The sequence below is a fragment of the Janthinobacterium sp. GW458P genome, assembly GCF_002127585.1.
Taxonomy (GTDB): Bacteria; Pseudomonadota; Gammaproteobacteria; order Burkholderiales; family Burkholderiaceae_D; genus Janthinobacterium.
Map to the genome: position 1 here is coordinate 1 of NZ_NEGZ01000011.1, position 104,072 is coordinate 104,072.

At 62.9% G+C, this 104,072-nt stretch carries 101 protein-coding genes, 2 tRNA genes, 2 rRNA genes, 1 other RNA gene, 1 pseudogene and 1 riboswitch; of the genes and pseudogenes, 66 read left to right on the top strand and 41 right to left on the bottom strand.

Annotated features, from left to right (window positions below; all coding sequences use genetic code 11):
* Nucleotides 1-990 (top strand): annotated as a pseudogene (locus tag CBW50_RS29725) (hypothetical protein); the annotation flags it as partial.
* Between the two features lie 12 nt (nt 991-1,002).
* Nucleotides 1,003-1,746: a hypothetical protein gene (locus tag CBW50_RS09255; RefSeq protein WP_086145264.1), complete on the top strand. Its 744-nt coding sequence runs from the start codon at nt 1,003-1,005 to the stop codon at nt 1,744-1,746.
* Here CBW50_RS09255 and CBW50_RS09260 read toward each other — a convergent pair.
* A complete protein-coding gene (locus CBW50_RS09260) occupies nt 1,743-2,660 on the bottom strand; it encodes a LysR substrate-binding domain-containing protein (RefSeq protein WP_086145265.1) in 918 nt (305 codons plus the stop codon). The two genes, CBW50_RS09255 and CBW50_RS09260, sit on opposite strands and share 4 nt — an antisense overlap.
* Nucleotides 2,661-2,765: 105 nt before the next feature.
* On the opposite strand from CBW50_RS09260, the gene CBW50_RS09265 reads away from it, so the two are divergent.
* On the top strand, nt 2,766-3,563 hold the full coding sequence (locus CBW50_RS09265; protein ID WP_086145266.1) for an aminotransferase class IV family protein: 798 nt from the start codon (nt 2,766-2,768) through the stop codon (nt 3,561-3,563).
* A 1-nt stretch (nt 3,564) separates the two neighbouring features.
* On the opposite strand, the gene trmL is transcribed toward CBW50_RS09265, so the two are convergent.
* Both trmL and CBW50_RS09275 read right to left on the bottom strand, forming a co-directional pair.
* Nucleotides 3,565-4,035, bottom strand: a complete 471-nt coding sequence (gene trmL / locus CBW50_RS09270) for a tRNA (uridine(34)/cytosine(34)/5-carboxymethylaminomethyluridine(34)-2'-O)-methyltransferase TrmL (protein WP_086145267.1) — start codon at nt 4,033-4,035, stop codon at nt 3,565-3,567.
* A 42-nt stretch (nt 4,036-4,077) separates the two neighbouring features.
* Nucleotides 4,078-4,833 carry a ComF family protein gene (locus CBW50_RS09275; RefSeq protein ID WP_086145268.1) on the bottom strand — a complete coding sequence of 252 codons (756 nt, stop codon included), beginning with the start codon at nt 4,831-4,833 and terminating at the stop codon, nt 4,078-4,080.
* Between the two features lie 84 nt (nt 4,834-4,917).
* On the opposite strand from CBW50_RS09275, the gene CBW50_RS09280 reads away from it, so the two are divergent.
* The 7 genes from CBW50_RS09280 (at nt 4,918) to CBW50_RS09305 (ending at nt 10,990) form a co-directional block, all read left to right on the top strand.
* Complete coding sequence (locus tag CBW50_RS09280) at nt 4,918-5,814, top strand: methyltransferase domain-containing protein (RefSeq protein WP_086145269.1); 897 nt, start codon at nt 4,918-4,920, stop codon at nt 5,812-5,814.
* Between the two features lie 464 nt (nt 5,815-6,278).
* A complete protein-coding gene (coxB, locus tag CBW50_RS09285; protein ID WP_086145270.1) occupies nt 6,279-7,487 on the top strand; it encodes a cytochrome c oxidase subunit II in 1,209 nt (402 codons plus the stop codon).
* 13 nt (nt 7,488-7,500) lie between these two features.
* Entirely contained in the window at nt 7,501-9,099 is a 1,599-nt protein-coding gene (ctaD, locus tag CBW50_RS09290) for a cytochrome c oxidase subunit I (protein WP_086145271.1), read from the top strand.
* A 55-nt stretch (nt 9,100-9,154) separates the two neighbouring features.
* Nucleotides 9,155-9,274, top strand: coding sequence for a cytochrome oxidase small assembly protein (locus CBW50_RS29730; RefSeq protein WP_216356331.1), 120 nt, complete (start codon nt 9,155-9,157; stop codon nt 9,272-9,274).
* Nucleotides 9,275-9,282: 8 nt separating this feature from the next.
* Nucleotides 9,283-9,843: a cytochrome c oxidase assembly protein gene (locus CBW50_RS09295; RefSeq protein WP_301178804.1), complete on the top strand. Its 561-nt coding sequence runs from the start codon at nt 9,283-9,285 to the stop codon at nt 9,841-9,843.
* 9 nt (nt 9,844-9,852) lie between these two features.
* Nucleotides 9,853-10,065, top strand: coding sequence for a DUF2970 domain-containing protein (locus tag CBW50_RS09300; RefSeq protein WP_086145273.1), 213 nt, complete (start codon nt 9,853-9,855; stop codon nt 10,063-10,065).
* A gap of 64 nt (nt 10,066-10,129) precedes the next feature.
* Nucleotides 10,130-10,990 (top strand): cytochrome c oxidase subunit 3, encoded by an 861-nt coding sequence (locus CBW50_RS09305; protein ID WP_086145349.1) that lies wholly within the window; start codon nt 10,130-10,132, stop codon nt 10,988-10,990.
* A gap of 120 nt (nt 10,991-11,110) precedes the next feature.
* On the opposite strand, the gene CBW50_RS09310 is transcribed toward CBW50_RS09305, so the two are convergent.
* Nucleotides 11,111-11,311 carry a twin transmembrane helix small protein gene (locus tag CBW50_RS09310; protein ID WP_046683386.1) on the bottom strand — a complete coding sequence of 67 codons (201 nt, stop codon included), beginning with the start codon at nt 11,309-11,311 and terminating at the stop codon, nt 11,111-11,113.
* A gap of 36 nt (nt 11,312-11,347) precedes the next feature.
* Here CBW50_RS09310 and CBW50_RS09315 point away from each other — a divergent pair, with 36 nt between their 5' ends.
* Genes CBW50_RS09315 through CBW50_RS09340 form a run of 6 tightly spaced genes read left to right on the top strand, consistent with a single transcriptional unit; the run spans nt 11,348 to nt 16,501 of the window.
* Nucleotides 11,348-12,091 carry an SURF1 family protein gene (locus tag CBW50_RS09315; protein ID WP_086145274.1) on the top strand — a complete coding sequence of 248 codons (744 nt, stop codon included), beginning with the start codon at nt 11,348-11,350 and terminating at the stop codon, nt 12,089-12,091.
* A gap of 4 nt (nt 12,092-12,095) precedes the next feature.
* Nucleotides 12,096-12,701, top strand: coding sequence for a cytochrome C oxidase subunit I (locus CBW50_RS09320; protein WP_086145275.1), 606 nt, complete (start codon nt 12,096-12,098; stop codon nt 12,699-12,701).
* Between the two features lie 18 nt (nt 12,702-12,719).
* On the top strand, nt 12,720-13,889 hold the full coding sequence (locus tag CBW50_RS09325; protein ID WP_086145350.1) for a heme A synthase: 1,170 nt from the start codon (nt 12,720-12,722) through the stop codon (nt 13,887-13,889).
* Entirely contained in the window at nt 13,890-14,789 is a 900-nt protein-coding gene (gene cyoE / locus CBW50_RS09330; RefSeq protein WP_086145276.1) for a heme o synthase, read from the top strand.
* Nucleotides 14,786-15,379, top strand: a complete 594-nt coding sequence (locus CBW50_RS09335) for an SCO family protein (RefSeq protein WP_086145277.1) — start codon at nt 14,786-14,788, stop codon at nt 15,377-15,379. Before cyoE ends, CBW50_RS09335 begins: the two co-directional genes overlap by 4 nt.
* A gap of 42 nt (nt 15,380-15,421) precedes the next feature.
* Entirely contained in the window at nt 15,422-16,501 is a 1,080-nt protein-coding gene (locus CBW50_RS09340; protein WP_086145278.1) for an AI-2E family transporter, read from the top strand.
* On the opposite strand, the gene CBW50_RS09345 is transcribed toward CBW50_RS09340, so the two are convergent.
* The 3 genes from CBW50_RS09345 to nhaR all read right to left on the bottom strand — a co-directional run bounded on the left by CBW50_RS09345 (nt 16,498) and on the right by nhaR (nt 20,332).
* Nucleotides 16,498-17,838 carry a hemolysin family protein gene (locus CBW50_RS09345; protein WP_086145351.1) on the bottom strand — a complete coding sequence of 447 codons (1,341 nt, stop codon included), beginning with the start codon at nt 17,836-17,838 and terminating at the stop codon, nt 16,498-16,500. The genes CBW50_RS09340 and CBW50_RS09345 overlap by 4 nt on opposite strands.
* 120 nt (nt 17,839-17,958) lie before the next feature.
* Nucleotides 17,959-19,293, bottom strand: a complete 1,335-nt coding sequence (locus tag CBW50_RS09350) for an MFS transporter (protein WP_086145279.1) — start codon at nt 19,291-19,293, stop codon at nt 17,959-17,961.
* Between the two features lie 124 nt (nt 19,294-19,417).
* Nucleotides 19,418-20,332 carry a transcriptional activator NhaR gene (gene nhaR / locus CBW50_RS09355; protein WP_086145280.1) on the bottom strand — a complete coding sequence of 305 codons (915 nt, stop codon included), beginning with the start codon at nt 20,330-20,332 and terminating at the stop codon, nt 19,418-19,420.
* A gap of 115 nt (nt 20,333-20,447) precedes the next feature.
* Here nhaR and CBW50_RS09360 point away from each other — a divergent pair, with 115 nt between their 5' ends.
* The 5 genes from CBW50_RS09360 to CBW50_RS09380 all read left to right on the top strand — a co-directional run bounded on the left by CBW50_RS09360 (nt 20,448) and on the right by CBW50_RS09380 (nt 23,911).
* Nucleotides 20,448-21,521 carry a DUF475 domain-containing protein gene (locus CBW50_RS09360; RefSeq protein WP_086145281.1) on the top strand — a complete coding sequence of 358 codons (1,074 nt, stop codon included), beginning with the start codon at nt 20,448-20,450 and terminating at the stop codon, nt 21,519-21,521.
* A 131-nt stretch (nt 21,522-21,652) separates the two neighbouring features.
* Nucleotides 21,653-22,228, top strand: a complete 576-nt coding sequence (locus CBW50_RS09365; protein WP_086145282.1) for a TerD family protein — start codon at nt 21,653-21,655, stop codon at nt 22,226-22,228.
* Nucleotides 22,229-22,301: 73 nt separating this feature from the next.
* Nucleotides 22,302-22,997: a TIGR00266 family protein gene (locus CBW50_RS09370; protein WP_086145283.1), complete on the top strand. Its 696-nt coding sequence runs from the start codon at nt 22,302-22,304 to the stop codon at nt 22,995-22,997.
* Between the two features lie 34 nt (nt 22,998-23,031).
* A complete protein-coding gene (locus tag CBW50_RS09375) occupies nt 23,032-23,613 on the top strand; it encodes a TerD family protein (RefSeq protein WP_086145284.1) in 582 nt (193 codons plus the stop codon).
* A 79-nt stretch (nt 23,614-23,692) separates the two neighbouring features.
* On the top strand, nt 23,693-23,911 hold the full coding sequence (locus CBW50_RS09380; RefSeq protein ID WP_034784905.1) for a hypothetical protein: 219 nt from the start codon (nt 23,693-23,695) through the stop codon (nt 23,909-23,911).
* Between the two features lie 85 nt (nt 23,912-23,996).
* Here the strand turns inward: CBW50_RS09380 and CBW50_RS09385 are convergent, their stop codons facing one another.
* From CBW50_RS09385 to CBW50_RS09405, 5 genes are all read right to left on the bottom strand, one after another.
* Nucleotides 23,997-25,637 (bottom strand): patatin-like phospholipase family protein, encoded by a 1,641-nt coding sequence (locus CBW50_RS09385; protein ID WP_157792414.1) that lies wholly within the window; start codon nt 25,635-25,637, stop codon nt 23,997-23,999.
* An 85-nt stretch (nt 25,638-25,722) separates the two neighbouring features.
* Nucleotides 25,723-28,014: a CPBP family intramembrane glutamic endopeptidase gene (locus CBW50_RS09390; RefSeq protein ID WP_226936246.1), complete on the bottom strand. Its 2,292-nt coding sequence runs from the start codon at nt 28,012-28,014 to the stop codon at nt 25,723-25,725.
* Nucleotides 28,015-28,046: 32 nt separating this feature from the next.
* Nucleotides 28,047-28,793 carry an ABC transporter ATP-binding protein gene (locus CBW50_RS09395; protein ID WP_086145287.1) on the bottom strand — a complete coding sequence of 249 codons (747 nt, stop codon included), beginning with the start codon at nt 28,791-28,793 and terminating at the stop codon, nt 28,047-28,049.
* Nucleotides 28,794-28,863: 70 nt separating this feature from the next.
* Nucleotides 28,864-29,718 carry a DUF3667 domain-containing protein gene (locus tag CBW50_RS09400; protein WP_253251918.1) on the bottom strand — a complete coding sequence of 285 codons (855 nt, stop codon included), beginning with the start codon at nt 29,716-29,718 and terminating at the stop codon, nt 28,864-28,866.
* Nucleotides 29,719-29,830: 112 nt separating this feature from the next.
* Nucleotides 29,831-30,550, bottom strand: coding sequence for a helix-turn-helix transcriptional regulator (locus tag CBW50_RS09405; RefSeq protein ID WP_086145289.1), 720 nt, complete (start codon nt 30,548-30,550; stop codon nt 29,831-29,833).
* Nucleotides 30,551-30,626: 76 nt separating this feature from the next.
* Between CBW50_RS09405 and CBW50_RS09410 the strand changes: the two genes are divergently transcribed.
* Both CBW50_RS09410 and CBW50_RS09415 read left to right on the top strand, forming a co-directional pair.
* Nucleotides 30,627-31,754: a cytochrome P450 gene (locus CBW50_RS09410; RefSeq protein ID WP_086145290.1), complete on the top strand. Its 1,128-nt coding sequence runs from the start codon at nt 30,627-30,629 to the stop codon at nt 31,752-31,754.
* A complete protein-coding gene (locus tag CBW50_RS09415; protein WP_086145291.1) occupies nt 31,751-32,098 on the top strand; it encodes an antibiotic biosynthesis monooxygenase in 348 nt (115 codons plus the stop codon). The genes CBW50_RS09410 and CBW50_RS09415 overlap by 4 nt, the downstream gene beginning before the upstream one ends.
* Here the strand turns inward: CBW50_RS09415 and CBW50_RS09420 are convergent.
* On the bottom strand, nt 32,095-32,547 hold the full coding sequence (locus CBW50_RS09420) for a hypothetical protein (protein ID WP_086145292.1): 453 nt from the start codon (nt 32,545-32,547) through the stop codon (nt 32,095-32,097). The two genes, CBW50_RS09415 and CBW50_RS09420, sit on opposite strands and share 4 nt — an antisense overlap.
* Nucleotides 32,548-32,726: 179 nt before the next feature.
* Between CBW50_RS09420 and CBW50_RS09425 the strand changes: the two genes are divergently transcribed.
* The gene (locus CBW50_RS09425; RefSeq protein ID WP_086145293.1) at nt 32,727-32,993 is read left to right on the top strand and encodes a hypothetical protein; all 267 of its coding nucleotides are present in this window, start codon (nt 32,727-32,729) and stop codon (nt 32,991-32,993) included.
* A 90-nt stretch (nt 32,994-33,083) separates the two neighbouring features.
* Here the strand turns inward: CBW50_RS09425 and rpoH are convergent, their stop codons facing one another.
* The 5 genes from rpoH to CBW50_RS09450 all read right to left on the bottom strand — a co-directional run bounded on the left by rpoH (nt 33,084) and on the right by CBW50_RS09450 (nt 38,268).
* Nucleotides 33,084-33,977 (bottom strand): RNA polymerase sigma factor RpoH, encoded by an 894-nt coding sequence (gene rpoH / locus CBW50_RS09430; protein WP_076568393.1) that lies wholly within the window; start codon nt 33,975-33,977, stop codon nt 33,084-33,086.
* A 462-nt stretch (nt 33,978-34,439) separates the two neighbouring features.
* Entirely contained in the window at nt 34,440-35,360 is a 921-nt protein-coding gene (gene ftsX, locus CBW50_RS09435) for a permease-like cell division protein FtsX (RefSeq protein ID WP_086145294.1), read from the bottom strand.
* Nucleotides 35,357-36,100, bottom strand: a complete 744-nt coding sequence (locus CBW50_RS09440; protein WP_076568395.1) for a cell division ATP-binding protein FtsE — start codon at nt 36,098-36,100, stop codon at nt 35,357-35,359. Before CBW50_RS09440 ends, ftsX begins: the two co-directional genes overlap by 4 nt.
* A gap of 8 nt (nt 36,101-36,108) precedes the next feature.
* The gene (gene ftsY, locus CBW50_RS09445) at nt 36,109-37,161 is read right to left on the bottom strand and encodes a signal recognition particle-docking protein FtsY (RefSeq protein ID WP_086145295.1); all 1,053 of its coding nucleotides are present in this window, start codon (nt 37,159-37,161) and stop codon (nt 36,109-36,111) included.
* Nucleotides 37,162-37,317: 156 nt separating this feature from the next.
* On the bottom strand, nt 37,318-38,268 hold the full coding sequence (locus CBW50_RS09450) for a MerR family transcriptional regulator (protein WP_086145296.1): 951 nt from the start codon (nt 38,266-38,268) through the stop codon (nt 37,318-37,320).
* A gap of 201 nt (nt 38,269-38,469) precedes the next feature.
* On the opposite strand from CBW50_RS09450, the gene CBW50_RS09455 reads away from it, so the two are divergent.
* From CBW50_RS09455 to CBW50_RS09500, 11 genes are all read left to right on the top strand, one after another.
* On the top strand, nt 38,470-39,780 hold the full coding sequence (locus CBW50_RS09455; protein ID WP_086145352.1) for an NAD(P)/FAD-dependent oxidoreductase: 1,311 nt from the start codon (nt 38,470-38,472) through the stop codon (nt 39,778-39,780).
* On the top strand, nt 39,770-40,561 hold the full coding sequence (locus tag CBW50_RS09460; RefSeq protein ID WP_086145297.1) for a DUF1365 domain-containing protein: 792 nt from the start codon (nt 39,770-39,772) through the stop codon (nt 40,559-40,561). The genes CBW50_RS09455 and CBW50_RS09460 overlap by 11 nt, the downstream gene beginning before the upstream one ends.
* A 65-nt stretch (nt 40,562-40,626) precedes the next feature.
* The gene (locus tag CBW50_RS09465) at nt 40,627-41,790 is read left to right on the top strand and encodes a cyclopropane-fatty-acyl-phospholipid synthase family protein (protein ID WP_086145353.1); all 1,164 of its coding nucleotides are present in this window, start codon (nt 40,627-40,629) and stop codon (nt 41,788-41,790) included.
* A gap of 2 nt (nt 41,791-41,792) precedes the next feature.
* Complete coding sequence (locus CBW50_RS09470) at nt 41,793-42,341, top strand: chalcone isomerase family protein (RefSeq protein ID WP_086145298.1); 549 nt, start codon at nt 41,793-41,795, stop codon at nt 42,339-42,341.
* Nucleotides 42,338-43,618, top strand: coding sequence for an MFS transporter (locus tag CBW50_RS09475; protein WP_086145299.1), 1,281 nt, complete (start codon nt 42,338-42,340; stop codon nt 43,616-43,618). The genes CBW50_RS09470 and CBW50_RS09475 overlap by 4 nt, the downstream gene beginning before the upstream one ends.
* Nucleotides 43,606-44,166: a DUF3833 domain-containing protein gene (locus CBW50_RS09480; protein WP_226936242.1), complete on the top strand. Its 561-nt coding sequence runs from the start codon at nt 43,606-43,608 to the stop codon at nt 44,164-44,166. The genes CBW50_RS09475 and CBW50_RS09480 overlap by 13 nt, the downstream gene beginning before the upstream one ends.
* Nucleotides 44,163-44,930 carry an SDR family oxidoreductase gene (locus CBW50_RS09485; RefSeq protein WP_086145300.1) on the top strand — a complete coding sequence of 256 codons (768 nt, stop codon included), beginning with the start codon at nt 44,163-44,165 and terminating at the stop codon, nt 44,928-44,930. The genes CBW50_RS09480 and CBW50_RS09485 overlap by 4 nt, the downstream gene beginning before the upstream one ends.
* Nucleotides 44,927-45,385 (top strand): nuclear transport factor 2 family protein, encoded by a 459-nt coding sequence (locus CBW50_RS09490; RefSeq protein WP_226936240.1) that lies wholly within the window; start codon nt 44,927-44,929, stop codon nt 45,383-45,385. Before CBW50_RS09485 ends, CBW50_RS09490 begins: the two co-directional genes overlap by 4 nt.
* 572 nt (nt 45,386-45,957) lie before the next feature.
* On the top strand, nt 45,958-46,239 hold the full coding sequence (locus CBW50_RS28770; RefSeq protein ID WP_139842456.1) for a hypothetical protein: 282 nt from the start codon (nt 45,958-45,960) through the stop codon (nt 46,237-46,239).
* Between the two features lie 120 nt (nt 46,240-46,359).
* Nucleotides 46,360-47,457 (top strand): porin, encoded by a 1,098-nt coding sequence (locus tag CBW50_RS09495; protein WP_086145302.1) that lies wholly within the window; start codon nt 46,360-46,362, stop codon nt 47,455-47,457.
* A 150-nt stretch (nt 47,458-47,607) separates the two neighbouring features.
* A complete protein-coding gene (locus CBW50_RS09500) occupies nt 47,608-48,162 on the top strand; it encodes a hypothetical protein (RefSeq protein WP_086145303.1) in 555 nt (184 codons plus the stop codon).
* Nucleotides 48,163-48,233: 71 nt separating this feature from the next.
* On the opposite strand, the gene CBW50_RS09505 is transcribed toward CBW50_RS09500, so the two are convergent.
* Nucleotides 48,234-49,937, bottom strand: coding sequence for a thiamine pyrophosphate-binding protein (locus tag CBW50_RS09505; protein WP_086145304.1), 1,704 nt, complete (start codon nt 49,935-49,937; stop codon nt 48,234-48,236).
* Nucleotides 49,938-50,166: 229 nt separating this feature from the next.
* Between CBW50_RS09505 and rnpB the strand changes: the two genes are divergently transcribed.
* The 17 genes from rnpB to CBW50_RS09590 all read left to right on the top strand — a co-directional run bounded on the left by rnpB (nt 50,167) and on the right by CBW50_RS09590 (nt 69,186).
* An RNA gene (rnpB, locus tag CBW50_RS09510) (RNase P RNA component class A) lies at nt 50,167-50,528 on the top strand.
* Nucleotides 50,529-51,188: 660 nt separating this feature from the next.
* Nucleotides 51,189-51,617, top strand: coding sequence for a division/cell wall cluster transcriptional repressor MraZ (gene mraZ / locus CBW50_RS09515; protein ID WP_086145305.1), 429 nt, complete (start codon nt 51,189-51,191; stop codon nt 51,615-51,617).
* A gap of 9 nt (nt 51,618-51,626) precedes the next feature.
* Nucleotides 51,627-52,604: a 16S rRNA (cytosine(1402)-N(4))-methyltransferase RsmH gene (rsmH, locus tag CBW50_RS09520; RefSeq protein ID WP_086145306.1), complete on the top strand. Its 978-nt coding sequence runs from the start codon at nt 51,627-51,629 to the stop codon at nt 52,602-52,604.
* A complete protein-coding gene (gene ftsL, locus CBW50_RS09525) occupies nt 52,601-52,870 on the top strand; it encodes a cell division protein FtsL (protein WP_010394930.1) in 270 nt (89 codons plus the stop codon). Before rsmH ends, ftsL begins: the two co-directional genes overlap by 4 nt.
* Nucleotides 52,870-54,648, top strand: coding sequence for a penicillin-binding protein 2 (locus tag CBW50_RS09530; protein ID WP_086145307.1), 1,779 nt, complete (start codon nt 52,870-52,872; stop codon nt 54,646-54,648). The genes ftsL and CBW50_RS09530 overlap by 1 nt, the downstream gene beginning before the upstream one ends.
* An 8-nt stretch (nt 54,649-54,656) precedes the next feature.
* Nucleotides 54,657-56,171: a UDP-N-acetylmuramoyl-L-alanyl-D-glutamate--2,6-diaminopimelate ligase gene (locus CBW50_RS09535; protein ID WP_086145308.1), complete on the top strand. Its 1,515-nt coding sequence runs from the start codon at nt 54,657-54,659 to the stop codon at nt 56,169-56,171.
* Entirely contained in the window at nt 56,171-57,601 is a 1,431-nt protein-coding gene (gene murF / locus CBW50_RS09540; RefSeq protein WP_086145309.1) for a UDP-N-acetylmuramoyl-tripeptide--D-alanyl-D-alanine ligase, read from the top strand. Before CBW50_RS09535 ends, murF begins: the two co-directional genes overlap by 1 nt.
* A gap of 2 nt (nt 57,602-57,603) precedes the next feature.
* Nucleotides 57,604-58,779, top strand: a complete 1,176-nt coding sequence (mraY, locus tag CBW50_RS09545; RefSeq protein WP_034748886.1) for a phospho-N-acetylmuramoyl-pentapeptide-transferase — start codon at nt 57,604-57,606, stop codon at nt 58,777-58,779.
* Nucleotides 58,779-60,347, top strand: a complete 1,569-nt coding sequence (murD, locus tag CBW50_RS09550) for a UDP-N-acetylmuramoyl-L-alanine--D-glutamate ligase (protein ID WP_086145310.1) — start codon at nt 58,779-58,781, stop codon at nt 60,345-60,347. Before mraY ends, murD begins: the two co-directional genes overlap by 1 nt.
* Nucleotides 60,347-61,558, top strand: coding sequence for a putative lipid II flippase FtsW (gene ftsW / locus CBW50_RS09555; RefSeq protein WP_086145311.1), 1,212 nt, complete (start codon nt 60,347-60,349; stop codon nt 61,556-61,558). Before murD ends, ftsW begins: the two co-directional genes overlap by 1 nt.
* Nucleotides 61,555-62,649, top strand: coding sequence for an undecaprenyldiphospho-muramoylpentapeptide beta-N-acetylglucosaminyltransferase (gene murG / locus CBW50_RS09560; protein ID WP_086145312.1), 1,095 nt, complete (start codon nt 61,555-61,557; stop codon nt 62,647-62,649). The genes ftsW and murG overlap by 4 nt, the downstream gene beginning before the upstream one ends.
* Nucleotides 62,650-62,659: 10 nt before the next feature.
* Nucleotides 62,660-64,063: a UDP-N-acetylmuramate--L-alanine ligase gene (gene murC, locus CBW50_RS09565; protein ID WP_086145313.1), complete on the top strand. Its 1,404-nt coding sequence runs from the start codon at nt 62,660-62,662 to the stop codon at nt 64,061-64,063.
* 1 nt (nt 64,064) lies between these two features.
* Nucleotides 64,065-65,033, top strand: coding sequence for a D-alanine--D-alanine ligase (locus tag CBW50_RS09570; protein ID WP_086145314.1), 969 nt, complete (start codon nt 64,065-64,067; stop codon nt 65,031-65,033).
* A 1-nt stretch (nt 65,034) separates the two neighbouring features.
* On the top strand, nt 65,035-65,853 hold the full coding sequence (locus tag CBW50_RS09575; RefSeq protein ID WP_086145315.1) for a cell division protein FtsQ/DivIB: 819 nt from the start codon (nt 65,035-65,037) through the stop codon (nt 65,851-65,853).
* 49 nt (nt 65,854-65,902) lie between these two features.
* Nucleotides 65,903-67,135, top strand: a complete 1,233-nt coding sequence (gene ftsA / locus CBW50_RS09580) for a cell division protein FtsA (protein ID WP_086145316.1) — start codon at nt 65,903-65,905, stop codon at nt 67,133-67,135.
* Nucleotides 67,136-67,287: 152 nt separating this feature from the next.
* Nucleotides 67,288-68,496 carry a cell division protein FtsZ gene (gene ftsZ / locus CBW50_RS09585; protein ID WP_086145317.1) on the top strand — a complete coding sequence of 403 codons (1,209 nt, stop codon included), beginning with the start codon at nt 67,288-67,290 and terminating at the stop codon, nt 68,494-68,496.
* Nucleotides 68,497-68,679: 183 nt separating this feature from the next.
* Nucleotides 68,680-69,186, top strand: coding sequence for a peroxiredoxin (locus CBW50_RS09590; protein ID WP_086145318.1), 507 nt, complete (start codon nt 68,680-68,682; stop codon nt 69,184-69,186).
* A gap of 49 nt (nt 69,187-69,235) precedes the next feature.
* On the opposite strand, the gene CBW50_RS09595 is transcribed toward CBW50_RS09590, so the two are convergent.
* Complete coding sequence (locus CBW50_RS09595; protein ID WP_086145319.1) at nt 69,236-70,003, bottom strand: class I SAM-dependent methyltransferase; 768 nt, start codon at nt 70,001-70,003, stop codon at nt 69,236-69,238.
* A gap of 104 nt (nt 70,004-70,107) precedes the next feature.
* Here CBW50_RS09595 and CBW50_RS09600 point away from each other — a divergent pair, with 104 nt between their 5' ends.
* From CBW50_RS09600 to lpxC, 3 genes are all read left to right on the top strand, one after another.
* Nucleotides 70,108-70,878 (top strand): helix-turn-helix transcriptional regulator, encoded by a 771-nt coding sequence (locus CBW50_RS09600; RefSeq protein WP_086145320.1) that lies wholly within the window; start codon nt 70,108-70,110, stop codon nt 70,876-70,878.
* A gap of 165 nt (nt 70,879-71,043) precedes the next feature.
* Nucleotides 71,044-71,886 carry a DMT family transporter gene (locus CBW50_RS09605; protein WP_086145355.1) on the top strand — a complete coding sequence of 281 codons (843 nt, stop codon included), beginning with the start codon at nt 71,044-71,046 and terminating at the stop codon, nt 71,884-71,886.
* A gap of 75 nt (nt 71,887-71,961) precedes the next feature.
* Nucleotides 71,962-72,897: a UDP-3-O-acyl-N-acetylglucosamine deacetylase gene (lpxC, locus tag CBW50_RS09610; RefSeq protein WP_086145321.1), complete on the top strand. Its 936-nt coding sequence runs from the start codon at nt 71,962-71,964 to the stop codon at nt 72,895-72,897.
* A 140-nt stretch (nt 72,898-73,037) separates the two neighbouring features.
* Here the strand turns inward: lpxC and CBW50_RS09615 are convergent, their stop codons facing one another.
* Nucleotides 73,038-73,547 (bottom strand): DciA family protein, encoded by a 510-nt coding sequence (locus tag CBW50_RS09615; protein WP_086145322.1) that lies wholly within the window; start codon nt 73,545-73,547, stop codon nt 73,038-73,040.
* Between the two features lie 279 nt (nt 73,548-73,826).
* On the opposite strand from CBW50_RS09615, the gene secA reads away from it, so the two are divergent.
* Nucleotides 73,827-76,598 (top strand): preprotein translocase subunit SecA, encoded by a 2,772-nt coding sequence (gene secA, locus CBW50_RS09620; protein ID WP_086145323.1) that lies wholly within the window; start codon nt 73,827-73,829, stop codon nt 76,596-76,598.
* Between the two features lie 74 nt (nt 76,599-76,672).
* On the opposite strand, the gene CBW50_RS09625 is transcribed toward secA, so the two are convergent.
* Nucleotides 76,673-77,641, bottom strand: a complete 969-nt coding sequence (locus tag CBW50_RS09625; protein WP_157792413.1) for an alpha/beta hydrolase — start codon at nt 77,639-77,641, stop codon at nt 76,673-76,675.
* 644 nt (nt 77,642-78,285) lie between these two features.
* On the opposite strand from CBW50_RS09625, the gene argJ reads away from it, so the two are divergent.
* The 5 genes from argJ to CBW50_RS09650 all read left to right on the top strand — a co-directional run bounded on the left by argJ (nt 78,286) and on the right by CBW50_RS09650 (nt 81,576).
* Nucleotides 78,286-79,524, top strand: a complete 1,239-nt coding sequence (gene argJ, locus CBW50_RS09630) for a bifunctional glutamate N-acetyltransferase/amino-acid acetyltransferase ArgJ (RefSeq protein WP_086145325.1) — start codon at nt 78,286-78,288, stop codon at nt 79,522-79,524.
* Entirely contained in the window at nt 79,521-80,402 is an 882-nt protein-coding gene (locus tag CBW50_RS09635) for an ATP-binding protein (RefSeq protein WP_086145326.1), read from the top strand. Before argJ ends, CBW50_RS09635 begins: the two co-directional genes overlap by 4 nt.
* Nucleotides 80,399-80,821, top strand: coding sequence for an NUDIX domain-containing protein (locus CBW50_RS09640; protein WP_086145327.1), 423 nt, complete (start codon nt 80,399-80,401; stop codon nt 80,819-80,821). Before CBW50_RS09635 ends, CBW50_RS09640 begins: the two co-directional genes overlap by 4 nt.
* Before the next feature lie 119 nt (nt 80,822-80,940).
* Nucleotides 80,941-81,150, top strand: coding sequence for a hypothetical protein (locus CBW50_RS09645; protein ID WP_086145328.1), 210 nt, complete (start codon nt 80,941-80,943; stop codon nt 81,148-81,150).
* Nucleotides 81,151-81,156: 6 nt separating this feature from the next.
* Complete coding sequence (locus CBW50_RS09650; protein WP_086145329.1) at nt 81,157-81,576, top strand: PIN domain-containing protein; 420 nt, start codon at nt 81,157-81,159, stop codon at nt 81,574-81,576.
* 3 nt (nt 81,577-81,579) lie between these two features.
* Here CBW50_RS09650 and yacG read toward each other — a convergent pair whose 3' ends face one another.
* The 6 genes from yacG to CBW50_RS09680 form a co-directional block, all read right to left on the bottom strand.
* Nucleotides 81,580-81,768 (bottom strand): DNA gyrase inhibitor YacG, encoded by a 189-nt coding sequence (gene yacG / locus CBW50_RS09655; RefSeq protein WP_071325269.1) that lies wholly within the window; start codon nt 81,766-81,768, stop codon nt 81,580-81,582.
* 11 nt (nt 81,769-81,779) lie between these two features.
* Nucleotides 81,780-82,535, bottom strand: coding sequence for a cell division protein ZapD (zapD, locus tag CBW50_RS09660; protein ID WP_086145330.1), 756 nt, complete (start codon nt 82,533-82,535; stop codon nt 81,780-81,782).
* Nucleotides 82,536-82,597: 62 nt separating this feature from the next.
* Nucleotides 82,598-83,245, bottom strand: a complete 648-nt coding sequence (gene coaE, locus CBW50_RS09665) for a dephospho-CoA kinase (RefSeq protein WP_086145331.1) — start codon at nt 83,243-83,245, stop codon at nt 82,598-82,600.
* A 29-nt stretch (nt 83,246-83,274) separates the two neighbouring features.
* Entirely contained in the window at nt 83,275-84,144 is an 870-nt protein-coding gene (locus CBW50_RS09670) for an A24 family peptidase (RefSeq protein WP_086145332.1), read from the bottom strand.
* A 106-nt stretch (nt 84,145-84,250) separates the two neighbouring features.
* On the bottom strand, nt 84,251-85,447 hold the full coding sequence (locus CBW50_RS09675) for a type II secretion system F family protein (RefSeq protein WP_086145333.1): 1,197 nt from the start codon (nt 85,445-85,447) through the stop codon (nt 84,251-84,253).
* Between the two features lie 73 nt (nt 85,448-85,520).
* A complete protein-coding gene (locus tag CBW50_RS09680) occupies nt 85,521-86,993 on the bottom strand; it encodes a DHA2 family efflux MFS transporter permease subunit (protein ID WP_226936235.1) in 1,473 nt (490 codons plus the stop codon).
* A 208-nt stretch (nt 86,994-87,201) separates the two neighbouring features.
* Here CBW50_RS09680 and CBW50_RS09685 point away from each other — a divergent pair, with 208 nt between their 5' ends.
* Nucleotides 87,202-88,359: a hypothetical protein gene (locus CBW50_RS09685; RefSeq protein WP_086145335.1), complete on the top strand. Its 1,158-nt coding sequence runs from the start codon at nt 87,202-87,204 to the stop codon at nt 88,357-88,359.
* A gap of 3 nt (nt 88,360-88,362) precedes the next feature.
* Here CBW50_RS09685 and CBW50_RS09690 read toward each other — a convergent pair whose 3' ends face one another.
* From CBW50_RS09690 to cobT, 13 genes are all read right to left on the bottom strand, one after another.
* Nucleotides 88,363-89,817, bottom strand: coding sequence for a cobyric acid synthase (locus CBW50_RS09690; protein ID WP_086145336.1), 1,455 nt, complete (start codon nt 89,815-89,817; stop codon nt 88,363-88,365).
* A complete protein-coding gene (locus tag CBW50_RS09695) occupies nt 89,814-90,632 on the bottom strand; it encodes an ABC transporter substrate-binding protein (protein WP_086145337.1) in 819 nt (272 codons plus the stop codon). The genes CBW50_RS09690 and CBW50_RS09695 overlap by 4 nt, the downstream gene beginning before the upstream one ends.
* Nucleotides 90,629-91,540 (bottom strand): cobalamin-binding protein, encoded by a 912-nt coding sequence (locus CBW50_RS09700; RefSeq protein WP_086145338.1) that lies wholly within the window; start codon nt 91,538-91,540, stop codon nt 90,629-90,631. Before CBW50_RS09700 ends, CBW50_RS09695 begins: the two co-directional genes overlap by 4 nt.
* Nucleotides 91,537-92,523, bottom strand: coding sequence for a threonine-phosphate decarboxylase CobD (gene cobD / locus CBW50_RS09705; protein WP_086145339.1), 987 nt, complete (start codon nt 92,521-92,523; stop codon nt 91,537-91,539). The genes CBW50_RS09700 and cobD overlap by 4 nt, the downstream gene beginning before the upstream one ends.
* Nucleotides 92,516-93,469: an adenosylcobinamide-phosphate synthase CbiB gene (cbiB, locus tag CBW50_RS09710; protein WP_086145340.1), complete on the bottom strand. Its 954-nt coding sequence runs from the start codon at nt 93,467-93,469 to the stop codon at nt 92,516-92,518. The genes cobD and cbiB overlap by 8 nt, the downstream gene beginning before the upstream one ends.
* Nucleotides 93,463-94,029, bottom strand: a complete 567-nt coding sequence (cobU, locus tag CBW50_RS09715; RefSeq protein ID WP_086145341.1) for a bifunctional adenosylcobinamide kinase/adenosylcobinamide-phosphate guanylyltransferase — start codon at nt 94,027-94,029, stop codon at nt 93,463-93,465. The genes cbiB and cobU overlap by 7 nt, the downstream gene beginning before the upstream one ends.
* A 7-nt stretch (nt 94,030-94,036) precedes the next feature.
* Nucleotides 94,037-94,681, bottom strand: a complete 645-nt coding sequence (cobO, locus tag CBW50_RS09720; protein ID WP_086145342.1) for a cob(I)yrinic acid a,c-diamide adenosyltransferase — start codon at nt 94,679-94,681, stop codon at nt 94,037-94,039.
* Nucleotides 94,678-95,451, bottom strand: a complete 774-nt coding sequence (locus CBW50_RS09725; RefSeq protein WP_086145343.1) for an ABC transporter ATP-binding protein — start codon at nt 95,449-95,451, stop codon at nt 94,678-94,680. Before CBW50_RS09725 ends, cobO begins: the two co-directional genes overlap by 4 nt.
* A gap of 7 nt (nt 95,452-95,458) precedes the next feature.
* A complete protein-coding gene (locus tag CBW50_RS09730; RefSeq protein WP_086145344.1) occupies nt 95,459-96,484 on the bottom strand; it encodes an iron ABC transporter permease in 1,026 nt (341 codons plus the stop codon).
* 80 nt (nt 96,485-96,564) lie between these two features.
* Nucleotides 96,565-98,430: a TonB-dependent receptor gene (locus CBW50_RS09735; protein WP_086145345.1), complete on the bottom strand. Its 1,866-nt coding sequence runs from the start codon at nt 98,428-98,430 to the stop codon at nt 96,565-96,567.
* A 126-nt stretch (nt 98,431-98,556) separates the two neighbouring features.
* A riboswitch (cobalamin riboswitch) is annotated at nt 98,557-98,799 on the bottom strand.
* A gap of 44 nt (nt 98,800-98,843) precedes the next feature.
* Nucleotides 98,844-99,398 carry a histidine phosphatase family protein gene (locus CBW50_RS09740; protein ID WP_086145346.1) on the bottom strand — a complete coding sequence of 185 codons (555 nt, stop codon included), beginning with the start codon at nt 99,396-99,398 and terminating at the stop codon, nt 98,844-98,846.
* Nucleotides 99,399-99,402: 4 nt separating this feature from the next.
* Entirely contained in the window at nt 99,403-100,212 is an 810-nt protein-coding gene (locus CBW50_RS09745; protein WP_086145347.1) for an adenosylcobinamide-GDP ribazoletransferase, read from the bottom strand.
* A gap of 2 nt (nt 100,213-100,214) precedes the next feature.
* Nucleotides 100,215-101,255 carry a nicotinate-nucleotide--dimethylbenzimidazole phosphoribosyltransferase gene (cobT, locus tag CBW50_RS09750; protein ID WP_086145348.1) on the bottom strand — a complete coding sequence of 347 codons (1,041 nt, stop codon included), beginning with the start codon at nt 101,253-101,255 and terminating at the stop codon, nt 100,215-100,217.
* Between the two features lie 638 nt (nt 101,256-101,893).
* Here cobT and CBW50_RS09755 point away from each other — a divergent pair.
* The 4 genes from CBW50_RS09755 to CBW50_RS09770 all read left to right on the top strand — a co-directional run.
* Nucleotides 101,894-103,424, top strand: a 16S ribosomal RNA gene (locus CBW50_RS09755).
* Nucleotides 103,425-103,524: 100 nt separating this feature from the next.
* Nucleotides 103,525-103,601 (top strand) — tRNA-Ile (locus tag CBW50_RS09760).
* Between the two features lie 19 nt (nt 103,602-103,620).
* A tRNA-Ala gene (locus CBW50_RS09765) sits at nt 103,621-103,696 on the top strand.
* Nucleotides 103,697-103,941: 245 nt separating this feature from the next.
* A 23S ribosomal RNA gene (locus CBW50_RS09770) occupies nt 103,942-104,072 on the top strand; the annotation flags it as partial.

Sequence of the window (104,072 nt, forward strand, 5' to 3'; positions counted from 1 at the left end):
CCGCCGAAGCCAGCTCCGGCTCCGGTGCCGCCGCAAGCCGCGCCGAAGCCCGCGCCGGTGCCGCCATCGGCGCCTGCACCGGCAGTCCCGCCGCCGCGCAAGTGGCTGCGCTGGCTGGGCGGCGCAGCCGTGCTGGCGGCCGTCGTCGTCTACATGAACGGCAAGCCGGGCGGAAAAAATGCATCGGCTTGCAATGACGCCATCGACAGCGGCTTGAAACTGGTGGCGAATGGCAGCCTGGACGGCGCCCGCCAGAAGCTGGCGACGGCGCAACTGGCGTGCACGGGCAAGTCCAGCGCCAAGGCGGACGACTTGCAGGCGGCCATCGCCAAGGCCGGGGCCGCCTCCGGCGCTTGCCAGCGCGGCGCGCGCGCCATCGAACGCAATATTGACGGCCATCAATTGCAAAGCGCCGCCAGGAGCATCGCCGCGCTCGACGTCGATTGCGCGGGCGCGGCCAGCGTGGAATCGTTGCGCAAGCAATTGACGCGCCAGCAGGCGGCGGCCGCCTCGGTACTGGTGGGCGTGCGCCAGGCGCTTGACGGCAAGGATGCGGCGGCGGCGCGCAATGGCATCGCCAGGCTGGAAGCGATCGACCGCGAAGCGGTGGAATTGCCGCAATTGAAGGCCGACGTGCAGGCGCTGTCGGCGGCGCCTGCCCCCGCCCCCGCGCCTGTCTCTGCACCGGCCCCCGCACCGGCAGCACTGGAACCGGCGCCCGCGCGCGCGGTCGAACGTCCTGCCGTGGCCGAACGCCGTCCGCTGGAAACGGCACCCGTCGATAGCGGCGCGGCCATGCGCAACGAGATGGCGCAGTCGTTCCTGCGCGACGCCGAGCGTTCTTTGCTGGAAGGCAAGTTCGACGCGGCCAAGACCTATCTGGAAAGCGCGCGCCGCGTCGATCCTGGCAATGCGCGCATCGACAATCTGTCGCGCCGCATCCGCGAGCGCGAACGGCAGGTGCTGCAGACGGAAACGACGATTAAATAGACCGGAGTGAACATGATGAACCACACCACGCTGCGCGCGGCCGCCGCGCTGACGATCGCGGCCATGCTGGCCGGCTGCGCCACGGCGCCGATGAATCCGGAGGGCGTACGCCAGGACACGGCCTACCCGCGGCCCCCAACGGGCGCGACGGATGACGATCCGTGCAGCGTGGGGGCGACGGCGGCGGCCGGCGCGGCCGTGGGCGCCTTGCTGGGTGCCTTGGTCAGCGGCAAGAATGGCGCGCTGAAGGGCGCGGCCATCGGCGGCGGCCTGGCGGCGGCCGGCTGTCTGGCCATCAATGTCAATTCGCGCCAGACCAAGACGGCGGCGCAGGCGGACCGCGACTACATCCGCACGCGCGGCGCCTTGCCGCGCGAGCCGCAAGTGGTGTCCTACACGCCGCAGCTGAGCGCATCGACCGTCAAGCGCGGCCAGCCGTTCAAGGTCAATTCGGTGGTGGAGCTGGTCAACGGCAGCGCGCAAAGCGTCAACGACGTGCGCGAAGAGCTGGTGGTGCTCGACCCGCAGGGCCAGCCATTCAAGTCCGGTTCCAAATCCCTGGCCAGCAACAACAAATCGGGCGGGCGCTTTGAAAACTCGTTCGAGCTGACCTTGCCGGCCGGCGTGTCGCAGGGCGTGTACGGCGTCAAGACGAATCTGTACGTGAACGGCAAGCTGGCCGCCACGCGCGACTTGCGCACGCAGCTGGTGATGCTGGACGACAATAGCGTCGCGGCGCGGCTGGCGCAGCGTTAAGAGCCGACGGCAAGCTGTTCCAGCAGCCACTGCCGGAACACCCGGATGCGGCCGTCTTCTGCGCCCGCGTCCGGCCACACCAGGTGATAGGCATGGCCGGCCGCCACCGGAATGCCGATATCGAACAGGCGCAGCAAGCGGCCCTGTGCCACTTCCTGCTGGATCATGGCCAGCTCCAGCAGGCCGACGGCGCCGCCGTCAAGGACGGCCTGCAGCACGTGGGCAGAATCGCGAAAGCCCACGCAGCGGCTGGCGTCGAAGCCGGCCACGCCGGCCGCCGCCATCCACATGGCCCAGTTCGGCCACACCATATTATCTATCTGGCAATCCACCTGGCATAGCGTCTGGCCCACGAGGTCGCGCGGCTGCCGCAGGCTGGCGCCGCCCGCCAGCAGGGCGGGACTGCAGACGGGCACCACTTGCGTATCGAACAGGCGCACGGCATGTGTGCCCGCATAGGCGCCGGCGCCGAAGCGGATGGCGATATCGACTTCGTCCGTATCGAAATCGCGCACGTCGTCGCTGATATCGAAGGTCAGGGCCACGTCGGGATGGGCGGCGCGCCAGTTCGCCAGCCTGGGCAGCAGCCAGTGGGTGGCAAAGCGGGGTCCAAGCGACAGGCGCAGCGGCGCGCCGCCGCGGTTCAGGCGCTGCGCGCGCGCCACGGCGTGGCGCAGGGTGGCCAGCGCATCGGCGGCCGCGTCGAACAGCAAACGCCCGGCCGGCGTCAGCGCCATGCTGCGGCTATTGCGCGCGAACAGCTGCAATCCCAGCTGCTCTTCCATTTCCTTGACCTGGTAGCTGACGGCGGCCGGCGTCAAGCCCAGCTCCTGCGCCGCGTGCGTGAAATTCAGGTGGCGTGCCGCCGCCTCATAGGTGCGCAGGGCACGGGTGCCGGGGAGCATGCGTTGCATAGATCTTCAAGGAAAATTGAATGGTGGAGTAAAAACTTCTCGTTTTTCAAGGCGCTGGCGATTGCCGATAATGTTTTTCCTTGATGATACACGTGGAGAAAACATATGTCCCTGGCCCAATTGAACGGCCACCGCGCCAGCAGCGCCGAGCTTGCGCCGCTGGCCTTTGCCGGCTACGCCCATTTCACGGCCATGCAGGTGCGCGGCGGCAAGGTACGCGGCCTCGACCTGCACCTGGCGCGCCTGCGCCACGCCTGCTTGGCGCTGTTTGGCCAGGCCATGCCCGACGCGGCACTGCTGGCGCAGCTGCGCACGGCGCTGCAGCACAGTCCGGCAGATTGTTCGCTGACGGCGACCCTGTCCTGTCCCGCGGGCGAATTCGCCGTGGCGGCCGCGCCCGCCATGCCGCAGTTGCTGGTGCGTACAGGCCCGCCGTCGGATGGCCCGCCGGGGCCGCTGCGGCTGCTGGCCGTCGAACATGAACGCATGTTGCCTTCGATTAAACATGTGGGAGAAATCGCCAAGACGTATTACTTGCGCGAGGCGGCCCGGCAAGGGCTGGATGACGCCGTTTTTCTCGATCGTGAAGGCCGGCTCAGCGAAGGGACGATCTGGAACCTGGCGTTCTGGGATGGACAGGCCGTCGTGTGGCCCGTGGCCGCCATGTTGGCGGGCACGACGATGTCCATCGTGCGCCGCCAGCTGGAGCGGTTGGGCCTGCCGCAGCGCGAGCAGGAAATGCGCCTGGCCGACGTGGCTGGCATGGGCGGCGCCGTCGTCATGAATTCCTGGACGCCCGGCGTGCCCGTCACGCGTATCGGCGCCATCGATCTGCCGTCCGCGCCGGCGTTCCTGGCCCTGTTGCGCCGGGCCTACGAGGCGGAAGCCTTGCTGCTGCCGTAGCTTACGCGCCGCCCTGGTACCCATGCTGGCGCCACGCCTCGTAGACAACGACAGCCACCGTATTCGATAAATTCAAGCTGCGGTTGTCCGGGCGCATGGGCAGGCGGATGCGCTGTTCGGCGGGGAAGCCGTCGCGCAGGGCGGGGTCGAGGCCTTTCGTTTCCGAGCCGAACACGAACACGTCGCCCGGCAGGAAGGCCACGTCGCCGAACGGGCGCGAGCCGCGCGTGGTCATGGCGAACATGCGGGCCGGGTCGGGCTGGGTGTCGGCCAGGAACGCCGCCCAGTTCTTGTGCACCTTCATCCTGGCGTAATCGTGGTAATCGAGGCCGGCGCGCTTCATCTTGGCGTCGTCGAGGGGAAAGCCCAGCGGTTCGACCAGGTGCAGCTGCGCGCCCGTGTTGGCGCACAGGCGGATGACGTTGCCCGTATTGGGCGGGATTTCAGGTTCTACCAAAACAACGTGAAACAAAATGCTCTCCTTGGGTCTATCTGTATCTAATATGTCGCTACTCTAATGCGGCGGCGTGCGCGCCGCCACCAATATGCTGACCCTTGCCGCCCCTGCGCCCTTGCAGGCGGCCGCCAGGGCGTTGACGGTGTGGCCGCTGCTCATCACGTCGTCGACGATGCCGACATGGCATCCTTGTAATACATCCGCAGTTTCCGGAGCGATGGCAAACGCGTGCGCCAGGTTGGCTTGCCGCTCGCGCGGCGGCACGCCGCTTTGCGCCCGCGTTTCGCGCACGCGCAGCGCCAGGCGCGGCTGCAAAGGGACGTCCAGCAGGCGCGCCAGCGGCCGGGCGATTTCCAGCGCCTGGTTGTAGCCCCGCTCGGCCAGCCGGGCCGGACCCAGCGGCACGGGACACAGCAGTTGCGGCATTGTCCATGCAGGTTGTTGCTGAATGGCAACATACAGCAGTTGCGCCAGCAGGGGCGCCAGTGCCAGGCGCGCGCCGAATTTCAGCTGCAGCAGCAACTGGTCGACGGGCGCCGCATAGTCGAACGCCGTGACCGTGGCGTCATACGCGGGCCGGTGGCGCAAGCAGCGCCCGCACAGCTGCGCCATCTCGATGTCGGCGAGCGGATTGGCGCACTGGCGGCAGCGGCACCGTGCTTGTCCCAGGTATTGGGCGCGGCAGGGCGCGCACAGCGCTTGCGGGCAGCCGCTGCCGCACAGCGCGCATTGCGCCGGCAGCACCGCGGCGCCCAGCCACAGCTGCAGCGCCTGCCATGCGGCCTCAAGGCGGGGCAGGGCGGCCGTCCGCATCGCGATGGCGTCGTTCCATGTACACTGCCGACATTATCTCACCTCACCCGATTTCACATGCCAGTTCCCACCAGTCCGCCCAAAATGAGTGCGCCCATCGATGCGGTGCAAGTACGCGATTTCTTTTCCCGTCCGGCGCGCATCGCGCCGTCGGATTTCCTGCGCCGCGAAGTGTCGGCACGCATGCACGAGCGCCTGGAACTGGTGAAAATCACGCCCTTGCGCGTGCTCGATGCCGGTTGCGGCCCCGGCGCGGACCTGGCGCAGCTGCACAAGGATTATCCCGCAGCGCAGATCATCGGTCTCGATGCAGCGCAAGCGATGATGCAGGCGGCGCGTGCGCCCGCGTCGAAGCTGGCCGGCCTGAACCAGTTCCTGAGCAAGCTCTTGCCGGCGAAGACGGGCGTGGATTTATTGTGCGGCGACCTGGGCGACCTGCCGCTGGCCGCCAGCAGCGTCGACCTGGTCTGGTCCAACCTGGCGCTGCACTGGCACGCCCAGCCCGACCGCGTGTTTGCGGAATGGCGGCGCGCGCTGCGCCTCGACGGCTTGCTGATGTTTTCCTGCTTCGGCCCCGACACCTTCCGCGAAGTGCGCGACGCGTTTGCCGAGGCGGACCTGTATCCGCACGCCTTCCCCTTCGTCGACATGCACGACTTTGGCGACATGCTGGTCGAGGCGGGCTTTTCCACGCCCGTGCTGGACATGGAAATCATCACCGTCACCTACGACACGGCGGAAAAGCTGCTGGCCGACGTGCGCGCCTTCGGCGGCAACCCGCTGACCACGCGGCGGCGCGGTCTGATGGGCAAGGCGGCCTGGCAGCGCATGCTGGCTGCGCTGGAAAAGATGCGCCGTCCCGACGGCAAGCTGGGCCTGAGTTTCGAGATCATTTATGGCCACGCCTTCCGCCCCGCGCCGCGCGTGACGCGCAATGGCGAGGCCATCATCCGTTTCGATCTGCCGCGCAAGCCGAAATGACAGCATAAAGAAACCGACACTCGGTTGCCATCCACGCTTTGATGTACAACAAGCGTTGCAAAGCGCGCGGCGGCCGGGAGAAGGGCGCGCACAAAGCCGATTATTGCTTGATGGATTCAAGTTTACTTGATTATAATCGTTGATTGTTTGTCAGCTTGTTAAGTAGAAAAAACAAGGGCTGCATACAAAATAAATAAAACAAAGCGAGACTTATTCGAAGTTACTGCATTAGTATAGTAACCATCTTCCATGCATGGCCATATCAGGGCGTGGAAGAAAAACAGGATTCCAGCATGGTTGTTCGTCTGCGTTTTGCTGTGGACGGCCAGCATGGAATTCGCTGGTGCTTGACGCGCATGGCCGGGATTTGGCCGTGTTGCTTTCATGGAGGAGCGGCAGCGGTCCAGTACGGAGAAATCCGCAGCCGTTTAAAATATCTTTATTTTTGGGTGGTTGGGGAAAACATGACACATGCAAAGCGACTTCAATCGTTGCTGCTCGGGCTGTCTTTGACAGCGTTTGGCATCGGGCGATGGGCCACGGCGGCACCGGCTGCCGGCACCTATCCCGGCACCGGCGGTCCCGTGCCGTTTGAAATGAATCTGCAGCCGCCGGCGACACAGATCGCCCATGAAATCTACGATTTGCACACCTGGATGATGATCATCTGCCTGGTGATCTTCGTGGCCGTGTTCGGCGTCATGTTCTATTCCATCTTCAAGCACCGCAAGTCCCTGGGCCACAAGCCGGCCACCTTCCACGAAAGCACCACCGTCGAGATCGCCTGGACCGTCGTGCCTTTCCTGATCGTCATCGGCATGGCCCTGCCTGCCACGCGCACCGTGGTCGGCATGAAGGACACCTCGAACGCCGACATCACCATCAAGGCCACCGGCATGCAGTGGAAATGGGGCTATGACTACCTGAAAGGCGAGGGCGAAGGCATTTCCTTCCTCTCCAACCTGGCCACGCCGCGCGCGCAAGTGGGGGCGCCGGGCGCGCCGCCGACGGAAAAACGCGGTGAAAACTACCTGATCGAAGTCGACAACGAAGTCGTGGTGCCGGTCAACAAGAAGATCCGCATGGTGCTGACGGCCAACGACGTCATCCACGCCTGGTCCGTGCCCGCCTTCGGCGTGAAGCAGGATGCGATTCCCGGCTTCGTGCGCGACACCTGGTTCAAGTCCGACCACGTCGGCACCTTCCGCGGCAATTGCGCCGAGCTGTGCGGCAAGGAACACGCGTTCATGCCCATCGTCGTCAAAGTGGTGTCGAACGACGATTACAAGGCCTGGGTTGATAAAAAACAAAAGGAAATGGCCGCACTGGCTGATGATCCCAACAAGACCTGGACCATCGACGAGTTGAAGGTCAAGGGCGAGAAAGTGTATGCGGCCAACTGCGTGGTCTGCCACCAGGCGACGGGCAAGGGCGTGCCGGGTGCGTTTGCAGCGCTGGACGGCTCTGCCGTGGTGAACGGTCCGAAGGCGGAACAGATTCATGTCTTGCTGAACGGGCAAAAGAGCGGCAAGTTCCCGGCTGAAATGCCAGCGTGGAAACAGCTGTCCGACACGGAAATCGCCGCAGTGATCACTTACACGCGCAATTCCTGGTCGAACAAGGCCGAAGAGAACATCGTTCAACCAGCCGAAGTCGTGGCTGCACGCAAGTAATTAGGAGCCGCATATGAGTACTAGCACGAGCACCTTGGACCACGCCGGTCACGACCACGACCACGCCCACGACCACCCGACAGGCTGGCGCCGCTGGCTGTTTGCCACCAACCACAAGGATATCGGCACCTTGTACTTGTGGTTCTCGTTCATCATGCTGCTGTCGGGCGGCGTACTGGCCCTGATGATACGCACGGAACTGTTTCATCCCGGCCTGCAATTTTTTCACCCAGAATTTTTCAACCAGCTGACCACCATGCACGGCCTGGTGATGGTCTTCGGCGCCATCATGCCGGCCTTCGTCGGCTACGCCAACTGGATGATCCCGCTGCAGGTGGGCGCGTCGGACATGGCGTTCGCCCGCATGAACAACTTTTCGTTCTGGCTGCTGCCGCCGGCCGCCATCCTGCTGGCCACGTCCTTCCTCGTGCCCGGTGGCGCCACGGCCGCCGGCTGGACCCTGTATGCGCCGCTGTCGACGCAGATGGGCCCCGGCATGGACATGGCCATTTTCGCCATGCACCTGATGGGCGCCTCGTCCATCATGGGCTCGATCAACATCATCGTCACCATCCTCAACATGCGCGCGCCCGGCATGACCCTGATGAAAATGCCGATGTTCTGCTGGACCTGGCTCATTACCGCGTATCTGTTGATCGCCGTCATGCCGGTGCTCGCTGGCGCGATTACCATGACCCTGACGGACCGCCATTTCGGCACGTCCTTCTTTAATGCGGCAGGCGGCGGCGACCCCGTCATGTACCAGCACATCTTCTGGTTCTTCGGCCACCCCGAGGTCTACATCATGATCTTGCCGGCCTTCGGCATCGTCTCGCAGATCCTGCCCGCGTTTGCCCGCAAGCCCCTGTTCGGCTATGCGTCGATGGTCTACGCCACGGCGTCGATCGCGATTCTGTCCTTCATCGTCTGGGCGCACCACATGTTTACTACCGGCATGCCGGTGACGAGCCAGCTGTTCTTCATGTACGCGACCATGCTGATCGCCGTGCCCACGGGCGTGAAAGTGTTCAACTGGATCGCCACCATGTGGAAGGGTTCGATGACGTTCGAGACGCCGATGCTGTTCTCGGTAGGCTTCATCTTCGTCTTCACCATGGGCGGTTTTACCGGCCTGATCCTGGCCGTCACGCCGATCGACATCCAGCTGCAGGACACGTATTACGTGGTGGCGCATTTCCACTACGTGCTGGTGGCCGGTTCGCTGTTCGCCCTGTTCGCCGGCTTCTACTACTGGTCGCCGAAATGGACGGGCCATATGTACAACGAGACGCGCGGCAAAATCCACTTCTGGCTGTCGCTGATCACCTTCAACGTGACCTTCTTCCCCATGCACTTCCTGGGCCTGGCCGGCATGCCGCGCCGCTACGCCGATTATCCGGCGCAGTTCACGGACTTCAATATGGTCGCCTCGATCGGCGCCTTCGGTTTCGGCCTGATGCAGGTGTACTTCCTGTTCTTCGTGGTCTTGCCGACCATCCGCGGCGGCAAGGCTGCCCCGGCAAAACCATGGGAAGGCGCGGAAGGCCTGGAATGGACCGTGCCGAGCCCGGCGCCGTTCCACACGTTTGAAACGCCGCCCACCGTCAAATAATGTCAGTGTCACGGGCCGGCGTGTTGCGCGGCCCGCCTTGAATAAAGTAGCTGCCATGACCGAAGTGAAAACTGAGCGTAAAAAACCGAACAACCTGCGTACCGGACTGATATTGGCGGCCCTGGCGGCCTTCTTCTTCCTGTCCGTGTTCGCCAAGCGGCTGTGGCTGTCGTGACGACGCCCGTGCAACAGGAAACGCGCGGCCTGAACCGCAAGATGCTGGGCAAGCTGATCGTCATTGCCGTGCTGATGTTCGGCTTTGGCTATGCCCTGATTCCCGTCTACAAGCAGATCTGCGAAGTGATGGGCATCAACGTGCTGACGCAGAAGGATGGCACGGTCGCCTACGACAACAATACGCAGGTCGACACGACGCGCAGCATCACCGTCGAATTCGACGGCAATGCCCAGGGGCCGTGGCGCTTCCGCCCCACCGTGTCGAGCATGCAAGTTCATCCGGGCGAACTGGTGACCGTCATGTACGAAGTGGTCAATACGCAAAACCGCGTCGTCAATGCGCAAGCCATCCCCAGCTACGCGCCGCAGAGCGCCACGCCGCACTTCAAGAAAGTCGAGTGTTTCTGCTTCAAGCAGCAGACCCTGAAGGCGCATGAGGCGCGGCAGATGCCGGTGGTGTTCTTCCTCGATCCGGCCCTGCCGAAAGAGGTGAAAACCATTACCCTGTCGTACACGTTTTTCGAGATTGCCGGTCTGAGCCAGGCTCAGGCGCCGGCCGTCCAATAGGAGAGTGCCATGAGCGAGCCGCAAGCATCCAAAGCGCAGAAAGCGTCGTTCCTGTATTCGCTGCGGGCCGTCGTGTGGTCGTTTACGGGCTTGCGCCGCAAGAGCGATTTCGATACGGATTCGGCCAGGCTCAATCCCGTGCACATCGTCATCGCGGGATTGCTGGTGGTGGCTTGCCTGATCGGCGTGCTCCTGACCGTCGTTAAATTCGCTGTCTCATGATTTTTTGCTGCATCTATATCTATAACGTATAAAAACCACCCTACAAGTTTTTGAGGAGATGATGATGAGTTCCAACCACGCCGCCGCACCTTATTATTTCGTGCCCGGGCCCTCGCGCTGGCCCCTGCTGGGCGGCGCCAGCCTGCTGCTGACCATGATAGGCGCCTCGGCCTGGGTCAACGACGTGTCGTGGGGACCGTATCTGAACTTCATCGGCATCGCCGGCATCCTGCTGGTGCTGTATTTCTGGTTCGGCGACGCCATCGGCGAATCGGAAAAAGGCTTGTACAGCGAGCGCATCGATCATTCCTTCCGCTGGAGCATGAGCTGGTTCATCTTTTCGGAAGTCATGTTCTTCGCCGCCTTCTTCGGTGCCCTGTTCTATGCGCGCAGCATCTCGATGCCGTGGCTGGCCGACCTCGACCACAAGTTCATCTGGCCCGACTTCGCCGCCCACTGGGGTAATACGGGCCCGGCCGGCACGGTGCAGGAATTCACCACCATGACGCCGTTCTGGATTCCGACCATCAATACGGCCCTGCTGCTGATGTCGGGCGTCACCCTGACGATCTCGCACCACGCGCTGCGCGCCGGCCACCGCGCCATGACGGCCCTGTTCCTGTTTGCCACCATCGTGCTGGGCGCCATCTTCATGGGCTTCCAGGTCTACGAATACATCCACGCCTACAGCGAACTGAACTTGAAATTGACGTCCGGCATCTACGGCGCCACCTTCTTCATGCTGACGGGCTTCCACGGCTTCCACGTGACCCTGGGCGCCATCATGCTGTCCGTCATCCTGTACCGCGTGCTGAAAGGCCACTTCACGCCCGAGCACCACTTCGGCTTCGAAGGCGCCGCCTGGTACTGGCACTTTGTCGACGTCGTCTGGCTGGGCCTGTACGTGGTCGTGTATTGGTTATAATGGCGGGGCAGGGCGCGCGCTTGACGCGTGCGCCTGCACCATAAAAAAAGCCGTACCGGGACATCCTGGGTACGGCTTTTTTCTTAGCGTAAAGAATTTGCCAATCAGACAAGAAGAGGCTTAATGTATGCCCGTGGGCTGGATATAGCCCAGATGATGCGCCAGCAGGATCAGCAAAAACAGGGTGATGGACAGCCCCACGCGCAGGGCCAGCGCCTGCACGGTGCGGTTGCTCTTGCCCTTGTCGCGCATGAGGAAGAACAGGGCCGAGCCCAGGCTGCCCAGGATCAGGATGAAGGCGATGGCAACGAGGATTTTCATGGATGGTAGCGCCAGGCTTGAGGAGGTTTCATTGTAATGCGTATCCGCTTCCATTTTAGATGGATTCCATTTGTTGTAATGTTGCTACTCGTTGCCCTCGGCGTCTCTCTGGCGCAATGGCAGCAGCGCCGTGCCGATGAAAAAATCGCCCGCGCCGCCCGGCTGGAAGCGGGCAACCAGGCCGCGCCCCTGGCCCTGGGCGCCGCGCCCTTGTCGGCCGCCGAGGCGCAAGCGATCGAATACCGTCGCGTTACCGTCACGGGCCGCTTCGTGCCCGCCTGGACCGTGTACCTGGACAATCGCCCCTACCAGGGCCAGGCCGGTTTCCACGTGCTCACGCCATTTCAAATTGACGGTTCCCCCATGCACGTGCTGGTGGCGCAGGGCTGGTTGCCGCGCAACAATGCCGAGCGCACGCGCATCCCCGATTACGCCACGCCGGCCGGCACGGTGACGATCACCGGCATCGCGCGCCTGAACGCGGGCCACGTGATGGAACTGGGCACGGCGCCGCCGCTGGCGCCGCACGCCATCGTACAAAATGCCGATATCGCCCAGCTGGCGCAGGCCAGCGGCCTGGCCTTGCAGCCCCTCGTCATCGAACAAACGGCCGACGGAGCGATGGCGACGTCCGGCCAGCTTCCCGTGCGCGACTGGCCGGCGCCCGACCTGGGCGCCGACAAGCACCGCGGCTATGCCTTCCAGTGGTATGCACTGGCGCTGATGGCCTTTTTATTTTTTGTCTTTACAGGATTTCGACGTGCAAACAAACAACCCTGAAACAATGCAAGACAGTGGCGATAAACAGGCCCAGAACAGCGGACGCTGGAAACTGCTGGCCGTGGTGGCCGTGTGCGCCTTTCCCATCATCGCCTCGTATTTCACGTATTACATCATCAAGCCCACGGGCCGCAACAATTACGGCGCCCTGATCGACCCCCGTTTGCACCCGATTCCCGAGGCGCAGCTGCACGTCACGGAACTCGATGGCAAGGCCTCGCCGCTGGCCCGGTTCAAGGGCAAGTGGGTGATGCTGCAAACGGGCCCGTCCGACTGCCAGGAAGCGTGCAAGAAGCAGCTGTTTGCCATGCAGCAGCTGCGTTTGATGCAGGGCAAGGAACGCGAGCGCATCGAGCGCGTCTGGCTGGTGACGGACGAGCAGCCGCTCGACACCCTCGTGATGCGCGAATTCGACGGCACCAACATGCTGCGCGTCAATAGCGACGCCCTGAAGGCGTGGCTGCCCGTGGAAGCGGGCGGCAAGGCGGACGACCATCTGTACCTGATCGATCCGCTGGGCAACCTGATGATGCGCTTCCCGAAAGACGCGGACCCGAGCAAGGTCAAGAAAGACATCGCCAAGCTGCTCAAAGCTTCGGCGATCGGTTGAGGAGTCTGCATGCCGACGATGCATCTCTCCGCGCTGGCCCAGCTGGGTTTGACGGGCTTGCTGGTGGCGCTGTTGCCGCTGACCATGGTGTGGGTGTCCGCGGACGCCAATAAATACCGCAAGCTCGTATGGATCGCCGTCTTTTTGACGGTCGACCTGATCATGTTTGGCGGCTTTACGCGCCTGTCCGATTCCGGCCTGGGCTGCCCTGACTGGCCCGGTTGTTATGGCTCTGCCAATCCTTTCCTGGCGCACGAGCATATCGTGGCGGCGGAAACCCTGATGCCGACAGGGCCCGTGACGGTAGTGAAAGCGTGGATCGAGATGACGCACCGCTACCTGGCCATGGCCATCGGCGTGCTGATCGTGGCGATGATGGTGCAGGCGTGGCGCCAGTGGCGCAAGAGCAAACGGCAAGAGTTCGCCCCGGCGCTGCCGACGGCGCTGTTCCTGTTCGTCTGCCTGCAGGGCGCGTTCGGCGCCTGGACCGTCACCTTGAAGCTGCAGCCCGTGATCGTCACCATTCACTTGCTGCTGGGCATGGGCTTGCTGGCCATGCTGACGTGGCTGGGCGGGCGCCAGGACCATGCCGTCAAACCCTTGCTGCGCGCCGATGCGGACGCTGCCGTGCTGCGCCCCGTGCGCGCGCTGGCCGTGCTGTCGCTCGTGCTGCTGACCGTGCAGATCGCGCTGGGCGGCTGGGTGAGCACCAACTACGCCACCCTGGCCTGCACGGATTTCCCCCTGTGCGGCGGGAAAGTCATACCGGAAATGGATTTCGAGCATGGCTTCCACCTGTGGCGCGAGCTGGGCAAGACGGCCGCCGGCCACTATCTGCCGTTTTCCGCGTTGACGGCCATCCACTGGGTGCACCGCAATTTCGCCTTCGTCGTGCTGGCCGGCGTCGGCTATACGGTGCTGCGCGCGTGGAAACTGCCATCGCTGCGCGGCACGGCGCGCTGGATCGCCGCGGTGCTGGCCCTGCAGGCGGCCACGGGCCTGGCGACGATTTACCTGAACTGGCCGCTGTCGATTGCCGTCCTGCATAACGGCGGGGCGGCGCTGCTCGTGTTGCTGCTGACCATGTTAAACTACAAGGCTAAATTCCAACTCGATGTTGCGCGGACATCCGCCTCCGCCTCCGCGACAGTGCCCCCGGCACCAGCCAGTTCTTCCCGTACCGCATAAATGACTACTCAGACACTCAGCCGTAAACCTACCCCCCGCATCGCCCAGTATTGGGCGCTGACCAAGCCCCGCGTGACGCAGCTGGCCGTGTTTTGCGCCGTCATCGGCATGTTCCTGGCCAGCGAGGAGTTGCCTGACTGGCGTGCGGTGGTGTTCGGCACCATCGGCATCTGGCTGCTGGCCGGCGCCGCGTTTGCCGTCAATTGCCTGGCCGAGCGCGAAATCGATGCGCGCATGGCCCGCACGGCGCGCCGTCCCATGGCCATGGGTGACATTTCCGTCAAGCAAACGGTCGTATTCGCGCTGGTGATCGGCGGCCTGGGCATGGCGATTTTGTATCACCTCGTCAATCCGCTGACCATGTGGCTGACCTTTGTCACCTTTGTCGGCTATGCCTTGATCTACACCATGGTGCTGAAACCGGCCACGCCGCAAAATATCGTCATCGGCGGCCTGTCCGGCGCCATGCCGCCCGCGCTGGGCTGGGCCGCCGTCGCCAACGACGTGCCGATGCAGGCGTGGCTGCTGGTCCTGATCATCTTTGTCTGGACGCCGCCGCACTTCTGGGCGCTGGCCATGTACCGGCGCGACGATTACGCGCGCTCGGGCTTGCCCATGCTGCCCGTCACGCACGGCATGCAATTTACGCAATTCCACGTCTGGCTGTACTCGATCGCGCTGGCCGCCACCACCTTGCTGCCGTACGCGGTGCGCATGAGCGGCCTGATCTACCTGGTGTCGGCCGTGCTGCTCAATGCCGGCTTCCTGTACTACGCGTGGAAGATGTACCGCCACTACACGGATTTGATCGCGCGCAAAGCGTTTACTTTTTCCATCATCTACCTGGCATTGCTGTTCGCGGCCTTGCTGGTCGACCATTACATTCCCATCGGATCATGAAAAAATACCTGACCCTGTTGTTGGCGGCCGCGCTGGCCGTCGTGCTGGCCGGCTGCGGCAAGCCTGCCGCACCGAAGCTGGAATTCAAGAATACGGACGTGACGGGCCTGGGCTACGCGCGCGAGTTCGCGCTGACGGACCACACGGGCCAGCCGCGCACCCTGGCCGACTACAAGGGCAAGCTGGTGCTGATGTTCTTCGGCTACACGCAATGTCCGGACGTCTGCCCCACCACCATGGCCGACATGGCCCAGGTAATGAAGGAAATGGGCCCGCAGGCGGACCAGGTGCAAGTGCTGTTCGTCACGGTCGACCCCGAGCGCGACACGCAAGCCCTGCTGGCGCAGTACGTGCCGGCGTTCGACAAGCGCTTCGTCGGGCTGTATGGCAGCCTGGAAGCGACGGCCAGGGTGGCCAAGGAGTTCAAGGTGTATTACGCCAAGGTCGAGGGCGAGACGGACAGCAGCTACACGGTCGATCACACGGCCGGCACCTATGTGTTTGACCGCGAAGGCAAGATCCGCCTGTTCGTGCGCCATGGCGAAACCCCGGCCGCCATCGCGCACGATCTTAAACTTCTGCTATCCTGATCCGGTCGCGCCCCCGGGCGCCATCTTCAGGATACGCGGTACATGGATAAACGTTTCGAGCCTCACGCCCGCCTGGCGGCCATCATTTTTCTCCTGATCGGCTGCTTTTTCGTCCTGCGGCCTTTCCTGGCCGCCATGCTGTTTGCCGCCTGCGTGGGCATTTCCAGCTGGCCCCTGTATATCCTCCTGCTCGAGCGCCTGAAAGGCCGGCGCAACTGGGCGGCCGCCATCATGACGCTGTCGCTGCTGCTGGTCATCGTGCTGCCGCTGGCCCTCGTCACCTACAACCTGGCCGATAACGTCTCGCGCATCTATGAGCAGATCCGCGCCGCGCTGGAAGCGGGCGGCCTGCACCCGCCGGCCTGGCTGGCCAGCATCCCCGTGGTGGGCGACACCATCGCCGGCTACGTGGAGCGCCTGCTGGCGGACCGCGAGGAATTACTGAATTTGGGCAAGACGATGCTGGAGCCGGCGCGCCATTTCCTCGCTTCCGGCGGCATCCTGCTGGGCACGGGCCTGGCGCAGACCAGCCTGGCCGTGTTCGTCAGCTTCTTCCTCTACCGCGACGGCCAGCAGCTGAGCCGCGCCCTGATGACGGGCGCCGGCCGCATCATCGGCGACAGCGCGCCGGGCGTGGGCCTGACCATCAGCCGCACCGTGCGCGGCGTCATGTACGGCTTGCTGGGCACGGCGCTGGCGCAGGCGCTGGTGGCCGTGATCGGCTTCCTGATCGCCGGCGTGCCGGCCGTGGCGCTCTTGGGCGTGGCCACCTTCATCTTTTCGCTGATTCCCGTCGGCCCGCCCCTGATCTGGGGCGGCGCCGCCATCTGGCTGTTTTCCGATGGCCAGACGGGCTGGGGCATTTTCATGCTGGTGTGGGGCGCCTTGCTGATCAGCGGCGTCGATAACGTCGTCAAGCCCATGCTGATCAGCCGCGGCAGCAGCCTGCCCTTCCTGCTGGTGCTGCTGGGCGTGCTGGGCGGCGTGCTGGCCTTCGGCTTCGTCGGCATCTTTATCGGTCCGACCCTGCTGGCAGTGCTGTACAGCCTGCTGCAGACGTGGACGGTGGGCGAGACCACCGTGCCGCAGGGCAAGGATACGCTTACCTTGAAAAAAGACTAATCACGTAGATCGGCATCAAGATCGCGTTCCTGCTTGGGGATCACCTTGATGAGCACGATGCGGGGCCCGTTCATCTTCTTGACGACGATGTCGAAGTCGACGAAGGTGATGCGCTGGCCCTGCTTCGGAATGTCACCGAGCTTGACCATGATCAAGCCGCCGACCGATTCCACGTCGTCCAGCCCCAGCTCCTCGTTTTCGATATCGATGCCGAGGATGCGTTCGAGCGAGAAGATGGGCAGGCTGGCCTTGCCGATCAGGGTGCCGTCGCTCTGCTTGAGCCAGTCGTTTTCATTGCGGCGGAATTCGTCGCGGATTTCACCGACCATGGCGCCGAGCAAATTATCCAAGGTGATGAAGCCCAGCGGGCGCTTGCCCTTTTCGCCGATCAGGGCGAAGTGGGGCGCGCCGTCGCGAAAGCGGCGGAACAGTTCCAGTGCCGGCGTGCGCGCGGAAATGATGTCGACGGGACGCAGGAACGGCGTGAGCGAAGTGATCGGTTTGCCCGCCTGCTGGGCAAAGAACAGGTCTTTCAGGTGCACCACGCCCAGCACGTCGTCTTCGTTCGTGTCGAAATACGGGTAGCGGCTGAAGCGGTTGCGCAGCACCGTGTCGAGGTTTTCTTCCAGCGTGCTCGAGGCATGCAGGGCGATCACTTCATTGATCGGGCGCATCAGGTCCGACACCGTCATTTGTTCAAAATCAAGCGACTGCGCCAGGATGTTGCGCTCGTCGCGCGTAAACTTTTCGCCGGGCTGGCTGGTGCGCAGGATCAGTTTCAGTTCTTCGGACGAGTAATGGGCGTCGTGGCCGCCCTTGCCGGACAGGCCCGCCAGGCGCAGCACCCAGTTGGCGCTGGCGTTGAGCAGGTAGATGGCCGGGTACATGGTCCAGTAAAAGCCGTACAGGGGAATGGCGCTCCACAGGCCGACGGCTTCCGGGTTGCGGATGGCCATCGATTTGGGCGCCAGCTCGCCCACGACGATGTGCAGGAAGGAAATCACGCTGAAGGCGACGACGAACGAGACGCCGTGGATCAGCTCTTGCGAAGTGACGCCGATGGCGCCGAACAGCGGCTCGAGCAAGCCGGCAAATGCCGGTTCGCCGACCCAGCCCAGGCCCAGCGACGCCAGGGTGATGCCCAGCTGGCAGGCGGACAGGTAGGCGTCCAGCTGGCCATGCACCTTGGCCAGGATGCGGCCCCGCATTCCCTGTGTCTTGGCGATGGCGCGGATGCGCGTGCGGCGCAAGGTGACAATGCCAAACTCGGCGGCAACAAAAAAACCGTTCAGCGCGACCAGGAAGAGGGCGAGCAGGACTAGCAAGACATTGTGCATGGGGGCGCGGAAGATGGGCTGTAAAAACGACATCTTAAACGACGAAGGCCGGCATAGCCTAATTTAGCCGCGCGCCCCGCCCGTGCAGGCGGGCGCGCGCGGCCGGTCTTGCACGCTTGTTCAGCCTTTGGCCGCCGTTTGCGGCCCGCCGCGCATGGCGAAGACCATGACGGCCGAGACGATGGCGGGAATGGCGACGACGAGGAAAATCGTGCTGTTGGGCCAGTTCAGACGGATCAGCTCGCCACCGAGCACGGGGCCGATGATGGAGCCGATGCGGCCCACGCCCAGGCTCCAGCCGATGCCCGTCGAGCGCAGGGTGGTTGGGTAGTAGCTGGCCGCCAGGGCGTTGACGGCCGGCTGGCCGCCCACCACGCAAAAGCCCGCGATGAAGATGGTAATGAACAGGAAGGCCAGCGACACGTCGGGACGGCCGATCAGGGCAATGGCCACGGCGGCGACCAAAAAGCACGGCAGCAGGATGCGGCGGAAGCTGGAGCGGTCGATCAGCTGGCCCATGACGAGGGTGCCGATGGTGCCGCCCACTTGCAGGGCCGTGCCCGCCAGCACGGCGTTGGCCGTCGACAGGCCTGCTTCCTTGGCGATCGTCGGCAGCCAGTTGGACAGGAAATACAGGTTCAGCAAGTTCATGAAGTTGATGACCCACAACAAAATCGTCATCTTCGCGCGGCCGCCCGTAAACAATTGCAGCACGGGCGCGCCCTTGTGTTCTTTCTCATGCACGAGGTATTGCGTGTCGGGCGTGATGCTCACCGTCGGGTCGATGCGTTTGAGCCACTGGGCCACCTTGTCGAGCTTGCGTTTCTTCAATACCAGAAATTGCATCGATTCCGGCAGCAGGAAGAACATCAGCACGCCGATGACCAAGGGCACCACGCCGCCCACGTAAAACACGGATTGCCAGCCGAAGGCGGGAATCAGCGCGGCGGACAATAATCCGCCCAGCACGGCACCCAGGGTAAAGCCGCACGAGACGAGCATCATCAGGGTGACTTTCTTGCGCACGGGGCTGTATTCGCCGGCCAGCGCCATGGCGTTCGGCATCACGGCGCCCAGGCCCAGGCCGGTGATGAAGCGGATCAGCTGCAATTGCTCGATGCTGGTGGCCAGCGGCGTGACCAGCATGCACAGCGAAAAGAAGATGGTCGAGCCGATCAGCACGGGGCGGCGGCCGAACTTGTCGGCCGTGATGCTGAAGACGAGCGAGCCGACCAGCATGCCCAGCAGGCCCGCGCCGAACACGGGGCCCAGGTTGGCCTTGCTGACATGCCAGTCGGCAATGATGGCGGGCGCCACATAGCCCATGGCCTGCACGTCGAAGCCATCCATGATGACGCACAGCCCGCACAGGATCAGCATGCCGATCTGGAAGGAGCCGATCTTGTTGTTATTGATGAGATCGGGAATATCGATCGTCTTGCCTGCCATGGACATGGTGATGCTCCTGTTTTTTTATGGTGGTCGCGCCCTTCCGGCGAGGGCGGGGCGCGTGTTTGTCTCAGGCTTCATTACAATCTCTTTTGATTGATTATTCAAACGTTATTTTCGAATGGATTTATCAGGTTTCCTTGTAAATCTTCGGGCTGCCCTGGATGGCCGCCAGGATCACATCGAGCGCCGGATGCATGATCTTGCGTTCGTTCGAGATCACATAAAACTGTTCGCGCAGGGACGAGGCGTCGCCCACCAGCACGGCGCCGAATTGCTCCTCGATGTCGGCCGCCAGGCTGGCCGGGGCGAAGAACAGGCCCAGGCCCTTGCGGCCGAAGGCGTTGAGCATGGCGTTGTCCTCGAATTCGCCCACCACGTCGGGCCGCACGCCTTGCTGCACCATCCATTCATCGATGCGCCCGCGCAAGGCGTTGTTGCGCGCGGGCAGCAGGAAGGGCGCGCCGTGCAGGCTGTGCGGGAAATTGCCGCGGTACTGTTCGGCCAGGGCGGGGATGCCGAACAGCTTCATGGCGCTCTCGCCCCACAAGTGGCTGGACACGCGCAGGCTGGCGCCGGCCGGCACGGCGCGGTCCGTCAACACCAGGTCCAGCTTGTGCAGGGCCAGGTCGGCCAGCAAGGATTCGAATTCATCTTCCAGGCAGACCAGCTTGACGGGCTGGTCCAGGCTGCGCGTGGCGTCGAGCATGCGGTAGGCCATCAGTTTCGGCAGGGAATCGGAAATACCCACCGTCAGGCGCATCTTTTCCGCGTCCGCGTCGGCCAGCGCATCCTGCATCTGCTCGCCCAGCAGGAAAATCTGGTCCGCATAGCCGAGCGCCAGCCGGCCCGCTTCCGTCGGCACCAGGCGGCGTCCCTGCGGCTGCAGCAGCGACTTGCCCAGTTCCTTTTCCAGCAGGGCCAGCTGCGTGCTGATGGTTTGCACGGCCAGTCCCAGGCGCTCGGCCGCGCGCGTCACGCCGCCCTCCTTGGCGACCACCCAAAAGAAGTACAAATGGCGGTAATTGAAGCCCGTGGTTTTCATCGCGATATCCTATCTTCTGTTTTTACGAAGTAATACTTCCATTATCTTCCATTTTTAAATGTGTGACATGTCCCTATACTATGTTTCATTAAATCTAGATAACGGGGAACTATCGATGAAGCATTTCAGAGTGTCATTTCTGGTGACATTTATCTGCCTGGGCATTTCCGCCTGGTGGGGTTATACGCACGGTGGCGTGCAGACGATGCTGGCGGCGCTCGGTATCGCGGTGATTCTGGGCGTGATGGAAGTGTCGCTGTCGTTTGACAACGCCGTCGTCAACGCCTCGGTGCTGAAGAACTGGGACAAGTTTTGGCAAGGTCTGTTCCTTGGCGTGGGCATCATCATCGCCGTCTTCGGCATGCGTTTGCTGTTTCCGCTGGTCATCGTGGCGCAAGCGGCGGACCTGGGGCTGATGGAAGTATGGAATCTGGCGTTGAGCAATCCGGAACAGTATTCGATGCACCTGACGAATCACCACGCGGAAGTGGCGGCCTTTGGCGGCATTTTCCTGCTGCTGGTTTTCCTGAACTTCCTGCTGGACTCGGAAAAAGAAACGCACTGGCTGGGCCGTATTGAAGAAAAACTGGGCGCGCTGGGCAAGATTTCGTCGATTTCCGTGATGATCGCGCTCGGTACCCTGATGGCCAGCCTGTCGATGATCGAAGAAGGCCAGAAACTGGTGGTCCTGACGGCCGGCCTGTGGGGCATCCTGACCTACGTGGGCGTCGATGTGATCAGCGGCTTGCTGGAAGGCGATAACGGCGACGGCAACATGGGCGACATCATCAAGCGCGGCGGTATTGGCGGCTTCCTGTACCTGGAAGTGCTCGACGCCTCGTTCAGCTTTGACGGCGTGATCGGCGCGTTTGCCATCACCAAGGATGTCGTGATCATCATGCTGGGCCTGGCCATCGGCGCGATGTTCGTGCGCTCGATGACGGTGTTCCTGGTGCGCAAGGGTACGCTCGACGAGTTCGTTTATCTGGAGCACGGCGCGCACTATGCGATCGGTATCCTGGCCGTGATCATGTTGGTCAGCATGAAGTTCCACATTCCCGAGATCTTCACGGGTCTGATTGGCGTGGCCTTCATTCTCGCCTCGCTGTGGTCGTCGATACGCCACAAGCGCAGGATGGCCCTCGAAGAAGGCCGGCCGGAAGCGCTCGAAGCGGTCAAGGCAGTGTAAAGAATGCGCGGCAAACGACTGCACCCGTTTGTCGGCAAGTTGTAGCAAGCGTCGCCGCCGGCCTGGGGAGTCAGGCCGGTGGAGGACGCCAGGTGTTTGGTCATACACAACCCATATAGGAGCAATACATCATGGCAATCAGTCTGCAAAAAGGCGGCAACGTTAACCTGAGCAAGGAAGCCCCTGGCATTTCGAAGATGATCATCGGCCTGGGCTGGGATGCCCGCGCCACCGACGGCGCCGCGTTCGACATCGACGGCTCCGTGTTCCTGCTGAAGGCCGACGGCAAGGTACGCGCCGACGTCGACATGATTTTCTACAACAACCTGAAGTCGAGCGACGGCGCCGTCACCCACTCGGGCGACAACAAGACGGGCGCTGGCGATGGCGACGATGAAACCGTCGTCGTCGACCTGGCCACGGTGCCGGCCGATATCGACAAGATCGCCGTCTGCGTGACGATCCACGACGCCGAAGCGCGCAAGCAAAACTTTGGTATGGTATCGAAGGCCTACGTGCGCTGCGTCAACGCCAACGGCAACACGGAAATCGCCCGTTTCGACCTGTCGGAAGACGGCTCGGCGGAAACGGCCATGGTCTTCGGCGAAATCTACCGCAACGGCGGCGATTGGAAATTCAAGGCCATCGGCCAGGGCTACAAGGGCGGTTTAGGTCCTCTGGCTGCCTCGTTCGGCGTCGGCGTATAAGTCGTCAATAGCAAGGGCGGTCCGCGGCGCGGGCCGCCGCCATCACCATCATCGTCAAGGAAGGAACAGTTGAATGCCAGTTTTTAATATTACCGGGGACGTCGACCCGTTCCTGCATGTGTCGCTGGCCAAGGGCGAGAAGATTTATTGCGAATCCGATGCGATGGTGATGATGGAAACCAATCTTGAGCTGAAAGGCAAGATGACGGGCGGCATCGGCGCCGCGCTGATGCGCACCTTTGCCAACGGTGAATCGTTCTTTCAGCAGCATATCGAGGCCATGCGGGGCGACGGCGACTGTCTGCTGTCGCCCACTTTGCCGGGCGCGATGCGGGTGCTTGAGATTGGCGCCCAGCAATACATGATCAGCGACGGCGCCTTCGTGGCGGCCAGCTCTGGCGTGGAATTGAAGGTGCGCACGCAAAGCCTTGGCAATGCGCTGTTTGCCCAGAGCGGTGGCTTTTTCATCACCGAGACGGCAGGCAGCGGCCAGTTGGCGGTCTCCGGTTTTGGCGCAATGTCGGAACTGGAAGTGACGCCTGGCAAGGACGTGGTGATCGATAACTCGCACGTCGTGTGCTGGGACAAGCGCCTGCAATACGAGATTTCCATCACGACCGGCAGCAGCGGCGGCTTTCTGGGCAATTTGATCAATAGCCAGACCAGCGGCGAGGGCATGGTGCTGAAGTTTTCAGGCACGGGAAAAATCCTCGTGTGCTCGCGCAACCGCGCGGCCTTCCTCGCCTGGACGCAAAGCAAGCCGGCGTAATCAAGCACTAACTAACTAAACAGGAGCAATGCGTATGTCTGTCAATTTGAGCAAGGGCCAGAAGATTTCTCTGGACAAGGAAGCTGGCACCACCCTGACCCGCATCACCATGGGCCTGGGCTGGGATGCGGCCAAGACCAAGGGTTTCCTCGGTTTCGGTTCGAAGACGGAAGCCGTCGACCTCGATGCCTCGTGCGTCATGTTCGACGAGAACAAGAGCACGTCCGACATCGTCTGGTTCCGCCAGCTGAAAAGCAAGGACGGCAGCATTGTCCACACGGGCGACAACCGCACGGGCGCGGGCGACGGCGACGACGAACAGATCAATGTCGATCTGTCGACCGTGCCGGCGCACGTGAAAAGCCTGGTCTTCACCGTCAACAGCTTTACTGGCCAGAACTTCTCGCAGGTGGAAAACGCCTATTGCCGCATCTTGAATGCGAGCAATAACCAGGAAGTCGCGCGTTTCAACCTGTCTGTGCAAGGTTCCCACACGGCACAGATCATGGCCAAGCTGTACCGCCATAACGGCGAATGGAAGATGCACGCCATCGGAGAAAACGGCAACGGTCGCACCTTTGACGACCTGATGCCGCAAATCTCCGTGCATCTATAAGGAGCAGTACGCAGCGGGCGGGGGACGGACCGGATACCGGCCCTTGTCCGCTGCTCTATATTTAGGAGAGTATGTCGTGATGCGATTGCTGATAGCCTTGCTACTTCCGTGTCTCACGTTTTTCATGCTGGGGCGCCCGCTGGCCGGTGCCGCCGCCTTGATTTTGCAGTGCACTGTGATCGGCTGGGCGCCGGCGGCCCTGTGGGCCCTGTACACAGTAAACCAGCATAAGACGGAGCAGGAACTGGAAGGTGCATTAAGCCGCAGCTACATGCGCAGGCGTAGTCGCTTGATTTAAGGTCGATTGATCTAAATCAACCGGGCGCTTGGAATCCTTGCGCTAAAGCCCGCACGAGCGATCGTGCGGGCTTTTTTGTGGGCGCTCACTTCTTGCAGCGTATCGGCACGTTCACGGAATTGCCATCCGAACTCAGGTTGCGGTACTGCAAATCTTCGCTTTCGATGGCAAAGCTGGGCACGGCGTGCACGTAGCGCTGCTTGCAGACGATGTCGTCGTTGATCAGCTTTCCCGCCAGCATGTAGTCGCACAGGGCGAAGCGCGATTCCTCGTCGTCGAGGATCAGCACGCGCGCGGCACTGTACAGGGCCGATTGCAGCACTTCCGGGCTGCAGTTTTCCGGCCCCGTCAGTTTCAGATGGGTCTTCGTTTGCGTGGCCAGGCGCTGCAGCTTGACGAGGGCCGCGCGCTCTTGCTTACGCGCAAAATTGACTTGCGCATCGTCGCTGGCCAGGCGCAGGGCCAGCGAGGCGATTTCATCGATGGAAATATGCCAGGCGAAGCCTTCCAGGGTGGTGCGGACCTGGCCCGGCATGGGGTCGGCCGCATCGACTTCGCAGCGGTACTGGCCCAGATGGGGCCGGCACAGCACGGGAATGGCAAAGGCCGAGGTGCGCTTGCCCTTGACGAATTTCTGGCTCAGGTCGCCGAAATTCTCGTGCGTGACCGTATCGAAGCGGGCCTGGCCAAAGCCCATCTTGACGAGGTTTTCCTTGCGCTGGCGCGAAAACAGGGCGTCGACGGCGTCGTAGATGTTCTTGTTGAAGATGCGGTCCAGCGGCTGGCGCTCGTCCGACATCTTTTCAAACACGGCGCTGGAATTGGGCGCGTTGGCGTCGATGGAGATGAGGATGAAGGGCTTGCTGTTCAGGCGCGGCGGCACGACGGCCATGTCGTTGCCGTACAGCTGAGTCAGGGCCGCGTCCCACAGGGTTTCCACGCCCAGGTTGTCGGCCGCGCCGCCGTCGAACAGGTGTACGTACGAGGGTGATTCGCGCGACTCGGAACCGAGTTCCGGCACGAAGGTATTTTTCGGACGGAAACGCTCGAAGGTGACGGAATCGAAGACGCCGGGAAAGGCGGCCGAGGTGGCCACGGCCGTTGCCAGGCGGATATCCTGGATGGGCGAATGCAGGGTATTGTAAAAATACTCATAGGAAAACACCACGCGCTTGCCGCCATCGGTGGCGTCCGTCGCGTTGGCCAGGAAGATGGGGCCGTCGTGCGGCAAGTCTTCGTAGGTTTTCTTGTCGTACAGCACATCGTCCAGCACGTCGGACAGGAAGGACGTGCGCGTCTTGTTCGTCAGCAACATCGTCGTCAGGTTGGCGGGCTTTAATATGGTCTGGCCGAAGAAATCCGTTTTCAGCTTGCTGCGCAGCAAGGGCCAGTTCGTCTGCTTGCCGTGCAGCGCATAGTAGCCGCCCGCGATGGCGCCGCCGGAGACGCCGGAGATGGCCGAGGCGCCGCTGACGAGGCCGAATTGCTCCAGCTGCTCCAGCGATGCCGCCGAGAAATTGGCCGCGCGGCTGCCGCCGCCGGACAGGGCGATGCCGATGAAATGGTCGCTGGGCATCGGATTCTCGATGCGCGCCTTGGGCGCGTCGATGCGCAGGCGCGGCGATTCCTGCACGGTAAACGTGCGGTTTTCGACGCCGCTGTTGGGGTGCAGGGCGAGTACCGTGCAGCCGCTCAGCAGCGCAGCGAGGACAAGTGGTGCGGACAAGCGTGGATGCATGCGGGATCTGTGCGTAGTCATTGTTTGGGATACGGACGGAAAACGTGTGCGATTCTAGCAAACTTGTCCATGCTCATGCATGGAGTTGAAGCGCGAGGATGGCCGCGTTATAGCCGGCATGGGCCAGCATGGGCGCCAGCAGCGAACGGCTGCGTTCATAGGCGGCGCCCGCGCACAGGCCCAGCACGAAGACGGGCAGCATGGAGGCCGGCGGATGGACGATGGCGAAGAGGGCCGCGCCGATGCCGATCGCCTGCCAGGCGGGCAGCGAGCGGCGCAGGCCGCCCTGGAGTAGGCCGCGGAAAATGAATTCTTCGCACAGGGGCGCGGCCAGCAGCGCCAGTCCTGCCAGCCATACTGCGTCCCAGCCCGTCCCGGCCGCCAGCGGCGCGCGCGCAGGTGACCAGCCGCAGGCTTGCACGATGGCCAGGTAGCCGATGCCGAAGAGGGCCGCCAGCACCGCGGCTGCCGCGCCCCGGCGCCACGGTTGCCGGCCTGGCCCGATGCGCGGCACGCCTGCCGTCTTGCCGCGCCAGTAGACGAGGCGCACCAGCACATACGTGAGCGCGCCCGCGCTGCCGAAGGCGATGGCCGCGTGCGGCAGCGTTGCACCGGCCGCATCCTTGAGGAGGATCAAGGCCAGTGTCTGCAGGATAAAAAACAGCATGGCGGCGATCAGGCCGTCCGCCGCCGACACCGTGGCCGGCGGCGAGGCGGCCGGGTCGAGCAGGTACGGCAGCTCGTCACGCGCCTTTTGCCACAGCGCCAGGGACAGCGCCACCGTCAGCACGACAAACACCAGCTGCTGCACCACGCTGCCGGCCGCCAGCGCGGCGAGGTACAGGCCGCTCAGCAGCAGGTACAGATACATATATGTGGGGCGTATCTTCGCCGCCGCTTCCGTGGCCAGCGGGTCGCTGGCAAACACGCCCAGCGCCACGGCGATCATCGAATACAGGGGAATGCCGGCCAGGGCCAGCAGCATCAGGCCCGCCGTCTGCCACGACCAGGCGGGCAGCCAGGCCAGCGCCGCGCCGAACAGGATGAGTGGATACAGCAGGGCCAGTACGGCCCACAATTGCGCCTTTTGCCGCAGCGCCCGCTCAACGGGAACGGGAAATGTGTACAGCAGCCACAGCGCGCCGCCTTCCTTGTTCAGTGTCTGGAAGGCCGACATCATCAGCACATAGCTGCCGAGGAAAAAGCCCGTCGATGCCAGCAGGGCGGGGCTGGCCAGCAGCGCGTGCAGGTCGCGCGCCTGGCCGGAAAACAAAGCCTGGCCGCCGAGGATGAGCAGCGGCATCAGCAGCGTTTGCACCATGAAGTTACGGTCGCGCACCAGCAGGGTCAATTCGCGGCGCTGGATCACCGTGCCGATGCGGGCGCGCCACCGGCCAGCGGGCAGCGCCGCCGGAGAGCGCTTGCGGCTCGCTTCGCGCTGGCCCGCGCCCACGACGCCATGGCGCAACTGGCGGCGCAGCATCGCCATGCCCAGCAGCATCATCAGCAGCACTTGCGCCAGCAGCAGGCAGGCGGGCAACAGCGCATCCGCCAGGCTGGCGGCATTGAGCGCGCGCACCAGCAGGCCGGGCGGCGTCCAGCCGCTCCAGGCGGGCATGGCAGCGGCCCAGCCATGGGCAAAGCCGCCCGTGCCCATGCCAAAAGACATGCCCATATACATGGGAAATACCCCGGCCACCGAGAGCAGCGCCTGCAGGTTGCCCAGCCGTGCCGGACTGAGCGACAGGCGCAGGCCCGTATCGACCAGTGTGTGCAGCATGGCGGCCAGGGCCAGCAGGAGCAGGCTGGCCGCCAGCCCGGACAGCGGAGAAAGCCAGCCCTGGCCCGAATACCAGGCGATCATGGTGGTGCTGGGCCACAGGGCCAGCAGGCCGGCCGGATTGACGACCGTGCGCTCGAGCACGCGCGCCCACAGCAGCGTGGCTTTGTCGACCGGCAAGGTGACCAGCCATTCCAGGTCCCAGTCCGGTTTCGACAGTTCGCCCATGCCTAGCGGTAACAACACGCTGACCAGCCACAGCAGCATCAATTGCAGAGTCAGGCCGCCTGCCAGCGCCGCACTGAACGGATGCCCGATGAATTCGGCGATGACCGGCGCCAGCAGGCGTTCGCCCGCCTGCATGCTGCCTTGCGCCTGGCAGGCTGCCACTTGGTCGAGCAGGCAATGCATGTTGAGCACGCCATGGCGCGCCATGGTGCCGAAGGAAAACAACATGGGCAGGAACAGCAGCACGCCCAGCAGCCAGCGGCCCCGCTGCTTGCCCGGCGTGGCGGGGCGGCCCTGCAGGGCCTTCCTGAAGGCGAAGCCGCGGCCGCTGACGTTGAGCAGGCGCTGCAGGCGCAAGCGTGTCAGCAGCCAGACGGCACGCCAGGCGGTCAGCGGCGCCGGCGTCGTGCGGTCGCCGTTTCATCGGTCAGCTGCAGGAAGATATCTTCCAGGCTGCCGTCGCTGGACAGTTGCCGGCGAATCTCGTCCAGGCTGCCCGTGGCCGCCAGCGCGCCGCGGTGGATGATGGCCACGCGGCTGCACAGCTTTTCCGCCATGTCGAGCAAATGCGTGGAAACGAAGATCGTGGTGCCGGCGGCGGCGATGCGCAGCAGCCGTTCCTGTACTTCGCGCGAGGCGCGCGGGTCCAGGCCGTTGATCGGTTCATCAAGGATCAGCACGGCCGGATCGTGGATCAGCGCGCAGGCCAGGCCCAGCTTCTTCTTCATGCCCAGCGAGTAATTGACGGCGAAATCTTCGCCCGCTTCATCGAGTCCGAATTCGCTCAGCAGCCGCGCCGCGCGGGTGGCCGCCTCCGCGCGCGCATAGCCATGCATTTCAGCAACGAATTGCAGGATTTCACGTCCGCGCAAATAATCGTAAAAGACGGGGGTGTCGGGCAGGTAGCCCACCTTGCGCTTGACGGCGGCGCCGTCGCGGTGGCAATCGAGGCCATCGACCAGCACGCGCCCGCCGCTGGGAACCAGGATGCCCATCAGCATGCGGATGGTGGTGGTCTTGCCGGCGCCATTCGGTCCCAGAAAGCCGAAGACCTCGCCTTTTCCCACCTGCAAGGTGAGCGGCTTGACGGCCTCGAACGTGCCGTACTGTTTGGACAAGCCTTCAAAAACAATCATCGTGTATCCCAAAAAAGAGAGCGTGCGGGATGATAGCCCGATACGGCGCCGCCCCAACGCTCCTTGCTGCCTAATGGCGCAGCATCACGCCCGTGGCGATGCAGGCCATGATCGCCAGGCTCATGGCGAGGGCATAGGCTGCCATCAATACCAGCCAGCGGCAGACGGTGGCGAGCTTGCCGCTTGGATACACGCGCCACATGGCCCAGGGCAGGTAGCCGAGCAGCCAGGCGCAGAGCGCGAGGCGGACAATATCGACGGGGATCAAGGTCATGAGCGCCATCGTGATGAAGGCGAAGGCATTCGTATGCAAGGCGAACAGGAAATGCTCGCCATAGCGCCGTCCGCTGCCCAGGTAGAGGATCTTCAGGAACAGGGCGAACAGCGGCATCAGGCCAAACATGGCATAGGGTGCGTAATGAAAAAAGCTCTCCCTTATCAGCTTTTGCTTTCCGGCCACGGGCAGTTGCTGAAAGTCTTGCCACTGATGTGGCAGCGTGGGTGTCTGGCCCAGGATGCTGACCTGCATGCCCGACGCATTGTTGTCCGGAGTCTGACTTGGGCCGTGGGCGCTCGCCTGGGGTTGCTGGCTGTGGACGGTGAGGAACAAGTCGGCGCTGCCGAACTTGAGGATGGCAAAGAACAGGATGCTGAAGGTCAGGTATACGCGCAGCGGTTCCACGTAACGCACGCGGCGCCCCGCAATGTACTCGTTCGTCAGCGCGCCCGGGCGGAACAGCAGCAGGGCCAGGGTACGCCACAGCTTGCCTTCGAGCGCCACATAATGGGCGACAAATTCATGCAGGAATTCGCGCGCGCTGGGCACGTGCACGACGGTGGACTGGCCGCAGGTGCTGCAGAAGTTGCCTGGCGCGTCGGTGTGGCAGTTATGGCAGGTGCTGGCGGGACTTGTGCTGGGTGACACTGTTTTCAAGATGGACTCTTTCCATAGGCGAAAGGGGGAAATGCGCGCTGAAGAGCGCAGCATATGATGAATGAAAACAATGGCAAAAGGGCATTTTTCTCTCGATAGTTGCTTATGAGATACAAAATGCCGGCACCGTTGAGCGGCAGGCAAATACGGCCAGCAGGCGCCGCTCGCCGCTTGGCGTGATGCGCAGGGCGCGGCTGTCGAATTCGCGCTCGGCCCAGCCCTGGCGCAGGGCCAGCTGCAGCAGGGCCGCCCCCAGCGCGCCGCCCAGGTGGGCGCGCCGTTCGCTCCAGTCCAGGCAGGCACAGGCGAAGCGGCGGCGTTGGCGCTGCAGTTGCGGCACGTCGATGCCCAGCGCCGCCATGCTGGCCGCGCCCGCTTCCGACAGGCGATATTCGCCGCCGTCGTCGAGCAGCCAGCCTTGCGCATGCAGCTGGTCGTGCAAGGCGACGGCCACCGTGCCGGCCATGTGGTCGTAGCAGGTGCGCGCGCGGCGCAAGCGGTCCGGCGTGGTGGGCGTAAACGGCGTTGCGGGCACGCCGGCCACCACCAGCAGCGCTTCGAGCGCCTGGCCCACCTCGGCGCTGGCCAGGCGGTAATAGCGGTGCTTGCCCTGCGCCACCATGGTCAGCAATCGATCTGTGCGCAGGCGCGCCAGATGGGCGCTGGCTGTCGAGGCGCCCACGTCGGCCAGCGTAGCCAATTCCGTGGCCGTGCGCGCATGGCCGTCGAGCAGGCTGCACAGCATGCGCGCGCGGGCTGGTTCCGCGATGGCGCCGGCCAGTTGCGCCAGGCCCAGGTCGGCCGAGGGAAACTTGTCTTCCATGATTCGTTCACGGGCGAAGTGTTGTGGTGGAAGGGCCAGCATACTCGTGTCCCCACTTCACTGCAATGGAACGCGCATGCCGCTCGCCGACTTTCTTATCGACCCCGCCGACCCTTTTTCCGCCGTCACCCACGCGGCGCCGTATGACTACTATCGCCGCCTGGCGGACGGCCCGCCGCTGCGTTTCGACGCGTCGCTCGATTGCTGGCTGGCGACGGGAGCCGTTGGCGTGCAGGCCGTGCTCGCGCATCCCGCTTGCCGCGTGCGCCCGCCGGGCTTGGCCGTGCCGCTCAACCTGGCAGGCACGCCTTGCGGCGCGATTTTTGCCGAACTGGTGCGCATGAACGACGGCGAACGGCATGCCGTGCCAAAACAGGTGCTGGCGCGGGCGCTGGGCCGGGTGGATCTGGCGCGCCTGCATGGGCGGGTGATGCAGCTTGCCGGTGACCGCGTTCCCGGCCGCGCCGCGCGGCTCAATGATGCAATTGTTGAACTGCCCCTGTTCGCCATGGCGGACTTGCTGGGCTTTGCGCCAGCGCAATGGCCGGCGCTGGCCGCCTGGACGCGTGATTTTGTCGCCTGTCTGTCGCCGCTCAGCAATGGCGAACAATTGGCCGGCGCGCAGGACGCAGCCTATGCCTTGCTGCGAGGTTTTAGCGTGTTGCTGCGCGAGGCGGAGGCCTTGCCCGGCAGCTTGCTGCACGACATCGTGGCCGGGGCGGATGCCGTCGGCTGGCAGGCGTCTGGCGGCGTGCTGGCCAACCTCGTGGGCTTGCTGTCGCAGACCTGCGACGCCACGGCCGGCTTGCTGGGCAATGCCGTCGTGGCCTTGCGCGCGCAGCCGGAGTTGTCCACGCAACTGCGCGCCGCACCCGGGCGATGGCCGGCCCTGTTACGCGACGTCAGCCTGCGTGATCCCTCGATCCACAACACGCGCCGCTACACGGCGGAGGACGTGCAATTGCACGGCGTGCGCATACCGGCCGGACAGATGATTATCGTCGTGCTGGCCAGCGCCGGCCATGCGGAGTCAGGCTTTGGCCATGGCCGTCACGCCTGTCCCGGCCAGTCCATCGCGCAGACGATAGCCACGGCTTGTTTGCAGGCATGGGCCGATAGCCTGCAAGACTTGCCGCTGGCTTGGAGTTATCTGCCCTCGCTGAACGCCCGTATCCCCGTGTTTATGCAAGGAGCCAGCGCATGATTGCCGTGATTTTTGAAGTCTGGCCCGGCGCCGAAGGGCGCCAGCAGTACCTGGACCTGGCGGCGTCCCTGCGGCCCTTGCTCGACGAGGTCGATGGTTTCATTTCCATCGAACGTTTCGGCAGCCTGAGCGAACCAGGCAAACTGCTGTCGCTGTCCTTCTTTCGCGACGAAGCGGCGCTGGCGCAGTGGCGCCAGCTGGAAGCGCACCGGGCGGCGCAGTCGGCCGGCCGGCAGGGCGTGTTCGACGATTACCGGCTGCGCATCGCCGCCGTCGTGCGCGATTACGGCATGCTGGCGCGGCAGCAGGCGCCCGCCGACAGCCGGCGTCGCCACGGTAATTAGCGTGCCAGCGCGCCCTGCGTAATCTTGACCTTGACCCGATACGCGGGTTCGGCTGCGTTCAGGGCCGGCGGCGTGGCCGGGTCGACGTCGAGCAGGGTGAACGTCAGGTGGTTGACGGTCACGGAACTGGACGCGCCGGGCATGGACTCGGACAGGACGATGTCGGTGGCGCCCGCGCTGTTGAGCAAACTGAAGCTGTAGCTGACGTAGCCTTTCCACACGCACACGGCGCCCTTGCGGCAGCGGCTGTCGTTGACGCGCTCGAGTTTCAGGGTGTCCGTGGCCGTGATGGCCACCTGCTGGCCCGGCGACAGCACGTGGGTGACGCTGCGCGGCGTGTTTTCCGCGTCGCCGGCGCTGCCGGCCGCGCCGCAGCCGGCCAGCACGGCCAGGCAGGCGACGAGCAGGGGCAGGAACAGGCGGCGATACGAGTCATGGAGGTAATGCATGTTTTTTCCTTTCAGGTGGAGCGTCCCCGACGTGGCATCCACGCGTGGGATGAAAATGATAATAGCAAAATGATATTTTTCCGGCGCACCATTGGCGTGCTGCGGATGAATTGATGCGCCGTCCACGCGGCGCGCCGATTACTGCGTAGAATGGCTGTTTTGAAAATCAGGAAACAACCATGAAAAAAACCGACCTGGCCAAGAGCGATGCCAAGAAACTGATGGGAAAGATGAATGTTCCCGGCGCCGGTGCATTCGGTAAGGAAGCGGTGCTCGTCGACCGCCGCGAGCAGCGCAAGCGCGATCAGGCCCTGGGCCTGGTGCCGTTCGCCGTCAAGCTGAACAGCGATCTGGTCTTGCAATTGCAGACCCTGGCCAAGGAGCGCGGCGCGGATCTGAATGAGGTCGTCGCCGAGCTGATCACCAAGGGCCTGGCTGCAGCTTAACGGTCGACAATGTTTATCTGTTGATAAACATCAAAGTTCAAAACTAAAAGGCGCCTTGCGGCGCCTTTTTACTGCGGCTCTGGCTTGCTGTTACACGTAAGCGGCCAGCGCGCCCTTCATTTTTTTCAGCGCCGCCACTTCGATCTGGCGGATGCGTTCGGCCGATACGCCGAACTCTTCTGCCAGGGTGTGCAGGGTGGCGCCGGAACCGTCGTCGTTGGCCAGCCAGCGCGCTTCGATGATGCGGCGCGAACGGTCGTCCAGCTTGCTCAAGGCCGTTTCCAGGCCTTCCGATTGCAGGCGCGTCACTTGCTCCGCTTCCAGCACCTTGGTCGGCTCGCTTTGCTCCGACGACAGGTAGGCGATCGGCGAAAACTTGTCGTCCTCATCGTCGGTCGGCGACTCCAGGGCGATGTCGCGGCCGCTCAAGCGCGTTTCCATCTCGATCACTTCTTCGCGCTTCACGTCGAGCAGCTTGGCCAGCGCGTCGATCTGCTTCGGCGTCATCGCATCGAGGCCGGTCTTGTGGCTGCGCAGGTTGAAGAACAGCTTGCGCTGCGCCTTCGTCGTCGCCACTTTGACCAGGCGCCAGTTTTTCAGGATGTACTCGTGCATCTCGGCTTTCACCCAGTGCATGGCGTACGACACCAGGCGCACGCCCTGGTCAGGGTCGAAACGTTTCACGGCTTTCATCAGGCCGATATTGCCTTCCTGAATCAGGTCGGCATGCGGCAAGCCATAGCCCAGGTAGCCGCGGGCAATCGAGACCACCAGGCGCAGGTGCGACAGCACCAGCTCTTGCGCGGCGGCCAGGTCATTTTTTTCGCGCAGGCGTTTCGCCAGCGACATTTCTTCGGCGTGGGTCAACATGGGCAGACGGTTCACGGCCGAAATATAGGCGTCGATATTGCCCAGATTGCCGGTGAACCCGAGGCCCAGCGCGTTATTCTTGGTCGGAACCAATGCGGACGTTGCGGACATCATAGTCATGTTTTCTCCCTCGTAGTCTTGCTTTGTTCCAGTTGGCCATGTCACACGACAGGGCCCGTTTTTAGTTCGTTCTTGCGTATCCGGTCTTGCACTTTGCAGTTCGCGGCACCATCTATATCTGGCGCTCATGGCGATCCTGCCTGGGTATGTCCATATATTAGCACTCTCTGCTTGAGAGTGCCAATCAGCACATTTAATCGCTCTGATAGCCTATATGCTATGGGTTTTTAATGACTGATATGTAATCTAAAACATCGCGCCGGGCCGCATCGGCACTGCCATGCGCGCCCTTTTCTTGCTTCCCAGCGACAACATACATAGTCTACGGCCGCAAGCTGAAGCGAACCTTAAGAATACTTGCTTAATATCAAGATAACAGCAGTATGGGGTGAGTGTCAAAAAAACAAGGGGCAGTGAGGAATGGCGGCGCGCGTGGCGCCGCCATGGGAGGGAAGGTCAGTTCAGGCGCGCCAGATGGCGCTGCACGCAGAGGAAGGCGCCGGTCAGGCCCAGGCCCGCGCTGACGGCCAGCAGGCCGGCCATCGACAGCGGCGCCAGCGGCACCAGCTGGAATTCGGACGCGTACAGGCGGGCAAACTCGGCAATCGCGGTATTGAGCGGCTGCAAGGCCAGCGCCACGGCGCCCAGGGCCAGCGCGCCGGCGCACAGGCCCAGCAGGGCGCCCGTGTAATAGAAGGGGCGGTGGATGAAGGTGTCGGTTGCGCCGATCAGTTTCGAGATGCTGATTTCATCGCGCTGCTGCATCACTTGCAGGCGGATGGTATTGAAGACCACGGCGATGACGGCCACGCCCAGGGTAATGGCCAGCAGCAGCAGCACCAGGCGCAGCACGCCCAGCAGGGCCGCCAGGCGCTTGACCCAGGCCGAATCGACTTGCGCCGATTCCACGCCGGGCAGGTGGCGCAGCTGTTCCGCCACGGCGTCGACGTCCTGCGCTTCGCTGGCGCTGCTGAAGGCGTCGAGTTTCAGCACATAGCTGTCGGGCAGGGGATTGTCGCCCAGGGTGCTCAGCACGTCGGCCAGGCCGTTCTTGTTTTTCAGGGTGTCGAGCGCCTGTTCGCGCGGGATGAAGACGATTTTCGCCTTTTGCTCGCGCACGATCTTGCGCATGGCGCCGGCCAGGGCCACGGCCTGCTCGCGCGGCGTGTCGATTTTCAGGAAGACGCTGATTTCCGGGTCGACCGACATCTGCTCCGACATGGGACGCACGTTGTCGAGCATGGTCAGGCCGGCAAACGGCAGCGACAGGGCGATGGCGACGACGACGACGTTCAATAAAAAGCCGCCGGGCGACTTGCGCAGATGAATCAGCGCCGAACCGAGGGCGAAGCGGTGTTGACGGAACCAGCCTCTCATGCCTGTTCTCCCTGCGCGTCGTCCGCATCGGGGGCGGGCGCAAAATCGGGGTCGGGCGGGGCGAACACGGGCGCCTGCGTGGCCTTGTCGATGGCGACCAGCTGGCCGTTCTTCAGGTGGATCACGCGGGCGGCGGCGTCGAGCATCTGTTCGTCGTGGCTGGAGATGAGGCAGGTCACGCCCACCGAGTGGAATGCTTTGAGGGCGTCGAGCACCTTGTTGGCGCTGGCGCGGTCCAGGTTGGCCGTCGGTTCGTCGGCCAGGATGATCTGCGGCCGGTTGACGATGGCGCGCGCGATCGAGACGCGCTGCTGCTCGCCGCCCGACAGCGACAGCGGGCGCGCCAGGGCGCGGTCGAGCAGGCCAACCTTGTCGAGCGCGGCGCGTGCGCGCTGCTCGGCGGCCACTTTATGCGCGCCGACGACGAGCAGGGGCAGCATGACGTTGGCCAGGATGGAGCGGTCGTTCAGCAGTTTCTGCTGCTGGAAGATCAGGCCCATGTTACGGCGCAGAAATGGCACGCCGGCCGGCTTGATCTTCGCCATGTCCTGGCCGTTGACGATCAGCTTGCCCGACGTGGGGCGCTCCATGGCGGCGATCATTTTCAGCAGGGTGGACTTGCCGGCGCCGGACGGGCCGGCCAGGAAGACCAGCTCGCCTTTGGCAATGCTCAGCGAAATGTCGCTGAGCGCCACTGCGTCGGGGGAGTATTGCTTGGAGACGTGCTGAAATTCAATCATGTATAGGCTTATCCGAGCAGCGCTTCGACAAATTCGGCAGCCACGAAGGGCTGCAAGTCTTCAATTTTTTCACCGATGCCGATGAAATACACGGGCACGGGGCGCACGCGGGCGATGGCCGCCAGCACGCCGCCCTTGGCGGTGCCGTCCAGCTTGGTGATCACCAGGCCGCTCAGCTGCAGGGCGTCGTCGAAGGCCTTGACTTGCGTGAGGGCATTCTGCCCCGTGTTGCCGTCGATGACGAGCAGCGTTTCATGCGGCGCGCCCTCCATGCCCTTGCCGATTACGCGCTTGATTTTCTTCAATTCTTCCATCAGGTGCAATTGCGTCGGCAGGCGGCCCGCCGTGTCGACCATCACCACGTCGATGCCGCGCGCTTTCGCCGATTGCACGGAGTCGTAGGCCACGGCGGCCGGGTCGCCCGATTCCTGCGAGATCACGGTAACGTTGTTGCGCTCGCCCCAGACCATCAGCTGCTCGCGCGCGGCGGCGCGGAAGGTGTCGCCCGCGGCCAGCAGCACGGACTGGTTGTTCGACTGCATGTGCTTGGCCAGCTTGCCGATGGTGGTGGTCTTGCCGGCGCCATTCACGCCGGAAATCATCATCACCAGCGGCTTGTGGCGGCCCAGTTCGAAGCGCTTTTCCAGCGGCAGCAAGAGCTCGATCAGCAGCACTTTCAGGGCGGCCTTGACGGCGGCCGCATCGAGCAGCTTGTCTTCCTTGACCTTTTTCTTCAATTCCGTGAGCAGGAATTCGGTGGCGTCGATGCCGGCGTCGGACATCAGCAGCGCCGCTTCCAGCTCTTCGTACAGGGCGTCGTCGATCTTCGCGCCGACGAACAGCACGGACAAGGTGTTCGAGGTTTTCGACAGGCCGGCCTTCAGGCGCGTCATCCACGATTTTTTCTCGGGCTCGGCAGCGACGATCACGGGCACGAGCTCGGCTGGCGCACCGCTCAGGGGGACGGCGGGCGGCGTGACGGCGGCGGGCGCGGCGATAGGCTCGACACTGGCAGGCACGGCTTCAGGGGCGGCGGTTTTTTTCTTGAAGAAACTAAACATGGATGTGTGGTGGCGGGTGCTGACCTTAGGCCCGGCGGCGCCGGACACTGTTTCATACCGGCTATTCTACCAGAGCGCGCCCGGCGCTTCATGCATTACTGTTCGATTGGCAACATTGCGCGCCTATCCCCGGAGATCGCCGCAGATATATTGCGATCAGTGCGTTTGCACGGCGTCGGGCGCATGGCGCTGGCGCCAGCTGGCGATGCTTTCCTCGACCTGGCGCAAATCGAGCACGTGCAGGAACGGCGGCGGACGCTTGTGGAGCACGGGGCTGCGCCCGCCCGCCCACAGCTCGGTGCTGGCCGGCAGGCTGGCGTGCAGCTGCTGCAGGCTGTCGCGCGTCTGCCTTGCCTTGCTGGCGCTGGAAAACGACAGCGCGACGATGTCGGCCCGCTGCGCGCCGGCCGCCGCGACGATGTCGGTCAGCGGCGTTTCCACGCCCAGCGACATGCAGTGCGCGCCGGCCGCCACGCACAGCGCCTCGGCCATCAGCAAGCCCAGGCCGTGGCGTTCCTGCGGCAGGGTGCTCAGGACGATGCGCGGCGTGCGCGTGCTGGGACTGCTTTGTTGTGGCAGCGAAAAAATCGCGTGGCGCATCACCGTCTGCAAGGTTTCGCTATACAGATGCTCCTCGTACACGGCCAGTTCGCCGCAGGCCCAGGCCTCGCCTACCATGCCGGTCAGCGGCGCGATCACGTCGACGGTAAAGGCTTTCAGGCCCAGCACGGCCAGCGCCTGGCGCAGGGCGTCGCCCAGTTCCGCCATCCGGTGGCCGCGGCACAGGGCCAGGTAGTGCCCGAGTTGCGGCGCCGCCTGCTGGGACGGCGGCGTGCCGGCGCTGGCCAGCTGCTGCAGTTGCAGGGTGCTGTGCTGCATGATTTTACCCGGACGAAATCCGAGGTCCAGCAAGCGCTTGACCATGCGCAGTTTTTGCACCTGCTCGGCCGGGTAGCTGCGTTCGCCGAAGGCGTCGCGCTGCGGCTGGGGAAAGGCGTAGCGGCGCTCCCAGACACGCAAGGTTTCCTTGGCCAGCCCCGTATCGCGCTCGACATCGCTGATGCTGAAGGCGGAAGGGGGATGCAGTGCTTGCAGGTCAGTATCCATACCAGGGTTTTGCTCGCTTGCGGATGAACGTGGCATGCATTTTACGCCTTTGCCTGTCCCGCACCAAATAGCTGAATCCGATTGGAAAGCGCCTGCGTACAAGTTCCTGAGTGGCGCACGCCCTCATTGACATAGCTCAATATTTAATCGAATATCCTGCTAGGTCGATTTGTCCAGGACAAACTTGATATGGGTGCCATCATGAAGATTGCTGTTGTCGGTGCGGGAATTGCAGGTTTGTCATGTGCGTATCGGCTGGCGCAGGCGGGCCAGGACGTCACCTTGTATGAGGCGGGCGATTATTTCGGCGGCCACAGCCACACGGTCGACGTCACGCTCGACGGCGCCACGCATGGCGTGGACACGGGCTTTCTCGTGTTTAACCACGCCACCTATCCGAACCTGGTCCAGCTGTTCGATGAACTGGGCGTCGCGGCGGCCGACAGCGACATGTCGTTTTCCGTGAAGATGCCGCTGGGTACTGCCGCGCATGCCCGCGTGCTGGAATGGGCGGGCGCCAGCCTGGACACCGTGTTTGCCCAGCGCGGCAACCTGCTGCGCCCCGCCTTTTTGCGCATGCTGCGCGATATCGTGCGCTTCAACCGGCAGGCCAGCGCCCTGGCCACGGCCAGCTTGCCGGCGCCGGCCCTGTCGTTGGGCGAGTTTCTCGACCTGCACGGCTATGACGCCGGGTTCCGCCACTGGTATCTGTTGCCGATGGCGGCCTGCATCTGGTCATGCCCAGCGCGCCAGATGCTGGCCTTTCCGCTGGCCACCTTTATCCGTTTCTGCCACAACCACGGCTTGTTGCAGGTCAGCGACCGGCCCCAATGGCGCACGGTGCGGGGCGGCGCGCGCGTGTACGTGGAAAAACTGCTGGCGGGCATCCCCCAGCAACGCCTCGCGTGTCCCGTGCTGGCCGTGCACCGCCAGGGGCACGGCGGTGCGCGCATGGTCGAGCTGCACACGGCGGCAGGCGTCGCGCATGCCGATCACGTGGTGCTCGCTTGCCACAGCGACCAGTCGCTGGCCCTGCTGGCAGACATCCGCGACGACGAGCGCTCCGTGCTCGAAGCCGTGCGCTACCAGCCGAACCGGGCCGTCCTGCATACGGATGCGTCCTGCCTGCCGCAGCGCCGCCGCGCCTGGTCGGCCTGGAATTACCAGGGCCGGGCGGCAGGGGAAGGCGAGGCGCCGCAAGTGTGCGTGCACTATCTGCTGAACCAGTTGCAGCCGCTGCCGTTCACGACGCCCGTCATCGTCTCGCTCAATCCGCTCGACGAGCCGGACCCGGCCAAGGTGATCGACGAATTTTCCTATGCGCATCCCGTGTTCGATGGCGCGGCCATCGCCGCCCAGGCACGCCTGGCCGCTTTCCAGGGCGCGCAGCACACGTGGTTCGCGGGCGCCTGGACGGGCTATGGTTTCCATGAGGACGGCTTGAAGTCGGGCCTGGCAGTGGCGCAAGTGCTCAATGGCATGGCGGCGGCGGAGCTTGGCCATGCCGCATGAGCCGTCGCCGCCGGCGCAGCCGCAACTGTGCCTGGGCCAGGTGCGCCATGCGCGCCTGCGGCCCCGCGCGCATGCTTTCAGCTACGGCATCTATTATGTGCGCCTGCCCCTGCGCAGCATGGGCGCGCAGGATTTTCCCGCCCGTTTGATTTCGCGCAACGGCACCAATCTGCTGTCCTTCCGCGACCGCGATCATGGCGATGGGGAAACGCCGCTGCTGCAATGGATAGACACCCTGCTGCGCCAGCACGGCGTGACGGATGCGCACGGCGAAATCTGGCTGCAAACCATGCCGCGCGTGTTCGGCTATGTCTTCAACCCCGTCAGTTTCTGGTTTTGTCACCGGCTTGACGGCGCGCTGCGCGCCGTGCTCTGCGATGTGCGCAATACCTTCGGCGAGCGCCACCTGTATCTGCTGGAGCAGGGCGGCGCCATCGCCCATGGCAGCGAATTGCAAGCCAGCAAGATTTTCCACGTCTCGCCGTTTTGCCAGGTGCAGGGACGCTACCGCTTCCGTTTCCTGCGCAATGACGAGCAGGACGGCGAGCGCCACCTGGCGCGCGTCGATTACGACGACCCCGACGGCCCGCTGCTGCAGACGAGCTTGTCCGGCGCGGCGCGGCCCCTGGGGGACGGCGCCATCGTCTATGCCCTGCTGCGCTATCCGCTGATGACCTGGGGCGTGATGGCGCGCATCCATTGGCAGGCGCTGCGCCTGTGGCTGCGCCGCGTGCCGTTTTTCAGCAAACCCCTCCCTCCACAAGAAAAGGTGTCCCGATGAGCTCTGAATCCCTGCCCACCAGCGTGCATGTGCGCAGCGCGTGCCATGACCATGCGCACCTGGACATGCCCGCCTCCGGGCGCATGATTTTGCGGCTGCTGGCGCAACTGAAGTTCGGCGCCTTGCGCCTGCGTACGCCCGATGGCAGCGTCCTGCTGTATGGCGACGGCGGCAATCCCGTTGCCCTGGACTTGCACAACTGGCGCTTGTGCGCGGCCGTCCTGCGCTCGGGTGACATCGGCTTTGCCGAAACGTTCATCGCGGGCGACTGGCGCACGGACAATTTGCCGGGCTTGATCGAGTTGATGATACGCAATCGCGACCAGATCGAGTCCTTGATTTATGGCAACTGGTGGGGCAGCCTGGTGTATAAGCTGCGGCATTTGCTCAACCGCAATTCGCGCGCCGGCAGCAAGAAGAACATCCACGCCCATTACGACATCGGCAACGCCTTTTATCAGCTGTGGCTGGACCCGTCGATGACGTATTCGAGCGCGCTGTTCAGCGAGGGCGCCAGCCTGGAGCAGGCGCAGGCGGCGAAATACCGGCGCATTGCCAGCGAGCTGCAGCTGCAGGCCGGCGAGCGCGTGCTGGAAATCGGCTGCGGCTGGGGCGGCTTTGCGGAAACGGCGGCGCGCGACCACGGCGCCCATGTGACGGGGCTGACCTTGTCGACGGAGCAACTGGCGTATGCGCGCCAGCGCCTGCACGACGCGGGGCTTGCCAGCCTGGCCGATTTGCAGCTGTGCGATTACCGCGACAGCCACGGCCAGTACGACGCTGTCGCTTCGATCGAGATGTTCGAAGCCGTGGGGCAAAGCTATTGGCCCGGCTATTTCGCCTGTGTGGCGCGCAATTTGAAGCAGGGCGGACGCGCCTGCATCCAGACCATCGTCATCGCCGACGAGTTGTTCGAGCGCTACAGCAAGAGCACGGATTTTATTCAACAGTACATTTTCCCGGGCGGCATGCTGCCTTCGCCGGCCGCGTTTCGCCGCGCCGCCGAGGCGCAGGGCTTGCGCGTGGAAGACGCCTTCAGCTTTGGCCTTGATTACGCGGAAACCTTGCGCCAGTGGCGCGCCAGCTTCCTGGCCCGGCGCGCGGCGCTGGAAAAGCAGGGTTTCGACGGCCGTTTCCTGCTGACCTGGGAGTTTTACCTCGCGTATTGCGAGGCCGCCTTCCAGGCCCACAACACGGATGTGATGCAATTTACCCTCGTCAAGGAGTGAGCATGGGCCGCTTGCTTGCCATTGTCGTGTTGTCGTTGGCCATGTCCTGCGCCCTGGCCGCGCCGCCAGGCTTTGTCGCTGCCGACGTGCCCGCAGCCCGCCTGGCGGGCGAAGGCGACTATACGTGGTTCGGCATGCGCATTTATCAGGCACAACTATGGGTGGGGCCGTTCGGCTACCAGGGCGCGGCGTCCGCCACGGCGCCGTTTGTATTGGAATTGCGCTACGCGCGTGCGCTCGACGGCAGGAAGATCGCCGAGGCCAGTTATGAACAGATGCGGAAAATCGGCGCGGGCACGCAAGCGCAGCGTCTGGCGTGGCTGGACGCCATGCGACGCATCTTTCCTGACGTCAAGGAAGGCCAGCGCATCGCGGGCGCCTACCGGGCCGGCGCCGCCCCCGGCGTGCGCTTTTATCTCGATGGCCAGGTGCTGGCCGACGTGCCGGACGGCGACTTTGCGCGCGCCTTTTTTGCCATCTGGCTGTCGCCCGAGTCGACGGCGCCGAAGCTGCGCAGCGCCTTGCTGCAGAACGCGGCCCCGCTGCCATGAACGCCGCTGCCGGCACGCTGACCTTGCCAGCCTTGTTCAGCTATGGCCTGTTCGGCTTGCCGCTGGCCATGCTGGCGCTGCCCATCTATATATATGTGGCGCCGTTTTATGCGCAGCGCAGCAGTCTTGACCTGGCGCAAATCGGCGCCGTGCTGCTGGCGGCCCGCATCGCCGCCGCCTTCATCGACCCGGCCCTGGGCGCCTGGATGGCGCGCGGCGGGCGCAGCTATGCCATGCTGGTCGGCGCGTCGCTGCCCTTGCTGCTGCTGGGCTTTGGCGCCCTGTTCCATCCGCCGTCCCTGTCGCCCGCGGCTACGCTGGCCTGGTTCCTGGCTGCCTTGCTGCTTGTGTATGCGGCGTTCGGCCTGGCCAGCATCGCCCACCAGAGCTGGGGCGCGGCCCTGAGCCAGGCGCCGGGCCTGCGTGCGCGCGTGACGGCCGTGCGCGAGGCATGCGGGTTGACGGGCGTGATCCTGGCGGCGGGACTGACAGCCGTGCTCGGCTATGACGGCTTGTCGCTGGCCTTTGCCGTCTGCCTGCTGGCGGCGGGCGCCTTGCTGCTGGCGCGCGCCCCGCGTCCGGCAGCGTCCGGCGTCACGCTGGCAGCGTCCCGTGGCGGCTGGCAGCTGCCATTTCGCCAGCGCGCGTTTCGCTGGCTGTTTGCCATTTTGCTCATCAACGGCGTGGCGGCGGCCATTCCCGCCACCCTGTTCCTGTTTTTTGCCGGCGATTACTTGCGCCTCGGGCATGACGCGGGCGCTTTCCTGAGCGTCTACTTTTGCGCGGCGGCCGCTTCCATGCCCGCATGGGTGGTGCTGGCCCGCCGTTTTGGCGAAGCGCGCGCCTGGGCCGGCGCCATGCTGCTGGCGGCCACCGTCTTCGTCTGGGCGTATGGCCTCGGCGCGGGCGCCGCCTGGGGCTTTGCCAGTATCTGCCTGCTGTCGGGCCTGGCCCTGGGCGCCGACCTGGCCTTGCCGCCGGCCCTGCTGGCAGCGCTGATCGGCGCCGCCGGCCAGGCGGGCGGGCATGAGGCCGCGTATTTCGGCTGGTGGAACTGGGGCGTGCAGATGAGCCTGGCGTTGGCGGCCGGCATCGCCTTGCCCCTGCTGGCCTGGCTCGGCTATGTGCCAGGCGGCAACGGCGGCTTGCCGGCCTTGTCCGCCGCCTACGCCTTGCTGCCCTGCGCCCTGAAGCTGCTGGCGGCGCTGCTGCTGTGGCGCGCGCCCTTGCAACATATATATAGCGATCACCGGGAGAAGATGCCATGCGCCTCATGAACAACTGGAAACACCGCCTGCCGCTGGCGGCCTTGCTGCTGGCGCTGGCCGCCTGTTCCACGCCGCCCCTGCCTGCCACATATGCGCAGGAATTGCCGAAACTGGACGTGCAGCAGTATTTCAACGGCACGCTCGACGCGCACGGCATCTTCCAGGACCGCTCCGGCAGGGTGGTGAAACGTTTCACGGTGGTGCTGCGCGCCAACTGGCACGGTGACACCGGCACCCTGGACGAGGATTTCACGTATGCGGACGGCAGCCGCCAGCGGCGCGTGTGGACCCTGCGCAAGACGGCGCCCGGGCGCTTCATCGGCACGGCGCCCGATGTGATCGGGCAAGCCGTCGGCGAGGTGGCCGGCAATGCCTTGCGCTGGCAATACGTGCTGGCCTTGCCTGTCGACGGCACGGTGTATCACGTGGACTTCGAGGACTGGATGTTTTTAATGGATGACAAGGTCATGCTCAACCGCGCCGCCATGAGCAAGTTCGGTTTCAGCCTGGGCGCCGTGACCTTGTCCTTCAGCAAGCGTCCTCAGGCGGCGCCATGAATCGCAAGATTGCCAGCTGGGCCGGCAAGCGCGTGTGGATCATCGGCGCTTCCAGCGGCATCGGCGCAGCCTGCGCCACCCAGCTGTTGCAGCAGGGTGCCAGCGTGGCCTTGTCGGCCCGCCACCGCGCCAGCCTGGAGCAGCTATGCCAGGAGCAGCCGCTGGCGCTGGCCTTGCCGCTCGACATCACCCAGCATGCGCAGGTGCGCGCCGTGTGCGCCGCACTGATGCAGTTGTGGCCGCACATCGACCTGATACTGGTAGTGGCGGGCGGCTATCAGGCCATGCGCGCCGACGCTTTCGACCTGGAAGCGGCACAAGGCTTGCTGGCCCTGAATGTGGGCGGCGTCTTCAATTGCCTGGACCAGGCCCTGCCGTGGTTGTTGCGCCAGGGCCGGGGCGGCATCGGCATCGTTGCCTCGGTGGCCGGCTATGGCGGCTTGCCGAAGGCGCTCGCGTATGGCGCCAGCAAGGCGGCGCTGATCAACCTGACGGAATCGCTGTATCTGGATCTGCATGGGCGCGGAATTGACGTGTATCAAATCAACCCTGGTTTTGTCGCCACGCCTTTGACGGCAGGCAACGATTTCAAGATGCCGGCCCTGATGACGGCGCAGGACGCGGCCGCAGCCATGCTCGACGGCATGGAGCGGGGGCAGTTTCATATCCACTTTCCGAAACGCTTTACGAATGTCCTGCGGCTGGCGCGGCTCTTGCCCTACCGCGCCTATTTCTGGCTGATCCGCAAGGTGACCGGCTTATGACTGGAGCAGATATGCAGCAGATGGCGGACGTGGAGTGCGCGCTGGCGCGCCTGGTGGCGTTTTACGAACACCTGAGCCTGGAAAGCCTGGCCCAGCTGGGCGCCGTGTATGCGCCGCACGCCAGTTTTAAGGACCCGTTCAACGAGGTGGCTGGCCATGCGGCCATCCTGGCCATCTTCGAGCACATGTTCGTGCAGGTCGATGCGCCCCGTTTCATCGTGCTCGACCGCATGGGGCAGGGCGAGCAGGCGTTTCTTACCTGGGAATTCCGTTTTCGCCTGAAACGCCGGGTGGCGGGAGAGCAATGTATCCGTGGCGCCACGCACGTGCGTTTCGATGCACAGGGACGGGTGGTATCGCACCGCGATTACTGGGATGTGGCTGAGGAATTGTATGAAAAGCTGCCTTTGCTGGGCTGCGTCATGCGCGTGCTCAAGCGCGCGGGCCGGCGCTAGCGTCGGCTTTTCCGTTTTTAAGCAAAATTTACTCAAAAGAAAAAGAAAATACTGCGCAAGGGCGCTTGGAAAAACTTGATTTCGATCAAAATGTCGTTTATTTGCAACAAATATGTAGAAATATTTAGAAGGCAACATTGTAAGAAATTGTTTCAATTGATGCGGAATTTGCAAGCAAGAGTCGTCCTCATCCATTCCAGGCGGGTACCTGGCGGCGGTGCCGGAAGAACAGGAAAACATTTCTATGTGAGCAATTTAAATTACCGAAAAGTCAGTAATTGTGTTGGTACTCTGACTATTTTTTCGGTGCTTGCTCTGACGTCGAAATATGCGCCTACGCCCCTGAATAATGCGGCAACGCACCAAAATGGCGCGCATTATTTCCCGTTTTCGGACCTCCGGCAGCAAACATTGGCGATGCCGTGTATGCTTCGTCCCGTTTATCCATTATCACCTTACAAATTGCACGCTTTGTCGTGTAAGTCGTGGAGGGCAAATGATGGGTGAAGCATGTTGCCGTTTTAATCATGCGCCTGATACTGTTGCACTAATACAACGGATGTCGACTAGGCATGCGCTATGATGGAATGGTCAATCAGGCCAATGCATTGGTTGGCAAGGGGCACTGGCTCTATCGCGCAGTACGGTTGGCGATGGCCGGGATGCCTGAAAAAGCACTCGGCCTGGTACCGGAAGTAACATGTTGGAACTTGATGGAATGTGAAACGGTCGTTATAGTGCCGCTTCCGGTGCCTTTTGAGCACCGAACCGGCGCACGAAAATACGGTCGTTCTGCAGCCTTCAAGCTTATCGGTGCAATAGCGTGCCGATACCGATATGAATTGTTCCTCTGACCGGAACAGCAATGTGGCAGGTGGAGACCTTGCCCTCACTCATAAAAAGCGCTCTGTTAGAGCGCAGCTCGAGATGCATAGGCTGTATTACTTTTTGCTTCAAAATTAAAGGAAATCGCAATGAAAAAAACTCTGATCACCCTGGCAGTTCTGGCAGCAGCCACCGGCGTAGCCCAAGCTCAATCGAGCGTTGTCATCTACGGTACCGTTGACGCAGGTTTCGTCAGCGAGCGCGGCGGCGTTAACGGCAACGTTAACAAACTGGACAGCGGCGTTGCTTCGGCTTCCCGTCTGGGCTTCAAAGGCACCGAAGATCTGGGCAGCGGCCTGTCGGCTCTGTTCGTTCTGGAAGCTGGTTTCGGCGTTGACACCGGCTCGCAAGGTAAAAACGAAGCCCTGTTCGGTCGTCAATCGTACGTAGGTCTGAGCAGCAAAACGGCTGGTACCCTGACCCTGGGTCGTCAATACACCCCTTGGTACAACACCCTGTCGAAAGTTGCTGATCCATTCGCAGTGGGCTACGCTGGTTCCGCCAAGAACCTGTTCCCATCGAAAGCACTGACCCGCACCAGCAACACCGTGCTGTACACCTCGCCAAACTTCAACGGCTTTGACGCTGACGTGGCTTACACCTTCGGCGAAAAAGCTGAGTCGAACAAAATCGGCCGTCAAATCGGCGCGTCGGTTGGCTACTCGAACGGTCCTCTGAACGCACGTCTGGCTTACAACACCACCAGCAACGACACCGCAACCACCGAAGCTGGTAGCGCACGTAACTGGTTGGCTGCAGCTAACTACGACTTCGCAGTTGCTAAAGCTTACATCGCATACGGTTCCAATAAAGGTAACAACAGCGCTGTAGCTAACAACGCCAAGGAAAACGCTGACGGCACGTTCTCGACTGTCAACTCGTTCAACTACAACACGGCTGCTTACAGCAACGACAGCAACAACATCCTGGTTGGCGCAACCGTACCTGTCGGCCCAGCTGGCACCGTCATGGCTTCGTTCATCCGCACGAACGACAAAGCTTCCACGAACGCTGATGCTGATCAATGGGCAGTGGGCTACTCGTACGCTCTGTCGAAGCGCACCAGCACCTACGCTTCGTACGCTAAAATCAAGAACAAAAACGGCGCAGGCTACACCGTTGGTAACAACAGCAATGTTGGTACGGGCGACAAAGCCTTCAACGTTGGTGTTCGTCACTCGTTCTAATATTCGCGCAAGCGAAGCTTAGTACCGCTGCAGGCATCCCTTCGGGGATGTCTTTAAGCAAGAAAACGCGTCTCCAGGCTAGTCCTGGCGGCGCGTTTTTGCATGGGCGGCGCAGTTATAATGTTGCCGTCACTACAGTAAAGGAATGCCATGTATCCATACACATCGCCGCGCCTGGCCGCCATGCTGGCCGCCCTGGTGCTCGCCAGCGCCACGGGTGCCGCGTTTGCCGCGGCCAAGGGCAAGAAGCCGGCCGGACTCGAGCGCTACGGCGTGGCCGTCTACTCGGACCTGTGCCTGCAAAAGGACAGCGGCGAAATCGGCGGCCAGCGCGTGACCCTGCACCGCTTTGCCGAAGCCGATTCCGTCATCTATGAATTCACGGCCGGCGCCCTGAGCTGGCCCATCGTGGCCAACGACGTCAACCTGGACGCCGCCACGGGCGCCTTCGACTTCACCATTGCCGGCGCCGACGGCGAGGAACGTACCATCGTCGGCAAGTTTTCCAAAGACGGGCAAACCCTGACCCTGGAAGGCGATTACTGCGGCGGCAATGTGCGCATGCCGATGAAGCTGAGCCGCGTGCGCGATTTTGGCCGTCCATTGAAAAATTGCACGCCATGCCCGCCCATGCCGCAGGCACCGGCCGAGGCGGCGCCTGCCGAGCCGATGCAGGAGCACTCACCCACGCCCGCTGCTGCGTAATTTGTTGTCGCTTTGAAATAAAAAAGGCCCGGTATCGACCGGGCCTTGCCATTTTCAGCCTTGCAAGTGGCTTATGTTGCCGCTTGCGCCTTTTCCGCATGCGCGCGGATGGTGGCGAGTGTCGCGTTCGGCGTGATCAGGTTGCCGTCATAGCGCAGTTCGATCAGGGCCGGCAAGCTATGCGCCCTGGCGTGCGCCAGCGCCCGCTGCAGGGCTGGGGCGAACTCTTCTGTTGTATTCACCACTTCGCCATGCGCGCCATACGCTTGCGCCAGCGCCGCAAAGTCCGGGTTGTGCAGGGTCGTGCCCGAGACGCGGCCCGGATAGTCGCGTTCCTGGTGCATGCGGATGGTGCCGAACATCTGGTTATTGAAGACGATGATGACCACGCCCGCCTGGTATTGCACGGCCGTGGCCAGTTCCTGGCCATTCATCATGTATTCGCCGTCGCCGGCAAAGGTGATGACGGTGCGTTCCGGGTGCACGATCTTGGCCGCCACGCCGGACGGCACGCCATAGCCCATGGCGCCGTTCGTCGGCGCCAGTTGGGTGCGCATGCCGCCGTAGCGGTAGAAGCGGTGCGCCCACGAGGCGTAATTGCCGGCGCCGTTCGTCAGGATGGTATCCAGGGGCGCCTGCGCCATGATGTCCTGCGTTACTTGCCACAGGTCCAGCGGCGCCTTGCCGTCCTGGAAGATGGGCGGACGCTGCTGATAAGCGGCCAGCTCGGCCCTGGCTTCGGCCGGTGTATGTTTCCATGCGGAAGCGTCGACGGGGGGCATGGCGGCCAGCATGGCGCAGGCCTGCGGCATGCCGCTGTTGATCATCAGCTCGGCTTGGTAAACGCTGCCCAGTTCCTCAGCATCCGTATGGATGTGCACCAGGCGCTGGCGTGGCACGGGCGCGTCGAACAGGGTGTAGCCGCCCGTCGTCATTTCGCCCAGGCGCGGGCCGATGGCGATGACCAGGTCGGCATTTTTCACGCGCGCGGCCAGTTTCGGGTTGATGCCGATGCCGACGTCGCCGACGTAGTTCGGGTGGGCATTGTCGAGCAAATCCTGGAAGCGGAAGGCGCAGGCGACGGGCAAGTGATTCGCTTCGGCAAATTGTTGCAGGTCGGCGCAGGCCTGCGGCGTCCAGGTGGTGCCGCCCAGCAACACCAGCGGTTGCTGCGCGGCGGCCAGCATGGCGCGCAGCTGTTGCACTTGGGCATCGGATGGCGCCGCCTGCACGCTTTGGTAGGCGCGCGTGTCGGCCACCGTGGCCAGGGAGATAAGCATGTCTTCCGGCAAGGCCAGCACGACCGGGCCGGGGCGGCCGCTGGTGGCCACCTGGAAGGCGCGCGCCAGGTATTCGGGGATGCGCTCGGCGCGGTCGATCTGCGCCACCCACTTGGCCATCTGGCCGTACATGCGGCGGTAGTCGATTTCCTGGAATGCTTCGCGGTCGATGAAATCATTGCCCACCTGGCCGATGAACAGGATCATCGGGGTCGAATCCTGGTAGGCCGTGTGCACGCCGATCGATGCGTTGGTGGCGCCTGGTCCGCGCGTGACGAAGCAGATGCCGGGCTTGCCCGTCAGCTTGCCGTAGGCTTCGGCCATGAAGGCGGCGCCGCCCTCCTGGCGGTTGATGATGAAGCGGATGCCTGAATCGTGCAGGGCGTCGAGCACGTCGAGGTAGCTCTCGCCGGGCACGCCAAAGGCGGTGTCGACACCGTGGATGTGCAGGGCATCGACCAGGATCTGGCCGCCGGTACGGGGTTGTTGCGTCATGTTCGGCTCTTTATATTCTAGTGGGGTGGCAAAGAAAATCGGGCAAGCGAAGCGCATGCGCTGGGTATGCAGGCAGCTTGCGCCATTCTATGTGAGCCGATTTGGCCCGGCTTTTGAAATGGCGACACCGAATTACACAATCCCCCGGCGCGCGAGCGCCGGCGAGCCGCAGCCGTCCCGGGAGCGGCATTTTTGCAGAAACATGCTGCGGCGCGGTACAATGGCGGGTGAAGCAGGCCAGACAGTCGCTGGCCGGCGCAGCAATGCGCTGGCGGGAGGAAGGTCCGGACTCCATAGAGCGGGGTGACGGTTAACGGCCGTCCGTCGAAAGCCGACCCGGCGTACTTGTATGCCGGGGGAGTATAAGGCGAGGAATAGGGCCACAGAGACGAGCGTATTAAGTTACGGTGAAACGCGGTAACCTCCACCTGGTGCAATTTCAAATAGGCACGCGATGATGCTGCTCGCGGAGCGTGCGGGTAGAAAGCTTGAGCGCCCGAGTAATCTGGCGCCTAGAGGAATGACTGTCATAGCGCCAACCTGCAAGGGAAGGCGCCGTAACAAAATCCGGCCTACCGGCCTGCTTCACTTGAATTCTTTGCCCTCCGGCATGCCTGGGGGTGTTCGGCGGCGGTGCTGTTCGCATCGCCGGCACGACCCAAAAGCCCCCGCAAAGGGGCTTTTTTTGTTTCTGAAAGTGCAACGATCAAGATAAAGTTGTATATACAACTAAGATGGACAATTGGTTAAAATTTCTCATTTACAATTAATTGCTGCGTTGCAAAAATAGTTTTCCTGCGTCAGGTCAGCCCCGGAAAACAGAGCCGATACGCGCCATGGGTGATGATTTTTTGCTTTAAACCAAGTCTTTTGCTGTGACTGATTGCTGTTGTGTCTGGATGACGAAAGTATTGTCATGTGTCAACTAACTGTAAAAAATTCAATTTTCTGATTTCGTTTTTTTCGATGTTTACGGTAGGAAAACACATGTGTGCAGATGAGGTACCACATTCACTATCTTTCATAAGTATCTAATTTATCGATATATTTTTATTTGAGACTCCTTCAACGATATGCGCTAAGTCCTTAATTTCATTAATAAAATTCCTGTTTTGCCAATCGGAAACCGCTTGACCACTATCTTTGCTTACTCTAAAGTGGGCAACTGTGTGAAAAAGTGTATTTTTGTGGGAAATTTTCCCTCCCGGCGTGACGCCAAGGCGTCGCAACCCCAGCTCAAAAAGGTCTTCCGTGTTTCAAGGCGCGTCCGCAATCAATCTCGATGCCAAAGGCAGGATGTCTATCCCTGCCAAGCACCGTGACGCGCTGGCGATCCAATGCGAAGGCCGCTTGACTCTGACCAAACACCCTGATGGTTGCCTGCTGTTTTTCCCCCGTCCCGTGTGGGAAAGCCACCGCCAGCAAATCGCCACCTGGCCCATGTCGGCGCGCGCATGGCAGCGCATCTTCCTCGGCAACGCCTGCGACGTCGAGCTGGATTCGGCTGGCCGCGTGCTGATCTCTCCTGAATTGCGCAACGCCGTCGGGCTGTCGCGCGAAGTGATGATGATCGGCATGGGCAGCCACTTTGAAATATGGGATGCCGCCAAACTGGCCGAACAAGAACAGCAGGCGATCGATGCCGGCACCCCCGATGTACTTTCCAATTTTTCTTTCTAAGGCTCCGTAATGACACAACTCACGGTGCCGGAATTTCAGCATCGCACGGTGCTGCTCGATGAAGCGGTCGATGCGCTCGACCTGACGGGCGAGCGCGCGCACGGCATTTACGTCGACGGCACGTTTGGCCGCGGCGGCCATAGCCGCCTGATCCTCTCGCGCCTGGCGCTTGACGCGCGTCTGATCGGCTTCGACAAGGATTTGCAGGCCATCGCCACGGCCGAACAGATCGGCGACCCTCGCTTTGAAATCGTCCATGACAGTTTCGCCACCATGACGGCCAGCCTGGCCGCGCGCGGCGTGCAGCAGGTGGACGGCATCCTGCTCGACCTGGGCATCTCTTCGCCGCAGGTCGACGATGCGGCGCGCGGTTTCAGCTTCCGCAACGACGGACCGCTGGACATGCGCATGGATACCACGCGCGGCATTTCCGCGGCCGAGTGGCTGGCCGTGGAAACCGAGCAGAATTTAGAAAAGGTGATACGCGATTATGGGGAAGAACGGTTTGCTTTTCAGATTGCAAAGGCGATTGTTGCTGGCCGGGCAGTCCAGCCAATTTCAAGCACACGACAGCTTGCCGGCATCGTGGCAGGCGCCGTCAAGACCCGCGAGAAGGGTAAGGACCCCGCTACCCGCACCTTTCAGGCCATACGCATTTTCATTAACAAAGAGCTCGAGGACCTCGAGATCGGTCTGAACCAGGCATATGCCTGCCTGGCGCCCGGCGCGCGCATGGCCGTGATCAGTTTTCATTCGCTGGAAGACCGCATGGTCAAGCGCTTCTTCGCCTCGAAGGCGAACGTGGAGCAGCCTGACCGCCGCCTGCCGATCCGCGCGGTCGATTTGCCGCAGCCGGAAATGAAGCTGATTTCGAAAATGAAGCCGTCCGACGCCGAAATCGAGGCTAATCCCCGTGCGCGTTCGGCCGTGATGCGCGTGGCGCAGCGCCTGCCGCTGGCCGCCCCTGCAAATGGCGGCGCCCGATGACTGGCAAGCTGTGTGTCGTGCTGTCGGCCCTGCTGGTGTGCTGCGGCCTGTCCCTGGTGAACGCGCAGTACCAGTCGCGCCACCTGCTGATCGACCTGGAACGCGCGCAAGCGCTGTCGCGCCAGCTCGACATCGACTGGGCGCAGCTGCAGCTGGACCAGTCCACGCTGGGCAAGCATGAACGCATCGAAGCGATCGCACGGCGCGACCTGAGCATGACGCCGCTGACGGCGGCACGCACGCAATACCTGACGGAGGGCGAATAATGAAGTTGGGCGGTAACAGCAATGGCCGGGTGGCGGCGTCGAAGGGCGTGCCATTCTCGAAGAATCCCGTACTGGCAGTGCGTCTGCCCGTCTGGCGTTCGCGCGTCGTGCTGTTCCTGCTGTTCTTCGCTTTCGCCGGCCTGGGTGCGCGCGCCCTGTGGCTGCAGGGCGTGTCGACGCAGTTTTTGCAAAAGCAGGGCAAGGCGCGCTATGAGCGCACGCTGGAACTGCCGGCCACGCGCGGCAAGATCACCGACCGCAATGGCCAGGTGCTCGCTTCGTCCGTCCCTGTGAAAGCCATCTGGGCCATTCCCGACGACGTGCTGCAGGCGTCGCCCGAGAAAATCAATGCGCTGGCCGGCCTGCTGGAAATGAACGTCAACGAATTGCGCAAGAAGCTCGATTCGGACCGCAGCTTCGTGTACCTGAAACGCCAGGTCGAGATGGATGTAGCCGACAAGATTTCCAAGCTGGGCATCGACGGCATCGACGAGCGCAAGGAATACAAACGCTTTTATCCACAGGGCGAAGTGATGACCCACGTGGTGGGCTTTACCAACGTGGAAGACGTGGGCCAGGAAAGCATGGAACTGGCGCAGCAGAAAACCCTTGTCGGCACCACCGGCAGCCGCCGCGTGATCAAGGACCGCCTGGGCCACATCGTCGAAGACATCGGCTTCATCCACGAACCGCACGACGGCAAGGACCTGACCCTGTCCGTCGACAGCAAGATCCAGTACATCGCCTTCACGCAGCTGAAGGAAGCGGTGGAAAAATTCAACGCCAAGGCCGGCGGCGCCGTGGTGCTCGACGTGCACACGGGTGAGGTGCTGGCCCTGGCCAATTACCCCAGCTACGACCCGAACGACCGCCGCAAGCTCACGGGCCAGCAGCTGCGCAACCGCGTCATGACCGATACTTTTGAGCCCGGTTCGACCCTGAAACCGATTACGGTCTCGCTGGCGCTCGACACGGGCAGGGTCAAGCCGACCACCCTGATCKACACGGGACCGGGCCGCTACACCATCGCCGACCGCACGATTACGGACACCAAACCGCACGGCGTGATCAATGTCTCCGAGATCATCGAAATGTCGTCGAACATCGGCACGTCGAAAATCGCGCTGGGCATGCCGTCGCAGGAAATGTGGGAAATGTTTACCAAAGTGGGCTTCGGCCAGCAGCCGAAATGGGGCTTCCCCGGCGCCGTGGCGGGCCGCGTGCGTCCATATAAATCGTGGCGCCCGGTGGAGCAGGCGACCATGAGCTACGGTAACGGCATTTCCGTGTCGCTGATCCAGCTGGCGCGTTCTTATATGATGTTTGCGCGCGACGGCGACACGATTCCCCTGTCGTTCCAGAAGGTCAATGAACTGCCCGTGGGCCAGCAGGTGATCAAGCCGAAGACGGCCGCCGACATGCGCGCCATGCTCGAACTGGTGGTCTCCGGCGCGCACGGCTCGGCCAAGCGCGCCCAGGTCGCCGGCTACCGCGTGGGCGGCAAGACGGGTACCGCCTACAAGGTGGAAAACGGCCGTTACGCGATGCCGCGCAAATACATCGGCTCTTTCGTGGGCATGGTGCCGATGTCGGCGCCGCGCTTCATCATTGCCGTGATGATTGATGAACCTACCGGCCCGGCACACTATGGCGGCCAGGTTGCCGCTCCCGCTTTCGCGGCGATTGCGACCAACGCGCTGCGCGCGATGAACGTACCGCCCGATTCCTCCGTTACCGAAATCGTGGTCCCGGCCAATGCCGGTCCGGAGGCCATGTGAAGTCACTCATGACCATACAAGACATCAGTTTGTGGATCAAAACGGCTGCCCCGTCCGGGCAGCTGACGTCCGATTCGCGCCGCGTGCAGCGCGGCGACGTGTTTTTCGCCTACGCGGGCGCCACGCATTTCATCGGCGCCGCCGTTGAGCAGGGCGCCGCGGCCATCGTGTTTGACGATACGGGCTTTTCCTGGGACGCTGCCTGGACCGTGCCGCACCTGGCCGTGACCGGCTTGAAGCACCTGGCCGGCCCTGTTGCGCATGCGTTCTATGACCTGCCCGACAGCGCCATGTTCAGCGCCGGGGTGACGGGCACGAATGGCAAGACTTCCTGCGCGCTGTGGCTGGCGCAGGCGCTGGCGCGCCTCGGCAAGACCTCGTCCGTCATCGGTACCCTGGGCGTGGGCCTGTGCAAGCCGCGCGGCGCGATCGAATTCGACGTGACTGGCTACACCACGCCGGACGCCGTGCTGCTGGCGCGAAAACTCGCCGTCATGCGCGACGCCGGCGCGCAAGCCGTCGCCATCGAGGTGTCGTCGATCGGCCTGGACCAGGAACGCGCGGCCGGCATGCATTTCGACGTGGCGATGTTTACCAACCTGACGCGCGACCACCTCGATTACCACGGCGACATGGCGGCCTACAAGGCGGCGAAAGTCAAACTGTTTGACTGGCCGGGCCTGAAAACGGCCGTTATCAACCTGGACGACGCCATGGGCTTGCGCCTGGCGCGCCACGTGGAGGGCAAGCTGGCCGGCGAATTCCCGGTCATCGGCTATACCTTGCAGGATGCGCTGGCTTTGCCTGACCTGCCTGGCGTGCTGATGCTGCGCGCGAGCCAGTTCCGCAGCCGCAATGCCGGCACCGACTTCCACCTGGAATGCCCGCTGGGCGTGGCCTTGGTGAAGACGCAGCTGGTCGGCCATTTCAATATCAGCAATGCGCTGGCCGTGCTGGGCGCCCTCCTGGCGCACGGCACGGGCCTGCGCGCGGCCATCGACGGCATCGAATCCTTGCAGCCGGCCCCGGGCCGCATGCAGCAGGTGGGCGGCCAGGAAGCGCCGATGGTCGTCATCGATTACGCGCACACGCCGGACGCGCTGGAAAAAACCTTGGCCGCCTTGCGCCAGGTGGCGCAGGAACGGGGCGGCCAGCTGTGGTGCGTGTTCGGCTGCGGCGGCGACCGCGATCCGGGAAAGCGTCCGCAGATGGGCGCCATCGCGCAATTGGCCGACCACGTGCTCGTCACCAGCGACAATCCGCGCAGCGAAGACCCGCACGCCATCATCGCGCAGATCGTCGCCGGCATGCGTGCCGATGGCCCGCAGCCGCAGGCCATCGAAGACCGCGCCGCCGCCATCCTGTCGGCCATCAAGCACGCGGCCAAGCCGGACGTGATCCTGTTGGCGGGCAAGGGCCATGAGCCGTATCAGGAAATCAAGGGCAAGAAACTGCCGTTCTCCGACGCCGACCATGCGCAGCTGGCGCTGTCCGCGCGCCTGACCATGATGAGGACGAACTGATGCGCGGCACCCTGACAGAACTGATGCAGGTGCTGCACGGTGCGCAGCTGACGGGCGACGCCGTTTTTGACGGCGTCTCCACCGACAGCCGCAGCGCCCCAGCCGGTTCCCTGTTCGTCGCCCTGCGCGGCGAGAGTTTCGACGCCCACGATTTCCTCGAGCAGGTGGCTGCCAGCGGCGTCGCCGCCGTAGTGGTCGAGCGCCTGCCTGAAGGCTGGGACAGCGCCGAGGTGCCAGCCATCGTGGTGCCCGATACCCTGGCCGCGCTGGGCCGCATCGCCAATTTCTGGCGCGGCCGTTTCAGCCTACCCGTCATCGGCGTCACCGGCAGCAATGGCAAGACTACCGTCAAGGAAATGATTTCCTCGATCCTGGCGGCGGCCTTTGGCGAAGAGGGCCGTTTGGCCACGCGCGGCAACCTGAATAACGAAATCGGCGTGCCATTGACCCTGTTCCGCCTGAGCGAGCAGCACAAGGCGGCCGTCATCGAGATGGGCATGAATCATCCTGGCGAAATCGCGCGCCTGGCGGCGATTGCCGCGCCGACCCTGGCGATGGTCAACAACGCGCAGCGCGAGCATCAGGAATTCATGCATACGGTGGAAGCGGTGGCGCGCGAGAACGGCGCAGCGCTGGCGGCCCTGGCCGATGACGGCGTGGCCGTCTTCCCGTATGGCGATGAATTTACGGCGCTGTGGCGCGAGTTGGCCGGCGCGCGCGCCGTCATCACTTTCGGCCTGTCGAAAGAGGCGGACGTCAGCTGCACGCACCGCGCAGCCGAGGATTTTGGCAGCGACATGTTCGTCAGCGTGCGCGCGCAGGACGGCGGCTTGTGCCAGTTCCTTGTGGGCTTGCAGGCGGCAGGCGAACACAATGTGCGCAATGCGCTGGCTGCGGCGGCATGCGCCGTGGGCACCGGCATTTCCATCGAACATATCAAGCAGGGCCTGGAGACGTTCGCTCCCGTGAACGGCCGCCTGCAGAAAAAACGTGCCGCCAACGGCGCCACCATCATCGACGACACGTATAACGCCAATCCGGATTCGGTGCGCGCTGCCATCGACGTGCTGGCGCAGGCCGCGGCACCGCGCATCCTGGTGCTGGGCGAGATGGGCGAAGTCGGCACGCAGGGGCAGCAGTTCCACGAAGAGATCGGCGCCTACGCCGCCGCCAAAGGCATTGAGTACGTGCTGGCGACGGGCGGCCTGGCGCGCCATCTGGTGAATGCGGCGCAGGCAGCCGCCAGCCAGGAATCAGGCACGGTCGTGGAGTATTTTGAACAGTTCGACGGTTTGCTGGCGGCGCTCGATGCGCGTCTGTCCGGCCGTTCGGATGCAACAGTATTAATCAAGGGCTCCCGCTTCATGAAGATGGAACGGGCCGTGCAGCATTTGATTGGTTCAAACAACAAAAACAAGGAAGCTCACTAATCATGCTGCTCTGGCTCGCTCATTATTTCCAGGACGACATTGGCCCACTGCGGGTCTTTAACTTCATCACATTCCGCGCCGTCTTTGCCACCCTGACGGCGATCCTGATTGGCCTGTGTGCCGGTCCCGCCGTGATCCGCATGCTCACGCGCATGAAGGTCGGCCAGGCCGTGCGTACGGATGGCCCGCAAACGCACCTGAAAAAGCACGGCACGCCCACCATGGGCGGTGTGCTGATCCTGATCGCCATCGGCATTTCCACCTTGCTGTGGGCCGACCTGTCGAACCGCTTCATCTGGCCGGTCTTGATCGTCACCCTGGGCTTTGGCGCCGTCGGCTGGGCCGACGACTACCGCAAGGTGGTGCACCAGGATCCGGAAGGCATGCGCTCGCGCGAAAAATACTTCTGGCAGTCGCTGATCGGCATCGTCGCCGCGTTTTACCTGGCGTTTTCCGTCTCCGTCTCGGAACCGGACGCGGGCCACGTGTGGAATCTGATCTACGCCTGGGTGCAGTCCGGATTTGCCATGGACCTGCCACCCAAGGCCGACCTGATCGTCCCGTTCTTCAAGACCATCAGCTATCCGCTGGGCGTGTGGGGCTTCATTGCGCTGACCTATTGCGTCATCGTCGGCACCAGTAACGCCGTCAACTTCACGGACGGTCTCGATGGCCTGGCCATCATGCCGACCGTGATGGTGGGGACGGCGCTGGGCCTGTTCGCCTACCTGACGGGCAACGCCACGTATGCGCGCTACCTGTTCATCCCGCACATCCCTGGCGCCGGCGAACTGGTGATCTTCTGCGGCGCGCTGGCCGGTTCCGGCCTGGCCTTCCTCTGGTATAACACACACCCTGCGAAAGTGTTCATGGGCGACGTGGGCGCGCTGGCACTGGGCGGCGCACTGGGCACCATCGCTGTCATCGTGCGTCAGGAAATCGTCCTGTTCATCATGGGCGGCATCTTCGTCGTCGAAACGCTGTCCGTGATCATCCAGGTCGTCTGGTTCAAGTACACCAAGAAGCGCTATGGCGCTGGCCGCCGCGTCTTCCTGATGGCGCCATTGCATCACCATTTTGAACAAAAAGGCTGGAAGGAGACGCAGGTTGTCGTGCGTTTCTGGATCATCACCATGATGCTGGTGCTGCTCGGCCTGACCACCTTGAAGCTGCGCTGATGATGTACGACGCTAAAACCGCACTGGTACTGGGCCTCGGCGAATCGGGGCTGGCGATGGCCTTGTGGCTGGCCCGCAGCGGTGCTGCCGTACGCGTGGCCGATACGCGCGAGGCGCCTGAACGCCTGGCCGCGCTGCAGGCCGCCGTGCCGCAGGCGCAGTTCATCGCCGGCGCGTTCACGGCCGACCTGCTTGATGGCGTCGATTTCGTCGCCGTCAGCCCTGGCCTGGCGCCGGGCCGCGAACTGGCGCAGATTGCGCCTGCCGCTGCTGAAAAGAGTATCCCTGTGTGGGGCGAGATCGAACTGTTCGCGCAGGCCCTGGCCGCGCTCAAGGCTGAACGCGGTTATGCGCCGAAAGTCATCGCCATCACGGGCACGAATGGCAAGACGACTGTGACCAGCCTGGTGGGGCTGCTGTGCGAGCGCGCGGGCCTGGCCACGCGCGTGGCCGGCAATATCAGTCCGGCCGCGCTGGACGTGCTGCGCGAAGTGCTCGATGCCGAGCCTGCGCCGCAACCTGTCGCAGAAGCAGACGCCGAAGGCGAGGCAGCGGCGGAATCCGTCGTCAGTACCCTGCCGCAGGCGTGGATCCTCGAGCTGTCCAGCTTCCAGCTGCATACGACGTTCAGCCTGCAGGCCGATGCGGCCACGGTCTTGAACCTGTCGCAGGACCACCTGGACTGGCATGGCGACATGGTTGCCTATGCCGCTGACAAAGCGCGCATCTTCGGCGACCAGACCGTACGCATCCTGAACCGCGACGATGCGGCCGTGATGCGCATGGCCGATCCGCTGACCGAAACGATTACCTTCGGCACGGGCGAGCCGGCGGAAGCCGACAGCTTTGGCCTGGTCAATGAACGGGGCATCTTCTGGCTGGCGCAAGCGGTGCCCAGCGAAGAAGTGATCGAGAAAAAACGTAGAAAGAACGACCCGGCGCCGGAACCGGTGCCGACGATGGCGAAAAAACTGATGCCGGCTGATGCGCTGAAAATCCGTGGCCAGCACAATGCTTCGAATGCGCTGGCGGCGCTGGCCCTGTGCCGGGCTATTGGCCTGCCATTCGCTCCGCTGCTGCACGGCCTGCGCGAATACCAGGGCGAGCCGCACAGGGTGGAGCTGATCACGGCCGTGAATGAAGTCGAATACTACGACGACAGCAAGGGCACGAACGTGGGCGCCACCGTGGCGGCCTTGTTTGGGCTGGGCAAAGCCTTTGGCGGCGCGGAGCAGCGCCTGGTGCTGATCGCAGGCGGCGACGGCAAGGGCCAGGATTTCTCGCCGCTGGCTGAACCGGTCTCGCGCTACGTGCGTGCCGTGATGCTGATCGGGCGCGACGCGCCAGCCTTGCGCGCGGCGCTCGAGCCGGCCGGCGTGGATATCATCGATTGCGCTACCTTGCCGGAAGCCGTACAGCGTGCCAGCAGCCTGGCGCTGGCCGGTGATTGCGTGCTGCTGTCGCCCGCATGTGCCAGTCTGGACATGTTCAAGAACTATGCGCACCGCGCGCAGGTGTTTGTCGACGCCGTGCGCGATATCGCCCTGGAAAACGGACAGGATATCTGATGGCCTTTCAACTGCCCTTCAGCTTCGGTTCCGGCTCGGCTGTCAAGCCGCTGGATGGCCGCGCGCGGCAGTCGAAGATGATGGAGTACGACCAGCCGCTGGTGTGGGTGGTCCTGCTGCTCATGCTGTTGGGCATGGTGATGGTGTATTCGGCGTCGATTTCGCTGTCCGATGCGCGTAAATTTGCCGCCTATACGAACAATTATTTTGTCGTGCGCCAGGCGTTGTTCATCGGCGTGTCGGTCATTGCCGGCGCGCTGGTGTTCCGCATCCGCATCGCCACCTGGCAGAAGATGGCGCCGTGGCTGTTCATCGGCACCCTGGTGCTGCTGGTGATGGTGCTGATACCGGGTCTGGGCGTATCTGTCAACGGCGGCCGCCGCTGGCTGAACTTGCCTGGCCTGCGCCCGCAGCCGTCCGAGCTGATGAAAGTGGTGATGGTGCTGTACGCGGCCGACTACACGGTGCGCAAGCAGGAATACATGCACAAGCTGACCAAGGGCTTCATGCCGATGGCGCTGGCCGTCAGTTTTGTCGGCTTGCTGCTGCTGATGGAGCCCGACCTGGGGGCTTTCGGCGTGATCGTCTGCATCGCCATGGGCATTCTGTTCCTGGGCGGCGTCAACGCCATCTGGTTCGGCGGCATCGGCGCCATGCTGACGGCGATCTTTGTCACCATCATCGCCTTGTCTAAATTCCGCCGCGAGCGGTTTTTTGCGTATCTCGATCCTTGGCAGGAAGACAATGCGCTGAACAAGGCCTATCAGCTGACGCACTCGCTGATCGCCTTCGGCCGTGGTGAGCTGTTTGGCGTGGGTCTGGGCGGCAGCGTGGAAAAACTGCATTACCTGCCCGAAGCGCATACGGACTTTTTGCTGGCCGTGATCGGCGAGGAGCTGGGCCTGGTGGGCGTCTTGGTTGTGATCGGCATGTTCTACTGGATTATCAAGCGGGCGTTCGACATCGGCCGCCAGGCGATCGCCATCGACCAAACCTTTGCCGGGCTGACGGCGAAGGGCATCGCCATCTGGATCGGCGTGCAGACCTTCATCAACATGGGCGTGAACCTGGGCCTGCTGCCGACCAAGGGCCTGACTTTGCCTTTGATGAGTTATGGCGGCACGGGCGTACTGATTAATTGTATCGGCCTGGCGATTTTGCTGCGCATCGACTACGAAAACCGGATCCTGATGCGCGGAGGCCGGCTATGAACAACGCGACGAACTTGAAAACGAATAAACGACTGATGATCATGGCGGCCGGCACCGGCGGCCATATTTTCCCTGGCCTGGCGATTGCGCAGACGATGCGCGCGCGCGGCTGGGAAGTGAGCTGGCTGGGCACGACCCATGGCATGGAGCAGGAACTGGTGCCGAAAAGCGGCATTCCCATGGATGCCATTGCATTCTCCGGCATGCGCGGGAAGGGCCTGGGGCACACCATCCAGGGCGGCTTCAGGATGCTGGCCAGCTTCTTTGCCATCCGTCGTTTCATCGCCAGCCGCAAGCCGGACGTGGTGATGGGCATGGGCGGCTACGTCACCGTGCCGGGCGGCCTGATGGCGCGCCTGAAGGGCGTGCCGCTGGTGCTGGTCAATGCCGACGCGGCGCTGCTGTTGTCGAACAAGACCCTGGTGCCGCTGGCGCAGCAGGTGTGCTTCGGCTTTCCCGCCGATTTCGGCAGTGCCGCCGGCAAGGCCGTTGTCACGGGCAATCCCGTGCGCGCAGAGATACTGGCCATGGCGCCGCCGGCGCCCCGTTTCGCGGGCCGCAGCGGCCCGTTGCGCGTCCTGGTGGTGGGCGGCAGCCTGGGCGCAAAAGCACTGAATGACAATCTGCCCGCCGCGCTGGCGCTGATGCCGGAGGGCGAACGTCCGCTGGTGACGCACCAGTCGGGCAAGAAGAATATCGACGCCCTGCACGCCGCGTATGCGCAGGCGGGCGTGCAGGCCAACGTGGTCGACTTCATCGACGACATGGCCAGGGCGTATACCGAGGCCGACCTGGTGATTTGCCGCGCAGGCGCGATCACCCTGTCGGAATTGACGGCGGCTGGTGTGGCCAGCGTGCTCGTGCCGCTGGTGGCGTCGACCACCAGCCACCAGCGCGACAACGCGCAATGGATGGAAAAACAAGGTGCGGCGATTCATCTGCCGCAGACGGAAATGAGTGCGGCGTCGCTGAGTGCACTGCTGGCATCGCTGAGTCGCGATACCTGCCAGCAGATGGCGCAGGCGGCACTGGCAGCAGGCAAGCGCGACGCCAATGAGGCGATCGCACACGTATTGGAAAAATTGGCATGAGGTTAGCTCTGTGAAGCATAAAGTAAACAATATCCACTTTGTCGGCATTGGCGGCAGCGGCATGAGCGGCATCGCCGAAGTGCTGGTCAACCTCGGCTACAAGGTGTCGGGCTCCGACCTGGGCAGCAATGCGGCGACGCAGCGCCTGGCGAGCCTGGGCGCGACCGTCATGCTCGGCCACGCGGCCGAGAACATCGGCGATGCCGATGCGGTAGTCACGTCTGGCGCCGTCCCGCAAGACAATCCGGAAGTGGCGGCCGCGCGCGCGCGCAAGATTCCGCTGGTGCCGCGCGCCGTGATGCTCGGTGAGTTGATGCGTTTGAAACGCGGCATCGCCATCGCCGGCACGCACGGCAAGACGACCACCACCAGCCTGGTCGCTTCCGTGCTGGCGCAGGGAGGTCTCGACCCGACTTTCGTCATCGGTGGACGCCTGACCAGCGCCGGAGCGAACGCCAAGCTCGGTTCTGGCGACTACCTGGTAGCCGAAGCCGACGAATCGGATGCCTCGTTCCTGAATCTGACCCCGATGATCGAAGTGATCACGAACATCGACGCCGACCACATGGACACCTACGAGCACGATTTCGAAAAGCTCAAGCAGGCCTTCGTGCAGTTCACGCACCGCTTGCCGTTCTATGGCCGTGCCATGCTGTGCATCGATGATCCGCACGTGCGCGCCATCATCCCGTTCGTGACCAAGCCCGTCACCACCTACGGTTTTGCGGAAGATGCGCAAGTGCGCGCCATCAACGCGCGCGCCGTGGGCCTGGAAATGCATTTCACGGTGCTGCAGGAAGGCTATCCCGACCTCGACGTGGTGCTGAACCAGCCCGGCATGCACAATGTGCAGAATGCCTGCTCGGCGATCGCCATCGCGCGCGAAATCGGTATTGCCGACAGCGCCACGCAGCAGGGCCTGGCCGAGTTTTCCGGCGTGGGCCGGCGTTTTACGCGCTACGGCGATGTGGCGTTGCCGAACGGCGGCAGCTTCGCTCTGGTGGACGATTTCGGCCACCATCCGGTGGAGACGGAAGTGACCCTGGCCGCCGCGCGCGCTGCCTATCCTGGCCGCCGCCTGGTGCTGGCTTTCCAGCCGCACCGCTACAGCCGCACGCGCGACCTGTTCGAGGATTTCGTCAAGGTGCTCGGTGCGCCCGACGTACTGCTCTTGTCCGAAGTGTATGCGGCGGGCGAGGCGCCTATCGTCGCCGCCGACGGCCGCGCACTGGCGCATGCGCTGCGCGCGCGGGGCAAGATCGAACCGATTTTCGTCGAGTCCATGACCGACATGGCCGATACCATCATGAGTGTGGCGCGCGATGGCGACGTCGTGCTGACCATGGGCGCGGGCTCGATCAGCGGCATACCGCAACAACTGACAACGTATCAATCCAACACTGTAAAGGCCTGACGTGAACCAAGCTTCAGCTATCGACGTAAAACAATTGGGCAAGGTCGGCGTCCTGTTCGGCGGCCGCTCGGCCGAGCGCGAAGTGTCGCTGATGTCCGGTGCAGGCGTTCTGGCCGCACTGAAAAGCCATGGCGTGGATGCGCATGGCTTCGACACGGGCGAACGCAGCCTGGCCGAACTGGCCGCAGAAAAATTTGACCGCGTCTTCATCGCGCTGCACGGCCGCTTCGGCGAAGACGGCAGTCTGCAGGGCGCATTGGAACAGTTGGGCATTCCCTACACAGGCAGCGGCGTGATGGCCTGTTCGGTCGGCATGGACAAGGTTTACACCAAGATGATCTGGCTGATGCACCAGCTGCCGACGCCGAAGTATGCGGTGCTGGACGACAGCTCCGACCTGGCCAAGGTCGCCGCGGAACTGGGCTTGCCACTGATCGTCAAGCCGCCGCACGAAGGTTCAAGCATCGGTATCACGACCGTCAACGAGGCATCGGACTTCCAGGCCGCCTACGATATCGCTGCCGGCCTGGATGATTCGGTGCTGGCCGAGGAGTTCATCAAGGGCCGCGAATTCACCGTCGCGATCCTGGGCAAAGGCGCCACGGCGCGCGCGCTGCCGCCGATCGAAATCGTCGCTCCGCAAGGCAATTACGACTATCAGAACAAGTACTTCACGGACGATACGCAGTATTTCTGCCCGCCGCAGCTGGACCAGGCGATCGTGGCCGAGATGGAACGCATCGCTCTGGAAGCTTACCGCGCCCTCGGCTGCGAAGGCTGGGGACGTGTGGATGTGCTGATGCGCGCGGCCGACAGCAAGCTGTTCCTGCTGGAGGTGAATACCTCGCCGGGCATGACGGGGCACTCGCTCGTACCGATGGCGGCGCGCGCGGAAGGCACCAGCTATGAAGACCTGTGTCTGGAAATCGTTTCCGGCGCAAGCCTGAAAATGCACAAGGGACAGCGCTGATATGTGGCATGACGCTAAAAGCCTCAATACGACTGCCAACGGCTTGCTGGCCGCGGTACTGGTCGTGTGCGTGGCCGCCGGCGTCTGGTGGGTGTCGCAACGTCCCATGTTCGACCTGCGCACGATCAAGGTGGAAAGCGCGGACGACAAGGGCCTGCGCCATGTGAATTACCTGACACTGCGCAGCGGCACGCAGGGCCGCATCAAGGGAAATTTTTTCACGACCAACCTGGAAAGCGTGCGCGGCGTGTTTGAATCGGTGCCCTGGGTGCGCCGCGCCAGTGTGCGCCGCGAGTGGCCGAACCAGCTGATCGTGGCGCTGGAAGAACACGAGGCGCTGGGTACCTGGGGCGAGGATGGACGCCTGCTGTCGGTCAAGGGCGACGTGTTTACGGCCAATGTGGCCGAAGCTGAAGACGACCATGAATTGCCTGCTTTCGCCGGCCCCGATGGCAGCGAGAAGGAAGTGCTGGCCACCTACGTGCAGCTGGCAAAGTGGTTTGCGCCGTTGAAGATGGTGCCGGAAACCCTGTCGCTGTCGAGCCGCTATGCGTGGACGGTGAAACTGGATAACGGCATGAGCGTGGCGCTGGGACGCGAGCAGAATCATACGACACTGAAGGCGCGGGTCGAGCGGCTGGTGGGCATCTACCCGCAACTGGCGAGCCGGCTGGAAAATATCGACACGATCGATATGCGCTATCAGAATGGCCTGGCGCTCAGCTCCGCCGGCCTGGTAATACCGGCCGAAGGCAAGGATGGCAGGCCGGCGCCAGCGATCAGGAAGAAAAATGGCAGTCCGATTAAAAAACCGACTTGACCGAATCATCAATTAATCAATTAATAGCCCAAAAAACTAGGCGAAAGAAATGACAAAAGACGCGAAAAACCTGATCGTCGGCCTCGACATCGGCACCTCGAAAGTGGTGGCGGTGGTAGCCGAAGTGATGTCCGACGGGCGCCACGAAGTGATCGGGCTGGGCCAGCACGAATCGAAGGGCCTGAAAAAAGGCGTGGTGGTCAATATCGAGGCCACGGTTGAGTCCATCCAGCGCGCGCTGGAAGAGGCCGAGCTGATGGCCGACTGCAAGATCCGCAATGTGTACGCGGGCATTGCGGGCAGCCATATCCGCAGCTTCAATTCCAGCGGCATGGTGGCCATCAAGGACAAGGAAGTAACGGCGACCGACGTGGCGCGCGTCATCGAGACGGCAAAAGCGGTTAACATTCCGACCGATCAGCAATTGCTGCACACGGTGCCGCAAGAGTTTATCGTCGATAGCCAGGAAGATGTGCGCGAGCCTATCGGCATGAGCGGCATTCGCCTGGAGGTGAAGGTGCATATCGTCACCGGTGCCGTGTCGGCGGTGCAGAACATCGTCAAGTGCGTGCGCCGCTGCGGCCTGGAAGTGTCGGACCTGATCCTGCAGCCGATGGCGTCCGCCGATGCGGTGCTCACCCCCGACGAGAAGGAACTGGGCGTGGTGCTGATCGATATCGGCGGCGGCACGACCGATGTGGCGGTATTTTYCGATGGCGCGATCCGCCATACGGCAGTCATTCCCATCGCCGGCGACCAGATCACCAACGACATCGCCATGGCCTTGCGCACCCCGACCGCGGAAGCGGAAGAAATCAAGATCCGCTATGGCGTGGCCAAGCAGGTCCTGGCCGATCCTGGCGAATCGCTGGAAGTGCCGGGCCTGGGCGACCGCGGACCGCGCAACCTGTCGCGCCAGGCGCTGGCGGCAGTGATCGAGCCACGCGTCGAAGAGCTGTTCGCCATGGTGCACCAGGTGGTGCGCGAATCCGGTTACGAAGGCGTGCTGTCATCGGGCATCGTGCTCACGGGCGGCACCTCCATCATGCCCGGCATGGTGGAAATGGCGGAAGACATCTTCCTGAAACCGGCGCGCCTGGGCACGCCAGAGTATCGGGGCCAGCTGGCCGACGTGGTGCGCAGTCCGCGCTATGCCACGGTATTGGGTCTGCTGCTGGAAGCGAAGAAGCAATACCTGCGCGGCCATATCGTGACGCGTCAGGACGGTTCGGTGAAGGCAGTCTGGCAGCGCATGAAAGAATGGTTTTTGGGAAATTTTTAAGGGCGTACTTCAGGCCCGGCAGGTCAGGTTTTTTGGCAGCAACGCAGGTACACACATAACTTTATTTTATATTTAACCGCAGTTTTCAATCTCCAGTTCTCCTACCAATATGAGGCCTGGCGCTTGGAAACCGCATCTGATAGGAGCACATCATGGAGTTCGATATGGTCGATAACACAGCTTTAGGTACCGTCATCAAGGTCGTCGGCGTCGGCGGTGCGGGTGGCAATGCAGTCCAACACATGATCAACAAAGGCATGTCGGGAGTGGAGTTCATTGCCGCCAACACCGACGCACAGGCCCTGTCGACATCGAAGGCCGACAACATCATCCAGATCGGCGATACCGGTCTGGGCGCCGGCATGAAGCCTGCTGTCGGCCGCCAGCTGGCTGAAGAATCGCGCGCACGCATTGCCGATTCGCTGCGCGGCGCGCACATGGTCTTCATCGCCGCCGGCATGGGCGGCGGCACGGGCACGGGCGCCGCTCCTATCGTGGCCGAAGTGGCCAAGGAACTGGGCGCGCTGACGGTGGCCGTGGTCTCCAAGCCATTCTCGTACGAAGGCCAGAAGTGCATGGACATCGCTGACGAAGGTCTGGAGCAGCTGTCCCTGCACGTCGATTCGCTGATCATCATCCTCAATGAAAAACTGGAAGAGATCTACGAAGACGAAAGCATGCTGGAGTGGATGCAGCACGCCGATGATGTGCTCAACAACGCGGTGGCCGGCATCGCCGAGATCATCAACGTACCTGGCCATATCAACGTCGACTTCAACGACGTGAAAACCATCATGGGCGAGCAGGGCAAGGCCATGATGGGCACGGCAACGGCTTCCGGCGTCGACCGCGCGCGCATCGCCGCCGAACAGGCTGTCGCTTCGCCACTGCTGGACGGCATTGATCTCTCTGGCGCGCGTGGCGTGCTGGTCAACGTCACGGCCAGCCGTGGCCTGAAAGGTAAAGAGATCAAGGAAGTCATGGCTGCCGTGCGCGCGTTTGCCGCGCCGGACGCGTCGATCGCGCAAGGTATCGCCTACGACGACGCCATGGGTGACGACATCCGCGTTACCGTGGTGGCCACGGGCCTGGGCCGCGCGAAGAAAAACATCCAGCTGGTACCGCAGCAAGTGCTGCGCACCGGCACCCACAACAGCCCGCTGACCCCGTCGGCTGCCATGGGTAGCGCGCAAGCGGCGACGACGACGGTTGGCGTGGCCACGCCGGCAGCCGGTTTCGACGGCATGAAGGCGCCGGCAGTATGGCGCCGCGAATCGGCTTCCGAGCAGGTGCGCGCGATGGAAAAGAATGGCATGGAAACCTACGATATTCCAGCGTTCCTGCGCAAGCAAGCAGATTAAGGTGATCTGATGTCAGTAACGATGACGGCGGCCTGAGGGCCGCCGTTTTTTTTGCCGTTTGTTGACTTTTGACTTTGCCTTTCCGCCCACTTTCTGCACAAATACGGCAAGTCAGGCATACTATCGCGCAGTGTCGGCATCATGCCGGCAGCATCCTCAACCGACAGTACACAAGGAGTCAACATGACCATCAAGATCGGCGACACCCTGCCAGAAGGCACCCTGGCCGAATTCATCGAAAGCGAAACCGAAGGTTGCGCACTGGGCCCGAACACGTTCAACGTGCAAGACCTGGTCAAGGGCAAGAAGATCGCCATCTTCGGCCTGCCCGGCGCCTACACCCCGACCTGCTCCGCACAGCACGTGCCCGGCTACGTGCAGCACGCTGCCGACCTGAAAGCGGCGGGCGTCGATGAAATCTGGTGCATCTCCGTCAACGACGCTTTCGTGATGGGCGCCTGGGGCCGCGACCAGAAAGCCACCGGCGTCGTGCGCATGATGGCTGACGGCAATGCCGCCTACAGCAAGGCCCTGGGCCTGGACGCCGATTTTTCCAAGTACGGCATGGGCACGCGCTCGCAGCGCTACTCGATGCTGGTCGACAATGGCGTCGTGACGCAATTGAACATCGAGCAAGGCGGCAAGTTTGAAGTGTCGAATGCGGAAACCTTGCTGGGCCAGCTGGCTTAAGCGTTGTTCGCAGCATGAAAAAACGGCGCCTTGGGCGCCGTTTTTACGTTTACTGCACCGACGGTTTCGTTGCCTCGAACATGGCCGCGTCGATGCTGAACGAATAGTCGTCCTGCAGCGCAAAATATCTTCTGGCTTCCTCGGGCGCGCCATCGAACAGGTTGCGGATGGCCGCCACGCGCTCGGTCGGCGTGCGCATGCGCGCCACCCACTCGTCGAACTGCATGGTCAGCTTCCATACGCTGCGCAAGCTGTGCGTGAAACCGGCGCTGTCGAACTTGGCGCCCCATTCGCAGGTGCGGTAGTCGCGCACGTGCGAGGCGTCGCGCAGCATTTCCACCGCCTGCAAGGTGCTGTCGTACAGGGCCGTCTTCGGCGCCACGATATCGACCACCAGCAAGGTGCCGTTCGGGCGCAGCACGCGCCACGCTTCGGCCAAGGCTCCCGCCACGTCGTTCCAGTGATGGGCGGAGAAGCGCGTCACCACCATGTCGAAGCTGGCGTCGGCAAACGGCAGCCGGGCCACGTCGCCCTGCTGCGTGCTGATGTTATGCAGCCCGCGCTGCGCCCTGGCGTGGTCCACCACGTCGAGCATGGGCTGCGCCAGGTCGTAGGCGACGACCGATTGCGCCACGGGAGCGACGGCGAAGCTGGCATGGCCGGCGCCGCAGCCCAGATCCAACACGGCCGGCCTGCCATGGCGGCGCGCGCATTCCTGCATCAGCACCAGGTCGGCCCCTTGCGCGTGGACCGCGCTGCTCAGGTAGGCATTGGCCGTCTTGCCAAACTGTTCGGTAACGACATCGTGCTGCTGCATGGTGTTCTCCTGTTGATGGGTGAGTTCCTGCAGAATAGGGATAAAATTATCCTGTAACAAGACCATAACTTATACTGGTATATCCACTACCATGCATCCTTGTCATGTCGAGCAAACTCGCTGAATTCATCCGCGCACGGCGCGAAGCCGTCACCCCCGTCATGGCCGGTTTGCCCGGTGGCGGGCGCCGGCGCACGCCCGGTTTGCGGCGCGAAGAGCTGGCCCAGCTGTGCGATGTCAGTCCCACCTGGCTGACGTGGCTGGAGCAGGGGCGGCCCGTGTCGGCGTCGGCGAAGATGCTGTCTCGCCTGGCGCAGGTGCTGCAGCTGAGCGCGGCCGAGCGCGCCTATCTGTTCGAGGTGGCCGACAAACATGACCCCAGCCATGGAACAGGCGAGGGCGAGGGCCCTGCTGCCGCCGAGCTGGCCGCCATCGTCGCCGCCATCGACGCGCCCGCCTACATTCTCGACCGCGAATGGAGCGCCGTGGCGTGGAACGGCGCGGCGTCCGCCTTGTTTACGGGTTGGCTGCATGGCAATGGGGCCGCGCCGAATCAGCTGCGCTTCATGTTCCTGGAGCCTGGCGCGCGCGACCTGGTCGTCGGCTGGCCCGAGCGGGCGCGGCGGCTGGTGGCGGAGTTTCGCGCCGATATCGGCCGCCAGGCGGACCAGGCGCCGCTGGCCGGCCTGATCGCGGAGCTGGCCGACGCCAGTGCTGAATTTCGCCAGTGGTGGGGCGCGCAGCAGGTACAGGGCCGCGATGGGGGCGTGCGCCGCTTCCAGCATCCCCTGCAGGGGATGCTCAGCTACCATCAGGTGACCCTGCACCTGGCGCGTCAGCACGAACTGAAGCTGGTGATGCTGCTGTCCGTGTAGTTGCTCCTTTGAAAATGTAAAACGGCCGCGCTTGTTATAATCGGACTGACCGCTTGGCCTTGCCATCCTGTCCTGGCTCCGGCCGTCGCCATGATGACGGTCCCGCTCTTTCGCCAGGAGTCTGTCCTGATATCCCGCAATCCTAACCTGCGCAGCATCTATGTGATGCTGGTCGCCGTCGCCATGTTTTCCTTGATGGACACAGCCATGAAGCTGTTGTCCGCCCATTATCCGCCCATGCAGGTGACGGCCTTGCGCGCGTTGTCGTCCTTGCCGCTCGTTTGCCTGTACCTGCTGTACCGCGGCGCCTTCAAGAATGTGCTGAAGGTGCGCTGGCCGCTGCATGTGCTGCGCGGCGCGCTGGGCGTGCTGATGATTACCCTGTTCGCCTACGGCTTGAAACGCATGTCGCTGGCCGAGGCGTATTCGCTGTTCTTCGTCGCCCCCTTGCTGATCACGGTCCTGTCGGTGTTTATTCTGAAGGAAAAAGTCGACCTGGCCCGCTGGTGCGCCATCGCCGTCGGTCTCCTGGGCGTGCTGGTGGCGCTGCGCCCCGACGGTACCGGCTTCTTTTCGCTGGCCGGGCTGGCCGTGCTCGGCTCGGCTGCCTGTTACGCCATTTCCGCCGTCACGGGCCGCATCCTGAGCCGCACGGACGCCAGCGAAAGCATGGTGTTCTGGCTGATGGTGATGATGGCGGCCGGCGGCGTGGCCCTGTCGGCGCACGAGTGGGTCGACATCCGCCGCGAAGACTGGTGGCTGCTGGCGGGCTTGTCGCTGAGCGGCTTCCTGGGGCAACTGGCCATCACGGAGGCGTTTCGCCATGGCAAGGCGTCGAGTGTGGCGCCGTTCGAATATTCGGCCCTGGCCTGGGGCATGGCGCTGGACTGGCTGCTGTGGCGTGCCTTGCCTGACGAATACACGCTGGTCGGCGCGGCCATCATCATCGGCAGCGGCATTTACCTGGTGCGGCGCGAAGCCGTGCATGCGGAAAGCGAGCATCCATGACGGCCGAATGTGGTTTTTCTGGTGTGGTCCATGCCGCGCCGCAACGAAAATCCGGCAAATAGATATAATCGACAGATGTTAAAACAACGTACTATCAAACAATTGGTCCGCACCATTGGTGTCGGCTTGCATTCAGGAACCAAGGTAGAGCTGACCCTGCGTCCCGCCGCGATCGACACGGGCATCGTGTTTCGCCGCATCGACCTTGATCCTGTCGTGGAATTTCCCGCCAGCGCCATGGCAGTGGGCGATACGCGCATGGCGTCCGTGCTGATCAAGGACGGCGCCAGGGTGTCTACCGTAGAACACCTGATGTCGGCCGCTGCCGGCCTCGGCATCGACAATATGGTGATCGACGTGAATGCGGAAGAAATTCCCATCATGGACGGTTCCGCCTCGTCCTTCGTCTACCTGCTGCAGCAAGCCGGGGTGGAAGAGCAGCAGGCGCCGAAGAAATTCATCAAGGTCATCAAGCCCGTGGAAGTGCGTCATGGCAAGGGAGACGCGGAGAAATGGGCGCGCTTGTCGCCGTACGACGGCTTCAAGCTCGATTTCTTCATCGAATTCAACCACCCGGCCGTCGATGGCACGATGCAGCGCGCCTCCGTTGACTTTGGCGACGTATCGTACGTGCATGACGTGGCGCGCGCGCGCACTTTTGGTTTTATGCAGGACGTGGAAAGCTTGCGCGGCATGGGCCTGGCGCGGGGCGGTTCGCTGGAAAACGCCATCGTGATGGATGAATACCGCATCCTCAACGCCGATGGCTTGCGCTATGAAGACGAGTTTGTGCGCCACAAGATTCTCGACGCCATCGGCGACCTGTACCTGGTGGGCCACCCGCTGCTGGCGTACTACACGGCGCACAAGTCTGGCCACGCGCTGAACAACCAGTTGCTGCTGGCGCTGCTGGAACAGCCGGATGCGTATGAAATCGTCTCGTTCGCCACCAACGAGGCGGCGCCTCAATCGTATCTGCGCCAGATGGAGCGCGAGTGGTCGCTTACTTGAGGGACGCCTCATTAAACCTACTGCGCGGGCCGATTTCCGGCCTGCGATGCTCACTGTGCTCTAGCGCAGTTGCGCTTCTTGACCAGAACTAGGCCCGCTCGCTACGGTTTTCTGAGGTGTCAAGACGCCGCATGGTGTTCTTAATCTTTTGGTTCGCGGTGGTGGCGCACCATGTTGCGCAGCGCTGCGATCAATTGCTCGTTCTGCTTCGATGGCGGCAGGGCCGTGCTCAGTTCTTCCAGGGCCGACATGGCTTTTTCCGGCAACACCAGCGCCCGCGTATGCACGATGGGCGCGATGCTCTTGATGACCTGCACTTTCAGCTTGATGCCTGAAATCTGCCAGCCCTTCTTTTCCAGTTCTCCTTGTAATTTCGGCAATTGCTGTTTGAGCTTGGCCGCCAGCGCCGCGTTCGGCGTAGCCAGTACCAGTTGGCCGCTCTCGAATTGCAGGATGTCGCAATGCTCGAACATCGCCGGCAATGCCTTGGCGCAATCTTTTTGCAGGGCGGCCAGGCGCGTGACGGTGGGCATCAGGGAAGCCATCGTGGCGTTGCCGCGCAGAAAATCGGTTGCGCCCGTGACGGCCGGGCCTGAACGGGCAAAGCCGTAGCCGCGGCGTGGTGCCGGAGAATATGTGGGAGTTCGCATGGCCGAAACATAGCACACTCGCCCGCGCATGACGAGTGCGGCGGCGAGGGCGGCGCAGGCGGGCAGGCCGTATTGCCTTACAGTATGGGAAATGTCCGCACTTTCTGCCATTTGTTTGTCATTAAGCTATTGTTATATGGTGCATTACCCCAACCTTGGCGGGAACGCATGATAAAATCATCGTCTTTTGCCATAGTCGAACTCCGTGCGGTTACGCGATTGTTACTTCGTCGTCACCTACCGAGCTTTTTTTAACGGCGTTTTTTCAAGAATTCAAGCATGTCATTACTGACCCAGATTTTCGGTAGCCGCAACCAGCGGCTGCTCAAGCAATACCAAAAAACGGTACGCGAGATCAATGCGCTCGAGCCGGCCATCGAAAAGCTGTCGGATGCCGAGCTGCAAGCGAAGACGCCTGCCTTCAAGGAACGCATCGCCGCCGGTGAATCGCTCGATGCCCTGTTGCCGGAAGCGTTTGCCGTCTGCCGCGAGGCCAGCAAGCGCGTCCTGCGCATGCGCCATTTCGACGTGCAGATGATCGGTGGCATGGTTTTGCATTTCGGCAAGATCGCGGAGATGGGCACGGGCGAGGGCAAGACCCTGATGGCAACCTTGCCAGCCTACCTGAACGCCTTGTCGGGCAAGGGCGTGCATATCGTGACTGTCAATGATTACCTGGCGCAGCGCGACGCCGAGACGATGGGCCGCCTGTATGCGTGGCTGGGCCTGTCGACGGGCGTGAACATGTCGCAGATGGAGCACAGCGCCAAGCAGCAGGCGTACAACTCCGACATCACGTATGGCACGAACAATGAATTCGGTTTCGACTTCTTGCGCGACAATATGGTCTACGAAGCGCGCGAGCGCGTGCAGCGCAGCCTGAACTTCGGCATTGTCGATGAAGTCGACTCGATCCTGATCGATGAAGCGCGTACGCCGCTGATCATTTCGGGCCAGGCCGAGAACCACACGGACCTGTATCACAAGATCAATGCAGTGCCTGCGCGCCTGACCCTGCAGATCGGCGAAGAAACGCCGGACGGCAAGGGCAAGGTCGAAGTGCCGGGCGACTACACCAAGGATGAAAAAGCGCACCAGGTGCTGCTGACGGAAGCGGGCCACGAAAAGGCCGAAAGCATCCTGATGGAGATGGGCCTGTTGCCGGAAGGCGCGTCGCTGTACGATTCGGCCAACATCACCCTCGTGCACCACCTGTATGCGGCCCTGCGCGCGCATGCGCTGTACTTCAAGGATCAGCACTATGTGGTGCAGAACAATGAAGTGGTGATCGTCGATGAATTCACGGGCCGTCTGATGACGGGCCGCCGCTGGTCCGACGGCCTGCACCAGGCCGTCGAAGCGAAGGAAGGCGTCAAGATTCAGAACGAGAACCAGACCCTGGCCTCGATCACCTTCCAGAACTATTTCCGCATGTACGCCAAGCTGGCCGGCATGACGGGTACGGCCGATACCGAAGCGTACGAATTCCAGGAAATCTACGGCCTGGAAACAGTTGTCATTCCGCAAAACCGTCCGCTGCAGCGCAAGGACCGCCAGGATCAGGTCTATAAATCGTCGGCGGAAAAATACAACGCGATGTTGAACGACATCCGCGACTGCTACGAGCGCGGCCAGCCCGTGCTGGTGGGTACGACCTCAATCGAGAACTCGGAACTGCTGTCGGGCATCCTGACCAAGGCCGGCTTGCCGCACAACGTGCTGAATGCGAAGCAGCATGCGCGCGAAGCGGAAATCATCGCCCAGGCAGGCCGTCCGAAAGCCATCACCATCGCTACCAACATGGCCGGTCGCGGTACCGACATCGTGCTGGGCGGCAACGTGGAAAACCAGATCAAGTTCATCGAAGCCAATCCTGAACTGAGCGACGCCGACAAGGCAGCCCAGTCGCAGACCCTGCGCGACGAATGGCAATCCTTGCACGACCACGTCGTCAATGCTGGCGGCTTGCACATCATCGGCACCGAACGCCACGAATCGCGCCGCGTCGACAATCAGCTGCGTGGCCGTGCCGGCCGCCAGGGCGATCCGGGTTCGTCGCGCTTCTACCTGTCGCTCGACGACGCGCTGCTGCGCATCTTCGCCGGCGACCGCGTGCGCGCCGTGATGGACCGCCTGAAAATGCCGGAAGGCGAACCGATCGAGGCAGGCATCGTGTCGCGTTCGATCGAATCGGCCCAGCGCAAGGTGGAAGCGCGCAACTTCGACATCCGCAAGCAATTGCTGGAATACGATGACGTCGCCAACGACCAGCGCAAGGTGATTTACCAGCAGCGTAACGAGCTGCTGGAAACGACCGATATTTCGGACATGATCGCTTCCCTGCGCCACGGCGTGTTCACCGACCTGGTGCACCAGTACGTGCCCGAAGAGTCGGTGGAAGAGCAGTGGGATATCAAGGGCCTGGAAAATACCCTGTCCGGCGAATGGCAGCTCGACTTGCCGCTGCAGCAAATGCTGGAAGCCGATTCGACCTTGACGGACGAGGAAATCCTGGAAAAAGTGCTGGCCGCGGCCGACGCCGTGTACCAGTCGAAGATCGACATCGTCGGCAAGGAATCGTTTGGCGGCTTCGAGCGCAATGTCATGCTGCAAAGCGTGGACAGCCACTGGCGCGAACATCTGGCGGCGCTCGATCACCTGCGCCAGGGCATCCATCTGCGCGGCTATGCGCAGAAGAACCCGAAACAGGAATACAAGCGCGAAGCGTTTGAACTGTTTGGCCAGATGCTCGACATGATCAAGAACGACGTCACGAAACACGTGATGACGGTGCGTATCCAGTCGCGCGAAGAAGTCGATGCGGCCGAACAGGCGATGCAGCAGTCGCACGTGGAAAACGTGCACTACCAGCACGCCGAATTCGACCCGAACGCGGCGCCGGAAGAACTGCTGGCGCCGACGGCTGGCGACGGCAACGACCAGTATGTCGACGACATGAGCGTGAGCATGGGCGTCAAGGTTGGCCGCAATGATCCATGCCCATGCGGCAGCGGCAAGAAGTACAAGGCTTGCCACGGCAAGCTGGCGTAAGGCCTGCTTGACAGCCTGAACAAGAACGGAGACTGCGGTCTCCGTTTTTTTTGCAGCAACGTGTGGCCGGCTGCTCAGGGAAAGGCCCAGTACTGCGGCGCCTGCGAGGGAATGCCTTTCAAGCCGCCGCGGTTTTTTGCGCGCTGGCCCGTCTTGATCAGGGTGGCGATGTCGGTCAGCAGGACGCGGTTGCTGGCAAAGTAATCGTGGCCCATGAAATTCATGATGACGGCCGAGGCATCGACGAGTTCCATGCCGGGGATGCCGACGACGGGGCCGCGGATGTCGCCTATCCTGTCCCAATCGGCAAAATTGTAGGAAGCGCGGATGGCCTTGTCGTTCGCGGAGGCGTACAGCGTGGCGGGAAGCTTGAGGCTGGCAAAACGGGGAGCGATCTGCTCGCGGAAGATATCGGCATTGATGTCCGGCGCCGCCAGCACCACCTGCTTGAACTGGGGCAGCAGGTCGGGGCGCTTTTCCAGCAAGTTGGCCAGGGCCACGGTCATCGGGCGGTTGCCCATGCTGTGGGCGATGATATAGATATCGGTGGCGAAAGCGTGCTCCGCGAAGTCGGCCAGGAAGGCCTGCAGGTGCGTCTGGGTCCATTCGGCGGCGTTTTCATCGAACTCATAGCCGGCCAGCGTGCCTTTTGATGGCCAGCTGTAGAACACGGGCAGGGCGCCGATATCGAGGTCGACGGCCATCTGCGCCGTGCGCCTGGCGGCGTCGTCAAAGGAATTGCTGTAGCCGTGGATGTAGACGAAGGCGGCGTGCCGTTCCGGCGCGGCCCGTAACCTGGCCTTGACGGTGGCAAGAAAATCCGCGCGCGACAGGCGTGTGCTTCCCTTGATTAGCACGTATTTTTGCGCATCGTCGCCGGAAAGGATGTCGTACCAGGGCGGCAGCGGCAGCTCGCCCGGCGCTCTTTTTTCGGGAATGCTCACCTGCACGCTACCGTAGCTCAGGTAGGGGGGCGTGCGGTTGGGCTGCCAGCCATAATTGTTGCGCTCTGGCAGGTACTTCCTGTCGGTGGCGTAGTACACGGTCACTTGCGTGGCAGCCGCTCCCCCATTTGTCCTGACGGGGGAGGAGGCTCTATCAATGGCGGAACCGGCACCTGCGGCCGCGCTACCGAGCTTGCCGAACAGCCCGCCCAGGCCCGCCCCGGACCACGAACTGGTCCAGGGCGTGTTTCGTGGCGGTGCCGTATCGCCGGGAGGCGCGGCTGCTGTCGCGGGCCGCGCGGCATCCTTGGGCGGCGGCGAGTGAGCCCGCGGCAGCGTGTCGGGCGTCTGTTCAGCGGGTGCGGGAGCGCGGGCGGCGTCGGTGGGACTGGGCGGTGCCGTGCATGCGGTCAACCAGGTAAGCAGGCAAAGCAGGTACAGCAGGAACGATAAGCATGACAGGCACGACAGGCACGACAGACCTGCGTCGCTGCGCTGTGTTGTGTATGACTTGCCATGGGCCATGACATTCTCCCTGGGCGGCGCTTACCAGACGCATAGTGGCCTGTTCCCCCATCTTAGCGCCGCCAGCCGGCATCAATCTGATAAATCGCAAGTCTGGCCACGCTAGTTGCCCGTCCCGCCGCCGCCGGTGCCGCCGCGACTATTCACTTGCCGCTTGTTCACCTGCGGCGCGAAGGCGCTACAATAGCGCTTCCATTTTCCCTAGCAGAAGAACTCATATGGCCGTCAATTCTCCCAAGCCCGTCGCCGCCGACTTGAAAGCCGTCGCCGGCATTGAAATCGGTGTCGCCGAAGCTGGCATCAAGAAACCCAACCGCAAGGATTTGCTGGTATTGAAACTGGCGCCGACGGCCACCGTGGCCGGCGTGTTCACCCTGAACCGCTTCTGCGCCGCGCCCGTGCAAATCTCGAAAGCCAACCTGGCCGCCGTGACGGCCGGCGCCGCACCGATCCGCGCGCTGCTGGTCAATACGGGCAACGCGAATGCGGGCACGGGCGATTCGGGCCTGGCCGACGCGCAGGCCAGCTGTGCTGCGCTGGCCGAGTTGCTGGGCTGCACGCCGCAGCAAATCCTGCCGTTTTCCACGGGTGTGATCCTCGAACCCTTGCCCGTGCAGCGCCTGGTCGCCGGTCTGCCGCAAGCCGTGGCAGCGTTGACGCCTGACAATTGGTTCTCGGCCGCAGAAGCTATCATGACCACCGATACGCAGCCGAAAGCGGGCTCGCGCACGGTGACCATCGGCGGCCACGCGGTCACCCTGACGGGCATCAGCAAGGGCGCCGGCATGATCAAGCCGAACATGGCCACCATGCTGGGTTTCCTCGCGTTCGACGCCACCGTGGCGCAACCGGTGCTGGACCAGCTGGTGAAACAGGCGGCCGATAAATCGTTCAACTGCATCACCATCGACGGCGACACGTCCACGAATGACTCGTTCATGCTGGTGGCCACGGGCGCCGGCAGCCTGGTCGTCGATTCCATCGATTCGCCGCACTATGCGCAACTGGCGGCGGCCGTCACCGAACTGTCGACTTTCCTGGCGCAAGCCATCGTGCGCGACGGTGAAGGCGCCACCAAGTTCATGACGGTGACGGTGGAAGACGGCCGCAACGTGGAAGAGTGCCGCAAGATCGCCTATTCCATCGCCCATTCGCCGCTGGTGAAAACGGCCTTTTTCGCGTCCGACCCGAACCTGGGCCGCATCCTGGCCGCCATCGGCTACGCAGGCGTGGATGACCTGGACGTGGGCCAGTTGAACCTGTATCTGGATGACGTGTGGGTAGCCAAGAATGGCGGCCGCAACCCCGATTACCAGGAGCAGGATGGCCAGCGCGTGATGCAGCAAAGCGAAATCACCATCCGTGTGAAACTGGCGCGCGGCGATGCCACGGCCACGCTGTGGACGTGCGACTTGTCGCATGACTACGTGTCGATCAACGCCGACTATCGCTCATGATCGGCCTCGATCAATTCCTGAGCCGCGCCGAAGCCTTGCTGGCGAGGGTGGAAGCGATCTTGCCGCAGGCGGCGCCCGCGCCGGACTGGAACAGCTTTGCCTTCCGCTGGCGCCGGCGCCCGGGCGCCGTGCCATGTCTGCAGGTGGTCGCCCACGTGTCGAACATCGCGTTGGACGACTTGCACAACATCGGCACGCAAAAGGCCCAGATCGAGCAGAATACGCGCCAGTTCGTGAGCAGCCGTCCAGCCAATAACGTGCTGCTGACGGGCGCGCGCGGCACGGGCAAGTCCTCGCTGATCAAGGCCTGCCTGAACCAGTTTGCCAACCAGGGCTTGCGCCTGATCGAAGTGGATAAAGCGGACCTGGCCGACTTGCCCGATATCGTCGACCTGGTGGCGGCGCGCCCCGAGCGCTTCATCATCTTTTGCGACGACCTGTCGTTCGAAGAGGGAGAAAGCGGCTACAAGGCGCTGAAAGTGGCGCTCGACGGCAGCATCGCCGCGCAATCGGACAATGTGCTGATCTACGCCACCTCGAACCGCCGTCACCTGATGCCGGAACGTATGTCCGACAACAGCAGCTACAAGACGGACGATGATGGCGATCTGCACCCTGGCGAGACGGTGGAAGAGAAAATCTCGCTGTCCGAGCGCTTCGGCCTGTGGCTGTCGTTCTATCCGTTCAAGCAGGATGATTATCTTGATATCGCCGCGCACTGGCTGGCCTCGTTCGGCTGCACGCCGGAGCAGATTGCCGCGGCGCGCGGCGACGCCCTGCGCTGGGCCTTGCAGCGCGGTTCCCGTTCGGGCCGGGTAGCCTGGCAATTTGCGCGCGATTATGCTGGGAAACTACCTGCGGGAAAGTTGCCGCTATGAGCGAAGTGAAAGTGAAACCGGTGGACGTGGCCGTCGGCATCCTGATGAAGCCGAACGGCGACGTCTTGCTGGGCCAGCGCCCGGCCGGCAAGCCGTATGATGGCTATTGGGAATTTCCTGGCGGTAAGGTCGAGCCGGGCGAAGCCATCCTTGACGCCTTGAAGCGCGAGTTTGTCGAAGAGCTCGGTTTGCATATCGACAGCGCCGAAGCCTGGTGCGGCGTCGAATACGTATATCCGCACGCTCATGTGCGCCTGCATTTCTATATCAGCCGCGACTGGCGCGGCGAGCCGCAAAGCCTGGAAGGGCAGGCGTTCGCCTGGCAGGGCACGGTCGGCGTGGAACCTTTGCTGCCCGCCACCATTCCCTTGCTGGAATGGCTGGACGAGGTGCGCCGGGAATCCCTGGCTGCCGCCTGAACGTGACTGGCGCCAGGATGCAGCCTTTGCGCTGCGCTGGCGCAAGCCGGTTTCATCCTTCCCTTGCATCGGCGATGTTTTGCGCTACAGTGCTTGCATGACGTACTGGGGGAATTCGCATGGCGCTGACCCTGACCTTCACCGATACCGATGAATTGCTGCTCGCGGCGCTGCATAAGCGTGCCCGTGCGCATGGACGCAGCATCGAGGAAGAGCACCGCGATATTTTGCGCAGCGCCTTGCGGCCGTTGCCGAAGCGGCCGCTCGACGACATCTTGCGCGCCATGCCGGATGTGGGACTCGACACGGATTTCCACCGCCGCTCCTGACGCGCCATGCCCGGCTACCTGCTTGATACGGATGTGATCATTGCCGCGCGCAAGGGAGACAGGGCGCCAGCGGGCGTGGCCGCCTTTTTTGAGCGGAGCGCGCCGGAAGAGCGTTATGTGCCGGTGCAGGTGATCGCCGAGTTGCGTGCAGGCATACAACTGAGTTGGCGGCGCGAAGCGGCGCTCGAAGCGCTGGCCCTGGAAGGCTGGCTGGAAGCCGTGCTGGCGGAGTATGCGCCGCGGCTGCTGGACTTCGACCTCGATTGCGCCCTTGTCTGCGCCCGCCTGCAGGATGGCGGCAGCCGGGTGCGGGACGTGGACAGGCAGATCGCGGCGATGGGTATCGCCTATGGCTTGACGGTAGTCAGTGGACGGCTGGTCAACTTCGTGGCGCAGGGGCTGCGCCTGGAAAATCCGTTTGCTTGAAGATTACTGCGGCTTGTTGTCTTCGTCCGCCAGCGGATCTTCGAACGGGTCGGCGGCGGGAATCGTGTATTTTTCCTCGGCCCAGGCGCCCAGGTCGATCTGCTTGCAGCGTTCCGAGCAGAAGGGGCGGTATTTGTTGGCCTCAGTCCATTCGACTTTGGCGGCACAGGTAGGGCAGTTAACGACGGTCATGGCGATTACAGTTAAAAATTACAGAGTGTGAGCTCGAATGGTACATCGTCTTCCAGCGGCTTGGGTTTCAGGTCGCCGCCCTGGGTGGTGAAGCGTACCCACAGCATGTATTTGTTGGCGGAAATTTCCGGGATGGCGCCGCTGCTTTCGTCCAGACTCAGGCGCAGCATCTGGTACACCTTGCCTTGCAGCATTTGCTGGTAGCTGCCGCCATTGGCGATCAGCTTGACGGGGCCGCCGGAATCGCGCAGCAGGCGCAATACCAGGGCCAGCGCATCGAACAGGGGCGCCAGCGGGGCGAACCAGGCGTGGATATCGGTCAGGCGCTGCTCGCAGCTGCGCTTTTGCCAGGCAAAGTACGACGGCAAGTCGAATTCACAGGCGCCGCCCGGGATGATGGTGCGGCCGCGGATGCTCATCAGCCATTCATTGTCGCGGATATTCTGGCCCGTCTTGCCTTGTGCCGCCACCAGGGCGCCGCTAACGCTGTCGAGTTCGCCCAGTATGGCGTCCAGGGTTTCCGGTTCTACATTCGGGTTGCTGCGGTAGCCCAGCAGGCTTTGACGCTGGCGCTCGAGTTCCTGCAGCAGGTCTGACTTCAGGTCGGCGCGGCCCGCCACTTCGAGCATGTCGAAAATGGTTGCCAAAGCGACATGATGCTGCATTGCATGCTCTTGCTGGATGAAGAACTTGAATTTGTCGTACAGGTCTTCCAGCCGCAACAAGGTACGTATGCGTTCGTTGAAAGGGTATTCGTAGACAATCAAAATAATTCCCTTAAGTAAGGACCTGCAAACAATCCCGTGATTTTGAACCAAGCGTCGACAAATTACAAACGTTGCGACCCGATTCCAGCCATTCTTTTTGAAAATGCCAGATATAAATCGTGCAACTGGGCAATCTGCGGCTCCAGGGCCGCCAAATCGCCATTGTTGTCGATGACATCGTCCGCCGCGGCCAGGCGCATGGCGCGCGTGGCCTGGGTGGCCATGATGGCTTTGACTTGTTCTTCCGACAATCCATTGCGCGCCATCACGCGCGCTATCTGCAAACTCTCCAGGCAATCGATGACCAGCACGCGGTTGACTCTTTCCACCCAGCCGCCGGACTCGACCAGCAGGGGCACGGCAAAGATCACATAGCTGCCCGTCGCTTCGGCCGCGGCCGTCAGGGTGGCCTGGCGGATGCGCGGGTGCAGGATGGCTTCCAGTCTGGCCTTGGCGGCCGCGTCGGAAAAGACCAGCTTGCGCATTTTTACGCGGTCGAGGGCGCCGCGCGCATCGGCGTAGTCGGGGCCGAATTCCGCGACCAGGGCCGGCATGGCCGCGCCATCGGGTGCCGTCAGGCTGTGGGCGATCTGGTCGGTGTCGACGATGGCGGCGCCGCGCGCGGCGAACAGGTCGGCCACCGTGCTCTTGCCGCAACCGATGCCGCCGGTGAGACCCACGCTGAAATAGGGAGCGTCTTGTACTTGCATGTTGTTATCCATTCGGGATGCGGCACCGGTCAGCCGGGCAGGCCAGGCGTGAGCCGCGACAGGGAGGTGCCGTACAGCAGGGCGATGAAACCCGCGGCCGCCAGGTAGGGGCCGAACGGGATCGGATTGTCGCGGGCCCGCTTGGCAAACAGGATCAGGCCGATGCCGACCACGGCGCCCACCAGCGACGACAGTAATATGATGGTTGGCAACATGGTCCAACCGAGCCAGGCGCCTAGCGCGGCCAGCAACTTGAAGTCGCCAGCGCCCATGCCATCCTTGCCTGTCGCCAGCTTGTAGGCCCAGTACACGCTCCACAGGGCCAGGTAGCCGGCGGCCGCGCCGATGACGGCGTCCTGCAGGGGCACGAAAGTGCCATTGATATTGACCAGCAAGCCAGCCCACAGCAGGGGGAAGGTCAGGTCGTCGGGCAGCATTTGCGTATCGGCATCGATGAAGGTCATGGCGATCAGCAGCCAGGCAAAGACAAGCGTGGCGAGCCCCGTCCAGCCACTGCCGAAATGCCAGACGAGTACGGCCGACAGCGCGCCCGTCAGCAATTCCACCAGTGGATAGCGGACGGAGATGGGCGCCTGGCAGGCGCTGCATTTGCCGCGCAGCAGCAAATAACTGATGACGGGAATGTTTTCCATGGCCGTGATGCGGTGGCCGCAGGCGGTGCAGTGCGAATGCGGCAGCATCAGGTTGTAGCGGTCCGTGTGCGGCAGCGGCTGGCCCGTTTCTTCCGCCACGTAATTGTCGGATTCGCGCTGCATCATTTTCGGCATGCGGTGGATCACCACGTTCAGGAAGCTGCCGACGATCAGGCCGAACAGGGCGGCGGCGAGCGTGACGGGCAGATTGCCGGGGGCGGCGAACAGCAGGGTATCTTGCAGCATGGTGAACTTGTCTGAGGGGATGAATGTTGCCGTGCAAACATTGCCTGGCACTGCAGCAGTGTAAAACATCCGCCGGCGCATGGGGGCGTTTTACGTGGACATGTCTTCAAATCACGGCGCCAAGCTTAAAAATCGGCAAATACAGGGCGATCACGAGGGCGCCGACGAGTACGCCCAGCACCACCATCAGCGCCGGCTCCAGCAGCGCAGTGATGAGGGCGACGGTCGCTTCGATTTCCCCTTCGACGATCTCGGCGGCGCGCGACAGCATGGCGTCCAGCGCGCCGGACTCTTCGCCGATGAGGGCCAGCTGCGTCAGCAGGTCGGGGAACACGCCGCTGTGTTCCATGGCCAGGGCCAGGCTGCCGCCGGCGCGGATGTCGCGGTCGATGCGGGCGGTCGCCTCCTGGTACAGCGCGTGGCCGGAAGCGGCGCCGACCAGATCGAGCGAGTCGAGCAGGGGCACGCCGGCGGCGAACATGGCGGCCAGGGTGCGCGTCCAGCGGGCAATGGCCGCCTTGCGCAGCAGCGGGCCGGCCAGCGGCAGGCGCAGCGCCTGCAGTTGTGCCTGCCGGCGCAGGGCCGGCGAGCGGCGCCAGGCCAGGCGCAGCAGCACATAGGCCAGCACCAGTGCCGCCAGCAATGCCAGCCAGTAGCGCAGCAGGAAGGCAGACAAGCCCATGACCACCAGGGTGGGCAGCGGCAAGGGCGCGCCGAAGCTGTCGAAAACCTGGCGAAAGGCGGGCACGACCACGCTCATGATGATGGCCGTGACGACGATGGCGACGAGCACGATGACCAGCGGATACATCAGCGCGCCGCGCACCTGCCGCCGCAGGGCGATGGCCTTTTCCTGGTGCGTGGCCAGGCGCGCCAGCAATTCCTGCACGATGCCGGCCTGCTCGCCGGCCGCCAGCAGATTGCAATACAGTTCGTCGAACAGCAGGGGAAACTGGCGGAATGCCTGCTGCAGGCTGCTGCCCGCTTCTATGTCGTGGCGCAAGTGCCGCATCAGTTCCGTGATGGCGGGCTTGGCGTGGCCCTTGCCGGCGATGTCGAAGGCGTGCAGCAGCGGCACGCCGGCCGCCATCATGGTCGACAGCTGGCGCGTGAACAGGGCAATATCCTTCTGCGTGATGGCCTTGCCCGGCGCGGCGCGGGCCGCGCGCACGCGCGTGGCCAGGATGCCCTGGCGCCGCAGCGCGAGGCTGGCCGCCGCTGCGTCGGCTGCGCGCAGCATTCCGTCCACGGGCTTGCCATGGCGGTCCGTTCCCTTCCACGCAAACTGACGCTCGGCCGCCATGTGCGCCTCCTGCTGCCACTGTAGCAGCGGCAGGAAAAAACACCAGCAGCGCTGGCGCCACGCTTGATCTGGCTCAGCCCTTTGTGGCTTGTACTTCCGTCTGCACGACAGCCTGGGCCTTGACGTCGGCCGTCGCTTCCTCGTTGCTTTCCGAACCCTTGCTGATGCTTTCGCCATCGTCGCGGCGCAGGGTCCAGAAGGTCAGCGAGGACAGCACGGTCAAAGCGGCCAGCGTGAGGAAAGCGTGGTGCAGCGCCGTGCTCAGCATGGCGCGGTCCGATTGCGGCATGTCGCCCAGGTACCAGCCCGTGATCAGCGAGCCGAAGGCCAGGCCAAAACTCATCGACAGTTGCTGCATGGAACTGGCGATGGTGCTGGCCATGCTGGAATCGCTATTGTCGACGTCGGCATACGCGATGGTGTTCATGCTGGAAAACTGCAGCGAATTGAAAAAGCCCAGGCACAGGCTGATGGCGACGATCATGTATAGGGGCGTGCCCACGCCCACCAGCGAAAACATGGCGATGGTGATGCCGATGAGCACTGTGTTGACGATCAGCACCTGGCGATAGCCGAAGCGGGCCAGCACGCGCGCGGAAATGAATTTCATGCCCATGGCGGCCGCTGCCGACGGCATCATCAGCAAGCCCGACTGCCAGGCGGGCAAGCCCAGGCCCAGCTGGTACAGCAGCGGCAGCAGGAAGGGCAGGCCGCCCACGCCCAGGCGCGTGACGAAGCCGCCCACCACCGAGACGCGGAAGGTGCGGATCTTGAACAGGGTCAGGCGCAGCAGCGGGTGCAGCACTTCGCTCGAATGCCAGGCATACGCGGCCAGCAGGCTGATGGAGATGAACAGCAGCACGGCGGCCGAGGTGGGGTCGATCTTGTGCTCGCCGAATATTTCCAGCAGCCAAGACAGCAAGGCGATGCCCGTGCCGAACAGCACCAGGCCGATCAGGTCCAGCGGGCGCGGCTTGTCGCCGTAGTAGTCGGGCATGTAGCGGTGCGCCAGGTACAGCGCCGCCAGGCCCACGGGTACGTTGACGAAGAAAATCTCGCGCCACGACAGCCAGTGCACGATCAATCCACCCACGGTGGGGCCCAGCAGGGGGCCGATCAGGGCGGGGATGATGACGAAATTCATGGCCGCCAGCAATTGTGACTTGGGAAAGGTGCGGATGATGGTCAGCCTGCCCACCGGCATCATCATGGCCGCGCCCACGCCCTGCAGCAGCCGCGCCGCCACCAGCATCGGCGAATTGACGGACAGGCCGCACAGGATGGAGGCAATGGTGAAGATGGCAACAGCGGCGGAAAACACGCGCCGCGTGCCGAAGCGGTCGGCCATCCAGCCGCTGATGGGAATGCACACGGCCAGGCTCAGGATATAGCTGGTGACGACGGCTTTCAGGCTCAGCGGCGTCACGTGCAGGCTGGCAGCCATGGCGGGAATGGCGGTGTTGACAATGGTGGAGTCGAGTTGCTCCATGAACAGGGCGGTGGCGACCACCCAGGGAAGGTAGCTTTTAATCGGGGAACTGGTCATGGATGCGAGCCTGGGGAGGAGAAACGGAGCCGACAGTGCGGTGGATTGTCACATAAATGGCGCTGGCGTGCCGCCCGCGCTGTCCATTTCGCCCTCGTATCGACGGAATAGTCCATGGAACATTTGTTCTATGGCAATAGATCCCAGGCACGGCTAGCATGTGTTTCCTGACATCTCCGGTCTCTTCCTTCCTGAAAAGTTACCTCAAATGAAAAATGTACTTACGTTTCTTGTCCTGGGCGCGGCCCTGTCCGCATGTGGCGGCGGCAGCGGTGGCGGCGCGCCTGAGACACCGGCGACGCCGCCGGTCGTGGTGACGCCACCCGTTACCCCCGCTGACAGCGTGACGCTGGCGTCGGAAGCCGTGGCCAAAGAGGCCGGCCTGAACGTCATTGCCGGCGCCGGCGCCGATGAAAGCGTCTATGACGTGGCTGCCGATATCGGCGACACCTGGCGCATCACGTTTGACCGCGTCAAGAAAACCTATGCCATCCGTGTCCTGTCGACGCAGTTCGGCTTGAGCGACCGCAGCGGTACGTTCAGCGCTACCACCGCCGGCAATCTCACCACCTACACGGCAACGGATTTCAGCGTCACCGTCGATGCGCGCACGCGTCTTCTGTCGGGCAATATCAAGCTGGGTAACATGGCGTCGACCGTCAGCGGCACCGGCTACACGGTGGGCGATGTCGCCCGGCTGGCCGGCAGCTATATTTTCCTGGGCGCCATGCGCAACGCATCGAATGGCGCTGACCGTTTCAATCCGAAAGGCAGTTTCAGGATCGCTGCCGACGGAGCGGCCCGACTGTGCAATGGCGGTGTTTTCGATGCCCAGGGCGTCTGCTCGGCCGTGCCGGGCTTGCCGCCGCCGGAAGGCGCGGATTTGACGCTGGTCAAGGATGCGAAGAACGGCTTGCTTGTCGCCCGCCAGGGCGGCCAGGACTTCGGCATCGTGCACGTGCATGCGGGGGACCGGGGGCTGGCGCTGTTCATCGACCGCTATAGCCGGAACCAGGAAAATGTCCTGCGCGTGGGTACCATCGTGGCGGCCAAGCAACAGAAGATTGGCACAGAAATCAATGGCAGCTATGCGTGCGCGGAGCAGGGCGGCACGACGGGCAAGATCGATATCGCCGGCAATGTGGCGACCATCACGAACAATGCCAGCGGCAAGGTACACGGGGAAAACGTGAGCTTGAACAAGCTGGGCACGGGGTCCCAGGCCGTCGAATTCGACGGCGTCGCCGTATTCAAGGACCCGGCCGACGCGCTGGCCGATTACGCGATGTTCATGCCCGTCTCGTCGAGCATGGCGGTGCAGTTCTCGACCGACCGCTCCTTCCTGACGAGCTGCCTGAAAAAGTAAAGCCTAGCGCGGGAGTGCGTCGAGCGCCGCCAGCAGCGGAAGCGTCGCGTCGGCGATGCGCTCCAGGCTGGCCTCGCGCAGGGCGGCGGTGTCCACCGTGTGCACCGAGTCCAGCCCGGCCCAGCGCAGCAGCGCCGAACACGCGGCGGGCGTGTCGAACATGCCGTGCAAATAGCTGCCCAGGATTTGCCCGTCACCCGATACGGCGCCTTCCGGCCGGCCGTCGATGACGAAGGCCGGCTGCCGCAATGCGGTGCCATGCGACACGCCCATGTGGATTTCATAGCCGGCCACGGGCGCGTCTGCCGCGCCGGCAAATGCGCAATGGCCGCTCACCTGTTGCAGGCGTTTGTCCGTCGTCAGATCCGTCAGCATATCGAGCAGGCCCAGTGCCTTTGACTCTCCCGCCGCGCCTTCCACGCCCAGCGGATCGCGCACGCTTTGCCCCAGCATCTGGAAGCCGCCGCAGATGCCGAGCACCTTGCCGCCGTAGCGCAGGTGCTTGGCCAGGTAGGCGGGCCAGCCCTGCTGCTGCAGCCAGGCCAGGTCGCCGCGCGTGTTCTTGCTGCCGGGCAGGATCACCAGGTCGGCAGGGGGAATCGGTTGCCCTTGCTGGATGAATTGCAGGTCGATGCCAGGGTGGGCGCGCAGGGCGTCCACATCCGTGTGGTTGCTGATGCGCGGCAGTTGCGGCACCACCACCTTGAAGGCGCCCCGTTCGGTCTGCATGGCTTCGACCGCATCTTCCGCATCGAGGAACAGGCCTTGCAGATAGGGCAGCACGGCCAGCACGGGCTTGCCCGTCTGCTGTTCCAGCCACTCGATGCCGGGCGCAAGCAGCGAGATGTCGCCGCGGAAGCGGTTGATGACGAAGCCGATGATGCGCGCGCGCTCGCTGTCGGACAGGCAGGCCAGGGTGCCGATGATGTGGGCGAAGACGCCGCCCCGGTCGATGTCGGCGACGAGGATCACGGGGCAGTCGACGGCTTCGGCAAAGCCCATGTTGGCGATGTCGCGCGCGCGCAGGTTGACTTCGGCGGGGCTGCCCGCGCCTTCGACGACGACGGCGTCGTACTGCTGGCGCAGGCGCGCATACGACTCCAGCACGGCGCCCATGGCGATGGTTTTATACTGTTGGTAATCGCGCGCATCCATTTCGGCGCGCACCTTGCCGTGGATGATTACCTGCGCACCCGTGTTCGAGGACGGTTTTAGTAGTACCGGATTCATGTCCGTGTGCGGCGCAATGCCGCAGGCCAGCGCCTGCAGCGCCTGGGCGCGGCCGATCTCGCCGCCGTCCGCTGTCACGGCGCTGTTCAAGGCCATGTTTTGCGGCTTGAACGGCGCCACCGTCACGCCACGGCGCTTCAACAACCGGCACAGGGCTGCCACGACGGTGCTCTTGCCCGCGTCGGACGTCGTGCCCTGTACCATCAGGGCGGGGAAGGGAAGCTTCATGCCTGCTGCTCCTGCAGATGTTGCCAGCGCGCGATGATGTCGCTGATCTGGCGCAGCCCTTCGGTAATCGCCGCCGGGCCGGGCGACAGGATGTCGGGCGACTTGATCTCGAACAGCATGTCATTGCGTACGGCGGGAATCGCATCCCAGCCCGGGCGCGCCGCCAGTTGCGCCGGCTGGAACTTCTTGCCGCACCAGCTGGCGAGGATGATGTCGGGCGCGCGCCGCACCACCTCCCGCGGCTCGGCGATGATGCGTTCCTTTGCGCCCGGCTGCACGGACAATTCCGGGAAGGCGTCCGCGCCGCCGGCGATGACGATCAATTCCGCTGCCCAGCCGATGCCGCTCATCAGGGGATCATTCCACTCTTCAAAGTAAATCAAGGGCTTGCGCGTCCAGGCTGCGGCGCGGGCGCGGGCGGCGGCGATGTCGGCGCGCAGGCTGGCGACGAGCTCGCGGCCTGCCTCCTCGCGCTGGACCAGCGCGGCCAGCACGGCGATCATGCGCAGGATGCCGTCCACCGTGCGCTGGTTAAACTGGTGCACTTCGATGCCGGCCTTGACCAGGTCGCGGCAAATGTCCGCCTGCATGTCGCAAAAACCGATCACCAGGTCAGGCCGGACGGCCAGGATGCGCTCCAGATTTGACGAGGAAAAACCGCTGATCCTGGTTTTTTCCTCGCGTGCGCGGGCCGGGCGCACGGTAAAGCCCGAGATGCCCGCGATGACGTCTTGGGCGCCCAGCGCGTACAGCGTTTCCACGGCCTCCGTCGACAGGCAGGCGATGCGCTGGTAGTGACTCGCTGCGTGGCTCATTGCGCGCCCTTGGCTGCGGGAGCGGTACGGCGCTGGCGGGCCGCTTCCAGCTGCTCGCACATGGCGGCCGTGCCTTCGATCATGCGCGGACCGGCGCGGTTCAGCAGGTCGCCATTGAGGCGCAGCAGATTATTCCTGCGTACGGCCGTCATCGACGGGAAGGCGCGCCACATGGCCAGGCCGCCCTCGCTGCGCGGGTCGCTCTTTTCGCTGGTGCCGAAAATGACTTCCGGGTCTTCCTGCAGCACGCCTTCCGGCGTGACGACGGGCGCCACCACCTTCATCGCGGCAAACACATTCTGGCCGCCGCAGACGCGCATGGAGTCGCTGATGATGCTCGCGCCGCTCAGCGTATACAAAGGTTTGTCCCACACCTGGTAAAACACGCGCACGGGCGGACGCTGCGCATATTGCGCCGTCAGGCTGGCCAGTTTGGCGCGCAGTTGGGCGGCGGCCGGTTTGGCGATTTTTTCCGTTCCCATCAGCTGGCCCAGGCGCTCCATGCTGTCGGGAATGTCGGCCAGCTTGCGCGGTTCGCTGTGATAAATCGGCACCTTCAGCTGGCGCAGCATGGCGATCTGGCGCTCGGCGCTGCCGTGCATCCATACGACGATCAGGTCCGGCTTCATGGCGATGATGCGCTCCATGTCGTACTGGCGGTTGTCGCCCACCTGCGGCAGTTTCTTGGCCGCTTCCGGGTAGTCGCTATAGCTGACGACGCCGGCGATTTTCTCGCCGCCGCCAGCGGCGAACAGCAGTTCCGTGACGTGCGGCGCCAGTGCCAGTATGCGCTGGGCCGGCTTGGCCATGGTGATGGTATTGCCGTCGTCGTCGCGCACGGTGATGGCGGCATGCGCCTGCAGCGAGACCAGTCCGGCCAGCAGTAGCGATATTTTCAGGATTTTCATGTGTGCTTCCATGTAGTGAGGGCCTGCTGCAGGCGCAGCCAGGCGTGTTCGTCGGGGGGCAGGCCCAGGCGGGTGCCGTGGGCGGCGTGGCGGAACAGGCGCACCCAGATGCCAGATTCCGCCATGTGGCGCCAGAGCGCCTCGGCGCGTGCTTCCGGCCACCACTGGAACAGCGCCGTGCCGCTGCTGGCAATGCCGTGCGCGGCCAGCAGCTGGCGCAGGCGGGCGCCTTCGCCGCGCAGGCGCTCGCGCATGGCGTCCTGCCAGTGCGTGTCCGTCAGGGCCGCCAGCGCTACCTGCTGCGCCGGGCCGCTGACGTTCCACGGTCCCAGCATGTCGGCCAGCTGTGCCAGCAGCGCGGGATGGGCGGCGACAAAGCCCAGGCGCAGACCCGCCAGGCCAAAGAATTTACCCACCGAGCGCAGCACGATCAGACCCGGCTGGCCCGAGTGCGGCCCCAGGCTGACTGGCGCTTCCGTATCGCCAAACGCTTCATCGACCACCAGCCAGCCGCCGCGCGCGGCCAGCTGGCCCGCCCATGCCAGCAGCAGTTCGGGGGCGATGCGCTCGCCCGTGGGATTGTTCGGATTGCAGACGACCATCACGTCGCAGCTGTCCGCGGCCTCGGCCAGCTGCGCATATGGTACTTGCCGCAATTGGTGGCCGTGCTGGCCCCAGTGGTGTGCGTGTTCCGCGTAGGACGGTGCGGCCACCACCACGCGCGATGGCGCGCGCAGCCGGGGCAGGGCCTGGATGGCGGCCTGTGTGCCTGCGACGGGCAGCATGGCAGGCGCGTCGTAGTACGCGCAGGCGGCAGCCGCCAGCGCGGGATCGGCTTCCGGCAGCCGGTGCCAGGCGTTGGCGTCGGGTGCTGGCGCTGCATACCAGTGCGGATTGATGCCGGTCGACAGGTCGATCCAGTCTTCCAGGGGCCGGCCATACGCGCGCGCGGCGTCGCGCAGGTTGCCGCCATGTTCAAGCAAGGTATTTTCCCCTCAAGTAGTACAGCCCGGCCAGCAGGGCCACCAAGATCAGCCACAGCACTGCCGTCTCGGCCACCAGGCGCCAGGCGCGGTCGATGTCGCGCGCTTCGGCGGGACGGCCGGCGCCCAGCGGCGGGCGGCGTTCCAGCTCGCCGTCATAGATGGCGTCGCCACCAAGAGCCAGGCCCAGGGCGCCGGCGCCGCTGGCCATCACGGGACCCGCATTCGGGCTGCCCCAGGCGGGGGCCTGGCTGCGCCAGCAGTGCCATGCGCGCTTCTTGTCCGCCATGCTCTTGCCCAGCAAGACATACGACAGGGCCGTCAGGCGCGCCGGCAGGTAATTGAGGATGTCGTCGATGCGCGCGGCGCAGCAGCCGAACCAGTCGTAGCGCGCATTGCGGTAGCCCCACATGGCATCGAGGGTATTGGCCAGCCTGAAGAGCACGGCGCCGGGGCCGCCCGCCACGGCAAACCAGAACAGGGTGCCGAAGACGGCGTCGTTGCCGTTTTCCAGCAGGGATTCCGTGCTGGCCTTGGCCAGGCTGGCCGCATCGGCGTTGGCCGTGTCGCGGCTGACGATGCGCGCCGTCAGCAGGCGCGCGTTGTCCAGGTCGTCGATGGCCAGGGCATCGGCGATCGGCTGGTTGTGGTCACGCAGGCTGCGCAGGCCCAGGCACAGATACAGCAAAAAAACGTGCAGCGCCGCACCCGAGAGGCCGCACAGCCAGCAGGCAGCATAGCTGATGGGCAGCACGGCCAGCGTCCATGCCAGCGCGCCGCGCAGAAAACGCCCACGGCCCCGGTTCAACCGGCGCTCCAGCGCGCTGGCGAGGCGGCCAAAACCCACCAGCGGATGCCAGCGGCGCGTTTCTCCCAGCAGCATGTCGAGCAGCACGCCGGCCGTCATCAGGGCGGCCAGCATGGGCAGCGACAGGCCGCTCAGCATGGGCCGCCTTTCAGGTGCAGGGGCAGGCCGGCGGCGATAAAGACAACCTTGTCGCACACGGCCGCCACGGCCTGGTTCAAGCGGCCCGCTTCATCGGTGAAGCAGCGCGAGATGGCGCCGTAGGGCACGATGCCCATGCCCACTTCGTTCGAGACGAGCACAAGGTTGCAGCCGGTGTCTTCGATTTCGGCCAGCGCGTACAGCAGATGCGCGCGCTCGCTGTGGAACAGCTCCGGCAGGACGATGTCGCCCACGTCCGGATATGTCTCGCCGCTGGAAAACATCAGATTCGTCAGCCACAGGGTCAGGCAGTCGACCAGCAGCAGGCGGCCGGGCCGTGCCTGCCGAAGGATGGCGTCGCCCAGCCGCAGCGGCTCTTCCACAGTGACCCATTCTGCCGGTCGCTGCGCCCGGTGATGCGTGATGCGCGCGGCCATCTCGCCGTCGCCCGCCTGCGCGGTGGCGATGTAGATCACCTCCTTGCCGGACTCGCGGGCCAGCTTTTCCGCATGGGCGCTCTTGCCGGAACGGGCGCCGCCGAAGACCAGGGTGCGCGTCATGGCGCTGTTACCACTCGGTGCCGATTTGTGCGCCGATGCCGGCCGCGTACGCATGCTTGACGACGGCCATCTCGGTGACGGTGTCGGCGATCGCGATCAGTTCGTCGGGCGCGCCACGGCCCGTGATGACCACGTGCTGCATGGCCGGGCGCTCCAGCAGGTCGGCGATGACCTTGTGCACGTCGAGGTAGTTGTACTTGAGGGCGATATTGAGTTCGTCGAACAGCACCAGACCGTAGCTTGGGTCGGCCAGGAAGGTCTTCGCCTGCTCCCATGCCAGTTCGGCTTTCTCGATGTCGCGCTCGCGGTTTTGCGTTTCCCAGGTATAGCCTTCGCCCATCGCATGAAAACTGATTTCATCGGGGAAGCGGCGCAGGAACTTTTCTTCACCGGTCGACATGGCGCCCTTGATGAACTGCACCACGCCCACTTTCATGCCGTGGCCCATGGCGCGGATGGCCATGCCGAAGCCGCTCGAACTCTTGCCTTTGCCATTGCCCGTGTTGACGATGATGATGCCGATTTCCTTGTCCGCCTTGGCGATGGCTGCATCGATGATGGCCTTCTTTCTCTCCATGCGCACGCGGTGGCGCTCGTTTATAGCTGCGGTATTGGCTGCGGTTTCCGCGTCGACGTGTTTGCTATCGCTCATGTTTGATCCTCTTTCGGTATGAATATCTTGCGTTTGCCGTGTTCGATGATTTCGATCGGGTGGCCAAGGTAGTGGCTCAGGAGCGATGCCTGCATCACATCGGCCACGGGGCCGGCGAGCGAGCCGCCATCACCCATCAGCAGCAGTGCGTGGGTCGAGACGCTGTGCGCCAGGTTCAGGTCGTGCCCCACCATGACGACGGTTTTGTTCTGTTCGCGGCATAGTCTCGCCAGCAAGCCCATGACGCTGACCTGGTGCGCCAGGTCCAGCGCGTTGGCCGGCTCGTCCAGCAGCAGCAGGGGCGTATCCTGCGCCAGCATGGCGGCGATCGCCACGCGCTGCCGTTCGCCGCCCGACAGGCTGCGCACGTCGCGTTCGGCCAGGTGTTCCACTTCCATCGATGCCAGCGCCGCCAGGGAGATGCGCTGGTCGTCGCTGCCCTCCCAGTAATGATTGTCGTGGTATGGATGGCGCGCCGACAGCACCGTTTCGATGACGCGGTACGAGAACGCATCATGGCGCGCCTGAGCCAGGAACGCCCGCTCACGTGCCAGGTCGGCCAGAGGCCAGTCCATCAAGGCGCGGCCCTGTATCGTCACGTGGCCGGCATCCGGTTCGCGCAGGCCAGCCAGGGTACGCAGCAAGGTGCTCTTGCCGGCGCCATTGCGGCCGATGACGCTCCAGCATTCTCCCGCCTGGATGCGCCAGTTGAGGTTATCCACGAGGCAGCGCGCGCCTGCTTTCAGGCCAAGTTGGTAGGTGCGTATCATATTGATTTCATGTGCGGCGCAGCCGGTGCAGCTGGTACAGGAAGACGGGCGCGCCTATCATGGCCGTGACGACGCCCACTGGCAGCTGCAACGGCGCCAGCACGGTGCGCGCCAGCGTGTCTGCCAGTACGAGGAAGGTGCCGCCTGCCAGCGCGGCGGCGGGAATCAACAGGCGATGATCGGGGCCGCAGGCAAAGCGCAGCGCGTGCGGCACGATCAGACCGACAAAGCCCACGCTGCCGGCGCTGGTGACGGCGCTGGCCGTGAGCAGGCCGGAACAGAAGAACAGGCCCTTGCGCAACGCGCCCACGCGCACGCCCAGCGTGCTGGCCGCTTCCGCATGCAGGGCCATGACGTTGAGCGAGCGGGCGCTGCGCAAGGCGAAGACCAGGGCGCCGGCCAGTACCAGCCAGGGCATCAGGCGCGCGGGGGCGCCGGCCAGGTCGCCGATCATCCAGAAGACCATGCTGCGCAAGCGGCTTTCGGGCGCGATCGACAGCATCAGGGTGACGATGGCCATGCAGGCCGAGGCCAGAATGACGCCCGTCAGCAGCAACAGCGAGGCGCCGCCTTCAGCCGCCGCGCCGCCGCGCAGGTCGCGCCGGGCAAACAGGTACAGCAGCATGGACACGCCGACGGCGCCGGCAAAGGCGGCAGCGTCGACCACCCATAGCGCGCACATGAACAGCAGCGCGGCCAGCGCGCCGACGGAGGCGCCGGCGGAAATGCCCAGTACGTACGGGTCGGCCAGGGGATTGCGCAGCAGCGCCTGCATCATGACGCCGGCCAGCGACAGCGCCGCGCCCGTGACAAAGGCGGTCAGCGCGCGACCCAGGCGCAGGTCGAGCAGGGTGGCGGCGATGTTGTCGGTCTTGCCTTGCACCAGATGGAGCAGGGCGGAAGGCAGGTCGGCGAGCGGAATCGCGATCGAACCGATCATGCCGGAGAAAATCAGGCTGGCAATCGCGCACACGACCAGCACGGTGATGATCACCGTGGCGCGGTGGCGCATATTGCGGAAAAATGGGTGCATGTACTGCCTTAAAATCGGGAACCGCATCTGCGGGCGATGGCGGCATGCCATCGCCCGCAGCTTACATCATTACTATCTGCTTATTTCGAGCCGTAACGCAGGCCGACGAAGAAGTTGGAGCCGGCGGTATTGTAGTTACGGGCCAGTTCATACTTCTTGTCAGTGATATTGTTCCAGCGCGCCAGCACCGACCAGTCCTGCGCCACTTGATAGGTGGCGAACAGGTTGACCAGGCCATAACCGCCAAGGCTGGTCGTGTTGGCAGGATTTTCAAAACGCTTGCCCGACAATTGCCATTCGGCGCCCGTGTTCAGTTGACCGATGCTGTAGTCAGCCGCAAAGTTGGCATGACGCTTGGCGCGGCGCACCAGCGATTTGTCCAGGGTTTGATCACGCGGATCTTGCAGGTCGATATTGCCGCTGAAGCCGAAGTCGCCAAACTTGCGGCGGCCGGTCAAGGTGATGCCTTCCAGCAATGCCTTGTTGACGTTGTAGGCGCAGCCGAACGGATGCGTGGCCACTTCAACCGGGCAGGTGTCCGCATAGATCAGCAAATCGGTCACGCGATTGTGATAGTACACGGCGCTCAGCTGTGTCTTGCCATCGTCATAGCGCAGGCCGACTTCAGCGTTGCGGCCTTTTTCGGGACGGTTGCTGGCGATGCCGTAACCTGGGTAATACAGTTCATTGTAGGTAGGCTGGCGGAAGCTGGTGCCGTAGCTGGCGGTGGCGCGCAAGGCATTATTGATCTGGTAGCCGTAACCAAGGCTGCCTGTGTTGGTCGAGCCGGTTTCCGACATCTTGTCACGGCGCAGGCTTGCGCTGAGCAGGTGCTGGTCGCGCTTCATGGTGTAGGACGCTGCCAGCGACTTGGTGTCGCGCGCACGATTCAAGATTGGCTTGGCGCTGGAGACAACTTCTTCCTTGCGGTAGCTGGCCAGCAACTGCAGCGTATCGGCGCCGATAGTAATATCATTTTGCCAATCGAAAGTCGATTGCTTGGTTTCCAGATGGCTTTTGCCGGCTGCGCCCGCAGCGGTGTCCTCGTTGGCCTTGTCGCGTGCTTCGGCAACTTGTACCTTGCTGTGCCAGCCTTGAACGAATTCGTTGTTCATGAATACGCCGATGTTTTCCAGCTTTTGATTGCTGCGCGTATCATAGCCAGGGCCGTTGTCGTACTGGGCCTCAAGCTTGCTGTTCATGAATGCCAGGCCCAAGTCATGTCCCTTGGCCAACTGGAAGCCAACCTGGCCAGTGACGCTCTTCTTGTCGTAGCCGTCTTTGTCTGCGTTGTAAGAGAAATTGCCTGGTTTGGTGGCCGAAAAACCGTCGCTTTTTTCCTTGCTGACGTTCAACGAGTAGCTCAGGCTGTTGTAGCCACCGGTTGCTCCCGAAACGCTGGCATCATATTGGCGCGTGGCATCGCTGCCAAAGCCGACCGATGCGCCAACCACTGGCGCGCCGCTGCCTTTTTTGGTGAAAATCTGGATGACGCCACCGATGGCATCGGCGCCGTACAGGGTGCTCAATGGACCGTAGACGATCTCGATGCGGTCGATATTTGCCAGTGGAACCGGGCTCCAGTTGGCGGTGCCCAGGGTCGAGGAACCGATGCGGACGCCGTCCACGAGAACGATATTCTGGGTGCTGTTTGCGCCACGGATGTACACCGATGCCGCTGTGCCTGCACCGCCATTGCGGACGACTTCGATGCCACGTTGTTTTTGCAGCAACTCGGTAACCGATCCCGCACCCGAACGCGCGATCTCTTCGCTGGTGATGATGGCCGTATTGGCCAGCAATTCGCTGGTTTTTTGCGGTGTGCGGGTTGCGGTAACGATCACCGGATCGAAGGTGTCGGGCGTGGCTTGGGCGAAGGCGGCAGGCGCGGCAATGGCTAGCGCGAGCGACGTGAGCGTCGCGCGGCGGGAAACAGCATGGGTCATGATAATTTTCAGTAAGTAATATGCAACCAGCCGACGTCCCCGTAGGCCAGATTGAACAGAAGTGGGAACTGAGATTGACGATCGAAGACGGCCATGGGCCATTCGGATCGCGAACATCCCCGTTCGCACACTTCCACCTGTCCTGGCCGGTATCCGGGCTGGCAAGTACGGCTATCCCACCTTCCCATGCTCGATGATTGCAAGCACAGTGGTTGTCAGAGATAGCTTGTCGTCCGCTTCCTGTAGAGAGGGGCGACACTTGCTTACCGTTGCGGGGGCAGCACACGTTCGCCGCGAGCGCGGCATCGTGTTTCCCGTTTAACTGCGCTCATGGACATGAGCGCGGGCACCAAAACCCCGCCATTATACGTGCAGCAGGCGGGGACTGAAATGGTCGGCTGGACGATTCGATATCAGAAATCGACGACGACGGTCGCACCATAGGCGATTTTGTGGGCGGAATGGGCGGCCAGCAGGGCTGTTTCCTCCAATGGCAGGCGTGCTTGCAGTGCCGACAACAGGCGGATGGTGCCCGCATGGCAGATGATGAGCACTGTTTCGTGTTGTTCGCGCAACAGATCGCCTAAAAACGCATCGACGCGGGCGGCCATCGCCAGCACATTTTCGCCGCCGCCGGGGCGGTACCAGGCCGGGTCGGCGGCCCAGGCATCGATGTCCGCGCGCGCAATCGCGTGCCAGGGCTGCATTTCCCATGTGCCGAAATCCATTTCGGCCAGCCGGGCATCAAAGTGTAGTTCGCTCGCTGGCAGATCCTGCGCCAGGGCCGTCGCCAGGCCGGCGCAGCGGCGCAGCGGACTGGCGTAGAGTGGCACATCGGCCGGCAAGGTCACCTGCAGGCTGGTGCGCACGGCGGCCATTTCGTGCGGCGCCACCGCCACGTCGCTGCGGCCATAGCAGGTGCCGCTGGTTACCTGCGGTGCGGGGTGGCGAACGAGAATCAGGCGCATGGTGTTAATAGAAGAAGCGTGTGGGCGGCTGCAAGCTGGAAAGGATGGCCAGGTAAATCGCCACTTCCGCCACCTGCTGCACGGCGCCCAGGCAGTCGCCCGTGTAGCCTTGCAGGCGGCGCTGGCATTTGCGGCCCAGCCAGAATGCGGCCGCTGCCCCAGCCACGATGGCAAAGGCGAGCGCCGCCCAGTCAAATATCCCCAGCACGCCGCAGGCGATGGCCGGCAGCAGGGCGCAGACGGCGGCGATGATGAATTCTCCCGTCGTCATTTCCTGTGCCATCGGCTTGGATTTTCCTTCATCGCGCGCATAGTCCATGACCCAGATCAGCGAGACGGCGGCCAGACGCGAGAGCGGATGGGCGATGAATAGTGTCGCCACGACGATGTGTGGCGGCAGCGAGGCCAGCGCCGTGCACTTGATGGCCAGCAGGCAGATGATGCCGATGGCGCCATACGCGCCAATGCGCGAGTCCTTCATGATTTCCAGTACCCGCTCGCGCGTCAAGCCGCCGCCGAAGCCATCGCACATGTCGGCGAAACCGTCTTCATGGAAGGCGCCCGTCAGGTAGATGCCGGCGGCGACGGCCAGCAGCACGGCCGCCGCCGAAGGCAGGAGCCAGCTGGCCAGCAGATACACGGCGCCACAGATGGTCGCCACCACCGCGCCCACCAGCGGAAAGTAGCGTGAAGCGTGCTGCAGCCAGGCCGGCTCGAAACCCACCCAGCGGGGGATGGGCAGGCGCGTAAAGAACTGCAGCGCGATGAAGAAGAGGCGGCACTGGTGGACTGCGGCGGAAACGGGGTTGGCCATGGTCAGTGTGACGTGGACTTTTCGCTGACCTGGGCCGAGGCGAAGGTGGCCATCTCGCGCATGAAGTTGACGGCCGCGTGCAGCAGCGGCAAGGCCAGCGCCGACCCCGTGCCTTCACCGAGGCGCAAATCGAGGTGCAGCAGCGGACGCGCTCCCAGGCTGGCCAGCAGCTGGCGATGGCCGTTTTCATCGGAGCAGTGCGAAAACACGCAGTAATCGAGGATGGCCGGCCGCAAGCGCGCCGCCACCAGCAGGGCGCTGCTGACGATGAAACCGTCGATCAGCAGAATCATGCGTCGTTCGGCCGCTTTCAGCATGGCGCCGGCCATCATGGCGATTTCGAAGCCGCCAAACGTGGCCAGCACGTCGAGCGGCTCATGGACTGTCGCGTGATGGGCGACGGCCGCTTCGATCACCTGCTGCTTGTGCAAAATGCCCTCCTTGGACAGGCCGGTGCCGGCTCCCACGCAGTCGGCGACCGGTGTTTGGGTCAGCTTGTGCATCAGGGCGGCGGCGGCGGTAGTGTTGCCGATGCCCATTTCGCCAAAGCCCAGCACATTGCCGTCCAGGGTGGCGGCCAGGTCCATGCCCGCCTGCATGGCGGCCAGGCATTGTTCCCGGCTCATGGCAGGTTCTTGGGCAAAGTTGCGGGTGCCGGGAGCCTGCTTGCGGTCGAGCAAGCCGTCGCGCGGACCGAAATCGTGGTTCACGCCTGCATCTACTATATAGAGGGCGCAATTGTTCTGGCGGGCGAAGACGTTAATGGCGGCGCCGTTGCCGAGGAAGTTTTCCACCATTTGCCAGGTCACACTTTGCGGATAGGCCGAAATACCTTCCGCGACGACGCCATGGTCGGCCGCAAAGACGATAATCGCAGGTTGTTGCAGTGCCAAGTGTGTGCTTTGCTGGATCAGGCCGATCTGCCGGGCCAGGGTTTCCAGTAGTCCGAGGCTGCCCAGCGGCTTGGTCTTGCTATTGATGGCATGTTCGAGGGCGCTGGCCAGGGCGGGATTGGCGGTGGGGGCGATGTGTGGGATAGGCATGGGAGTCAAGGTGAATGCGGCAGGGTATTGTCGGCACTACGATATCACACAGCAATATTTGTCCAGCTGCAAATTAGCCCTTGCGGGGCGTGCGGGGCAGGGCTATAATTCGCCCCCTCGCTGAACGACGCATGCAAATGCTGAGTGAGGTGGGTAAAAAAGAAGGTTGACGGATTTAGCGAAACGCTTCATACTCTTCCTTCTTCGCAGCTGACAAACACAACGCTTTGTCGATAGCGCGAAAGCAGTACCGAATACAGTTCTTTAACAATTAACAGTCGATAAGTGTGGACATTTGATGCAAGTGCAGCGCCGATCTTCGGATTGCCGAAACGCTTCATACTCTTCCTTCTTCGCAGCTGACAAACACAACGCTTTGTCGATAGCGCGAAAGCAGTACCGAATACAGTTCTTTAACAATTAACAGTCGATAAGTGTGGACATTTGATGCAAGTGCAGCGCCGATCTTCGGATTGGCGTCATACTTAAAATATCAAATGTTCACAAGAAATAATGAAATAGGCGCTACGAAAGTAGTGGCCTGTCAGTTTTTTGAGTGAGCAAATCTTTTGCAATGYAAAAGATTTGGATGGTAGTGATACTGTCCGACCTGTCAGAAATGACATTAAACAGAGATTAAACTGAAGAGTTTGATCCTGGCTCAGATTGAACGCTGGCGGCATGCCTTACACATGCAAGTCGAACGGCAGCACGGAGCTTGCTCTGGTGGCGAGTGGCGAACGGGTGAGTAATATATCGGAACGTACCCTGGAGTGGGGGATAACGTAGCGAAAGTTACGCTAATACCGCATACGATCTAMGGATGAAAGTGGGGGATCGCAAGACCTCATGCTCGTGGAGCGGCCGATATCTGATTAGCTAGTTGGTAGGGTAAAAGCCTACCAAGGCATCGATCAGTAGCTGGTCTGAGAGGACGACCAGCCACACTGGAACTGAGACACGGTCCAGACTCCTACGGGAGGCAGCAGTGGGGAATTTTGGACAATGGGCGAAAGCCTGATCCAGCAATGCCGCGTGAGTGAAGAAGGCCTTCGGGTTGTAAAGCTCTTTTGTCAGGGAAGAAACGGTGAGRGCTAATATCYCTTGCTAATGACGGTACCTGAAGAATAAGCACCGGCTAACTACGTGCCAGCAGCCGCGGTAATACGTAGGGTGCAAGCGTTAATCGGAATTACTGGGCGTAAAGCGTGCGCAGGCGGTTTTGTAAGTCTGATGTGAAATCCCCGGGCTCAACCTGGGAATTGCATTGGAGACTGCAAGGCTAGAATCTGGCAGAGGGGGGTAGAATTCCACGTGTAGCAGTGAAATGCGTAGATATGTGGAGGAACACCGATGGCGAAGGCAGCCCCCTGGGTCAAGATTGACGCTCATGCACGAAAGCGTGGGGAGCAAACAGGATTAGATACCCTGGTAGTCCACGCCCTAAACGATGTCTACTAGTTGTCGGGTCTTAATTGACTTGGTAACGCAGCTAACGCGTGAAGTAGACCGCCTGGGGAGTACGGTCGCAAGATTAAAACTCAAAGGAATTGACGGGGACCCGCACAAGCGGTGGATGATGTGGATTAATTCGATGCAACGCGAAAAACCTTACCTACCCTTGACATGGCTGGAATCCCCGAGAGATTGGGGAGTGCTCGAAAGAGAACCAGTACACAGGTGCTGCATGGCTGTCGTCAGCTCGTGTCGTGAGATGTTGGGTTAAGTCCCGCAACGAGCGCAACCCTTGTCATTAGTTGCTACGAAAGGGCACTCTAATGAGACTGCCGGTGACAAACCGGAGGAAGGTGGGGATGACGTCAAGTCCTCATGGCCCTTATGGGTAGGGCTTCACACGTCATACAATGGTACATACAGAGCGCCGCCAACCCGCGAGGGGGAGCTAATCGCAGAAAGTGTATCGTAGTCCGGATTGTAGTCTGCAACTCGACTGCATGAAGTTGGAATCGCTAGTAATCGCGGATCAGCATGTCGCGGTGAATACGTTCCCGGGTCTTGTACACACCGCCCGTCACACCATGGGAGCGGGTTTTACCAGAAGTAGGTAGCTTAACCGYAAGGAGGGCGCTTACCACGGTAGGATTCGTGACTGGGGTGAAGTCGTAACAAGGTAGCCGTATCGGAAGGTGCGGCTGGATCACCTCCTTTCTAGAGTTTGCACGAAYCAGKTAAMTGRTTCACGCATCAAATGTTCACACTTATCGGCTGTTAGTCAAAGAAGAAACAGTAGTCGTAGWAGYWCCGCGTTGGGGCTGTAGCTCAGCTGGTTAGAGCACCGTGTTGATAACGCGGGGGTCGTTGGTTCGAGTCCAACCAGCCCTACCAGCTAATTAGTAAAATCTCAGGGGGATTAGCTCAGCTGGGAGAGCACCTGCTTTGCAAGCAGGGGGTCGTCGGTTCGATCCCGTCATCCTCCACCAAGTACTTTGAAAGTGCAAACGTAAGCCGGTCAGTGACTCAGGTTTAGRTTTGATCTTTTAGCGATCAAAGCTGTTTCGTTCTTTAACAATCTGGAAGAAGTAAAGATTATTTATTGATCGGTTTRCCGTAAMAMRYRAATCGATGGGTAATGATTGTATGTATCAACAAACAAGCAACAACGTTGTACTTTCTTATCCCTGTAGCGCTCTTTGAKKAYTTCGRTMWTCAGAGGCTAACGTTATAGGGACAAGCGAATAAGTGCACATGGTGGATGCCTTGGCGATTACAGGCGATGAAGGACGTAGTAGCTTGCGATAAGCTGCGGGGAGTGAGCAAACACACTTTGATCCGCAGATTTCCGAATGGGGCAACCCA

Coding starts and splice junctions, on each gene's coding strand:
- CBW50_RS09495 (WP_086145302.1), top strand. CDS start 46,360: ATGAAAAAAACTCTGATCACCCTGGCAGTTCTGGCAGCAGCCACCGGC.
- CBW50_RS09640 (WP_086145327.1), top strand. CDS start 80,399: ATGAGCGAAGTGAAAGTGAAACCGGTGGACGTGGCCGTCGGCATCCTG.
- CBW50_RS09415 (WP_086145291.1), top strand. CDS start 31,751: ATGATTGCCGTGATTTTTGAAGTCTGGCCCGGCGCCGAAGGGCGCCAG.
- CBW50_RS09480 (WP_226936242.1), top strand. CDS start 43,606: ATGCGCCTCATGAACAACTGGAAACACCGCCTGCCGCTGGCGGCCTTG.
- cobT (WP_086145348.1), bottom strand. CDS start 101,255: ATGCCTATCCCACACATCGCCCCCACCGCCAATCCCGCCCTGGCCAGC.
- CBW50_RS09740 (WP_086145346.1), bottom strand. CDS start 99,398: ATGCGCCTGATTCTCGTTCGCCACCCCGCACCGCAGGTAACCAGCGGC.
- secA (WP_086145323.1), top strand. CDS start 73,827: ATGTCATTACTGACCCAGATTTTCGGTAGCCGCAACCAGCGGCTGCTC.
- CBW50_RS09675 (WP_086145333.1), bottom strand. CDS start 85,447: ATGGCGGCCGAGCGTCAGTTTGCGTGGAAGGGAACGGACCGCCATGGC.
- CBW50_RS09730 (WP_086145344.1), bottom strand. CDS start 96,484: ATGCACCCATTTTTCCGCAATATGCGCCACCGCGCCACGGTGATCATC.
- CBW50_RS09335 (WP_086145277.1), top strand. CDS start 14,786: ATGAAAAAATACCTGACCCTGTTGTTGGCGGCCGCGCTGGCCGTCGTG.
- CBW50_RS09635 (WP_086145326.1), top strand. CDS start 79,521: ATGATCGGCCTCGATCAATTCCTGAGCCGCGCCGAAGCCTTGCTGGCG.
- CBW50_RS09605 (WP_086145355.1), top strand. CDS start 71,044: ATGCTGGTCGCCGTCGCCATGTTTTCCTTGATGGACACAGCCATGAAG.
- CBW50_RS09265 (WP_086145266.1), top strand. CDS start 2,766: ATGTCCCTGGCCCAATTGAACGGCCACCGCGCCAGCAGCGCCGAGCTT.
- CBW50_RS09275 (WP_086145268.1), bottom strand. CDS start 4,833: ATGCGGACGGCCGCCCTGCCCCGCCTTGAGGCCGCATGGCAGGCGCTG.
- cyoE (WP_086145276.1), top strand. CDS start 13,890: ATGACTACTCAGACACTCAGCCGTAAACCTACCCCCCGCATCGCCCAG.
- murF (WP_086145309.1), top strand. CDS start 56,171: ATGCGCGGCACCCTGACAGAACTGATGCAGGTGCTGCACGGTGCGCAG.
- CBW50_RS09365 (WP_086145282.1), top strand. CDS start 21,653: ATGGCAATCAGTCTGCAAAAAGGCGGCAACGTTAACCTGAGCAAGGAA.
- murD (WP_086145310.1), top strand. CDS start 58,779: ATGATGTACGACGCTAAAACCGCACTGGTACTGGGCCTCGGCGAATCG.
- CBW50_RS09315 (WP_086145274.1), top strand. CDS start 11,348: ATGCGTATCCGCTTCCATTTTAGATGGATTCCATTTGTTGTAATGTTG.
- CBW50_RS09440 (WP_076568395.1), bottom strand. CDS start 36,100: ATGATTGAATTTCAGCACGTCTCCAAGCAATACTCCCCCGACGCAGTG.
- CBW50_RS09455 (WP_086145352.1), top strand. CDS start 38,470: ATGAAGATTGCTGTTGTCGGTGCGGGAATTGCAGGTTTGTCATGTGCG.
- CBW50_RS09485 (WP_086145300.1), top strand. CDS start 44,163: ATGAATCGCAAGATTGCCAGCTGGGCCGGCAAGCGCGTGTGGATCATC.
- CBW50_RS09260 (WP_086145265.1), bottom strand. CDS start 2,660: ATGCAACGCATGCTCCCCGGCACCCGTGCCCTGCGCACCTATGAGGCG.
- CBW50_RS09690 (WP_086145336.1), bottom strand. CDS start 89,817: ATGAAGCTTCCCTTCCCCGCCCTGATGGTACAGGGCACGACGTCCGAC.
- CBW50_RS09575 (WP_086145315.1), top strand. CDS start 65,035: ATGTGGCATGACGCTAAAAGCCTCAATACGACTGCCAACGGCTTGCTG.
- CBW50_RS09410 (WP_086145290.1), top strand. CDS start 30,627: ATGCCGCTCGCCGACTTTCTTATCGACCCCGCCGACCCTTTTTCCGCC.
- CBW50_RS09470 (WP_086145298.1), top strand. CDS start 41,793: ATGGGCCGCTTGCTTGCCATTGTCGTGTTGTCGTTGGCCATGTCCTGC.
- CBW50_RS09325 (WP_086145350.1), top strand. CDS start 12,720: ATGCATCTCTCCGCGCTGGCCCAGCTGGGTTTGACGGGCTTGCTGGTG.
- CBW50_RS29730 (WP_216356331.1), top strand. CDS start 9,155: ATGACCGAAGTGAAAACTGAGCGTAAAAAACCGAACAACCTGCGTACC.
- mraY (WP_034748886.1), top strand. CDS start 57,604: ATGCTGCTCTGGCTCGCTCATTATTTCCAGGACGACATTGGCCCACTG.
- CBW50_RS09490 (WP_226936240.1), top strand. CDS start 44,927: ATGACTGGAGCAGATATGCAGCAGATGGCGGACGTGGAGTGCGCGCTG.
- CBW50_RS09360 (WP_086145281.1), top strand. CDS start 20,448: ATGAAGCATTTCAGAGTGTCATTTCTGGTGACATTTATCTGCCTGGGC.
- CBW50_RS09500 (WP_086145303.1), top strand. CDS start 47,608: ATGTATCCATACACATCGCCGCGCCTGGCCGCCATGCTGGCCGCCCTG.
- CBW50_RS09725 (WP_086145343.1), bottom strand. CDS start 95,451: ATGATACGCACCTACCAACTTGGCCTGAAAGCAGGCGCGCGCTGCCTC.
- argJ (WP_086145325.1), top strand. CDS start 78,286: ATGGCCGTCAATTCTCCCAAGCCCGTCGCCGCCGACTTGAAAGCCGTC.
- CBW50_RS09425 (WP_086145293.1), top strand. CDS start 32,727: ATGAAAAAAACCGACCTGGCCAAGAGCGATGCCAAGAAACTGATGGGA.
- CBW50_RS28770 (WP_139842456.1), top strand. CDS start 45,958: ATGCGCTATGATGGAATGGTCAATCAGGCCAATGCATTGGTTGGCAAG.
- CBW50_RS09600 (WP_086145320.1), top strand. CDS start 70,108: ATGTCGAGCAAACTCGCTGAATTCATCCGCGCACGGCGCGAAGCCGTC.
- CBW50_RS09405 (WP_086145289.1), bottom strand. CDS start 30,550: ATGGAAGACAAGTTTCCCTCGGCCGACCTGGGCCTGGCGCAACTGGCC.
- CBW50_RS09615 (WP_086145322.1), bottom strand. CDS start 73,547: ATGCGAACTCCCACATATTCTCCGGCACCACGCCGCGGCTACGGCTTT.
- CBW50_RS09305 (WP_086145349.1), top strand. CDS start 10,130: ATGAGTTCCAACCACGCCGCCGCACCTTATTATTTCGTGCCCGGGCCC.
- CBW50_RS09670 (WP_086145332.1), bottom strand. CDS start 84,144: ATGCTGCAAGATACCCTGCTGTTCGCCGCCCCCGGCAATCTGCCCGTC.
- ctaD (WP_086145271.1), top strand. CDS start 7,501: ATGAGTACTAGCACGAGCACCTTGGACCACGCCGGTCACGACCACGAC.
- coxB (WP_086145270.1), top strand. CDS start 6,279: ATGACACATGCAAAGCGACTTCAATCGTTGCTGCTCGGGCTGTCTTTG.
- CBW50_RS09345 (WP_086145351.1), bottom strand. CDS start 17,838: ATGCACAATGTCTTGCTAGTCCTGCTCGCCCTCTTCCTGGTCGCGCTG.
- CBW50_RS09595 (WP_086145319.1), bottom strand. CDS start 70,003: ATGCAGCAGCACGATGTCGTTACCGAACAGTTTGGCAAGACGGCCAAT.
- CBW50_RS09310 (WP_046683386.1), bottom strand. CDS start 11,311: ATGAAAATCCTCGTTGCCATCGCCTTCATCCTGATCCTGGGCAGCCTG.
- CBW50_RS09475 (WP_086145299.1), top strand. CDS start 42,338: ATGAACGCCGCTGCCGGCACGCTGACCTTGCCAGCCTTGTTCAGCTAT.
- ftsL (WP_010394930.1), top strand. CDS start 52,601: ATGACTGGCAAGCTGTGTGTCGTGCTGTCGGCCCTGCTGGTGTGCTGC.
- CBW50_RS09255 (WP_086145264.1), top strand. CDS start 1,003: ATGATGAACCACACCACGCTGCGCGCGGCCGCCGCGCTGACGATCGCG.
- CBW50_RS09350 (WP_086145279.1), bottom strand. CDS start 19,293: ATGTCCATGGCAGGCAAGACGATCGATATTCCCGATCTCATCAATAAC.
- rpoH (WP_076568393.1), bottom strand. CDS start 33,977: ATGATGTCCGCAACGTCCGCATTGGTTCCGACCAAGAATAACGCGCTG.
- CBW50_RS09695 (WP_086145337.1), bottom strand. CDS start 90,632: ATGAGCCACGCAGCGAGTCACTACCAGCGCATCGCCTGCCTGTCGACG.
- CBW50_RS09535 (WP_086145308.1), top strand. CDS start 54,657: ATGACCATACAAGACATCAGTTTGTGGATCAAAACGGCTGCCCCGTCC.
- CBW50_RS09650 (WP_086145329.1), top strand. CDS start 81,157: ATGCCCGGCTACCTGCTTGATACGGATGTGATCATTGCCGCGCGCAAG.
- ftsX (WP_086145294.1), bottom strand. CDS start 35,360: ATGAGAGGCTGGTTCCGTCAACACCGCTTCGCCCTCGGTTCGGCGCTG.
- yacG (WP_071325269.1), bottom strand. CDS start 81,768: ATGACCGTCGTTAACTGCCCTACCTGTGCCGCCAAAGTCGAATGGACT.
- CBW50_RS09395 (WP_086145287.1), bottom strand. CDS start 28,793: ATGATTGTTTTTGAAGGCTTGTCCAAACAGTACGGCACGTTCGAGGCC.
- CBW50_RS09300 (WP_086145273.1), top strand. CDS start 9,853: ATGAGCGAGCCGCAAGCATCCAAAGCGCAGAAAGCGTCGTTCCTGTAT.
- CBW50_RS09735 (WP_086145345.1), bottom strand. CDS start 98,430: ATGACCCATGCTGTTTCCCGCCGCGCGACGCTCACGTCGCTCGCGCTA.
- cobO (WP_086145342.1), bottom strand. CDS start 94,681: ATGAGCGATAGCAAACACGTCGACGCGGAAACCGCAGCCAATACCGCA.
- CBW50_RS09420 (WP_086145292.1), bottom strand. CDS start 32,547: ATGCATTACCTCCATGACTCGTATCGCCGCCTGTTCCTGCCCCTGCTC.
- CBW50_RS09645 (WP_086145328.1), top strand. CDS start 80,941: ATGGCGCTGACCCTGACCTTCACCGATACCGATGAATTGCTGCTCGCG.
- CBW50_RS09465 (WP_086145353.1), top strand. CDS start 40,627: ATGCCCGCCTCCGGGCGCATGATTTTGCGGCTGCTGGCGCAACTGAAG.
- CBW50_RS09700 (WP_086145338.1), bottom strand. CDS start 91,540: ATGAAAATCCTGAAAATATCGCTACTGCTGGCCGGACTGGTCTCGCTG.
- nhaR (WP_086145280.1), bottom strand. CDS start 20,332: ATGAAAACCACGGGCTTCAATTACCGCCATTTGTACTTCTTTTGGGTG.
- CBW50_RS09460 (WP_086145297.1), top strand. CDS start 39,770: ATGCCGCATGAGCCGTCGCCGCCGGCGCAGCCGCAACTGTGCCTGGGC.
- CBW50_RS09320 (WP_086145275.1), top strand. CDS start 12,096: ATGCAAGACAGTGGCGATAAACAGGCCCAGAACAGCGGACGCTGGAAA.
- CBW50_RS09375 (WP_086145284.1), top strand. CDS start 23,032: ATGTCTGTCAATTTGAGCAAGGGCCAGAAGATTTCTCTGGACAAGGAA.
- CBW50_RS09505 (WP_086145304.1), bottom strand. CDS start 49,937: ATGACGCAACAACCCCGTACCGGCGGCCAGATCCTGGTCGATGCCCTG.
- CBW50_RS09680 (WP_226936235.1), bottom strand. CDS start 86,993: ATGACCAGTTCCCCGATTAAAAGCTACCTTCCCTGGGTGGTCGCCACC.
- coaE (WP_086145331.1), bottom strand. CDS start 83,245: ATGCAAGTACAAGACGCTCCCTATTTCAGCGTGGGTCTCACCGGCGGC.
- CBW50_RS09590 (WP_086145318.1), top strand. CDS start 68,680: ATGACCATCAAGATCGGCGACACCCTGCCAGAAGGCACCCTGGCCGAA.
- ftsW (WP_086145311.1), top strand. CDS start 60,347: ATGGCCTTTCAACTGCCCTTCAGCTTCGGTTCCGGCTCGGCTGTCAAG.
- ftsY (WP_086145295.1), bottom strand. CDS start 37,161: ATGTTTAGTTTCTTCAAGAAAAAAACCGCCGCCCCTGAAGCCGTGCCT.
- CBW50_RS09685 (WP_086145335.1), top strand. CDS start 87,202: ATGAAAAATGTACTTACGTTTCTTGTCCTGGGCGCGGCCCTGTCCGCA.
- CBW50_RS09280 (WP_086145269.1), top strand. CDS start 4,918: ATGAGTGCGCCCATCGATGCGGTGCAAGTACGCGATTTCTTTTCCCGT.
- CBW50_RS09450 (WP_086145296.1), bottom strand. CDS start 38,268: ATGGATACTGACCTGCAAGCACTGCATCCCCCTTCCGCCTTCAGCATC.
- cbiB (WP_086145340.1), bottom strand. CDS start 93,469: ATGCTGAGCGGCCTGTCGCTGCCCATGCTGGCCGCCCTGATGACGGCC.
- cobU (WP_086145341.1), bottom strand. CDS start 94,029: ATGACGCGCACCCTGGTCTTCGGCGGCGCCCGTTCCGGCAAGAGCGCC.
- CBW50_RS09745 (WP_086145347.1), bottom strand. CDS start 100,212: ATGGCCAACCCCGTTTCCGCCGCAGTCCACCAGTGCCGCCTCTTCTTC.
- rsmH (WP_086145306.1), top strand. CDS start 51,627: ATGACACAACTCACGGTGCCGGAATTTCAGCATCGCACGGTGCTGCTC.
- CBW50_RS09370 (WP_086145283.1), top strand. CDS start 22,302: ATGCCAGTTTTTAATATTACCGGGGACGTCGACCCGTTCCTGCATGTG.
- ftsZ (WP_086145317.1), top strand. CDS start 67,288: ATGGAGTTCGATATGGTCGATAACACAGCTTTAGGTACCGTCATCAAG.
- CBW50_RS09340 (WP_086145278.1), top strand. CDS start 15,422: ATGGATAAACGTTTCGAGCCTCACGCCCGCCTGGCGGCCATCATTTTT.
- lpxC (WP_086145321.1), top strand. CDS start 71,962: ATGTTAAAACAACGTACTATCAAACAATTGGTCCGCACCATTGGTGTC.
- murG (WP_086145312.1), top strand. CDS start 61,555: ATGAACAACGCGACGAACTTGAAAACGAATAAACGACTGATGATCATG.
- CBW50_RS09380 (WP_034784905.1), top strand. CDS start 23,693: ATGCGATTGCTGATAGCCTTGCTACTTCCGTGTCTCACGTTTTTCATG.